This is a genomic window from Mesorhizobium sp. WSM4871 (genome assembly GCF_055811295.1).
Genome location: NZ_JBVVPU010000014.1, coordinates 52,100 through 165,987, shown reverse-complemented (window position 1 = coordinate 165,987; position 113,888 = coordinate 52,100). Strand labels below are relative to the sequence as shown.

The 113,888-nt window shown below is 62.9% G+C and carries 104 protein-coding genes and 1 pseudogene (2 of these 105 running past the window's edge); 38 read left to right on the top strand and 67 right to left on the bottom strand.

The window, feature by feature from the left end; all coding sequences use genetic code 11:
• From AC0L2H_RS26485 to AC0L2H_RS26465, 5 genes are all read right to left on the bottom strand, one after another.
• Positions 1-209, bottom strand: partial view of an ABC transporter permease gene (locus AC0L2H_RS26485; RefSeq protein WP_473593000.1) — the 5' portion only. Its footprint begins 949 nt before the window's first position; the window shows 209 of its 1,158 coding nt (coding positions 1-209); it begins with the start codon at positions 207-209; its stop codon lies beyond the left edge, outside the window.
• 12 nt (positions 210-221) lie between these two features.
• Positions 222-1,256: an ABC transporter permease gene (locus tag AC0L2H_RS26480; protein WP_473592999.1), complete on the bottom strand. Its 1,035-nt coding sequence runs from the start codon at positions 1,254-1,256 to the stop codon at positions 222-224.
• Positions 1,257-1,420: 164 nt separating this feature from the next.
• Positions 1,421-3,073, bottom strand: coding sequence for an ABC transporter substrate-binding protein (locus AC0L2H_RS26475; protein ID WP_473592998.1), 1,653 nt, complete (start codon positions 3,071-3,073; stop codon positions 1,421-1,423).
• Positions 3,074-3,344: 271 nt separating this feature from the next.
• Positions 3,345-9,395: a translocation/assembly module TamB domain-containing protein gene (locus AC0L2H_RS26470; RefSeq protein WP_473592997.1), complete on the bottom strand. Its 6,051-nt coding sequence runs from the start codon at positions 9,393-9,395 to the stop codon at positions 3,345-3,347.
• A 2-nt stretch (positions 9,396-9,397) separates the two neighbouring features.
• Positions 9,398-11,326 (bottom strand): autotransporter assembly complex protein TamA, encoded by a 1,929-nt coding sequence (locus tag AC0L2H_RS26465; RefSeq protein ID WP_473592996.1) that lies wholly within the window; start codon positions 11,324-11,326, stop codon positions 9,398-9,400.
• 328 nt (positions 11,327-11,654) lie between these two features.
• On the opposite strand from AC0L2H_RS26465, the gene AC0L2H_RS26460 reads away from it, so the two are divergent.
• The 9 genes from AC0L2H_RS26460 (at position 11,655) to AC0L2H_RS26420 (ending at position 26,649) form a co-directional block, all read left to right on the top strand.
• The gene (locus tag AC0L2H_RS26460) at positions 11,655-17,135 is read left to right on the top strand and encodes an alpha-2-macroglobulin family protein (protein ID WP_473592995.1); all 5,481 of its coding nucleotides are present in this window, start codon (positions 11,655-11,657) and stop codon (positions 17,133-17,135) included.
• Positions 17,136-17,352: 217 nt separating this feature from the next.
• A complete protein-coding gene (gene pbpC / locus AC0L2H_RS26455; protein WP_473592994.1) occupies positions 17,353-19,443 on the top strand; it encodes a penicillin-binding protein 1C in 2,091 nt (696 codons plus the stop codon).
• 292 nt (positions 19,444-19,735) lie between these two features.
• On the top strand, positions 19,736-20,764 hold the full coding sequence (locus tag AC0L2H_RS26450) for a sulfate ABC transporter substrate-binding protein (RefSeq protein ID WP_473592993.1): 1,029 nt from the start codon (positions 19,736-19,738) through the stop codon (positions 20,762-20,764).
• A 22-nt stretch (positions 20,765-20,786) separates the two neighbouring features.
• Complete coding sequence (cysT, locus tag AC0L2H_RS26445) at positions 20,787-21,638, top strand: sulfate ABC transporter permease subunit CysT (protein WP_473592992.1); 852 nt, start codon at positions 20,787-20,789, stop codon at positions 21,636-21,638.
• Positions 21,631-22,515, top strand: a complete 885-nt coding sequence (gene cysW / locus AC0L2H_RS26440) for a sulfate ABC transporter permease subunit CysW (protein WP_473592991.1) — start codon at positions 21,631-21,633, stop codon at positions 22,513-22,515. Before cysT ends, cysW begins: the two co-directional genes overlap by 8 nt.
• A gap of 12 nt (positions 22,516-22,527) precedes the next feature.
• On the top strand, positions 22,528-23,568 hold the full coding sequence (locus AC0L2H_RS26435; RefSeq protein WP_473592990.1) for a sulfate/molybdate ABC transporter ATP-binding protein: 1,041 nt from the start codon (positions 22,528-22,530) through the stop codon (positions 23,566-23,568).
• A 207-nt stretch (positions 23,569-23,775) separates the two neighbouring features.
• Positions 23,776-24,762: a sulfate ABC transporter substrate-binding protein gene (locus AC0L2H_RS26430; protein ID WP_473592989.1), complete on the top strand. Its 987-nt coding sequence runs from the start codon at positions 23,776-23,778 to the stop codon at positions 24,760-24,762.
• Between the two features lie 270 nt (positions 24,763-25,032).
• Entirely contained in the window at positions 25,033-25,482 is a 450-nt protein-coding gene (locus tag AC0L2H_RS26425) for an RrF2 family transcriptional regulator (RefSeq protein WP_006202816.1), read from the top strand.
• A 9-nt stretch (positions 25,483-25,491) separates the two neighbouring features.
• Positions 25,492-26,649: a hypothetical protein gene (locus tag AC0L2H_RS26420; protein WP_473592988.1), complete on the top strand. Its 1,158-nt coding sequence runs from the start codon at positions 25,492-25,494 to the stop codon at positions 26,647-26,649.
• Here AC0L2H_RS26420 and AC0L2H_RS26415 read toward each other — a convergent pair.
• From AC0L2H_RS26415 to AC0L2H_RS26385, 7 genes are all read right to left on the bottom strand, one after another.
• A complete protein-coding gene (locus AC0L2H_RS26415; protein WP_473593030.1) occupies positions 26,644-27,159 on the bottom strand; it encodes a gluconokinase in 516 nt (171 codons plus the stop codon). The genes AC0L2H_RS26420 and AC0L2H_RS26415 overlap by 6 nt on opposite strands.
• 38 nt (positions 27,160-27,197) lie before the next feature.
• Positions 27,198-28,184 (bottom strand): ABC transporter permease, encoded by a 987-nt coding sequence (locus tag AC0L2H_RS26410; protein WP_473592987.1) that lies wholly within the window; start codon positions 28,182-28,184, stop codon positions 27,198-27,200.
• Entirely contained in the window at positions 28,181-29,161 is a 981-nt protein-coding gene (locus tag AC0L2H_RS26405; RefSeq protein WP_473592986.1) for an ABC transporter permease, read from the bottom strand. The genes AC0L2H_RS26410 and AC0L2H_RS26405 overlap by 4 nt, the downstream gene beginning before the upstream one ends.
• Complete coding sequence (locus AC0L2H_RS26400; protein ID WP_473592985.1) at positions 29,158-30,705, bottom strand: sugar ABC transporter ATP-binding protein; 1,548 nt, start codon at positions 30,703-30,705, stop codon at positions 29,158-29,160. Before AC0L2H_RS26400 ends, AC0L2H_RS26405 begins: the two co-directional genes overlap by 4 nt.
• Positions 30,706-30,788: 83 nt before the next feature.
• Positions 30,789-31,913 (bottom strand): sugar ABC transporter substrate-binding protein, encoded by a 1,125-nt coding sequence (locus AC0L2H_RS26395; RefSeq protein WP_473592983.1) that lies wholly within the window; start codon positions 31,911-31,913, stop codon positions 30,789-30,791.
• Positions 31,914-32,216: 303 nt separating this feature from the next.
• The gene (gene gntR, locus AC0L2H_RS26390; RefSeq protein WP_473592981.1) at positions 32,217-33,245 is read right to left on the bottom strand and encodes an HTH-type transcriptional regulator GntR; all 1,029 of its coding nucleotides are present in this window, start codon (positions 33,243-33,245) and stop codon (positions 32,217-32,219) included.
• Positions 33,246-33,527: 282 nt separating this feature from the next.
• Positions 33,528-34,760, bottom strand: coding sequence for an MFS transporter (locus tag AC0L2H_RS26385; RefSeq protein WP_473592980.1), 1,233 nt, complete (start codon positions 34,758-34,760; stop codon positions 33,528-33,530).
• A 175-nt stretch (positions 34,761-34,935) separates the two neighbouring features.
• On the opposite strand from AC0L2H_RS26385, the gene AC0L2H_RS26380 reads away from it, so the two are divergent.
• The gene (locus tag AC0L2H_RS26380; protein WP_473592978.1) at positions 34,936-35,223 is read left to right on the top strand and encodes a DUF3175 domain-containing protein; all 288 of its coding nucleotides are present in this window, start codon (positions 34,936-34,938) and stop codon (positions 35,221-35,223) included.
• 20 nt (positions 35,224-35,243) lie between these two features.
• Here AC0L2H_RS26380 and AC0L2H_RS26375 read toward each other — a convergent pair whose 3' ends face one another.
• Together AC0L2H_RS26375 and AC0L2H_RS26370 are read right to left on the bottom strand one after the other, a co-directional pair.
• On the bottom strand, positions 35,244-36,020 hold the full coding sequence (locus AC0L2H_RS26375) for a FadR/GntR family transcriptional regulator (protein WP_473592977.1): 777 nt from the start codon (positions 36,018-36,020) through the stop codon (positions 35,244-35,246).
• Between the two features lie 91 nt (positions 36,021-36,111).
• Entirely contained in the window at positions 36,112-37,008 is an 897-nt protein-coding gene (locus AC0L2H_RS26370; RefSeq protein ID WP_473592975.1) for an NAD-dependent epimerase/dehydratase family protein, read from the bottom strand.
• Between the two features lie 118 nt (positions 37,009-37,126).
• Between AC0L2H_RS26370 and AC0L2H_RS26365 the strand changes: the two genes are divergently transcribed.
• The gene (locus AC0L2H_RS26365) at positions 37,127-38,059 is read left to right on the top strand and encodes an NAD(P)-dependent oxidoreductase (protein ID WP_473592973.1); all 933 of its coding nucleotides are present in this window, start codon (positions 37,127-37,129) and stop codon (positions 38,057-38,059) included.
• Positions 38,060-38,090: 31 nt separating this feature from the next.
• Here the strand turns inward: AC0L2H_RS26365 and AC0L2H_RS26360 are convergent, their stop codons facing one another.
• Positions 38,091-39,764, bottom strand: a complete 1,674-nt coding sequence (locus AC0L2H_RS26360; RefSeq protein WP_473592971.1) for a winged helix-turn-helix domain-containing protein — start codon at positions 39,762-39,764, stop codon at positions 38,091-38,093.
• Positions 39,765-39,852: 88 nt separating this feature from the next.
• On the opposite strand from AC0L2H_RS26360, the gene AC0L2H_RS26355 reads away from it, so the two are divergent.
• A complete protein-coding gene (locus AC0L2H_RS26355) occupies positions 39,853-40,128 on the top strand; it encodes a hypothetical protein (protein ID WP_473592970.1) in 276 nt (91 codons plus the stop codon).
• Between the two features lie 268 nt (positions 40,129-40,396).
• Here AC0L2H_RS26355 and AC0L2H_RS26350 read toward each other — a convergent pair whose 3' ends face one another.
• A complete protein-coding gene (locus AC0L2H_RS26350) occupies positions 40,397-41,179 on the bottom strand; it encodes a FadR/GntR family transcriptional regulator (RefSeq protein ID WP_473592969.1) in 783 nt (260 codons plus the stop codon).
• Between the two features lie 212 nt (positions 41,180-41,391).
• Entirely contained in the window at positions 41,392-42,381 is a 990-nt protein-coding gene (locus AC0L2H_RS26345) for a sugar-binding protein (protein ID WP_473592968.1), read from the bottom strand.
• Between the two features lie 476 nt (positions 42,382-42,857).
• On the opposite strand from AC0L2H_RS26345, the gene AC0L2H_RS26340 reads away from it, so the two are divergent.
• From AC0L2H_RS26340 to AC0L2H_RS26290, 11 genes are all read left to right on the top strand, one after another.
• A complete protein-coding gene (locus tag AC0L2H_RS26340; RefSeq protein ID WP_473592967.1) occupies positions 42,858-43,601 on the top strand; it encodes an ATP-binding cassette domain-containing protein in 744 nt (247 codons plus the stop codon).
• A gap of 72 nt (positions 43,602-43,673) precedes the next feature.
• Entirely contained in the window at positions 43,674-44,672 is a 999-nt protein-coding gene (locus tag AC0L2H_RS26335; RefSeq protein ID WP_473592965.1) for an ABC transporter permease, read from the top strand.
• Between the two features lie 169 nt (positions 44,673-44,841).
• Positions 44,842-45,669, top strand: a complete 828-nt coding sequence (locus tag AC0L2H_RS26330) for a helix-turn-helix domain-containing protein (RefSeq protein WP_473592964.1) — start codon at positions 44,842-44,844, stop codon at positions 45,667-45,669.
• Between the two features lie 112 nt (positions 45,670-45,781).
• Positions 45,782-46,225: an SRPBCC family protein gene (locus AC0L2H_RS26325; RefSeq protein ID WP_473592963.1), complete on the top strand. Its 444-nt coding sequence runs from the start codon at positions 45,782-45,784 to the stop codon at positions 46,223-46,225.
• Between the two features lie 16 nt (positions 46,226-46,241).
• Positions 46,242-47,036, top strand: a complete 795-nt coding sequence (locus AC0L2H_RS26320) for an FAD binding domain-containing protein (protein WP_473592962.1) — start codon at positions 46,242-46,244, stop codon at positions 47,034-47,036.
• Between the two features lie 53 nt (positions 47,037-47,089).
• On the top strand, positions 47,090-47,572 hold the full coding sequence (locus AC0L2H_RS26315; protein ID WP_473592960.1) for a (2Fe-2S)-binding protein: 483 nt from the start codon (positions 47,090-47,092) through the stop codon (positions 47,570-47,572).
• Positions 47,573-47,586: 14 nt separating this feature from the next.
• The gene (locus AC0L2H_RS26310) at positions 47,587-48,954 is read left to right on the top strand and encodes a xanthine dehydrogenase family protein molybdopterin-binding subunit (RefSeq protein ID WP_473592958.1); all 1,368 of its coding nucleotides are present in this window, start codon (positions 47,587-47,589) and stop codon (positions 48,952-48,954) included.
• 1 nt (position 48,955) lies between these two features.
• Positions 48,956-49,966, top strand: a complete 1,011-nt coding sequence (locus tag AC0L2H_RS26305) for a xanthine dehydrogenase family protein molybdopterin-binding subunit (RefSeq protein WP_473592956.1) — start codon at positions 48,956-48,958, stop codon at positions 49,964-49,966.
• Between the two features lie 9 nt (positions 49,967-49,975).
• Complete coding sequence (locus tag AC0L2H_RS26300; protein ID WP_473592955.1) at positions 49,976-50,872, top strand: AAA family ATPase; 897 nt, start codon at positions 49,976-49,978, stop codon at positions 50,870-50,872.
• Positions 50,873-51,113: 241 nt separating this feature from the next.
• Positions 51,114-52,250, top strand: a complete 1,137-nt coding sequence (locus AC0L2H_RS26295) for a vWA domain-containing protein (protein WP_473592954.1) — start codon at positions 51,114-51,116, stop codon at positions 52,248-52,250.
• Positions 52,250-53,137 (top strand): amidohydrolase family protein, encoded by an 888-nt coding sequence (locus AC0L2H_RS26290; protein WP_473593029.1) that lies wholly within the window; start codon positions 52,250-52,252, stop codon positions 53,135-53,137. The genes AC0L2H_RS26295 and AC0L2H_RS26290 overlap by 1 nt, the downstream gene beginning before the upstream one ends.
• Before the next feature lie 49 nt (positions 53,138-53,186).
• On the opposite strand, the gene AC0L2H_RS26285 is transcribed toward AC0L2H_RS26290, so the two are convergent.
• From AC0L2H_RS26285 to AC0L2H_RS26255, 7 genes are all read right to left on the bottom strand, one after another.
• Positions 53,187-53,594, bottom strand: a complete 408-nt coding sequence (locus tag AC0L2H_RS26285; protein WP_473592953.1) for a carboxymuconolactone decarboxylase family protein — start codon at positions 53,592-53,594, stop codon at positions 53,187-53,189.
• A gap of 374 nt (positions 53,595-53,968) precedes the next feature.
• A complete protein-coding gene (locus AC0L2H_RS26280; protein WP_473592952.1) occupies positions 53,969-55,465 on the bottom strand; it encodes a sugar ABC transporter ATP-binding protein in 1,497 nt (498 codons plus the stop codon).
• Entirely contained in the window at positions 55,465-56,520 is a 1,056-nt protein-coding gene (locus AC0L2H_RS26275) for a WD40 repeat domain-containing protein (RefSeq protein WP_473592950.1), read from the bottom strand. The genes AC0L2H_RS26280 and AC0L2H_RS26275 overlap by 1 nt, the downstream gene beginning before the upstream one ends.
• The gene (locus AC0L2H_RS26270; protein ID WP_473592948.1) at positions 56,517-58,640 is read right to left on the bottom strand and encodes an ABC transporter permease; all 2,124 of its coding nucleotides are present in this window, start codon (positions 58,638-58,640) and stop codon (positions 56,517-56,519) included. Before AC0L2H_RS26270 ends, AC0L2H_RS26275 begins: the two co-directional genes overlap by 4 nt.
• 84 nt (positions 58,641-58,724) lie before the next feature.
• The gene (locus AC0L2H_RS26265; protein WP_473592947.1) at positions 58,725-59,750 is read right to left on the bottom strand and encodes a sugar ABC transporter substrate-binding protein; all 1,026 of its coding nucleotides are present in this window, start codon (positions 59,748-59,750) and stop codon (positions 58,725-58,727) included.
• A gap of 58 nt (positions 59,751-59,808) precedes the next feature.
• Positions 59,809-60,795, bottom strand: a complete 987-nt coding sequence (locus AC0L2H_RS26260) for an ABC transporter permease (protein WP_473592946.1) — start codon at positions 60,793-60,795, stop codon at positions 59,809-59,811.
• 239 nt (positions 60,796-61,034) lie between these two features.
• Complete coding sequence (locus AC0L2H_RS26255) at positions 61,035-62,468, bottom strand: DHA2 family efflux MFS transporter permease subunit (protein ID WP_473592945.1); 1,434 nt, start codon at positions 62,466-62,468, stop codon at positions 61,035-61,037.
• Positions 62,469-62,648: 180 nt separating this feature from the next.
• Between AC0L2H_RS26255 and AC0L2H_RS26250 the strand changes: the two genes are divergently transcribed.
• Positions 62,649-63,650, top strand: a complete 1,002-nt coding sequence (locus tag AC0L2H_RS26250) for an ornithine cyclodeaminase family protein (RefSeq protein ID WP_473592944.1) — start codon at positions 62,649-62,651, stop codon at positions 63,648-63,650.
• Positions 63,647-65,128, top strand: a complete 1,482-nt coding sequence (locus AC0L2H_RS26245) for an HAL/PAL/TAL family ammonia-lyase (RefSeq protein ID WP_473592942.1) — start codon at positions 63,647-63,649, stop codon at positions 65,126-65,128. Before AC0L2H_RS26250 ends, AC0L2H_RS26245 begins: the two co-directional genes overlap by 4 nt.
• A gap of 31 nt (positions 65,129-65,159) precedes the next feature.
• Here AC0L2H_RS26245 and AC0L2H_RS26240 read toward each other — a convergent pair whose 3' ends face one another.
• The 6 genes from AC0L2H_RS26240 to AC0L2H_RS26215 all read right to left on the bottom strand — a co-directional run bounded on the left by AC0L2H_RS26240 (position 65,160) and on the right by AC0L2H_RS26215 (position 70,821).
• Positions 65,160-65,960: a 3-methyl-2-oxobutanoate hydroxymethyltransferase gene (locus AC0L2H_RS26240; protein ID WP_473592941.1), complete on the bottom strand. Its 801-nt coding sequence runs from the start codon at positions 65,958-65,960 to the stop codon at positions 65,160-65,162.
• A 35-nt stretch (positions 65,961-65,995) separates the two neighbouring features.
• A complete protein-coding gene (locus tag AC0L2H_RS26235; protein WP_473592940.1) occupies positions 65,996-66,310 on the bottom strand; it encodes a MocE family 2Fe-2S type ferredoxin in 315 nt (104 codons plus the stop codon).
• A gap of 32 nt (positions 66,311-66,342) precedes the next feature.
• The gene (locus AC0L2H_RS26230) at positions 66,343-67,431 is read right to left on the bottom strand and encodes a fatty acid desaturase family protein (protein ID WP_473592938.1); all 1,089 of its coding nucleotides are present in this window, start codon (positions 67,429-67,431) and stop codon (positions 66,343-66,345) included.
• Positions 67,432-67,517: 86 nt separating this feature from the next.
• Positions 67,518-68,699: an aldose 1-epimerase family protein gene (locus AC0L2H_RS26225; RefSeq protein WP_473592937.1), complete on the bottom strand. Its 1,182-nt coding sequence runs from the start codon at positions 68,697-68,699 to the stop codon at positions 67,518-67,520.
• A gap of 76 nt (positions 68,700-68,775) precedes the next feature.
• Positions 68,776-69,690: a sugar phosphate isomerase/epimerase family protein gene (locus tag AC0L2H_RS26220; protein ID WP_473592935.1), complete on the bottom strand. Its 915-nt coding sequence runs from the start codon at positions 69,688-69,690 to the stop codon at positions 68,776-68,778.
• 42 nt (positions 69,691-69,732) lie between these two features.
• Positions 69,733-70,821 (bottom strand): Gfo/Idh/MocA family protein, encoded by a 1,089-nt coding sequence (locus AC0L2H_RS26215; protein ID WP_473592933.1) that lies wholly within the window; start codon positions 70,819-70,821, stop codon positions 69,733-69,735.
• A gap of 596 nt (positions 70,822-71,417) precedes the next feature.
• Between AC0L2H_RS26215 and AC0L2H_RS26210 the strand changes: the two genes are divergently transcribed.
• Positions 71,418-72,449 carry a LacI family DNA-binding transcriptional regulator gene (locus AC0L2H_RS26210; protein WP_473592932.1) on the top strand — a complete coding sequence of 344 codons (1,032 nt, stop codon included), beginning with the start codon at positions 71,418-71,420 and terminating at the stop codon, positions 72,447-72,449.
• A 60-nt stretch (positions 72,450-72,509) separates the two neighbouring features.
• On the opposite strand, the gene AC0L2H_RS26205 is transcribed toward AC0L2H_RS26210, so the two are convergent.
• Positions 72,510-73,457: a heme/hemin ABC transporter substrate-binding protein gene (locus tag AC0L2H_RS26205; RefSeq protein ID WP_473592931.1), complete on the bottom strand. Its 948-nt coding sequence runs from the start codon at positions 73,455-73,457 to the stop codon at positions 72,510-72,512.
• Positions 73,458-73,578: 121 nt separating this feature from the next.
• Between AC0L2H_RS26205 and AC0L2H_RS26200 the strand changes: the two are divergent.
• Both AC0L2H_RS26200 and AC0L2H_RS26195 read left to right on the top strand, forming a co-directional pair.
• Positions 73,579-75,737, top strand: a pseudogene (locus AC0L2H_RS26200) (TonB-dependent hemoglobin/transferrin/lactoferrin family receptor).
• Between the two features lie 2 nt (positions 75,738-75,739).
• Positions 75,740-76,825 carry an SIP domain-containing protein gene (locus AC0L2H_RS26195; RefSeq protein WP_473592930.1) on the top strand — a complete coding sequence of 362 codons (1,086 nt, stop codon included), beginning with the start codon at positions 75,740-75,742 and terminating at the stop codon, positions 76,823-76,825.
• 78 nt (positions 76,826-76,903) lie between these two features.
• Here AC0L2H_RS26195 and AC0L2H_RS26190 read toward each other — a convergent pair whose 3' ends face one another.
• The 11 genes from AC0L2H_RS26190 to AC0L2H_RS26140 form a co-directional block, all read right to left on the bottom strand.
• Positions 76,904-77,329: an aconitase X swivel domain-containing protein gene (locus AC0L2H_RS26190; protein WP_473592929.1), complete on the bottom strand. Its 426-nt coding sequence runs from the start codon at positions 77,327-77,329 to the stop codon at positions 76,904-76,906.
• Positions 77,326-78,573, bottom strand: a complete 1,248-nt coding sequence (locus AC0L2H_RS26185) for an aconitase X (protein ID WP_473592928.1) — start codon at positions 78,571-78,573, stop codon at positions 77,326-77,328. The genes AC0L2H_RS26190 and AC0L2H_RS26185 overlap by 4 nt, the downstream gene beginning before the upstream one ends.
• Positions 78,574-78,650: 77 nt before the next feature.
• Positions 78,651-79,715 carry an ABC transporter ATP-binding protein gene (locus tag AC0L2H_RS26180; RefSeq protein ID WP_473592926.1) on the bottom strand — a complete coding sequence of 355 codons (1,065 nt, stop codon included), beginning with the start codon at positions 79,713-79,715 and terminating at the stop codon, positions 78,651-78,653.
• Positions 79,715-80,503 (bottom strand): ABC transporter permease, encoded by a 789-nt coding sequence (locus AC0L2H_RS26175; protein WP_473592925.1) that lies wholly within the window; start codon positions 80,501-80,503, stop codon positions 79,715-79,717. The genes AC0L2H_RS26180 and AC0L2H_RS26175 overlap by 1 nt, the downstream gene beginning before the upstream one ends.
• A complete protein-coding gene (locus tag AC0L2H_RS26170) occupies positions 80,503-81,372 on the bottom strand; it encodes an ABC transporter permease (protein WP_473592924.1) in 870 nt (289 codons plus the stop codon). Before AC0L2H_RS26170 ends, AC0L2H_RS26175 begins: the two co-directional genes overlap by 1 nt.
• A gap of 65 nt (positions 81,373-81,437) precedes the next feature.
• On the bottom strand, positions 81,438-82,499 hold the full coding sequence (locus AC0L2H_RS26165; protein WP_473592923.1) for an ABC transporter substrate-binding protein: 1,062 nt from the start codon (positions 82,497-82,499) through the stop codon (positions 81,438-81,440).
• 55 nt (positions 82,500-82,554) lie between these two features.
• Positions 82,555-83,574 (bottom strand): PfkB family carbohydrate kinase, encoded by a 1,020-nt coding sequence (locus AC0L2H_RS26160; RefSeq protein ID WP_473592921.1) that lies wholly within the window; start codon positions 83,572-83,574, stop codon positions 82,555-82,557.
• Complete coding sequence (locus AC0L2H_RS26155) at positions 83,571-84,608, bottom strand: ADP-ribosylglycohydrolase family protein (protein ID WP_473592920.1); 1,038 nt, start codon at positions 84,606-84,608, stop codon at positions 83,571-83,573. The genes AC0L2H_RS26160 and AC0L2H_RS26155 overlap by 4 nt, the downstream gene beginning before the upstream one ends.
• Before the next feature lies 1 nt (position 84,609).
• Positions 84,610-85,335 (bottom strand): GntR family transcriptional regulator, encoded by a 726-nt coding sequence (locus tag AC0L2H_RS26150; protein WP_473592919.1) that lies wholly within the window; start codon positions 85,333-85,335, stop codon positions 84,610-84,612.
• Between the two features lie 202 nt (positions 85,336-85,537).
• Positions 85,538-86,131 carry a hypothetical protein gene (locus AC0L2H_RS26145; RefSeq protein ID WP_473593028.1) on the bottom strand — a complete coding sequence of 198 codons (594 nt, stop codon included), beginning with the start codon at positions 86,129-86,131 and terminating at the stop codon, positions 85,538-85,540.
• Positions 86,132-86,560: 429 nt separating this feature from the next.
• Positions 86,561-87,967 carry a PAS domain S-box protein gene (locus tag AC0L2H_RS26140; protein WP_473592918.1) on the bottom strand — a complete coding sequence of 469 codons (1,407 nt, stop codon included), beginning with the start codon at positions 87,965-87,967 and terminating at the stop codon, positions 86,561-86,563.
• Positions 87,968-88,201: 234 nt separating this feature from the next.
• On the opposite strand from AC0L2H_RS26140, the gene AC0L2H_RS26135 reads away from it, so the two are divergent.
• Positions 88,202-88,528, top strand: a complete 327-nt coding sequence (locus AC0L2H_RS26135) for a hypothetical protein (protein WP_473592916.1) — start codon at positions 88,202-88,204, stop codon at positions 88,526-88,528.
• A gap of 137 nt (positions 88,529-88,665) precedes the next feature.
• Here AC0L2H_RS26135 and AC0L2H_RS26130 read toward each other — a convergent pair whose 3' ends face one another.
• The 3 genes from AC0L2H_RS26130 to AC0L2H_RS26120 form a co-directional block, all read right to left on the bottom strand.
• Positions 88,666-88,890, bottom strand: a complete 225-nt coding sequence (locus AC0L2H_RS26130) for a DUF2934 domain-containing protein (RefSeq protein WP_473592914.1) — start codon at positions 88,888-88,890, stop codon at positions 88,666-88,668.
• A gap of 79 nt (positions 88,891-88,969) precedes the next feature.
• Complete coding sequence (locus tag AC0L2H_RS26125) at positions 88,970-89,176, bottom strand: hypothetical protein (RefSeq protein WP_008876831.1); 207 nt, start codon at positions 89,174-89,176, stop codon at positions 88,970-88,972.
• A gap of 101 nt (positions 89,177-89,277) precedes the next feature.
• Entirely contained in the window at positions 89,278-89,577 is a 300-nt protein-coding gene (locus AC0L2H_RS26120; RefSeq protein WP_473592912.1) for a DUF1236 domain-containing protein, read from the bottom strand.
• Positions 89,578-89,822: 245 nt separating this feature from the next.
• On the opposite strand from AC0L2H_RS26120, the gene AC0L2H_RS26115 reads away from it, so the two are divergent.
• A complete protein-coding gene (locus AC0L2H_RS26115) occupies positions 89,823-90,143 on the top strand; it encodes a DUF982 domain-containing protein (RefSeq protein ID WP_473592911.1) in 321 nt (106 codons plus the stop codon).
• A gap of 28 nt (positions 90,144-90,171) precedes the next feature.
• On the opposite strand, the gene AC0L2H_RS26110 is transcribed toward AC0L2H_RS26115, so the two are convergent.
• The 7 genes from AC0L2H_RS26110 to AC0L2H_RS26080 form a co-directional block, all read right to left on the bottom strand.
• Entirely contained in the window at positions 90,172-90,501 is a 330-nt protein-coding gene (locus tag AC0L2H_RS26110) for a hypothetical protein (protein WP_473592910.1), read from the bottom strand.
• Between the two features lie 580 nt (positions 90,502-91,081).
• Positions 91,082-91,378: a hypothetical protein gene (locus AC0L2H_RS26105; RefSeq protein WP_473592909.1), complete on the bottom strand. Its 297-nt coding sequence runs from the start codon at positions 91,376-91,378 to the stop codon at positions 91,082-91,084.
• Positions 91,379-91,719: 341 nt separating this feature from the next.
• On the bottom strand, positions 91,720-92,058 hold the full coding sequence (locus AC0L2H_RS26100) for a hypothetical protein (protein WP_473592907.1): 339 nt from the start codon (positions 92,056-92,058) through the stop codon (positions 91,720-91,722).
• A complete protein-coding gene (locus AC0L2H_RS26095; protein WP_473592905.1) occupies positions 92,037-92,255 on the bottom strand; it encodes a hypothetical protein in 219 nt (72 codons plus the stop codon). The genes AC0L2H_RS26100 and AC0L2H_RS26095 overlap by 22 nt, the downstream gene beginning before the upstream one ends.
• Positions 92,240-92,509: a hypothetical protein gene (locus AC0L2H_RS26090; protein ID WP_473592903.1), complete on the bottom strand. Its 270-nt coding sequence runs from the start codon at positions 92,507-92,509 to the stop codon at positions 92,240-92,242. The genes AC0L2H_RS26095 and AC0L2H_RS26090 overlap by 16 nt, the downstream gene beginning before the upstream one ends.
• A gap of 99 nt (positions 92,510-92,608) precedes the next feature.
• Complete coding sequence (locus AC0L2H_RS26085) at positions 92,609-92,776, bottom strand: hypothetical protein (RefSeq protein ID WP_165779797.1); 168 nt, start codon at positions 92,774-92,776, stop codon at positions 92,609-92,611.
• Positions 92,777-92,779: 3 nt separating this feature from the next.
• Entirely contained in the window at positions 92,780-93,544 is a 765-nt protein-coding gene (locus AC0L2H_RS26080) for an N-acetylmuramidase family protein (RefSeq protein ID WP_473592902.1), read from the bottom strand.
• Between the two features lie 91 nt (positions 93,545-93,635).
• Between AC0L2H_RS26080 and AC0L2H_RS26075 the strand changes: the two genes are divergently transcribed.
• From AC0L2H_RS26075 to AC0L2H_RS26055, 5 genes are all read left to right on the top strand, one after another.
• On the top strand, positions 93,636-93,827 hold the full coding sequence (locus AC0L2H_RS26075) for a hypothetical protein (RefSeq protein WP_473592901.1): 192 nt from the start codon (positions 93,636-93,638) through the stop codon (positions 93,825-93,827).
• Positions 93,828-94,317: 490 nt separating this feature from the next.
• A complete protein-coding gene (locus tag AC0L2H_RS26070) occupies positions 94,318-94,473 on the top strand; it encodes a hypothetical protein (protein ID WP_473592900.1) in 156 nt (51 codons plus the stop codon).
• Positions 94,474-94,657: 184 nt separating this feature from the next.
• On the top strand, positions 94,658-94,828 hold the full coding sequence (locus AC0L2H_RS26065; protein WP_473592899.1) for a hypothetical protein: 171 nt from the start codon (positions 94,658-94,660) through the stop codon (positions 94,826-94,828).
• 214 nt (positions 94,829-95,042) lie between these two features.
• Entirely contained in the window at positions 95,043-95,789 is a 747-nt protein-coding gene (locus AC0L2H_RS26060; RefSeq protein WP_473592898.1) for a hypothetical protein, read from the top strand.
• Between the two features lie 76 nt (positions 95,790-95,865).
• On the top strand, positions 95,866-96,009 hold the full coding sequence (locus tag AC0L2H_RS26055; protein ID WP_473592897.1) for a hypothetical protein: 144 nt from the start codon (positions 95,866-95,868) through the stop codon (positions 96,007-96,009).
• Here the strand turns inward: AC0L2H_RS26055 and AC0L2H_RS26050 are convergent.
• Positions 96,006-96,581: an acyltransferase gene (locus AC0L2H_RS26050; RefSeq protein ID WP_473592896.1), complete on the bottom strand. Its 576-nt coding sequence runs from the start codon at positions 96,579-96,581 to the stop codon at positions 96,006-96,008. The two genes, AC0L2H_RS26055 and AC0L2H_RS26050, sit on opposite strands and share 4 nt — an antisense overlap.
• 202 nt (positions 96,582-96,783) lie before the next feature.
• A complete protein-coding gene (locus tag AC0L2H_RS26045; RefSeq protein ID WP_473592895.1) occupies positions 96,784-99,522 on the bottom strand; it encodes an SGNH/GDSL hydrolase family protein in 2,739 nt (912 codons plus the stop codon).
• Between the two features lie 208 nt (positions 99,523-99,730).
• Here AC0L2H_RS26045 and AC0L2H_RS26040 point away from each other — a divergent pair, with 208 nt between their 5' ends.
• Entirely contained in the window at positions 99,731-101,677 is a 1,947-nt protein-coding gene (locus AC0L2H_RS26040; protein WP_473592894.1) for an acyltransferase family protein, read from the top strand.
• Between the two features lie 6 nt (positions 101,678-101,683).
• Here AC0L2H_RS26040 and AC0L2H_RS26035 read toward each other — a convergent pair whose 3' ends face one another.
• Positions 101,684-102,061 (bottom strand): VanZ family protein, encoded by a 378-nt coding sequence (locus AC0L2H_RS26035; RefSeq protein WP_473592893.1) that lies wholly within the window; start codon positions 102,059-102,061, stop codon positions 101,684-101,686.
• Between the two features lie 488 nt (positions 102,062-102,549).
• Here AC0L2H_RS26035 and AC0L2H_RS26030 point away from each other — a divergent pair, with 488 nt between their 5' ends.
• Positions 102,550-102,648, top strand: a complete 99-nt coding sequence (locus AC0L2H_RS26030) for a putative RiPP precursor (protein WP_473592892.1) — start codon at positions 102,550-102,552, stop codon at positions 102,646-102,648.
• Positions 102,649-102,730: 82 nt separating this feature from the next.
• Positions 102,731-103,174, top strand: coding sequence for a hypothetical protein (locus AC0L2H_RS26025; RefSeq protein ID WP_473592891.1), 444 nt, complete (start codon positions 102,731-102,733; stop codon positions 103,172-103,174).
• Positions 103,175-103,246: 72 nt separating this feature from the next.
• Here AC0L2H_RS26025 and AC0L2H_RS26020 read toward each other — a convergent pair whose 3' ends face one another.
• From AC0L2H_RS26020 to AC0L2H_RS25965, 12 genes are all read right to left on the bottom strand, one after another.
• Positions 103,247-103,543, bottom strand: a complete 297-nt coding sequence (locus AC0L2H_RS26020; protein WP_473592890.1) for a hypothetical protein — start codon at positions 103,541-103,543, stop codon at positions 103,247-103,249.
• A complete protein-coding gene (locus AC0L2H_RS26015) occupies positions 103,540-103,983 on the bottom strand; it encodes a hypothetical protein (RefSeq protein ID WP_473592889.1) in 444 nt (147 codons plus the stop codon). Before AC0L2H_RS26015 ends, AC0L2H_RS26020 begins: the two co-directional genes overlap by 4 nt.
• Entirely contained in the window at positions 103,980-106,505 is a 2,526-nt protein-coding gene (locus AC0L2H_RS26010) for a hypothetical protein (protein WP_473592888.1), read from the bottom strand. Before AC0L2H_RS26010 ends, AC0L2H_RS26015 begins: the two co-directional genes overlap by 4 nt.
• A complete protein-coding gene (locus AC0L2H_RS26005; RefSeq protein WP_473592887.1) occupies positions 106,506-107,045 on the bottom strand; it encodes a hypothetical protein in 540 nt (179 codons plus the stop codon).
• 2 nt (positions 107,046-107,047) lie between these two features.
• On the bottom strand, positions 107,048-107,704 hold the full coding sequence (locus AC0L2H_RS26000) for a hypothetical protein (protein WP_473592886.1): 657 nt from the start codon (positions 107,702-107,704) through the stop codon (positions 107,048-107,050).
• A 206-nt stretch (positions 107,705-107,910) separates the two neighbouring features.
• Positions 107,911-110,367, bottom strand: a complete 2,457-nt coding sequence (locus tag AC0L2H_RS25995; protein ID WP_473592885.1) for a phage tail protein — start codon at positions 110,365-110,367, stop codon at positions 107,911-107,913.
• A 57-nt stretch (positions 110,368-110,424) separates the two neighbouring features.
• The gene (locus AC0L2H_RS25990) at positions 110,425-111,012 is read right to left on the bottom strand and encodes a phage connector family protein (RefSeq protein ID WP_473592883.1); all 588 of its coding nucleotides are present in this window, start codon (positions 111,010-111,012) and stop codon (positions 110,425-110,427) included.
• Positions 111,013-111,243: 231 nt separating this feature from the next.
• Positions 111,244-111,492 carry a hypothetical protein gene (locus tag AC0L2H_RS25985; RefSeq protein WP_473592882.1) on the bottom strand — a complete coding sequence of 83 codons (249 nt, stop codon included), beginning with the start codon at positions 111,490-111,492 and terminating at the stop codon, positions 111,244-111,246.
• A gap of 526 nt (positions 111,493-112,018) precedes the next feature.
• Positions 112,019-112,672, bottom strand: a complete 654-nt coding sequence (locus tag AC0L2H_RS25980; RefSeq protein ID WP_473592880.1) for an outer membrane protein — start codon at positions 112,670-112,672, stop codon at positions 112,019-112,021.
• 265 nt (positions 112,673-112,937) lie between these two features.
• Positions 112,938-113,111 carry a hypothetical protein gene (locus AC0L2H_RS25975; RefSeq protein ID WP_473592878.1) on the bottom strand — a complete coding sequence of 58 codons (174 nt, stop codon included), beginning with the start codon at positions 113,109-113,111 and terminating at the stop codon, positions 112,938-112,940.
• A gap of 205 nt (positions 113,112-113,316) precedes the next feature.
• Complete coding sequence (locus tag AC0L2H_RS25970) at positions 113,317-113,586, bottom strand: hypothetical protein (protein WP_473592876.1); 270 nt, start codon at positions 113,584-113,586, stop codon at positions 113,317-113,319.
• Positions 113,587-113,593: 7 nt separating this feature from the next.
• Positions 113,594-113,888, bottom strand: partial view of a hypothetical protein gene (locus AC0L2H_RS25965; RefSeq protein WP_473592874.1) — the 3' portion only. 26 nt of this gene lie beyond the right edge of the window; the window shows 295 of its 321 coding nt (coding positions 27-321); its start codon lies beyond the right edge, outside the window — the gene reads right to left on this strand; the stop codon is at positions 113,594-113,596.

Here is a 113,888-nt window from a genome sequence, read left to right as displayed (position 1 = left end):
GATGCGAAGATCGCTGTGAACAGCCAGAACAGACAGATGCCGACACCGACGATGCCGACACCGCTGTCGAAGAGCTGCCCGTAGAGGCCAAGCCTCTTCTTGTAGAGGAAGCTCGCCCCCATGACGATGGCCAGGGCGACCCAGACCGGCCAGAAACGCGCCAGCACGCCAAGCACGATATTGAAGGCGCTGATATATTCGACCTGCATCCGCCCGATCCCCTACTGAACTCTGATACGCGGATTGAGGAACGCGTAGCCGACATCGGAAATGAGCTGCGTGATCAGCACGATGAACACCGAGACCAGCGAACAGCCCAGCAAAAGGTCGATATCGTTGTTGCCGGCCGCCTCGACCAGCGTGTAGCCAAAGCCTTGGTAGCGGAACATCACCTCGACGATGACGACGCCGGTAAGCAGCCAGGGAAATTGCAGCATGATAACGGTGAACGGCGCGATCAGTGCGTTGCGCAGCGCATGCTTGACCACGACGCTGCCGAAGGACAGGCCCTTCAGCCGCGCGGTGCGGATATACTGCTGCGTCATCACCTCGACCATCGAGGCGCGGGTCATGCGAGCGATGTAGCCGATGCCGTAGATCGCCAGCGTCATGACCGGCAGCGTGAAATTATAGAAGGTGATGCCCTGGCTGGCCGAAGCCGCCGAACCGTTCAGTATGCCCAGCCACGAGGCGAAGATGACGGTGAAGATGACGCCCGAGACATATTCAGGTGTCGCCGTCGAGGCGATCGAGGCCACCGACAAGGTCCGGTCGGTTCGCGAACCCTCGCGCATGCCAGCAAGGATGCCGATCAAAAGCGATATTGGCACCATCACCACAAGCACCCAGAACATCAGGATACCGGTGGCGCCGAGCGCCGGAAAGAGCTTTGACGCAACGGTGGTCTTGAACTTGGTCGAGCAGCCGAAATCGCCTTGCAGAACGCCGGAGAATGTCGGCACGACCGGATCGTTGCAGTAGGAAAATCGCTGCGCCGGCTTTCCTGTTTCCGGGTCGGTGACCGGCTGTTTGGGCACGATGCCCAGCCATTGACCGTAACGGACGAAGAAGTTCTGGCGGTAACCATGATTGACAAGCCAGCTTTCGAGCTGCTCGGCCGGGGTATGCATCTCCGTCTGGCTGATCGCCAGCTTCTTCAGATTGGGTTCAAGATTGATCAGGAAGAAGACGATCATCGTCAGGCACAGCATCGTCAATGCCATCGTGCCGAGGCGTCGAAGGATAAAAGAAAGCATGGCGCGGCCCCCTGCCGGTGGGGTTGGGGTCAGGTGCTGTCAACCCTTGATTTGTCGCATGAGCCGGCTTGGAAAGTCAGCAGCCTTTTTGCGCTGACCCCCGTTTTCCGCTCATGTTCGAAACAGGAGGGAGGGGCGAACACCCTCCCTCCCTTTGGCATCGATCAGGCCTGGTCGAGCCAGACCTTGCCATAGTCGCGCTCATACGTCGGGTGCATGGCGTAGTTCTTAACCGCGGCAACCGAGTGGCTGTAAAGCTTGCGCCAATAAGGCTGGATGATGATGCCGGAATCCTGCAGGGTCTGCTCGATGTCCTTCATCATCTCCTTGCGCTTGGCGGCGTCGGCGACGGCGAGCGCCGCATTGAGCTTGGCATCCCACTCCTTGTTGGACCAGGCGGTCTCGTTCCAGGCTTCACCGGTACGATAGCCGATTGCAAGCACCTGGACGCCGAGCGGCCGCATGTTCCAGTTGGTCATGGACAGCGGATACTTGGTCCAGTCGTTCCAGAACGTCGAGCCGGGCAGCACAGTGCGCTTCACCTTGATGCCGGCGTCGCGCAGCTGGGCGGCGATCGCATCGCCGGTGTTCTTGTGCCAGTCTTCGTCGACCGTGATCAGTTCATGCTCGAAATCGGCCTGGCCGGCTTCGGCCATCAGGGCCTTGGCCTTGGCGGGATCACGAGCGACTTTCGGCAGCTCGTAATATTCCGGATGAATGGCGCAGACATGGTGGTTCTCTGCCACGGTTCCGGCATTGCCGTAACCGAGCTGGAGAACGACGGCGTTGTCGACGCCGAGCTGCAGCGCCTGACGCACCTTCTGGTCCTCGTAAGGCTTGTTGGCGACGTTGGTGCGGCAGACGATGGTCGCTGCGGTGACCACCTCGGACTTCGCCAGATCCATGCCGTCGAGGATCGACACGTAGTCGGCCGACGTCTCGAAATTGGTGTGGACTTCACCCGCCTCGAAAGCGCTGACCATGGCCGCCGGATCGGTGCCGTAGTCGATGAATTCGACGCCGTCGAGGAAGACCTCGCCGTCCCACCACTTGTTGTCTTCACGACGCTTGTAGACCACCTTCTGGCCGACATCGTAGGACACGAGCTCGAACGGGCCGGTGCCGATCGGGCAGGCCTTGAAGTCGCCGCCCTTCTCATCGAACGTCTTGTGGACGATGAGGCCGGGATAGTCGCACATGTTCGGGATGAGCGCGATATCAGGCGAGCTGAGCTTCAGCTTGACGGTCATGTCGTCAACCTTGGTTACGGCGCTTTCGTCCAGCTTGTCGTCCTTGACCAGCGAGCCGAGGCGGCCGGGCATGGAATTGCCTTCGGCTTTCTTGTCGGCCCAACGCTTGAGGTTGAAGATGACGTCATCGGCGTTGAATGCATCGCCGTTCGACCAGGTCACGCCCTTGCGCACATGCAGCGTGTATTCGGTCGCGTCGTCGTTCACGTCCCAACTCTCGAGCAGATAGGGGCGGAACGTGTATTCGTTCGTGTACTTGACCAACGGCTCGAGCGCCTGACGCTCGGCGTTGGCGATTTCGGACCAGTCGGATTTACGCGGATCCTTCGGATCCTTGATCCACTGCGCGACCTTCAAGATGCCACCCTTCTTGCCCTGCACCTCTTCCGCCTTGGCGGGCGTAGGATCGGCGAGGCCGAGCATGCCATAGGCCATCGCCGTGGATGCGCCAAAGACGCTGGCCAAGGCGAGAAATTCGCGGCGATCCATTTTTCCTGCCTTGGCTTCTTCGGCCATTGCCAGGATATGATCCGGAACGCGGTCACCATTACTTTTGTAGATTGCCATGACTGACTCCCATTGTTGGCTTTCTGCCTTTTAACATTCCGCATCCGCGCCGTGTTGTCAAAGACAGCGAGGATTGGGGAACATGCAGGGAATGTGCAACTTTGAAAGGCGGGCAGTTCGCGTGATAACGACAGTCTTGGCGCAAATTTGCTACTGCCGGCAGATTCGCTCGAATCTCCAGCCCTGACCAAACTGATACATTCGCCCAGTTCCAAACAGCGCCAGCCAATGCCGGACATGGTGCCAAACAGCGCCGCCGCTGTCGGCCGGCTCAGTACTCGCGCTCGTAGAAAATGCCGCCCTTGGCTTCGCCGGCATCGTTGGCCTCGCCGCGCAGTTTGACGCCGCGCCCGACATTGAGATCGATCGTCGCCTTGCCCGATCCCGGCTTGTCGCCCTTCTGGATGGTGACATAGGTGCGGTCGTTGAGGTATTTGCCCGCCGAGACGGCGGTGCCGCCCTTGTCGTCCGTCGTCACGTCGAGATCGTCGACGCCGATCGCGCTGCGCAGGTTTTCAAGCAGCGAGGTCGAGCCGCCGACGCCGGCGAGCTGCGCAGCCGCTTCAGCGAGCTGGGCAATCTGCAGCGGCGACAGGTTCGACATCGATCGGCCGAAGATCAATTGTGCCAGCACCTCGTCCTCCGGCAGCGCCGGCACCGAGGAGAAGGTGAATTTCGGATTGGTCGCCTCGCCCGAAACGACGATGGTGACGGTAGCGCTTGCCGTGGTGGATGTTGCGGTCAGGTTGAGATAGGGCACCAGCGAGCCCGAAAAGCCGACCGTGCCTTCGGTGAAGGTCAGCCGCTTGCCGAGGATCGTCAGCCGCCCGCGTTGCAAGGTGAAGGTGCCGACCGCTTGCGGTGACGAAGCCGGACCGGTCAGCTTGAGCGAACCGCCAAGCTCGGCGTCGACGCCCCTGCCCTGGATGAAGATCTGGTTCGGCGCGTTGACCGTGACGTCGAGGTTGAGGCCGCTGCCGCCACTGCCGCCGCTCGCGGTTGGCGGACGCAGTGCCTTGTCCTGCGCGCGCACGGCGCCTGGCGCGTTCTTGTGCTTGACGTCGAGCGCCGCCAGCGAGCCCGGCAGCTTTTCGGGAACGGTAATCACGGTCTTGGCCAGATTGATGGTGCCCGAAATCACCGGCGCCGAAGCAAGCGGTCCCTTGATCGTCAGGTCGCCGCCGAGATTGGCGGTGACCACCCTGCCATCGGTGTAGCGGCCGTCGACGAGCCTGACCGACAGGTCGGCCGGAAACCCTTGTGCCGCATCGATGCCGACCGTACCGCTGGCCGACAGGCTGCCGCGCGTCGACAGCGTGCCCGTCAGGCGGTTGATCCTGGCGACGCCGCTGCCGATCGCGACATCGGCAGTGATATCGTTGATGGCAAGGCCCGAGCGCGCGTCGATCAGGCGGGCGCCCGATGTGCTGACGGTTCCGCCGATCACCGGTGACGTCGCCGGTCCGCGCACCTGCACATTGACATTGGCCGTGCCGCTCAGCGACAGGCCTTGCGCGGCAAGTGTCCGGGTGAGGAAGGCAAACGGCACCTTGCCGGAAAAGTCGAGCGCCAGCGCCGGCCTGCCCGCAGTCGTCACCGTGCCGCCGCCCTTGAGGCCAAGACCGGCACCGTCGCTGATGTTGGCGTCGAAAGCCAGCCTGTTGCTGGCGAAGCTGCCGGAGGACGACACGCTCATGCCGCCGAAGCCGGCGCCACGGGTCTGTGACGTCTGGATGCCTGCGGCGTCCATCTTGAAGGCCACGGCGGGATTGGCCGGCGCGCCTGTCACCTTGACCGTGCCCGAGATCGAGCCTGCGGCATCGAGCCCCGGTGAAAAACTGTTGGCGAGCGAGACCGGCACCCGCGCCAGCGTCGCGTTGAGATCGAGCGCCTGCCCGACCTTGCCTGTCACCGTCGCCGTGCCGCCGCCGAGGTTGAGCACCAGCCTGTCCAGGCTGGTCGTACCGTTGGCGATGGTGACGGTCGAGGCCTGGGCGATGGCCGCCTTGATACCTTGAACCGTCGCCTGGCCGGAATTGAGCTCGACCGTCGTGGTGCCATTGGTGACCCTGACGCGGCCGGCGGCCTTGGCGGGAATGTCCTTGACGGTGGCCCCGCCGGAAAAGCCGGTCCAGTCGCCATCGCGCTTCAGGTCGACATCGATGCCGCGGATGACGGTACCGCCCGAGGTGACGCTGTCGGCGCGGACCTTGCCGGAGATCACCGGCGCGGCGAGATAATTGGCGATCAGCGCGTCGATGGTGACCGTCTTTGCCGAGAGGTCGCCGCGTGAGATCGAAGCCGTCGACGCCTTGATGGCAACGTTGGGGGCATTGCCGGTCTTCGAGAAGGCAATCGTGCCGCGCACGTCGCCTTCCGCCTTTTCCAGCGCAAGTGCGGCAAGCGGTCCGATGTCAGGCAAATCGAGCGCCACGGTGCCTTCAGGCACGAAGGCATCATCGAGCGCCAGATCGCCGGAGATCCGGTTCTTGCCGAGCGACAGCAACAGGCCGTTGATGGCGCGCTTGCCGTCGGATGTCGCCAGCACGGCGCTGCCTTGCAGGGCCTGGCCGGCGACATTGCCGGTCAGCTGCACATTGGCCGCAGGGTTGGCGGCATCGGCCTTGCCGTTGGCGGTGAGCCGCAGCCCGGTGATCTCGCGTTCGGCCACCGAAAGCCGGTCGCTGTTCACCGTCAGCGACAGGTCGGGCGCGGTGCTCGGCCCTTGTGCGTTGAGTGCGAACGCAATGGCGCCCCTGGCATCCTTCGACAGAAGCGAGATGTCGGCCAGCGCGCCCTTGATGTCGGCCACGAGTTTGCTGTCGGCAAGGCTGGCTTTTCCATCGGCGGTCAGCGCGCCGGACACCAGCTTGATCGCATCGGCGGTGACATTGCCGTTGGCATCGCGCTTCAGCGCTGCGCTGACTTCCGTCCGCTCGCCAAGCACGCCACGCGCTGCCGCAGGCAGGGCCGCGGACGCTGCATCCGCCCTGAGGTTGAGGTCGATGGCGCCGTCGGTTAGCGAGACCTTGCCGTTGAAGGCGCTGTTCAGCGCGTCGCCCACCACCGAGCCGCTGTCGATCACGATGGTGTCGGCGGCGAGGCTGCCGGCGACCTTGGCTGTGATCTTGCCGGCGATCAGCGGCGCTATGGTCGGATTGTCGAGACCGATCTTGGCCGCCGTCACCGTGCCGGAAATCGGCCCGGTCCGGCTCTTCACGTCGAAGGCATCGGAGTGCAACGCCAGCGCGATGCCCTCGACCTTGGCCAGCTTGGTCGCCACCGAAGGCAGATTGGCAGAAATATCGAGCTTCGGCTGCGTGCCTTGCCCCGCTGCCTTCACCGACAGCGCTTGCAGCTCGAGCTTGATCGGGCTCTCGGCGCTGCCGAGGGCCAGCGGCAGGCTCGGGCCGGTCGAGGCAAGGTCGAGCGAGAAATCGCTGATGCCATTCGGATTGATCGTACCGGCCGCCTTGCCGGAGACCTTTTCGCCGGCAAGCGTCGCCTGGTCGATCGCTACGCCACCGGCGGACGAGAAACTGCCTGCCGCATCGAGATCGAGCGGACCAAGTGCGGCCTGGCGGGTCTGGCTGGTCTCGGCGCCAGCGAGCTGCATATTGAAACGGATGTCTGGGCTGGCCGACGGTCCCGTTACCTGCACCGTCCCGCCCAACGTGCCCGCCGCGTCGAGGCCAGGCGAGAAATCATTGGCAAGGGCGGCCGGAAGCGCCGAAAATTCGGCAGCGAGGTCGAGCGTCTGGCCGGCGGTGCCGGAGACGGTCACCGAACCGCCACCAACGTCGAGCACCAGCTTTTCGATGCTGGCCGCGCCATTGGCAATGCTCAAGCTCGATGGCTGCGCGATCGCCGCCTTGATGCCGCGAACGGTCGCTTCGCCCGAGGCGATCTCGACGCTGGTCGTGCCGTCCGCGATCCTCACCCGCCCGGCGGCCGTGGCCGGAATGCCTGATATGGTGGCGCCGCCGGTGAAATTGGTCCACTCGCCGTCGCGCTTCAGGTCGACGCCGATACCGCTTATGATGGTTGTTCCCGAATTGACCGTATCGGCCTTGATCGTGCCTGATATGGCCGGACCCTTGAGATAGTTGGCGACCAGCGCGTTGACGGCGATGGTCTTCGCCGCCAGGTCGCCGCGCGAAATCGAGGCGCTCGTCATGTCGATCGCGACCGTCGGCGCGCCACCATCATCGGAGAAGCGGATGCCGCCCTCTACGTCGCCAGTCGCCGTCTGCCCGGCAAGTGCCGCCAGCGGGCCGATATCGGGCGCTTCGAGCGTCAGCGTGCCGAGCGGCAACAGGCCGTCGCCGAGCGCAAGGTCGCCGGAGACCTTGTTGTCGCCCAGCGCCAGGCTGAGCCCGTTGATGGACCGCTTGCCGTCATTCGTCACCAACGACGCCTTGAGGTCGAGCGGCTGGTCGTCGACCGACCCGGTCAATGAGACATCGGCCGCCGGGCTGGCAATGTCGGCCTTGCCCTTCGCGCTCAACTGGACGGTCTTCACCGTGCGGCCCGATGCGGTCAGGCTGTCGCTGTCGGCAGACACCGAGAAATCCGGCGCCGAGCGCGCGCCGCTCGCGGTCAGCGCGAAATTGACGGCTCCGCCGACCGGCACGCCGACCATGGGCGACAGCACCGAGACATCGCCGAGCGTCCCCTTGACGTCGGCCTGTATGTCGGTGCCGGTCGCGCTGGCGGTGCCGCTGGCGCTGAGCGCGCCGGAAGTGAATTGCAGTGAATTGGCGGCGAACGAGCCTTGCGGATCGCGGGTTGCCGTGGCGGAGAATGTAACGCGCTCGCCGAGAACCGGGCGGATCTGCGGCGGCAGCGCCGTCGAGGCCGCATCGGCATTCATCTTGAGCGTCATCGCCAGATCGGCCAGCGTCACCTTGGCGGTGACCGAGGCATTGAGCGCATCGCTGCGCAACGTACCCTGATCGACGGAAATCTCGTCCTTGCTGACCGAACCGGTGAGATCGGCGGTGACCTTGCCGGTCACCAGCGGCGCCAGCGTCGCGACATTTGTGTTGAGGCCGCCGGCCGCGAGCTTGATGCTGACCGGCCCGCTGCGATCCTGGATGTCGAAGCCGTCGGAATGAATCTGGGCGGTGAGATTGTCCAGCCGAGTGCCGCCCGCCACCACCGAGACCAGAGATGCGCCGATGTCGACGATCGGCGCCTTGCCGCCGCCGAAGGCGCGGGCGGTGGCGCCTGTGAGCGCCACGGTCACCGGCTGCGCCGCGCTGCCCAGGCTGAGCACGATGGGCGGTCCCTTGGCGGCGAACTCGACCGCAAGGTCGCTGGCGCCGTTGGGGTCGATGATACCGGCGGCAGTGCCGTGCACGGCATCGCTGTCGACGTTGGCGCGCTCGACATCGATGCCGCCCGCGACCATGGCGGTCCCGGCAAGGTCGAAGCTGGTCTTGCCGGCAAACAGCGGTTTCAGATTCTCCGGCACGAAGCGCGCGAAATCGCCGTCACCCTTGGCCTCGACATGGCTGCCCCTGTCGGTGAGCTGATGCCGGCCGGTGAGCTGGGTGACGATCTGGCCGCCGACGACGAAGGTGCCGACACCGTTCCAGTTGGCGATAGGCCCCGTGCCCGAAACGACGATGTCTACCGGCGGCGCATCCGGCAGATTGAGCAGATTGGCGATGATGCCGCCGGCCGGCTCGGATGCCTTGAGATCGAGGTCGAGCTTGTTGTCGGCGGGCGCGAAATTGATTTTTGCCTCGACCCTGCCTTGCCTGCCGTCGTGGCGGGTGATGTCGAGGTTGGTTTCGACCGCCAGCGGCGCCGCATCGGCCTTGAGCGCGCCCTTGGCCGCGAGTTCGGCGATGCCGCTGCCGGCCAGAGCCTGCCCGAGCGCGATCTCGGGGAGTTCGATCTGTCTGATATCGACGGAAACCGGCAGCGTGGTCGCACCACCTTGGCTCGGCTGCGTGCTGGCCACCGGCAGACGCGCCAGTTCGATGCGCCCCGCGGCGACGCGGTCGGCGCTGAAGCTCTTGGACAGAAGCGCCCGCGGCGACCAGTCGACGGCCAGTTTGCGGGCCACCAGCCAGGCGCCCTCGCGATCTTCCAGCACGACATGATCGACGGTCAGCGCGCCGGACCAGATGCCGTCGATGCCGTTGACCGTGACTTTGCGATCGTCGGTCGACGCCATGGTCGAGATGATGCCGGCAAGGTTTGCGCGGCCGCGCTCGGTCTTGGTCAGCACAACGAGCGCACCCACGACCGCCGCCACCACGATGAGCAGCGTGTAAAGGACAATGCGAAGGATGCGCTTGAACATCTTCATCGTCAGAACGCCTGGCCGATGCCGGCATAGATGCCGAAATGGGGGTCGCCGCGGTCACGATTGAGCGGCACGGCGGCGTCGATGCGCAATGGACCGAACGGTGTGATATAGCGCAAGCCTACGCCGGCCCCGACCTTCATGTCGGCGAAATCCGGGAATGATTTGGTCGAGACGGTGCCGGCATCGACGAACGGCACCACGCCGATCGTGTCGGTGATGGCGATGCGCATCTCGACCGAGGTCTCGAACAAGGAAAGCCCGCCGATCGGCTGTCCGTCAATGTCCTTCGGGCCGATGCCCTGATAGGCATAGCCGCGCACCGAACCGCCGCCGCCGGAATAGAAGCGCCGGTCGGCTGGAACATCCTGAAGGCCGGCGCCAACGATCGATCCAATGGCGACGCGTTCGGCAAGCACGAATTTCGAGGCCGTATCGAGCGACTGGTATGCCGATCCCTCGCCCTTCAGCTTGAGGAAGGCGGCGCCGTTCAAAATGTCGTAGCTTGGCTCGGCATAGGCCAGCACCCGGAATCCCCGCGTCGGATTGAGCCGGCTGTCGCGGTTATCATAGACATACTGCAACGGGATGCTGGCGATCAGATAGGTGTGCTTGCCGAAGGCGTCGCGGATCTTCGAATAGTCGAGCGCGACTTCGGCGGAAACCGTCTGCTTCTTGTCGAGTTCGTAGGACAGGCCGGTGTTGCCCTTGACCGAGAAATGGTCATAGGCGTCGGGGTGCTCCAAGACGGTCTTGACGCCGGCGAAGAATTTCGACGCCGGCCCGACCACGCCCGGTTTTTCGAACATGATGCCGGCATTGTAGTTGAGTTCGGTCAGGTCGTTGCTGCCGATGCCGCTGATGGCGCCCTCGATGCGCAGCTTCTCGGCCCGGCCGAACAGATTGCGGTGACCCCAATAGCCTTCCAGACCCAGCCCCTCGGTGTTGGAGAGCGTGCCGCCAACGCCGAAATAGCGAGGCTTGCGTTCGCTGACCTGGACACCGATCGGGATGTTGCCTTCGGCATCGAGACTGTCGGCCTCCTTAAGTGTGACGCTGTTGAACACTTCCAGCCCGAGCAGCCGGTCGCGCGCGTCGTCGATTTCATCGGGCGAGTATTGGCGGCCGCGCTTCAGGCCGGTCATGTATTCGGTGAAGTCGCGATCGACCTTCTCGGTGCCTTCGACCGTGGTGTCGCCGTAGCCGGCGACCGGTCCGGCCGCCACGGTGAGCGTCACGTCGAGCGTCGAGGTGGCGTGGTCGGCGACGATCTCCTGGCCTGTCACCTTGGCCAGCGGCCTGCCCTCCGCCTTCAGCGCCCGCACGATCGCCGCTTCGGCCTTGAGCACGGCGCCGGATCCGGCATCGCCGCCGGCGATCAGCCCGAAATCGGCGCTCGCCAACCCCGCCGCATCGCCCTTCAGCCGGATATTGCCGAGCGTGAACTTCGGCCCTGCCGCTATGCCGATCACCACCGGTATCGGTTGTGGTCCCGAAAATTCAGCGTCGGGCGGCAATTCGTCGAGCGGCTTTCCCTCAATGGTGATGGTGACGACGCCCTCATAGCGGGCGTCCGCGTAAAGCGCGGCGACCAGCTGTTCGCGGTCGCCGCGTGCCTTGGCCAACAGCCCGAGCGAACCGGAAACCGGGCGCTCTTCGTCGTTTTTCAACGTCGAGGCGTTTTCGAGTTTTTTGACGAGATCCTTGTCGGCGTCGGGTGCATCGATGGTAACGGCATAGCGCAGCGGGTCGACAATATCGGCGTCCTCGTCGCTGGAAGAACCCCACAATTTGATGCCGAATAGCTCGAAAGCCGTTGCATTTCGGCCTTCGGCAAGCAGTGCGGCCCAGCATATCAAGGCGAAAAGCAGGGTACGCGAAAGCCCGCGCAGTGACGCTCCTCCACCCGACATCTGCCTTTTACGCACCAACATTATAACTCTAACCTAACTCGCAAAACTAAAATTGGAATGAAGTTCTGAATTGCTCGTAAAGGGGCCACAATCCAATTGTCTGAAATGGGCCGGGCTTGGAATTCACACCTTCTGCGTCGCCGCAAGAAAGCGTGATCCCTGTCCTATGGAGGTACTACCGGTCATCGGCCGGAAAGGAAACCGTTGGCAGGCGGACCCTGCCGCGTCCCGTGTTGACAAGCTTCGGTGAAGCCTGAACATGCCGGGAACGTTTGAAGCGTCGCATCGTGCCTTCCGAAAATCGATCCCGATTTTCGGGCCGATGCGAAAGCAGTGTCTGGAGGGTGTTATGGCAATGCGCGCGGCTCGTGGTCTGTCTATCCTTATCCTTCTCTTTTTCGCCTGGGGCGGCATCGCGCAAGCGGCTGAAGCGCGGCGAATCACAACGACGGACAATTCCGACTATTTCGGTTTCGACCTCCGGTCCGACCAGAATGTCAGCCTCGACCAGTGCAAGACCACATGCCTCGGCGACCCCGCCTGCCGCGCCTTCACCTACAATCTCAAGGCCAAGTGGTGCTTCCTCAAATCCGACTATAACCAGCTGAAGTCCTTCAACGGCGCTGTCGCCGGCAAGATCGTCAACGTCGTTGGAGACCCCGACATCGGCGCACCGCCGGAACTGGCCTTCTTTCCCGCCTGGATGGCCGACCAGGCCCAGCAATACCGCAACGGGCTCACCGGTCCGGCCTACACCAAGCCGACCGAAGGGCTGACGGCATTGCGGGCGGCGGCCGAACAGGCGGTGCGGACAGGCGACCATCGCTCGGCCATGCAGAAATACGAGGCGGCGGTCTCGGTGATGCCCGACGATGGCCATCTCTGGCTGGAGCTGGCGCGCGAGACGCTTGCCGTGCAGCCGGTCGCCAACACGTCCGAGGCCTCGACCTTGCCGGCAAACGCTACCTCCGCCGGTTTCAACGCCTACAAGCTGCTGCGCACCACCAGGACACGGGCCGATGCGCTGGCATTGCTCGGCGACGGGCTTGACCGCCGCGATCTCTACCGGCCGGCCCTGCTGTCCTACGAAGCGAGCCTCGCGCTGGTCAGTTCGCCGGGGGTCCGCGCCGCCTATCAGGACCTCAAGGCGCGCAAGGGCTTCCGCGTCATCGACCACACCGTCGATGCCGACACCAGCGCACCGCGCATCTGCGCGCAGTTTTCCGAGGAATTGGTCAAGACCGGCATCGACTATGCGCAGTTCGTCACTGTCGACAACGCCGCCCCCAAGGGTGTCGAGGCCAAGGACAAGCAGATCTGCGTCGAAGGGCTCGAGCACGGCCAGCACTACGAAGTGACCTTCCGCGCCGGCCTGCCGGCGGCCATCGGCGAGACGATCGCGGCACCTGTGGTGCTGTCGATCTATGTCCAGGACCGCGCCCCGTCCGCCCGCTTCACCGGCGACAGCTTCGTGCTGCCGGCCGGCGCACGCCGCGGCATTCCGGTCGTCACCGTCAACATGAACGCCGCCAAGATGAAGCTCTACCGCATCGGCGACCGCTCGCTGGCCCAGCTTCTGTCCGGCTACCAGTTCCTGCGCCAGCTCGACGGCTACGACATCTCCAACATTTCCGACCAGATGGGCTCGCCTGTCTGGGAAGGCCAGTTGGACATCGCCAGCGACCTCAACAAGGAAGTCACCACGTCCTTCCCGGTCGACGAGGCGCTGCCGCAGCGCAAGCCCGGCGTCTATGTGCTGACCGCGCAAGCGACCGACGACAAGAGCGACGACTATGATTCGCGCGCCACGCAGTGGTTCGTCGTTTCCGATATCGGCCTGTCGACCTACACCGGTCAGGATGGGCTCAACGTCTTCGCCCGTTCGCTTGGAAGCGCCAAGCCGATCGCCGGCGCCGAGCTGACGCTGCTGGCCAGGAACAATGAAATCCTCGGCACCGCGACATCGGACGCCGAGGGTCGCGCCGTCTTCAACCCTGGCCTGACGCGCGGCGACGGCGGCATGGTGCCGGCCGTGCTGATGGCCAGGCAGGGCGACAACGACTTCGTCTTCCTCGACATGGGCCGAGCCGGCTTCGACCTGTCCGACCGTGGCGTCACCGGGCGCGCAGCACCGGGCGCGCTCGACGTCTATGCCTGGACCGAGCGTGGCATCTACCGCGCCGGCGAGGACGTCCATGTCGCCGCCCTTGCCCGCGACGGCGCCGCCAAGGCGGTCGAGAACCTGCCTCTGACCTTCATTTTCACACGTCCCGACGGTGTCGAGAACCGCCGCATCGTCAGCGATGGCGCGTCGGCCGGTGGCCATGCCGTCGACCTGCCGCTCGAACCCAATGCCATGCGTGGCACCTGGACGGTGGCGATCCACACCGATCCCAAGCAGCCGGCGGTCGCCAGCCAGATGTTCCTGGTCGAGGACTTCGTGCCGGATCGCATCGAGTTCGACCTCAGTTCCGACAAGCAGGAAATCGCCCAGGGCGAAACCGCCAATGTCACCGTCGACGGCCGTTTCCTCTATGGCGCGCCGGCCGCGGGCCTGGCGCTTGAAGGCGAACTGACGCTGTCGACCGCGCGCGACTGGGACCGCTTCAAGGGTTATTCCTTCGGCCTTGCCGACGAGCAGTCGGCCGAGCCCTCGGTGACGCCGTTCACCGGCCTGCCTGTGGTCGGCGAGGATGGCAAGGCGACCTTTCCGGTTTCGGTCGATCAGTTGCCCTCGACCACCAAGCTCGTAGACGCCAAGGTCACGGTCAGGATGCGCGAGACCGGCGGCCGCGCCGTCGAGCGCTCGCTCAATATCGGCATCCGCCCGCAAGGCCACATGATCGGCATCCGTCCGGATTTCGACGGCGACGAGGTGCCGCAAGGCGGCACGGCGAAGTTCAGCCTGATCGCCGTCGATCCCGACGGCAAGCGCGAGGCGCTGAAAGGCGCGCAATGGTCGCTGGTCAAGGTCGAACGCAATTACCAATGGTACCGCTCGAGCAATTCCTGGAACTATGAGCCGGTCACCTTCACCAAGGCGGTGGCCAACGGCCAGGTCGACCTGAGCGCCGACGGCGAGGCCACGGTGTCACTGCCGGTCGACTGGGGCCGCTACCGGCTTGAGATCGAGACGTCGGATCCGGAAGGCCCGGCGACCAGCTATGAGTTCGACGCCGGCTGGTATGTCTCCTCCACCACCACCGAAACGCCTGACGGTCTCGAGATCGCCCTCGATAAAGACAACTATGCTGCGGGCGAAGTGGCCAAGCTCAAGGTCTCGCCGCATTTTGCCGGCGAGCTGCTGGTCACCATCGGCGCCGACAAGCTGTTGAAGACCGTCACCGCCACGGTGCCGGCCGGCGGCAGCATCATCGATATCCCGGTCGGCGACGACTGGGGCGCCGGCGCTTACGTAACGGCAACGCTGTTCAGGCCGGGCGACGCGCAGGAAACACGCATGCCGGCGCGCGCCATCGGCGTCAAATGGCTGAAGGTCGATCCGGGCTCGAAGCAGCTTGCCGTCGCCTTGACGCCGCCGGACAAGACCATGCCGCGCCAGCAGCTGTCGATCCCGGTTTCCGTGGCCGGCGTGCAGCCGGGCAGCAACGCCTATGTCATGGTTGCGGCCGTCGATGTCGGCATCCTCAACCTCACCAACTACAAGGCGCCGGATCCGGAGGACTGGTTCTTCGGCCAGCGCATGCTGGGGCTTGAAGTGCGCGACCTCTATGGCCGCCTGATCGACGGCTCGCTGGGCACCACCGGCAAGCTGCGCACCGGCGGCGACGGCGCCAATATGCAGGCGCAAGGCAGCCCGCCGACCGAAAAGCTGGTCGCCTTCTTCTCCGGCCCGGTCGAGCTCGACGCCGACGGCAAGGCGAGGATCGACTTCGACATCCCGCAGTTCAACGGCACCGTGCGCGTCATGGCCGTCGCCTGGACCAGGGATGCGGTCGGCCATGCCCAGTCGGACGTCATCGTGCGCGATCCCGTCGCGATCACCGCCGGCCTGCCGCGCTTCCTGGCGCCCGGCGATGCCGCCGTGATGCGGCTCGACGTCGCCGATACCGACGGCCCGGACGGCGACTACAAGCTGACCATCGACACGATAGGTGATCTGTCGACCGGCAATGCCGCCCTCCCCGAAAAGCTGACGCTCGCCAAGGGCAAGCGGCAGACGCTGACCGTGCCATTGATCGCCCAGACGGCGGGCAACGCCTCGATCACCGTCAAGCTTGCCCATGCCGACGGCACCGCCGTCGAACAGACGCTCCATGTTCCGGTGCGCCCGGCACAATTGCCGGTGATCACCCGCATGGTCGTCGATCTCAAGGGCAATGGCGGGTCGCTGCGCGTCGACAAGGAGCTTCTCGCGGCAAGCCTGCTCGACGGCGCTTCCGTCAGCGTTGGCGTTTCGCAGGCGGCCGCCTTCGACGTGCCCTCGCTCCTGATGACGCTCGACCGCTACCCCTATGGCTGCGCCGAGCAGACGACCAGCCGCGCCATGCCGCTTCTCTATGTCAACGAGATGGCGTCGGGCATCGGCATGGCCAGCGACCCGGACCTGCACGGCCGCATCCAGGACGCCATCTACAAGGTGTTGAGCTACCAGGCCTCGGCCGGCAGCTTCGGCCTGTGGGGCCCGGGCTCCGGCGATCTGTGGCTCGATGCCTATGTCACCGACTTCCTGACCAGGGCGCGCGAGCAGAAATACGATGTGCCGACCCTGGCGATGAGCCAGGCGCTGAGCAATCTGCAGAACTCTATCGGCTACGATCAGGACGTCCAGGATCGCGGCAGCGAGATCGCCTACGCGCTCTATGTGCTGGCCCGCAACAAGAAGGCCTCGGTCGGCGATCTGCGCTATTATGCCGACACCCAGCTCGAAGCCTTCACCAGCCCGATGGCCGTGGCCCAGCTGGCGGCAAGCCTGGCGCTCTACGGCGATACGCAGCGTTCGGAGGCAACCTTCCAGACGGCATTGCAGCTCGCCAAGTCGACCACGGAGTACGACTATTACCGCTCGGACTACGGTTCGCGGCTGCGTGACGGCGCGGCGATGCTGGCGCTTGCGGCCGAATCGAAACCGGTGCCGACGATCGTGCCGGAATTAATCACGCTGGTGACCCAGGAGCGCGCCGAAGCCCGCTGGACGAGCACCCAGGACGAGTCCTGGATGCTGCTGGCGGCTCGCGCGCTGAAGGCCGGCAACGATGCGATCGCGCTGACCATCAACGGCGCGCCGCACAACGGCGCCTATTCGGACCAGTTCGCCGGCAGCGACCTGGCGGATAGCCCGCTGACCGTCGCCAACACCGGCGGCAACCCGTTGCAGGCGGTCGTCACCACGGTCGCCTCGCCGATCCAGCCGCTGCCGGCCGGCGGCGACGGCTTCACTATCGGGCGCACCTACTACAAGCTCGACGGCACCGAGGCCAATGTCACCGAGGCCAAGCAGAACGAACGCTATGTCGTCGTGCTCAAGGTCTACGAGCAGAACACCTGGCCTTCGCGACTGCTGATCACCGACCTGTTGCCGGCCGGCTTCGAGATCGACAATCCGGGCCTTGTCTCCAGCGCCCAGTTGACGAACTTCTCCTGGCTGGCGCAGACCGACGCCGCGCATCTGGAATTCCGCGACGACCGTTTCGTCGCGGCCTTCAACCCGAAAGATGGCGATGGCGATCGCAACATTACGCTGGCCTACGTCGTGCGCGCGGTGACGCCGGGCACCTATGCCCATCCCGCGGCAACGGTGGAGGATATGTACCGGCCGCAATATTCGGCCCGTACCGCCACTGGCATGATGGAGGTCAAGGCGCCGTAAGGCACCGTTGGTGACGATCATGGTCCTGGCGATGGCGCTGCCCCTCATTGCCCTGCCGGGCATTTCTCCCCGTATTGAGACGGGGAGAAAGACGCTCGCGTCGAGGTTTTCGCCAACCTCGAACGTCGCAGAAAACGCGCCGAGGGTCGCGGCAGTCCCCTTCTCCCCGTCACTATACGGGGAGAAGGTGCCGGCAGGCGGATGAGGGGCAGCGCCAATGCTTCCCCAAAGATTTCTCCGCTATGCAGCTATCGCAGGCATCTCCCTTGCTTGCTTTGTGGCCCTCTCCGCAGCCACACTCTGGCAGCTCGACAGCGCCTTTCCGCCGCCGCTGCCGGCGAAGCTTGCGGTGTCCACCGAAGTGCTCGATCGCGACGGCCAGCTCCTGCGCGCCTTCGCCACGCAGGACGGCTACTGGCGGCTCGAAACCCGGCTCGACCAGGTCGACAAGCAATTCGTCGACATGCTGGTGACCTATGAGGACAAGCGCTTCTGGGATCATGACGGCGTCGACGTGCTGGCGCTGGCCCGGGCCGCCGGCCAGTTCGCGACCAGCGGCCATATCGTCTCCGGCGGCTCGACGCTGTCGATGCAGCTTGCCCGGCTGATCGAGCCGCGCGACAGCCGCAGCCTCGGCTCCAAATTCAAGCAGATGCTGCGTGCCATCCAGATCGAGCGGCGGCTCACCAAGCGCGAGATCCTCGAACGCTATCTGACGCTGGCGCCCTATGGCGGTAATCTCGAAGGCGTGCGCGCCGCCTCGCTAGCTTATTTCGGCAAGGAGCCGAAGCGGCTGACGGTTTCGGAGGCAGCGCTCCTCGTCGCCCTGCCGCAATTGCCGGAAAAGCGGCGCCCCGACCGCAATTTTAAAATCGCCCACGCCGCCCGCGACCGGGTGCTGGCCCGCATGGTTTCATCAGGCCGGCTCGGCGAACGCGAGGCCGCACGCGCCGCACTCGACGATGTCTCGCAATTGCGGCGCAGCTTGCCGGCGCTCGCCGCCCATGCCGCCTATGTGATGCTGCCCAAGGCCGTTCCCGGCCAGAAGCTGCAACTGACGATCCGCAAGAGCGTCCAGGAGGGGCTGGAGCAGGTGGCCAGGGACGCCGCCACCAGGCTCGGCCCTCGCCTGTCGGTTGCCATGGTGCTCGCCGATTCCCGCACCGGCGACATCCTCGGCGAGGTCGGCTCGGCCAATTATTTCGACGCCAGCCGTTCCGGCTGGATCGACATGACCAGGACCGTCCGTTCGCCCGGCTCGACGCTGAAACCGTTCATCTACGGGCTCGCCTTCGAGCAGGGGCTGGTGGCGCAGGAGACGCTGATCGAGGACAGTCCGGCTGATTTCGGCGGCTACCGGCCGAAGAACTTCGACATGGGCTACCAGGGAGACGTCAGCATCCGGCAGGCGCTGCAACTGTCGCTCAACGTGCCGGCGATCCGGGTGCTCGACGCGGTCGGGCCGGCGCGGCTGATGGCGCGCTTCCGCCAGGCCGGCGTGACGCCGATCCTGCCCGTCAACGAGGCGCCGGGCCTCGCCATCGGCCTTGGCGGCGTCGGCGTGACGCTGCGTGACCTGGTCCAGCTCTATACCGGGCTCGCCAATGGCGGCAAGGCGAACACGCTGCATGACGGCACCGAGCCGGCGAATGCCGAACGCTCCACCACCACCATCCTCGACGGCCAGGCAAACTGGCAGATCACCGACATATTGTCGGGGGTCAAGCCGCCCGAAGGGGCCATGCAGCGCGGCATCGCCTACAAGACCGGCACCTCCTATGGTTACCGCGACGCCTGGTCGGTCGGTTTCGACGGGCGTTATGTCCTGGGCGTCTGGGTCGGCCGTCCCGACGCCGGTGCGGTACCGGGCCTGTCCGGCTATGTCTCGGCCGCACCCATCCTGTTCGAGGGCTTCGTCCGCTCGGGCCTTGCCACTGTCCCACTGCCCAGCCAGCCGGCCGGCGTCAGCAGACCGAAGCGCGATGATCTGCCGGTGACGCTGGCCCGCTTCGGCGCCGGCGCCGACGGACTGGCGCAGGCCGCAGTGACCGAACCCGCGCCGACCATCATCTTCCCACCCGATGGCGCCCGCGTCGATCTCGGCACCGCCTCGGCCGACGCCTCGCCGCTGGTGCTTAAGCTGCAAGGCGGCCGCGCGCCGTTCCGCTGGCTGGCCAATGGCAAACCGCTTGTCGGCATCGACCGTCGCCGCACCGCGACCTGGCAGCCGGACGGCGCCGGCTATTCCACGCTCACCGTGATCGATGCGGCCGGCCGCGCCGCCAGCGTGAAAGTCTTCGTTGAATAGAATGCGCCAAGCGATTCAGTGCATTGGTTTTCCGGAAGCGCGGCGGAGAGCGGGATATCATTTGATGCGCGTTGCGAGGCACCCGCGCTTCGCGCCGGCTTGTCGAAGCATCGACGGTTTCTAGACAGATCGGCTGATGGCGCGGATTCCGTCAGCCGGCCTCACGAAGAAGAAATTTCTCCATAGGTCCAAAGACCGGCGGAAAATTGCTTCAAGAGGGCAAAAAAGGCAACATTTAATGCATCTTAATTCTATCAATTCGGTAGATTGATGGCGTTCAACGGAGGCGGAAATGACCAAACCTCATTTCAGGAAACTGCTCGGCGCACTGGTCGCCACATCCGTCCAGTTCGGCACCCTCGGTTTCGCGTTTGCCGATACCACAATTCTCAACGTATCCTATGATCCGACGCGTGAACTCTACAAGCAGTTCGACGAGGCTTTCACTGCCCACTGGAAGGCCGAGACCGGCGAGACGGTGACCATCCAGCAGTCGCATGGCGGATCGGGCGCCCAGGCCCGCGCCGTGATCGACGGCCTCGACGCCGACGTGGTGACGCTGGCGCTTGAGGGCGACATCAACGCCATCGTCTCGAAATCGCAGAAGATCAATCCAGACTGGCGCACCAAATTCGAGAACAATTCGGCCCCCTACACCTCGACCATCATCTTCCTCGTCCGCAAGGGCAACCCGAAGGGCATCCATGACTGGAGCGATCTGGTCAAGGACGGCGTCCAGGTGATCACACCCAACCCGAAAACCTCCGGCGGCGCGCGCTGGAACTATCTTGCGGCCTGGGCGTACGCCAACGCCAACGATGGCGGCGACGAGGCCAAGACCAAGGAATTTGTTGGCAAGCTTTACGCCAATGTCCCGGTTCTCGACACCGGTGCGCGCGGCTCGACCGTGACATTCGCGCAAAAGGGCCTGGGCGACGTGCTGCTGGCTTGGGAAAATGAGGCTTACCTGGCGCTCGACGAGTTCGGCGCCGACAATTTCGACATCGTCTATCCGCCGACCTCGATCCTGGCCGAGCCGCCGGTGGCCGTGGTCGACGCCAATGTCGATGCCAAAGGCACCAGAAAGGTCGCCGAAGCCTATCTGAGCTACCTCTATTCCAAGGAAGGCCAGACGCTGATCGCCAAAAATCATTATCGCCCGTCGAAGCCCGATCTGGTACCGCCGGAGGATCTCGCCAAGCTGCCCGAGATCAAGCTGATCACCATCGACGATCCGCTTTTCGGCGGCTGGAAGAAGGCACAGCCTTACCATTTCGGCGACGGTGGTATATTCGACCAGATCTACAAGCCGGCCCAGTAAGCTAACTCTAGACCAGGACGATATGACCACAGCACCCGCAGGAGCGGGGTGGCGGTTCAGACAGCCGAGCGTCATTCCGGGTTTCGGATTAACGCTCGGCTTCTCGCTTGCCTACCTCACGCTCATCATCCTCATTCCCCTGTCTGGGCTGATCTGGCGATCGGCCGCGCTCGGCTGGGCCGATTTCTGGGCGATCGCCACCGACCGCCGCACCATCAACGCGCTCGAAATCAGCTTCGGCACCGCCTTCATCGCCGCAGCCGTCAATGTCGTCTTCGGCACGATCGTCGCCTGGGTGCTGGTGCGATACAATTTCCCCGGCCGCCGCATCGTCGACGCCATGGTCGACCTGCCTTTCGCCCTGCCGACGGCCGTGGCCGGCATTGCGCTGACCACGCTCTACGCGCCGAATGGCTGGGTCGGCAGCCTGCTTTCGCCGCTCGGCATCAAGGTTGCCTATACGCCGCTCGGCATCGTCATCGCGCTGATCTTCATTGGCCTGCCCTTCGTCGTGCGCACCGTTCAGCCGATCATGGAGGAGATCGACAAGGAGGTGGAGGAAGTGGCCGCCACGCTTGGCGCCAATCGCTTCCAGATCATCTCCCGGGTGCTGCTTCCGGGGCTCGCGCCGGCCATTGTCACCGGCTTCGCGCTGGCCTTTGCCCGCGGCGTCGGCGAATACGGTTCCGTCATCTTCATCGCCGGCAATCTGCCTTACAAATCCGAGATCGCGCCGCTGCTGATCGTCATCCGGCTTGAGGAATACAACTACGAGGCGGCGACCGCGATCGCGGCGATCATGCTGGCGCTGTCGTTCGTGATGCTGCTGGTCATCAACCTGGTGCAGACCTGGAGCCGCAAGCGCTATGGCTGACCCCGAGATCAAATCCTACGCGCCGCATCACGAAAGCCGGTCGGCGGCGGTGACGGAAAGTCCCACGGCACGAGCCGTGCTGATGATCGTGGCTTTTGCATTCCTCGGTGTTTTCCTGCTGCTACCGCTGATCATCGTCTTCAACGAGGCCTTTTCGAAGGGCCTCAGTGCCTATACGGAGGCGCTGTCCAACCCCGATACGCGCTCGGCGATCCGCCTGACGCTGCTGGTGGCGGCGATCTCGGTGCCGCTCAACGTCGTCTTCGGCATCTCGGCCGCTTGGGCGATCGCCAAGTTCGAATTCAAGGGCAAGGCCTTCCTCACCACGCTCATCGACCTGCCCTTTTCGGTCTCGCCGGTCATATCGGGCCTGGTCTATGTGCTTCTGTTCGGCGCTCAAGGCTTGCTTGGCGGGTGGCTGAAGGCGCATGGCATCGTCATCCTGTTTGCGGTGCCGGGCATTGTCCTGGCCACCATCTTCGTCACTTTTCCTTTCGTCGCCCGCGAGCTGATCCCGCTGATGCAGGAGCAAGGCAATGGCGATGAGGAGGCAGCACTCTCGCTTGGCGCCAATGGTTGGCAGATCTTCTGGTACGTGACACTGCCCAACGTCAAATGGGGATTGCTGTACGGCGTGCTCCTGTGCAATGCCCGCGCCATGGGCGAATTCGGCGCGGTCTCGGTCGTGTCGGGCCACATCCGCGGGCTGACCAACACCATGCCGCTGCACGTCGAAATCCTCTATAACGAGTATAACGCCGTCGGCGCCTTTGCCGTCGCTTCGCTGCTTGCCGGCCTGGCGCTGGTGACGCTGGTCTTGAAAACACTTCTCGAGATGCGCTACGGCGCCGAGATCGCCGCGACGCGCGGACATTAGAAGGTTCTGTCGATGGAAGTTCGCGTTGCCAACGTGCGCAAGGAGTTTGACCGGTTTCCGGCGCTTCGCGACGTTTCGTTAGACATCAAGTCCGGCGAACTGATCGCTCTGCTTGGCCCATCCGGTTCCGGCAAGACGACGCTGCTCAGGCTGATCGCCGGGCTGGAACGGCCGACGCGGGGGAAGATCTTCTTCGGCGACGAGGACGCCTCGCACAAGTCGATCCAGGAGCGCAATGTCGGCTTCGTCTTCCAGCATTATGCGCTGTTTCGCCATATGACGGTTGCCGACAATATCGGCTTCGGTCTGAAGGTCCGTCATGGACCGACACGCCCATCGGCGCAGGAGATCCGTCGCCGCGCCTCCGAGCTTCTCGACCTCGTCCAGCTCTCGGGGCTGGAAAAGCGCTATCCGGCGCAGCTTTCCGGCGGCCAGCGCCAGCGCGTGGCGCTGGCGCGCGCCATGGCGATCGAGCCGCGGGTGCTTTTGCTCGACGAGCCGTTCGGCGCACTCGACGCCCAGGTACGCCGTGAACTGCGCCGCTGGCTGCGCGACATTCATGACACGACCGGCCACACCACGGTCTTCGTCACCCACGACCAGGAAGAAGCGCTGGAGCTTGCCGATCGTGTCGTGGTGATGAGCCAGGGACGCATCGAGCAGGTCGGCACCGCCGACGATATCTACGACACGCCGAACTCGCCCTTCGTCTATGGCTTCATCGGCGAATCGAGCTCGGTCCCGGTCAAGGTCGAGGATGGCCAGGTCTGGATCGCCGACCGGCCGATTGGGCTTTCCGCGCCGCAGGCGCCGGAAGGGCAAGCGACGCTGTTCTTCCGCCCGCACGATGTCGAATTGGTGGATGGCTGCAGCGGCTGCATCGCCGGCACAGTCGCCGCCAGCCGCCGTGTCGCCGGCACGAGGCGCGTGGAACTCGAAATCGGCGGCGAGCGCCAGCGCGTCGAGATCGAACTGCCCGTCGACCACCCGGCGGCGCAGAAAAGCCGCGTGGCGTTCAGGCCGCGGCGCTGGAAGCTTTTTCCGGCAGCGTAGATGGTTTGCTGCCCGGTAGAATTGCCTCCGCGTAGCAGGAACAGTCGAAAAGACTCTGTTGGAAGAAAATCCTACCGACTGGCTGTTTCGACAACGTATTTTCTAATGCCATCACCATAGCTCCGGCCTGCGTGCCTCGTGCAGCCAAGCATCGCCCGATTATCCTTAGACATTCGACAAGCGGCATTTTCCAAGGAGCCTGTTTTCATGAAGCGATTTTTGCTTGGCGTCGCCACGGTGGCCGGCCTGTTGCTCGCATCCTCCCAAGCCTGGTCGGCCGACAAATTGCTGAACGCTTCCTATGATGTCGGCCGCGAACTCTTCGTGCAGGTCAACAAGGCCTTCATATCAGGACACCCTGGCGTGAGCATCGATCAGTCGCATGCCGGAACGTCGGCGCAAGCGCGCGCCATCGCCGAGGGTCTCGGCGCCGATGTCGTCACCTTCAACCAGGTCACCGACGTCGATTTCCTGGTCAAGAAAGGCCTCGTCTCCGCCGACTGGCAGAAGGATTTTCCCGACAACGCCTCGCCCTTCTACTCGCTGCCGTCCTTCCTCGTGCGCACCGGCAATCCCAAGCACATCAAGGACTGGAACGATCTCGTACGCGACGACGTCCAGGTCATCTTCCCCAATCCGAAGACATCGGGCAATGCGCGTTACACCTATCTCGCCGCCACCGCCTACGCCAAGGAAGCCTTCAAGGGCGACGACGCCAAGGTGAAGGAGTTTGTAACAAAGCTGTTCAACAACGTCCCGATCTTCGATACTGGCGGGCGCGCCGCGACCACCACCTTCGTGCAGCGCGAAATCGGCGACGTGCTGATCACTTTCGAATCGGAAACGCGCGGCATCCGCAAGGAGTATGGCGACGACAAGTTCGAGCAGGTGACGCCCTCGGTCAGCCTGTTGGCCGAGTTTCCGGTGGCGATCGTCGACACGGTCGCCGACGAGCACGGCACGCGCGACCTCGCCAAGTCCTATCTCGACTTCCTCTACACGCCGGAGGGCCAGGACATCGCCGCCCTCAATGGCCTGCGCGCCCGCGACGCCGCGGTAGCCGCCAAATACAAGGCTGAATTCCCCGATGTCCGCCTGCTGACGGTGGAGGATGTCTTTGGCGGCTGGGACAAGGTCCAGGCCGAGCATTTTGCAGCCGGCGGCCTGCTCGACCAGACCTATGGCAGCCGTTAAGGGTTTTCTATCTCCAGGCGAAGCACAGCTTCTGCCTAAGCCTAGCAAAGAAAGCCGGCCGTTTGCCGGCTTTCTTGTTTTTATACCTTGAAATGCAGTTCCCAAGCGGCATGCCGTCCAAAACGTTACAAAGAATCAACGCGTTTGTGTTTAACCTGCCATCCGACGGCTTGGTTTGCACGAAACCGCATCGCGCGATCAAAACGTCATGATTTGCACACAAACAACCGCCAGATGCGGGCGGTTGGGGTTTCATGAACTGAATCGGGCATGCTTACCAAAAAAGGCAAATACGGGCTCAAGGCCCTCGTGCACCTGTCCGGTCTGCCGGTCGGCCAGCTTGCATTCGTCAATGACATCGCGGTCGCCAACAACATCCCGAAGAAATTCCTGGATGCCATCCTGGGCGAGTTGCGCAATGCCGGCTTCGTCCAGAGCCGCAAGGGCAAGGAAGGCGGTTATCGCCTCGCCCGGCCGGCCTCCGAGATCAAGATCGGCCATGTCGTGCGCGTCCTTGATGGGCCGCTGGCGCCTATCCCCTGCGCCAGCCGCACCCAGTACCAGCGCTGCGAGGACTGCGACGAGGCGACATGCCAGGTCCGGCATATGATGCTGGAAGTGCGCCAGGCCATCGCCGAGGTGCTGGACAATCGCAGCCTCGCCGCCATGCGCGACGCCGACAATGACGATTTTCCGGTCGAGCTGACGTCGCAGATATAGACTGATCGGATGAGGCTGCCGTGGTTCGCAAAATCAGGGAAAGCCGATCGAAAAAGACCGTCCGCCGCCACCTACCGCACCGAAATCATCGCCGATGTCGTCGTGCCGGATCGCGCCGAGCCCGTCCGGTTCTTCAGCCGCAAGCTGGTCAGTCCGGCAAAGCTGCGCCGTTTTTCGAACAAGGATTTTCGCGAAAGCCTGTTGTTCGGCTTCTATCTCGGTGTTGCAGCAATATTGCCGGTCGCCTGGTGGGCGCCGATCTGCCGCTCGGTGTCCGGGCTTCGGCTGAAGCGCCACATGCGCAAGGACTTTTCGCGCTATGCCGCAGCGACACAAGCGGTGCTTGGCAAAGGCATCGATGCAAGAAAACTGTTCAGGGCGTTGCTCGCCGCAAACCACCGTCGGCGCCTGCTGCTTGCGGTGCATGTGGTCCGTCCGCGCTGGTCGCCGACGATCCGGCTGGAGGGACTGGAAGGCCTGCAACTGGCGCTGAAGCGTGGCCGGGGCGCCATCATCTGGTGCGACCAGTTCACCGCCCAGACCATCATCGGCAAGCGGGCACTGTATGAGGCCGGCGTCGAGACCCATCAGGTGAGCGTCGACTTTCACGGCATCTCCGACACGACATTCGGCTTGCGGTTCCTCAACCCGCCAATGGTCGCCGTCGAAAACCACTTCCTGAAAAGCCGGGTCGTTTTCGAACGCAGCGATGCTTATCAGGTGACGATCCGCATGCAGAATATCCTGAAAGACAACGGCGTCGTCCTGATGACCAACAACATCCATGCCGGTTCGACCTTTGCCGAAGCCGGCATGGGGGAAAGCGGCTGGACCCATCTCGCCTCGGCGCCCGCGAATTTCGCCGCCAGGGCTGGGACGGCGCTGTTTGCCATGTCGACCTTCGAGACGGTTCCGTTCCGTGAATATCGGGCCGTCATCAGCCCCGAACTGAGGCCGGCGACAGCGCAGCCGGCGACAGCTGCGCCCACGGCAAGGAACATGGGGCCCAAGAACATGGCGTTGCAGGCGCACTACATCCTGCTCAAGCGCGATCGCCTTCTGGAGGCTCTGAAAGATCATCCCGAGCAGATGATGGTGTGGGCCAGCCACCAAAGGTTCACCGAGCGATCGGGCGTTGCCCCGGCCGACGATGACGCCGGCTCATGAATTCGCTTCGCCCACCAGGCTAAGGGCAGCGGCGACACTGTCGGCGATCGAGCGCGTCGCGTCGAGCGTCAATGCCCGCTCATCCGCTGCCGGCGCTTCAAGCGTGGCGAACTGGCTGTCGACCAGGCTTGCCGGCATGAAATGGCCCTGGCGGGAAGCGACACGCCGTTGCGCGGTCGCCGGATCGATTTCCAGATAGAGGAAAACGATGTCCTTGTGAAAACCGCGCAGGCGCTCGCGATAGCTGCGCTTCAATGCCGAGCAGGCGGCAACGACGCCCTGCCCGCTGGCGACCGATGCTGCAATGCGCTGGCCGATCGCGTCGAGCCACCCTTCGCGCAGAGCATCAGTGAGCGGCTCGCCACGTGCCATGCGCGCGACGTTCTCGGGCGGATGCAGCCTGTCGCCCTCGATGAAGACGGCGCCCAATCTCATGGCCAGCGCCTCGCCGACGACCGACTTGCCGCAGCCGGCGACCCCCATCACCACGATGGCCGGCACGGGCCGCATGGAATGCCTTGGCACTTGTTCCGCCTTCACGATGCGGATCAGCGGCTTGCCGGCGCGCGGCCGTAGAGCAGCAGCATGGCGACGATGACGACGCCATAGATGATCTGCCGCCCCGCCTCCGGCATCTGCATGACGGAGAGGATGGATTGCAGCAGCGTGATCAGGATCACGCCCGCGACCGTGCCGAGATAGGAGCCGCGGCCGCCCAGGATCGAGGTGCCGCCAAGCACCACCGCGGCGATCGACGGCAAGAGATAGGCGTCGCCCATCGACTGCGCCGCCTTGGAGGCATAGCCGGCCAGAAGCACGCCGCCGAAAGCCGAAAGCCCGCCGGACACGGCAAAGGCGATCATCACCACCCGCCTTGTATCGATGCCGGAGAGATAAGCGGCGCGCTCGCGATTGCCGATGCCATAGACGGCGCGGCCGAATCCGGTGCGGGTCAACACGAAGACCATCGCTGCTCCGATCAGCGCCCAGATGATAACCGCGTTGGGCAGGCCCGGAATGGCAAAGCCGGTCGCCAGATAGCGCATCGCTCCGGTTGCCGAATCCTGCGGCGAGAAACCGCCGGTGTAAACCACCATCAGCCCCTGCGCGACGGCGTTGGTGGCGAGCGTAATGATCATCGAGGGAATGCGCAGATAGGCGACGCCAATACCATTGACGACGCCGATCAGCACACCGCAGAAGATACCGAACGGAATGGCCAGCGCCACCCCGGCCGGGCCATAGGCCGCCGCCGCGCAGGCCATCATGGCGCCGACCGCCACCGACCACGGCACCGACAGGTCGATCTGGCCGAGCAGGATGACCAGCATCATGCCAGTGGCGATGACGCCGAGAAACGAGGCCACCTTGAGCTGCTGCAGCAGATATTCCGGCGACAGGAAGCTGCGCGAATAGAGACTGCCGACAAACAGCAGCAGCGCGATGCAGGCAAAGGCCGTCAGCACCGCCGGGTCGGCGCGGCGGATGAATTTCGGCATTCGATTGGCGATGCCGCTGACGGTCGTTTCGCTCACAGGAACCACTCCAGCCGGTTACGGACCCTGAACAGGGCGAAGGCGCCGAGACTGACCGCGATCAGCAGGATGACACCCTGGAACAGCGGCTGCCAGAGCGGATCGAAATCGAAGACGAAGAGCAGGTCGCCGATGGTGCGGAAGGCGAGTGCGCCGAAGATCGCGCCGATGGCGCTGCCCTTGCCGCCGAACAGCGAGACCCCGCCGAGCACGACTGCGGCGATCGAGAACAGCGTGTAGGCATTGCCGCTGGCATAGGCGGCATCGCCGGTATAGGTGAAGAAGGTCAGGAACAGCCCGCCGATTGAGGCAAGCAGGCCGGCCAGCGCATAGGCGGCGAACTTGCCCCGGCGGATCGGCACGCCGGACATGTAGGCCGCCATCTCCGACGACCCCGCCGCATAGGCCGCGCGGCCAAGCACCGAGCGGCTGAACGGCACCCAAACGACCAGCACGACGGCAAGCAGAACTACCAGGCTTGCCGGCACCACACCGAACAGGCGCCCGGTCAAGGCGTCGGCGAGACCCTCGTTGACCGAGCCGCCCGGAAACGGCCTGAGCAGCAGCGCTATGCCGAAATAGACCGCGCCGGTGGCGATGGTGGCGACGATTGGCTGCAATCGTCCATAGATGACGATGGCGCCGTTGATCGCCCCGCACAGCAGGCCGGTGCCGAGCACCGCGATCACCCCGAAGGCGGTCTCGATGCCGGTGCCGATGACCAGCCACGAGGCCAGGCAATTGGTCAACGTAAAGATCATGCCGATGGAAAGGTCGATGCCGGCGGTGATCACCACCAGCGTCTGCGCCATGGCGACGAAAGCGAGCAGCACGCCCTTGTTGGAAGCCGTCTGCACGACATTGGCGGTGAAGCCGGCCGGATGGTTCGATGTGTAGATAACGAACATGACGATGAAGATGCCGAACGCGAGTAGCGTTCCGCGCTGTTCGGCAAGCCAGTAGCGCCAATCTTTCACGCGTTTGCTCCCTGCGTCAGGCTGGCGTCTTCGCCATGGATGTTGAGGGCGCTGGCAATCAGCGCCCGCTCGGTGATCTCGGCGCCCACCAGTTCTCGCTTGACTGCCCCGTCATAGAGCACAAGCACCCGGTCGCAGCAGCCAATCAGTTCGTCATAGTCTGTCGAATAGAACAGGATCGCCGCGCCGGCGTCGGCGAGCTTGCGCATCAATTGATAGAGTTCCTGCTTGGTGCCGACATCGATGCCGCGCGTCGGATCGTTGAGCAGGATGATGCGCGGCTGCCGCATCAGCCATTTGGCGATGACGACCTTCTGCTGGTTGCCGCCCGACAGCGCGCCGACAGGAATGTCGAGGCCTGCCGTCTTGATCGCCAGGAGAGCCACCATGTCGTCGATCAGCCGCTGTTCGGCGACGCGGTCGATGATGCCACCCCTGGACAGCCGGTCGAGTGCCGCGAAAGAAAGGTTTTCGCGCACTGTCATCGGCAGCATCAGTCCTTCCGTCTTGCGATCCTCCGGGATCAGCGCCATGCCGATCCGGTCATCGCGTGCGGCTGAAGGACTGGCTATCGCCACCGGCTTGCCGTCGATCAAGATTTGGCCGGACAGACCGCGCAGCACACCAAAGAAGGCGAGCAGCAATTCGCGCTGGCCCTGGCCGTCGAGACCGCCGAGGCCGACGACCTCGCCCGCGCCCACCGTGAGCGAAACATTATCCAGCCGGTCGGTCCAGGAGAGCTTGCGCGCCTCCAGCACGGGAGCGGCAACAGCCGGTACCGGTGCGGGCTTGGGCGGGAAAATATGGCTGTATTCGCGCCCGATCATCAGTTCTACGACCTCGTTGTCGCTTTTCGAGCCGGCTCTGTAGCTCGCGACGTTGCGGCCGTTGCGAAACACCGTGCACTGGTCGGCAAGTTCGGCAATCTCGTTCATGCGATGCGATATGTAGAGCAGCGCCAGCCCTTCCGAGCGCAGCCGCTTCAGCACGCCGAATATCTTGGCGACGTCGGCTGCCGTCAGCGCCGAGGTCGCTTCGTCGAGGATCAGGATGCGCGGCTTCCTGGCCAGCGCCTTGGCGATCTCGACCATCTGCCTTCTTGAGAGAGGAAGATCCCTGACCAGCGCCAGCGGGTGGATGTCGGAGGCGCCGGCGCGCGCCAGGGCTTCTTCCGCGATGCGGCGCTGCGCCTTGCGGTCGATCATGCCGAAGCGCTTGGGCGGATCGGAAATGACGATGTTGTCGGCGACGCTGAGTTCGGGAACGAGCGACAACTCCTGGAAAATGCAAACGATGCCGGCTTGGTTGGCGGCGGCCGGCGACGCGAACGTCACCTCGCGCCCGTCCAGTTCCATACGGCCCTCGTCGGGCGCGACAACGCCCGCCATGACCTTGATCAGTGTCGACTTGCCGGCGCCGTTTTCGCCGAGAATGGCGTGGATGCTGCCTGGTGTGACCGATAATTCGGCCTTCTCAAGCGCCCGCACGCCGCCATAACGCTTGGAGATGCCTTCCATTCGGAAAAGCGGAACCGCGCCGTCCATCGGCCCTCCCAAGCCAGTTTGACGAACAGGGAATGGAGCATGCCCGGCGCCGCGGATTTTCCCACGGCGCCGGGACGATCAGTCTACTGGTTTTCCTTGGTCTGGCCCATGATTTCCTGCGCGGTGAAATTGATGCCGCAGGTCGGGAAGGAATTGCCGACGAAGAAATTGTCCGACTGGTCGGGGAAGTAGTCCTCGCCCGCCTTGAAATTGGGATCCTCGACGATCGCCAGCGGCAGCTTCACCGATTGCGGCACGACATTGCCCTCGAGTGCGGCGATCGCCGTCTTGATGGCAACCGCCACCTGGGCGGGGCCGGTGCCGGCCGAAGAGCATTTCAGCCCATCGCCGGCATGAGCCGCGCAGAACTTGCGAAAGCCGTTCTCGGTCTCGCCGCCGAACGGCACGAAAGCATGCTTGGCATCGATCATCGCCTGCACGATGCCGGTGTCGCCCCCCTGCCCGGTGATGCCATCGAAGGGACCGTTGGTGGCAATGGCGTCGGCCGTGGCTTTCTGCGCCACGCCGTCGTCCCATTTGCCGACGACTTCGGTGACCTCCCACTTCTTGCCGGAAGCGTCGAGGGCCTCATGGATGCCGTTGTGGCGGTCGGTGTCGACCGACGTGCCGGCAACGCCGCGCACTTCGAGCACCTTGCCGCCGTTCGGCACATGCTTGACCAGCCAGTTGCCCCACAACTCGCCAAGACCCTTCTGATCGACGTTGACGTTGATGGCATCCTTGGTATCGAGAATGTTGTCGAAAGCCACCAGTACGACACCGGCTTCCTTGGCGCGCTTGATGACCGGTCCGAAAGCTGTTGGATTCTGTGCGTTGACGACGATCGCGTCATAACCGGAATCGATGAAGTTGTTGATCGCCGAAATCTGTGCCGGCACATCTTCACCGGTTGAGACGACCTTAAATTCCTTCAGTTTCGCGGCGACTTCCGGCTGCGCGGCATAGGCCTTCGCAGTCTGCACCATCTGGATGCGCCAGGTGTTGGCGATGTAGCCGTTGGCCAGCGCGACGCGGTAAGGGCCTTCCTTCTTGGGGAACTTGAAGAACTGCGTGTCGGCCGCCCACGGCGCAAAACAGTCCGGCTCGGCCGCCGGCCCCTTGACGATTTCAGGATCGGCGATCGCCGACGAGCTCAACATGACGAATGCAGTGGCGGCAACGATGCCACCAACGAGTGACTTGATCATCGATATTCCTCCCAGTTGCAGTTTTGATTGTTGTTAGCAGCCATGACAGTTCACGCGTCTGGCCGGGCACCTCCCGCCTTGCCGTCGCGCTCTTGAGCCGGGCCGTTTGCCTGCTCGATATCCTCTCCTTGTGATCCCGCAAGCAGCAGCAAAAACTATCATATTATACATAATAAACAAGTATTATCTGTCGCTTATGTATAATAAACAGCCCTCAGGCCTCGTCCCGGCTTTGCGTCGGCGCCATATGGTAGCGCTACCATGGCGGGGTGTAAAGGACCATTGTGCTTGTCTGGAACGCGTTCAGCGTGCCGTGCTCTCGCGGCGTATGAGCTGGAAGCCGAGGTCGACCACCCGCTGCTCCGGCCGTTTCCCTGCGATCGCCGCCAGCGCCATGGCGACCGAACGCCGGCCAATCTCATAGCGATAGGTGCGGATGCTGGTGATTGACGGGAACGCAGATTGCATCATGTCGAGATCGTTGAAGCCGACGATGCCGATGGTTCTCGGTACAGCGATCGCGGCGCGGTGGCACTCGAACAGCACGCCGAGCGCGATATCGTCATTGTTGCAGAAGACGCCGTCGAGCGTCGGCGCCTTGGCCAGCGCATCGCGAAACAGTTCACGGCCAAGCGTGACGCTGGACGGCACAGGCGTGGTGGTGACCAGCCGTGCATCGAACAGGCCGGCAGCTTCCATTGCCGCGCGATAGCCAGCCAGACGCCGCTGCGACCGCGGGTCCATGCGCGCACCGATGAAACCGATCCGCCTGTAACCCGCCTCGATCAGATGCTCCGTCGCCGTGCGTCCGCCGTCGAGGTGCGAGAAACCGACCAGCATGTCGACAGGGTCGGGTCCGGTTTCCATGACCTGCACCACCGGGCAGCCAGCTGTCTCCAGCAATTTTCGCGCGGTCGGCGTCTGGTCGATGCCGGCCACGATCAGGGCTGCCGGGCGCTGCGGGCCAAATACCTGCAGCAGCCGTTCTTCCTCGAGGCCAGAATAATGCGTATTGCCGAGCTGGACGCGGAAGGGGCCGTCCGACAGGCTGTCATAGATGCCGCGCACCACTTCGGCGAAAACGTTGTTGGTGAGCGACGGCACCAGAACGCCGAACACGTCGGCGCGCGCCGAGGCCAGCGCGCGCGCATTCGGATCGGGCACATAGCCCAGTTCGTTGACGGCCGCCTGGATCTGACGCCGCAAATCCTCCGAAACGCGCTCCGGCTCGCGCAGGGCACGCGACACTGTGATGGCGCCGACGCCGGCCTTGCGCGCGACATCGGCGATGGTGGGGCGGCCGCCGCCACGGCGCGAGCGCGGCTTGATCATGGCCTTGCCCCGAATGCGGCGCCTGCGCCGAAGCGCGGCCGCGAAATGCTATTCAGCGTCTTTGCCACTGTCGCCATGCCCATCCGACCTGCCGCCGCACCCGTCTGGCGTCGCGCAGCCTTACCCCATTGTCAAGCGAACCAATCGCTCCAGCTTTGTGCTGCCGCCATTTCAACTTGACAGGTGATGTCAGTTATGCTAGGAATTTATTCATGGTGCTGATTTGCGCCAGCGACCCGCCGTCGAGGCGGGTTTTTTTGTGCCAACTCGGGCAGCCTCGCTTCAAGCCATCGCCGCGGCACTGCGCCGCGCCTTCCACAAAAGCAGCAGCATGGCCGCTATATTCAGCAGGTTCCAGGCGATGCCGTTGAGGAACGCCGCGGCGTAGGAGCCGGTCAGATCGTAGATCCAGCCCGACATCCAGCCGCCGATCGCCATGCCCAGGATGGTCGCCATCATGACGATGCCGACGCGCTGGCCGGCCTCCCTGGCTGGCATGTATTCGCGCACGATGATGGCGTAGCTAGGCACGATGCCGCCTTGCGACAGGCCGAAGACCAGCGAGACGACGTAAAGCGAGGCAAGCCCGTCGAAGGGGATGTAGAACAACAGCGACAGGCCTTGCAGCACCGAGCCGATCAGCAAGGTTTTCACGCCGCCGATGCGATCGGCAAGGAAGCCGGAAGCCAGCCGGCTGACGACGCCCGCCGCCATCATGATCGACAGCATGTCGGCGCCGCGCGCCACGCCGTAGCCGAGGTCGATGCAATAGGCAACGATATGGACCTGCGGCATCGACATCGCCACGCAGCAGCCAAGCCCGGCGACGACGAGCAACACCTGCAGGGCTGCCGGCGACAGCGAGATCGGCTGGACGGGCCGGCTGCCGGGTGAACCGGGAGCGGCGGCACGTGGCGCGCCGCGCCTGAGCAGCAGGATCAGCGGCACCATGGTCGCGAGGCAGACGACGCCGATCGCGGCATAGGTGAAGCGCCAGCCTTCGCCCTGCATGACATAGGGCATGGCCACCGGCCAAATCGCCCCGGCGAGATAATTGCCGGCGGCGGCGGCGGCCACCGCAACGCCGCGCCGGCGGTTGAACCAGTGCGAGATGTCGGCGATCAACGGCCCGAAGATCGCAGACGTGCCGACGCCGATCAAAATCCCCTGGGCAAGGGTGAATTGCAGGATCGAAGTGGTTAGCGACGCCAGCAGGAAACCGGCGCCGAGCGCCAGCGAGGCAATGAGCGCCGGGATCCAGTAGCCCATGCGGTCGACGGCGCGGCCGACCAGCACATTGCCGACGGCGAAGCCGATCATTGTCGCGGTGTAGGGCATCGACGCCGCAGCCCGATCGACGCCGAATTCGGCCTGCACCGCGGGCAGAACCACGACGACGGCCCACATGCCGACACCGCCGATCGTTGACAAAAGCACCGAGATGCCGAGCCGTATCCAGGCGTAGGCGCTGTCGATGCCGGGGCTGCTTGCCTGGCTGGCGGCGGTTGTGGTCAAGAGGTTTCCTGCCCGCGGTTTTAAAAATTGACCGGTTCCTTCGCCACTATCGACGCATTCGTGGCGCTGGGCAGCACCACATAAGCAATTCCGTGGCTCCAGGGATTTGAAGCCGCAATGGAACAGCGACCACCGTCCGGAGTTTTCCATGAACTCACGGTGGAAGGAGTTTGCCATGACCGCAAGAAGAAAATGGTCGGCCGACGTGACCGAACACAGCGACGCCATGGATCTCGAGGAACACGTCTTCGAATCCCATGACGCCAGGAAGATCGCGGCCTCGCTGAAACGATCGGCCGAACACAGCGACCGGCGCAAAGCCGAGCCGTTCCAATCCGCCATGTCGATGCTGAACTTCTATATCAACCGCGCCGGCAAGAACCTGCCGGCACGACAGAAGAAAGTGCTGGAGGACGCAAAGGACGAGCTGCGCGCCGCCTTCGGACGCCCGAAAGAAGATTAGGACCGCACCTCGGTATCGGCCTATCTCGACCTGATGACGACGTCGGTATTGGCCAACAGCTTGCGCACCGCATTGCGCGCCGCATCAGGCTTTTTCAGGCGAATATTCTTCTCGATCGCCTCATGCAGCTTCTGCGCTTGCTGCAAATCGTCCAGTTCCCGTGTCGTATAGGCGAACAGATGATCGAAAGCCGATTCGATCAGCACACCCAGCGGCACCAGGAGATCGTTGCCCGACGCCCGCAGGATGGCCAGATGGAAGCGCGTGTCGGCGCGGGTGCGCTCCTGCAGCGTCGCCGCCTCGCCCATCTCCCGGCAGGCCTGGCTGATTTCGGCCATCTGCTCATCGCTGCGTCGCATGGCGGCGAAGGCGCTGGCCTCCGGCTCGATGATATGGCGGAATTCCTGCACGGTTTTTAGGAAAACCTCGCGGTCGGGCGACGTTGCGTACCAGGCGAGCACGTCGCGGTCGAGCAGGTTCCAGCGTTCCTTCGGCTCGACCCAACTGCCGATCTTGGGACGCGAGGCCAGCAGGCTTTTCGCCATCAGCATCTTGATGGCTTCCCGCACCGCCGAACGGCTGACATCGAAGGTCTCCGACCATTTGGCTTCGTTGGGCAGGATGGTTCCCGGCGGATAGTCGCCGCGCACGATCCGCAAGCCGATTTCGTTGGCAAGCGACGCATGCACGCTCGACCCGGGAATGCGGGCCGCATCGGCCCGGCGAGCGGCGGCCGGACGTTCGGCGGGCGCCGCACCGGCCAATTTTTTTTCCCTGTTCGGCTTTGCGTCCCGCATCCGTCCCAGAAAGTCCGGATTTCAAAGCCTGTCAAGCACAGGACAGCAAAGCCTGTTTCTGTGCACAGATCAGCCCCGGATCGTCGGTCGATCAGGCCGCTCCGACATATTTCCGCCAGCTGTGCTCCGGACGGAAGCCGAGCACGTCCCTCGCCTTGCGGTTGGAGAGCAGCGTTTCATATTCGCCGAGTTCGACCTTGACCGGCACGTCGGGATAAAACCGCTTCAGCAACTCGGCCGTCGGCAGATCGGACGAACAATCGTCATTGGCGGCATTGAATACCTGATAGCCAAGCCCGTCCTTCTCGATCGCCCGCAGCGTGATCTGGCCAAGGTCGCGCGCATCGATGTAGCTCCAGGCGATGCGCTTGCGGAAACCCGGATCGGCGAACCATTTCGGAAACAGCTGATATTCATGCGGCTCGATGACGTTGCCGATACGCAAAGCGTAGATATCGGTGCCGTTGCGTTGAGTAAACGCCCGAGCCGTCTTCTCGTTGACGACCTTGGACAGCGCATAGCTATCCATCGGATCGACGTCGTACTCCTCATCGAGCGGGAAATATTTGGGGTCGCGTGGCTCGTTGGCGAACACCAGTCCGTAGGTCGTCTCGCTGGAGGCGATCACGACCTTTGGAATGCCGAGTTTCACCGCTGCCTCGATGACATTGTAGGTGCCGAGCGCATTGATGCGGAACACCTCGTTGTCGGCCGTGATCATGATGCGCGGGATGGCAGCGAAATGCACCACGGCATCGACCGGCTGCGCGCGCAACGACGGATCGAATTCGTGCAGCCCCATATAGCTCGATAGAGCGTTGAACACTTGCCCACTGTCGGTGATGTCGGTGATCAGCGTGCGCACCTTGGGATTGTCGAGCGGCTTGGTGTCGATATTGAGCACCTGGCAACCATGCTCGACCAGATATTGCACGACATGACGCCCGGCCTTGCCGCTGCCACCGGTGAACATGATCCGCTTCGTCATTTTGCTCTCCACATCGCTTGGGAAGTATGCGTATTGTCAGACAATATTGCATTCCGCAACCGCTTGCGGCAAGAACGGCAGCGCTATTATCGATAATTTCCAGACAGGACAAAACGACATGACCACGACTGCCGCGAGCGAAAAGATCGGCTTCATCGGCCTTGGCCTGATGGGGCATGGAATCGCCAAGAACATCGTCGACAAGGGCTATGCGCTGACCTTTCTCGGCCGCAAGAACCGCAAGCCCGCGGAAGATCTGCTTGGCCGGGGCGCCAAGGAAGCAACCACCTCGCGCGATGTTGCGGCGGCATCCGATATTGTCTTCATCTGCGTCACCGGCTCGCGCGAGGTGGAAGCCGTTGTCCGCGGACCAGGCGGCCTCAAGGAGGGCTTGAAGAAAGGCTCTGTCGTCGTCGATTGCTCGACCTCCGATCCGGTTTCGACGGTGGCCATCGCCGCCGAACTCAAAGCGCTCGGCGTCGACTATGTCGATGCCCCGCTCAGCCGCACGCCGAAAGAGGCCTGGGAAGGTACGCTCGACGCCATGGTCGGCGCCTCCGACGCGGTCTTTGCCCGCCTCAAGCCGGTGCTCGACACCTGGGCCGGACGCATCGTCCATATTGGCGGCACCGGCGACGGCCACCGCATGAAGCTGCTCAACAATTTCATTTCGCTGGGCTATGCGGCGATCTATTCCGAGGCGCTGGCCTTGGCCGAGAAGGTCGGCATATCGCCGCCGCGCTTCGACAGCGTCATCCGCAACGGCCGCATGGACTGCGGCTTCTACCAGACATTCATGCGCTGGACGCTGGAGGGCGACCGCGACGCCCATAAATTCACCATTGCCAATGCCTTCAAGGATCTCACCTATCTCGAATCGATGGCGGGAGCGGCCGGCATCGCCAACCCGCTCGGCAATGCCACCAAGAACGCCTTCGCCGGCGCCTTCGCCGCCGGGCCTGCCGACCAATATGTGCCGATGCTGGCAACGCATGTCGCCAAGGTCAACGGTGTCGACCTGATGCCGCCTGCAGCGCCACGCGTTCCATAGGACGCGCTGCCGGGCGGCATATGGTCGGCCGTCACTCCGGCAACCCCGCAAACCGCATGTGTTCGAGCCATCGGTCGAGGCTGCCGGGGGCGGTGTACATCTTTTCCCATTGCCTGCGTTGTTTGCTGATGGAGTCGCCCGGCGAGTCTTTGAGGAAAACCGCAAGCGCTTCCTTTGCCTCTCGCTCGTTTCCCAGACAAGCGTGGATCCCGGCGAGCATTCGGTGTGCGCCGCTTGGCATTCTGGACATTTTCCGCATCGAGGTCAGCGCAGCCCTGCAATCGTCCTTTTCGTAGAGCGCCCAGCCCATGTCCCAGTGGAGCCAGTCGGCGTGGAAAGGATCGACGCCCTTGGCCTGCTCGATCCGAGCGATAGCTTCGTCGATTCGGCCGGCAAAGATCAGCGGGATCGCACTGCCATTGAGGATATTCGAGGCGCTGGGATTCAGGGCGATCGCCTGATCGTACCGCGCCACGGCCTGCTCGATCTCTCCGGCTTCGGTATGGATACGGGCGCGGACATAATGCGCCTCGGCATCGTCCGGAGCAAGCAGGATGGCCTTGTCGGCGTATTCGGCGCCGCGCTTTAACGCCTCGTCATGGCTATTTTCCTGCTCATGCCAGAACAACACGTCATTGCGATAGGTCCAGGCCAGCCCGATGTAGCCGAACTGGGAGTTCGGATCCGCCTCGATCGCCTTGAGGCTGAACTGCCGCTGCAGGGCGTTTCCCGCGGCAGAGAAATCTTTTCGGTTCTCGGCAATCCCCACTAGGTAATAGTGAAGCGCGCTGACTTGCGCGGCGTCGCTCCGTGGCCAGGGGCGCTCGATCCTCCGCCCGACCCGATCGGCGAGCGTACGGATGATCTTCTCCTGGACGACGAAGAGATCGCCAATCTCCTGGTTGTAGGTGTTGGCCCAGAGATGCGATCCGTCATGCGCGTTCAGCAACTGGGCGGTCACTTTCAGCCGGCCTCCGATCTTCTGCTGGCTGCCTTCGAGCAGATAGTCGACGCCGAGTTCATCGCCAATCTGCCTGGCGTCGACCGGTTGGCCGCGGTACCTGAAGCTCGAGTTCCGGGCGATGACGGCATAAGTCTTGCTCCGCGATAGCTCGGTGATGATCCCTTCGGCGACAGCATCGCTGAGATATCCCACGTCCGCGCCGCTACTCATGTCGTCGAAGGCAAGGATTGCAATCCTCGGCATGTCGCTCGAACGAACTGGGGCGGCTCGCCATATGTCCGTGCCGTAGGATGCACCGATGGCCGCCGCAATGAGAACGAGTGCACCAAGAACGATGCTGCGGCGCGCGGATCGCACCCGCAAAGGCTCTAAGTCGACAATGGTGGTCGAGCCTGCTGGTTCCGGTGGGTCGGCATTCAGCCGGTAACCTCTCTTCGGGAGGGTTTCCACGATCACGTGCCTGTCGTCCCCCAACGCGCGACGAATATCGGCAATGCATTGAGTAAGGCTGTCGTCGGTCACGAACGTATCGGGCCAGACCGCCTGCATCAGCGCATCCTTGGACACGATCTCGCCCAGTCGCGCCGCGAGCACGGAGAGCACCTCGGCGGTCTGGCTGCGAAGATTGACCGCTTTGCCTTCGACGGTTCGGAGTTCTCTGCTTTTCGCAAGAAAGGCAAACCCGCCGAACGTGATCGTTTCAGCAGATTTCGGCTCAATTTCAGGAGCCGTTCGGGACATTTCACCCTCCTGGCGCGCTTCCTAGCGTAGCCCATTCGGCCGTCGCTTCCAAGCAATCCCATCAGCACCGGATGGAATGGAGGAAGACATGAATCGCACCAAGCCCATCATCGCGCTCGCTCTTCTCTTGGCAGCGCCAACGGCGGCACAAGCGGATTCCGGAACTATGAATGCGATTGCGTATGTTATTTCTCTCACATTTGTGAAGGGCGGTATTGAAGAACGACGAGAGCAAAAACCATTCGATACATACGACCTCTGTCTCGCATGGAAATATCAGAAAGAATTCCTTCCACCGAATCCGCCCGCTTTTGTTTCTTTCGTATACTGTGAGAAAACAAACATGACGCTCACATCATCCTGAGCACCAGCGACGAGTTCTATCTCTGACGCACGAACGCACCATGAAGTACCTCTTCGTGCCGGTCTTTCGGCGCGGCACACGTTCACCATCCTGACCCGCCGCCCGATCGTAGTCCGTTTCGCGGTGCGCGTATCCCGCGTCCCGCGCTCTCCTGGCCATCCCTTCTGCCCCAGGAAGGTCAAGGTTGGGTCATGGGCAGGAATTCGGCCGAGCGCAAACGAGCTTCCGCCTGGAGCCGAACTTGCCGTTCAGTGTGATTGGCTTGACCTTAACGCCGCGATCGCCCGATGACATCATCGGTGTTGGCAAGAAGCCTGTGCACGGAGTTGCGCGCCGCACCAGGTCGCCTCAGGCGGATGTTCTTTTCAATCGCCTCGTGCAGGGACTGCGCCCGTCGCTGGTCGCTGTGCTCGCGGGTAACGAAGAGGAACAAATGATCGAGCGCGGATTCGATCAGCACGCCGAGCGGCACCAGCAGGTCGTTGCCGGAGGCACGCAGGATGGCGAGATGAAAGCGCGTATCGGCGCGCGTGCGTTCCTGCAGGTTCGTGGCATCGCCCATCTCCCGGCAGGCCTGGCTGATCTCGCCCATCTGCTCTTCGCTGCGCCGGATAGCGGCGAAGGCACTGGCTTCGGGTTCGATGATATGGCGGAATTCCTGCACGGTGCGCAGGAACGCCTCGCGGTCGGGTGCGGTCGCATACCAGGCGAGCACGTCGCGGTCGAGCAGGTTCCAGCGCTCTTTCGGCTCGACCCAACTGCCGATCTTGGGGCGCGATGCCAACAGGCTTTTAGCCATCAGCATCTTGATCGCCTCGCGCACCGCCGAGCGGCTGACGTTGAAGGTTTCCGACCATTTGGCTTCGTTGGGCAGGATGGCTCCAGGTGGATAGTCGCCGCGCACGATCCGAAGACCGATCTCGCTTGCCAGCGAGGCATGGACGCTGGAGCCGGGAAAGTGTGCCGCATCGGCGCGCCGAAAGGCAGCCGGGGGTCTGACCGGCGCCTCGGCCTTGGCGGCTCGTTTCCTTGATTTTCCGTCGTCCGGCATCCACGTTCCAATGCATCGGCGGTCTGTCGCGGGCCACGTCGGGAATGTCAGTTTCCCTGCCGAATTGCCCTTCGCCGAAAATGCGAACCATGGGCGCGTCGAAGCTGAGGCATTCCGCCTCGACCGCGCTGCTTCATCCTTGCATGAACCGGGTACATTCCATGACCCAGGGGATGGCGGGGCGCCGTAAGCCGGCGCCCCGAAATCGCAGCCTACTTCTGGATGCAGGTGTCGACCGTGTCCTTGGTGCATTCGTCGAGGCCGGTGAACACCGGATCGGCAACGGTCTTGCCTTCGATCAGGTCGATCATCACCGACGGCGCCTTGTAGCCCATCTCGAACGGCCGCTGGCCGACGAGCGCGGTGACGAGGCCCTCACGAGCGATCGCCACCTCGTCGCCGATCGTGTCGGCGGCACCAATGACGAATTCGTTCTTGGCTATCTTGTCGGCCATCGGCTTGAACAGGTCGCGATAGGGCTGCGGCGCGCCGAACAGCGGCCAGCCGCCCATGATGCCGAATGCGTCGAGGTCGGGGTTGGCGGCGAGGATATCGGTCATCGCCTGCACGCCCTTGGCGCCATCGTCATTGGTGAACACCGGGCAGCCGGCGACTTCCGTCCAGCCGCCTTCGCCGGCGAGAGCCGCCAGGCCTTCCTTGCCCGAAAGCGCGTCACGCATGCCCTGCGCGCGGCGCAGGATGTTGTCGGCTGCGGGATTGCCTTCGATGGTGCAGATCTTGCCGCCGTTCGGCTTGCCCTTCTTGATGTACTCGCCGATCTTGAAACCCATCAGATAATTGTCGGTGCCGAGATAGGTCTTGCGCAGGCCGGCATCTTCCTTGGTCAGGTCGGCGTCGATGGTCATGATCGGGATCGTCGGATTGGCGCTCTTGATCGTCTGCGCGATCAGCGGCGCGTTGGACGGCGAAATGGCCATCGCCACGGTGTCGGACTTGCTCAGCATGTCGCCGACGATTTGTGCCTCGCCGGCCTCGTCGGAAGTCGACGCCGGACCGGTATAGAAGCACTCATACTCCGAGCTGGCATTTTCCTTGTTCCATTTCTGGCAACCCTGGTTGATGGCCTCGAAGAACGGATTGTCGAGACCCTTCACGACGATGACGAGTTGTTTCTTGGCCAAAGCCGGCCCGGCGCCCAGCGCCATGACGGCGGCAGCGGCGAGCAATAGTGATTTCTTCATGTCAGTCCTCCCTTGAAAACAGACGGACACGACGTGCCCGCCACACAGACCGACCCGGACCAAGCAATGACAGAGGATCGTTGCACGAACGCTCATGTCGCCAAGCCAGGTCGATAAGCATTTCCAGATACGATCTCGAACCTGCTCGACAAACGCTGCTGTCGGCGTGCCCTCGACCCGGTAAGCCTCCGCCGACCCACCCGGCAAACCGGCAACAGGGTCGGGATATTCTCCTCCGACGCTTAGCTAATATCGGCTCGCCGCCAACGTCAATCTCTATTTGTCCTACAAAACTGATTTTTAAAGCTCCCTCCCCGCAATTCATCGGACAATTGCCAGATCTTATTCGTCCGACAATTGACGCCAGTGCCGGCATTCGCATAATGGACTTCAAAATCGCTGTCTCCGGGAGGAGCTGGGGAGAGCGGGCCGCGGCAGAACCGCAGGCCGGGAAGCACGGGGAGGCAAGAAAGCTGGTGGCGGTTCTCGAACTCACCAATATCTCGAAACATTTCGGCGCCATCCAGGCGGTCAACGACGTGTCGCTGTCGATCGAGCCTGGGCAGGTCGTCGGCCTGATGGGCGACAATGGCGCCGGCAAGTCGACCCTGGTCAAGATGATCGCCGGCAATTTCCGCCCGAGCCATGGCACGATGCAGATGGACGGCAAGGAGTTGATCCTGCACAAGCCGGTCGAGGCGCGCCAGCACGGCATCGAGATCGTCCATCAGGACCTGGCGCTGTGCAACAATCTGACGGCCGCCGCGAATGTCTATCTCGGCCGCGAGCTGCGCCGGGGCGTCGGGCCGTTCCGCATCCTCGACTATGCCGCCATGTACAAGCGCGCCGGCCAGATCTTTGCTGTGCTTAAGTCCGAAACCCGGCCGCGCGACCTCGTCAAGCAGATGTCCGGCGGCCAGCGGCAAGCGGTAGCGATCGCCCGCACCATGCTTTCCCAGGCCAAGATCGTGCTGATGGACGAGCCGACGGCGGCGATCTCGGTCCGGCAGGTCGCGGAAGTGTTGAACCTGATCCGCCATTTGCGCGACCAGGGTATATCAGTCGTGCTGATCAGTCACCGCATGCCAGACGTCTTTGACGTCGCCGACCGCGTCATCGTCATGCGGCGCGGCCGCAAGGTCGCCGACAAGACGATTGCATCGAGTTCGCCCGAGGAGGTCACGGGCCTGATTACCGGCGCCATCGAGCAGGTGTCATGAAAGTGGTCCGGAATTTCGAAGCTTGGAATTTGCCGTGCTGGCGCATTCGGCCACCGGCATGAGAGGTCGATAATGGCAGTCACCCTTGACCAGACGATTGAACAGAAACAGCACACCTTGCTTTCCAGGGTGTTCGCCACCCAGACCTTCTGGGTGGTGATTGCGGTCATCCTGGCCTGCCTGTTCCTGTCGTTTGCCACCGATTCCTTCGCCACCCCGAAGAATCTCTACAACATCACCCGCAACGTCACCTTCGTCGCCATCGTCGCGCTCGGCATGACCTTCGTCATCATCACCGGCGGCATCGACCTGTCGGTCGGCTCGGTGCTTTGCCTGTGTTCGATGATATTGGCCGTCACCATGCATGCCGGCTACTCGATCGAGATCGGCATTGCCGCCGCGATCGCGACGGCGCTGATCGTCGGCGCCTTCAACGGGGTTCTGATCGCCTATCTCGGCTTTCCGCCCTTCGTGGTGACGCTCGGCATGCTGTCGATCGCGCGCAGCCTCGCCATGGTTGCCTCCAACAACACCGTCGTCTTCCAGTTCGGGCCCGACCACGACAAGCTCCTGGCTCTGGGCGGCGGGGCCTGGGTGTTCGGCATCGCCAATCCGGTGCTCTATACGATCCTGCTGGCGCTGGTCACCGGCTTCGTCCTGCGCTGGACCAAATTCGGCCGGCACATCTTCGCCATCGGGGGCAACGAGCATGCCGCGACCCTGACCGGCGTTCCGGTGCGCCAGATCAAGGTCGCGGTCTACATGATCTCCGCGCTGGCCGCCGGCATTGCCGGCATCATCCAGACCGGCTGGCTGGGCGCCGTCACCACCAATCTCGGCAACGGCATGGAGCTTCAGGTGATCGCCGCGACCGTCATCGGCGGCGCCAATTTGGCCGGCGGTGTCGGCACCGCCTTCGGCGCCATTGTCGGCGCGGCGCTGATCGAGGTCATTCGCAACAGCCTCGGCCTGCTCGGCATCAATGCCTTCTGGCAAGGCGTGTTCATCGGCGGCGCGATTCTGCTCGCGGTCCTGTTCGACCGGATCCGCAACTTCCGGCGCAGCGACTAGAACCGAGCCCGTTATTCGTTCTCGTTCCTATCGCTCAGTCTGAAAATCGGCCAGCGCAAAGCACGGCTGGCTTGAGCCAAGCGCATGCGCCTTGACGTGGACCCGAACTGGACCGCAGTATCCCCATTGCAGGCGAAGGGAGGCCAGTCGCCTGCGGGAGGATATACCCATGACGGAAGCGATCAGGCTCTACTGGGGCCGGTTCGGACATGTTTCTGTCCTGAACGTCGCCAGCGACTTCGTGACCCATGCCCATGTCGAGGCGCATATCATCATCTGGCTGGAGGGCACGGCCGGCGAGATGACCATCGGCCGCGAGACGGTGCGGCTTGGTCCAGGCACGGCGGCCGGCATCAATTCCTTCCAGCCGCACAGCCACGCTCTGTCGCGCGACGGCACGCCCGGACTGTTCCTCGCCTTCTACATCGATCCGGACTGGGCCCGCCGCCGCCGCGACCTGCCATCATCGGCGCCGCTGTTTTCGACCCCGGCGATCACGCTTGAGCCCTGGCTGCACCAGGCGGCAGCCAATCTGCTCGACCATTTGAGCGACAATGAGAGCATCGACGACATCGCCAACTACGAGATCGAACGCTTCATCGACTCGGTGCTCGATGCCGCCGACGCTTCGGCGCCGCAAGTCGTGCGCGCCCGCGTCAGCACCATGCAGGACTTCCGTGTCCGCAAGGCGATCCAGCTGATGAAGGCCAATGTCTGCGAGCGCATCTGCTTCGATGACGTGGCGCGTAGCGTCGGCCTGTCGCGGCCGCACTTCTTCGCCCTGTTCAAGGAGCAGACCAATCTGACGCCCAACGTCTACTGGAACACGCTGCGCATGGAGGAAGCTGTGCGGCAACTGCAGTGGTCCGAGGCGCCGCTGATCTCGGTTGCCTGCAATCTCGGCTTCACCACGCAGGGCAATTTCTCGCGCTTCTTCCGCGACCATGTCGGCGTCCCGCCGACGCTCTATCGCGAGGCGGCGCGGGCGATAGCCTGAGCCGCGTGGCTCATTTTCAGACTCCTTGATAGGTGCTCAAGACGCATTGATAAGCGCCGCCGACGCCGGCGCCCTATCCTTCCCAGCAGCCAATTTGCAAGGTAACATCCATATGGCAAAAGTAACCATCTCCAGCGTCATCGACGCACCGGTCGAAAAGGTCTGGGCGCGCATACGCGACTTCAACGGCTTGCCGGGCTGGCATCCGCGCATGGTCGAAAGCCATATCGAGGACGGCAAGGATGCAAGCGCGATCGGCTGCGTGCGCAATTTCCAGCTCGCCAGCGGCGCCCGCATCCGCGAAAAGCTGCTCGATTTCTCCGACGACAATTTCCTGGTCAGCTACTCCATACTGGAGACGCCGCAGCCGCTGACCAACCACAAGGCGACGTTGCAATTGCGGCGCGTGACAGACGGCGACCGCACCTATGCCGAATGGACCGCCAGCTTCGACGCAGCACCCGAAGAAGCCGACAAGCTGGCCGAAGGCATGGGCGCCAATGTCTTCCAGGGCGGCTTCAATGCCCTGAAGAGCCATTTTGCCGGCCAGAGCTGATAAGCAGGAGCATGCCATGGCGCTTGCCCTCCAGACTTTCTCCACGGTGAAGGATGCCGATGCGGCGCTGAAGGCGGCCGGCACCCGCTATCTCGGCGGCGGCACGCTGGTCGTTCGCGCCACCAATGAAGGCGACGTATCGCTCTTAAGCTTCGTGCGCTCGACCGAGCCGTCGTTGTCGACCATAGCCGTCTCCGGCGGCAAGGTCCGACTTGGCGCCTCGGTGACCATGGCGACGGTCGCCCGTCATCCGGATCTCGCCTCTCTTGCTCCTGCCGCGCGCGCTGTCGGCGGTCCGGCGATCCGCAATATGGCGACCGTCGGCGGCAATCTGTTCGCACCCGCGCCCTATGGCGATTTCACGGTCGCGCTGCTGGCGCTGGACGCAACCGTCAGCACCGATGACAGCGAGATGCCGATCGAGGAGTTCTTGACCAACCGGGATGGCAGCCGCGCCGTCGTAACATCGGTCGCTTTCGCGCTTCCACCACACAACGGCTTTCGCTTCCTGAAGGTGTCGCGGGTCAAGCCCAAAGGCGTCTCTGTGCTGAGCATTGCCGCGGTGCTGGAACAGGCGGTGGACGGCACCGTGTCCTCGGCACGGATAGCGTTCGGCTGCATGGCCGATCGCCCGATGCGCGCCAAGGCAGCCGAGAAGGCGCTGCTCGGCAGCAAGCTCACCAAGGATGGCATCGTACCGGCGCTGGCCGCTGCGGGCGAAGGCACCTCGCCCATCACCGACCCGATCGCCAGTGCCTGGTATCGCAATGAAGTCCTGCCGGTCCATCTCGGCCGGCTGCTGCTTGCCTGAGAGTACGTTGGGGCGCGGGCTTTGCCCACGGGCAGGCCCGCAAGGAGGAAAACATGGCAAAGGTCCCGGTTCAGTTCACGCTCAACGGCGCGGAAAAGGCCGAATTCATCGACAGCGGCACGACGCTGCTTCACGCCTTGCGCGACAAGATCGGCGATACCTCGCCGAAAGGCGGCTGCCACCAGGGCACCTGCGGCGCCTGCTCGGTCATCATCGACGGCGAACTCCGGCTCTCCTGCCTGACGCTGGCCGAGACCTGCAACGGCGCCGCCATCACCACGACTTCGGGGCTGTCGGAAGGCGGCGTGCTGCATCCGCTGCAGCGCGCCTTCCTCGACGCCTTCGCCACCCAATGCGGCTTCTGCACGCCGGGCATGATCATGGCGGCCAAGGTGCTGCTCGACCATACGCCCAACCCCAGCCGCGACGAGGTGGTCGAGGCGCTGTCGGGCAACATCTGCCGCTGCACCGGCTACGAGCCGATCATCCAGGCGGTGCTGTCCGCTGCGCGATCCAGTTCGCAGCACGCGGCTTGAGGGGAGTCAAAAAGATGGAACTCCGCAAGAGCTACTTCGCCGACCAGCGCAAGGACGATCTGCACGAGATCGGCCAGCCCCGGCCGCGCTCGGATTCGCCCGGCCACGTCACCGGCAAGACCGCCTATTTCGCCGACCGCAACTTTCCCGGCATGCTGCACCTGAAGATGGTGCGCAGCCCGCACCACCATGCCCGCATCCGTTCGATCGACACTTCGGAGGCGGAAAAGCATCCGGGCGTGGTGAAGATCCTGACGGCCAAGGACGTGCCGCACAATGTCTACACCATCCTCATCCTGATCCAGGTCGGACCCGAGGACGAGACGGTGCTGGCCGACGGCAAGGTGCGCTGGAAGGGCGAAGCCGTGGTGGCGGTGCTGGCCGAGACCGAGCGCGCCGCGCAGGAAGCGGCCGCCAAGGTCAAGGTCGACTATGAGGTGCTGCCGGCCGTGTTCGACATGGAGGAGGCGCTGAAGCCCGGCGCGCCGATCGTCAACGAATATCACGGCCAGAACCACTATCTCTATGACAGCGGCGAATGCCGCAAGGTCCGCTTCGGCGATGTCGAGGCCGGTTTCGCCGGCGCCGATCACATCCTGGAACAGACCTACCAGTCTTCGCCGATCGAGCACGCGCCGACCGAGACGACCGGCTGCATCGTCGCGCCCGAAGGCAATGACCGTTTCACCTGCTACACCAACACGCAGGCGATGTTCTTCACCCTCGACAATGCCTCGATCATCTTGCAGATGCCGGGCAGCAAGCTGCATTTCGTCGGTGGCACCGTCGGCGGCGGCTTTGGCGGCAAGGTCGACGTCATAGTCGAACCGATCGCCATCCTCGGCGCCAAGCTAACCGGACGACCAGTCTGTTTCATCTACAGTCGAGAGGAGGAGATGCAGATCTCTTCGCCCCGCGCGGCCGAAAAGGTCGTCATCAAGGACGGCGTCATGAACGACGGGCGCATCGTCGCCCGCAAGGTCACCGGCTACACCGATGCCGGCGCCTATTCGCGTCACTCGCCCTATGGCGCGCAGAAGGGCGCGGGCCACTATCCCGGCCCCTATACCATCCCCAACGTCTGGATCGACACCTACTGCGTCTACACCAACCGCACGCCTTCCTCGGCCATGCGCGGCTTTGGCGTCACCATCGGCGATTTCGCACTGGAGGTGCAGATGGACAAGCTCGCCCGGCTGATCGGCATGGACCCGCTCGAATTCCGCTTCATCAACGCCTATCGCGACGGCGATATGAAGGCGCACCGCCAACCGACCGAGGGCGCTGCGCTGATCGAATGCATGCAGGAAGCTTCGCGCGCCGCCAACTGGCCGGTGGCGGAAAAATACATGGCCATGTCCTCCTACGCGAAGGGAGCTTGAGATGGCGATCAGGCGCGGACGCGGCGTCGCCGCGATCAATTATCCGACCGGCATGAATCTCGGCGGCGACCCCACCCAGGCGCTGGTGCATTCGACGCCGACCGGCAATTTCATGGTCACGCTCTCCAGCGTCGATCTTGGCCAGGGCATGAAGCAGATCATGGCGCAGATCTGCGCCGAGACGATCGGCGTGCCGACCGACCGCGTCGTCGTCGACACCGCCGACACCGATACAGGCCCGCACTGCATGGGCACCTTCGCCTCGCGCGGCACGCACCGCGCCGGCAACGCCGTCATCCAGGCGGCCAAGGAGGCCCGCCAGGTGATGCTGGAGGTGGCGGCCGAGGAGCTGGAAGTGAATGCGTCGGACCTCGAGACCGACGGCCAGGGCAACATCCTGGTCAAAGGGGCGCCGCAAAAGTCGATCTCGATCTTCGATGTCGCGCTATCGGCCCATTTCAAGCGCGGCCGCTCGATCTCCGGCCGCGGCATGTTTCTCATCCCACGCTCCTATCCGGAGAAAGAAACCGGCGCGATGAAGCCGTCGACCTGCTACGCCCATGCCTGCACGGTCGCCGAGGTCGAGGTCGATGACGAGACCGGCGAAGTCACCGTGCTGACGGTGAAGAACATCTTCGAGATCGGCCGCGCCCTGAACCCGAAAATGGTCGAGCAGCAGCTCGTCGGCGGTTCGTGGATGGGCATCAGCCACGCGCTCTACGAGACGACCGAGCCCTATTATCCCAACCGCGACCATGGCGGCACCGACTTCAACCAGTACCTGATGCCGGGTCCCGGCGACCTCGCCGAAACCGAGATCATCGTGCTGGAACGTCCCTCGGCCGATGGCCCCTACGGTGCCAAGGGACCGGGCGAGATGTGCGCCAACCCGCAGATTCCCGCCGTGGCGAACGCTGTCTTCGACGCGGTCGGCGTGCGCATCGACACGCTGCCGATCACGCCCGAGCGCATTCTGCGCGCCTTGAAAGCGCAGGCCGGCGCGCCGAACTGAGTGTTGGAGATGCCCAGGACAAGTGACCGCACTGCAAGCGCCGGGACCATCGCAACGTCGCCGGAAGCGGTGGCAGAGCGCCTTGCAGCATCGCGTTATCTCGCCGACGAAAGCCTGGCGACCGCGATCTTCCTGGCGATAAGGCTGGGCAAGCCGCTGCTGCTCGAAGGCGCGCCGGGCGTCGGCAAGACCGAAGCGGCCAAGGCGATCGCCGAAGTGCTCGGCCGCGATCTGGTGCGGTTGCAATGCTATGAAGGCATCGACGCCGCGCATGCGCTCTATGAATGGAATTACCAGCGCCAGTTGCTCGCCATCCGCCACGCTGGCGAGCATGAAATCGATATCTATGACGACCGGTTCCTGATCGCGCGGCCGTTGCTGCAGGTGCTGAAGGCCCCACAGGAGCGCGTGCTGCTGGTCGACGAGATCGACCGTTCGGATCATGAGTTCGAGGCGCTGCTTCTGGAATTCCTTTCCGATTTCCAGATCAGCATTCCGGAGAGAGGCACCATCCGCGCAACGGCGCAGCCGATCGTCATCCTGACCTCCAATCGCACCCGCGAACTTGCCGAGGCGCTGCGCCGTCGCTGCGTCTACCACTGGATCGGCTATCCCGACGCCGAGCGCGAGGCCGAGATCATCATGCTGCGTGCCGGCGACGTTGCCGAGGCTACGGCGCGCGCCGTGGCGGCGGCCGTGCAGACCATCCGCGCCCGTCCGCTGGCCAAGCCGCCAGGCATCGCCGAAGCAGTCGAATGGGCCAATGCCGCCACCATTCTCGAAAAAGGCGGCAGCCCGTGGCCGGAAGCTTTTCGCCGCGCCATCGGCGTGCTGATCAAGGACGAGGAGGACCTGTCCTATATCGCGCCACAGCTCGGACGGATCGTCGAGGAGGCGCTGGCGTGATGAGCAACCGAAACGCGCTAGCGCGATACCCGAGGTCTAGTGCGCAACGTTGGCGGGATAGCACCCCCCTCTGTCCTGCCCTCTTTGCCAAAACTTGGCATCTCCCCCTCAAGGGGGGAGATCGGCTATCATCCCGGCTTTCGCTCATCTCCAGCGTTGCAGATCTGAGCGAAGCGCCGAAGCTGCCAATCTCCCCCCTTGAGGGGGAGATGTCCGGCAGGACAGAGGGGGGCGCGAAGGAATGATGCGGGGAGAAAGCTTGCCCCGCGCCGCAGCACCTTTTCTCGGCTTCGGCCGGCTGCTGCGCCGCTACGGCTTCCCGGTTGCGCCAGAGCAAATATCCGGCTTCATGCAGGCCGTGACGCTGCTCGGGCCACGCTCCATTGCCGACATCCACGAAGCCGCCCTCGCCACGCTGGCGCCGACGCCCGATCGCCGCGACGAATTCGAGGCGCATTTCCAGAGCTATTTCTACGGCAACACTTCTGCCGTGGTTGAAGGAGATACGGACGAGGAAACCCGCATCAAGGATGATGGCGGCGCCAATCACGAACAGATCGAAGCCGAGCGACAGGAGGAAGGCGGCGAGCTGTCCTCGGCCATCGAACAGTTGAGCATGCGCGACTTCCAGCGCGATGATGCCAAGCTAAGCGCCTTTCGCCGCAAACTGGCATCCGCCTTGCCCGCACGTCGTTCCTTCCGCACAGTGCGCACCCATTCGCGTGGCAAGCTCGACCTGCGCCGCTCGCTGCGCGAAATCGTCAGCGCCGATGGTGACGTCCCCTCGCCGCTTTTGCGCCGCCGCCAGACCGTGCCGCGCAAGCTGCTGCTGCTGATCGATGTCTCCGGTTCGATGAAGCTGCACACCTCGGACTACCTCAAGCTGGCGCATGCCGCCGTGCAAGGCGCGGACCGCGCGGAGATTTTCACCTTCGGCACCCGGCTGACCCGCATCACCTCGGCGCTACGCATCCGCGACTGCGATCAGGCGCTGGCCCGCGCCGCCGCGCAGGTCGACGACTGGGATGGCGGCACCCGCATGGGCCCGACCCTGCTCGCCTTCCTTTCGGTACCTCGCTTTTCCGCTTTCGCCCGGGGTGCGGCGGTCGTCATCCTCTCGGATGCACTGGAGCGCGGCGACCATGCCGAGTTGGAGACCGCGATGCGCCGTTTGAGCGCCCGTGCCTTCCGGCTGTCGCTGGCGACGCCATTGGCCGGCGACCCGCGCTTCCGCCCGGCAACGGCGGCGCTAAGCGCCATCCTGCCGGTGCTCGACGATCTCGTCGATGGATCGTCGATCTCGGGTGTCACCGATTTCATCCTGTCGCTCGCCCGCCCCGCTCCGGCGGCCGCGGCAATCTGGAAAAGGGTTTCATGATGCAGAAGACGATCGACGCGCATTTCCATATCTGGCGCCAAGAGGACCAGCCCTGGCTGGTCGGCCCGATGGTGCCGCGCATCTTCGGCCCCTACGAACCGATCCGCCGCGACTATCCGATCGAGGAGTTCCTCGCCGACCAGCGCGGCTCGGGCGTCGAGAAGGCGGTCTACGTCCAGACCAACTGGGCCAAGGAGGATTTCGAGAAGGAGGTCGCCTTCCTGCAGAAGACCGCCGAGGAGACCGGCTGGCCGCATGCCATCGTCGGTTACGCCGACATGACCGTCGACGATGTCCGCCCCCAGATCGACCGGTTGAAAAAATATCCGCTGCTGCGCGGCGTGCGCATGCAGTTGCACTGGCACGAGACGCTGGCCTTCCGCTTCGCCGCCTCGGCCGATCAGGTCATCGACCCGAAAGTGCGGGCCAATGTGGCGCGGCTCAGGGATTATGGCCTGTCCTTCGACCTGCAACTCTTCCCCGCCCAGATGAAGGACGGGCTGACGCTGGTCGGCGAGAACCCCGAAACCAATTTCATCCTCACCCATGCCGGCATGTTGACCGGCATGGAGCCGGAGACCACGGAGGCCTGGAAGGCAGGCCTGCGCACCCTTTCGGCGGCGCCCAACTTCCACGCCAAGCTCTCCGGCCTCGGCACCTTCGTCCATCGCAACGACCCGGCGCTGATCGCCTACATCGTCGACAATGCAATCGATATTCTCGGCAGCGATCATCTGATGTTCGGCTCGAATTTCCCGATCGAGAAACTGTGGACCAGCCACGCCGAACTGATCAAGGCGCATCGCGCGGCGGTGGGCAAGCATGGCGCGGCGGCCGAAGCGGATATTTTCTGGAACACGGCGGAGAAAGTGTATCGGCCGGCATAGCGCGGCGCCTTGCCTTCTTCCCTGCGGGAGAAGGTAAACGAGGCCCGCCCTACTTCACCTCGAACTGCGGATCGACCGGGATCTGCATCGCCGTCACCATCTGATTGGTCTGCCCCGCCAGACCGATGATCGACACCAATTCGCCATGCTGCACGTCGGTCATGCCCTTGGCGCGGGCTGCCGCCGTGTGCGAGTGGACGCAATAGGAGCAGCCATTGGCGGTCGAGACGGCGATGTAGATCATCTCCTTGGTCAACGGGTCGATGGCGCTCTCGGCGACCATCACCGCCTTGAGCTGTTCCCAGACCCGCTTCAGCGAGACCGGATCATTGGCCAGCCCGCGCCAGAAATTGTTGACAAAATCGGATTTGCGCGTCGCGCGGATGTCGTCGAACACGGCCTTCACCGCGGGAATCGCCTCGACCTCGGCATCGGTCAGAAGTTTCGTCGTGGCCATGGCATTTCCTTTCGTTGAATCAGGTTTTGAGCAAAGGCGGCTAACCGGTTCGGCCGATTCAGTTTCTACCGCGAAGTAGCGTAGAATCGTGGAGGTTGGCCGAAGCACCTCAGCGTCGTCATCCCAGCGCGGAGCAGCCGCGAAGCGGCGTCGCGAAGACCCTGGGATCCATGCCGTGACCTCTCGCGAGGAGTGCAACGGAGCAGAATTCCGGATCGCCGCAACGCTTGGAAGTCACGGCATGGATCCTGGGGTCTGCGCCGCGTCGCTTCGCTCCTTGCTTCGCCCCAGGATGACGAAGCGATGGGCGTTTCTGCCGATCTCCAAAGCATGCGCCAACGACCACCGGACATGTCGACCCTCTACGCCAAGCTCTAATGCACGGCCGCGTACATGATCTTCTCCTCCGTCGCCTCCGCCGGCGAGAACTCCTCGACGATGCGGCCCTGCCGGCAGACCAGGATGCGGTCGGACAGGTTCATGATCTCGGGCAGATAGGACGAGATGACGACGACGGCGAGGCCTTCGTCGGCCAGCCGGTTGATGATCTGGTGGATTTCGGCGATAGCGCCGACATCGACGCCGCGCGTCGGCTCGTCGAAGATAACGATGCGCGGCTGCTGCACCAGCCCCTTGCCGATCACCACCTTCTGCTGGTTGCCGCCTGAAAGCTCGACCACGCGGGCATTGTCGTTGATTGCCTTGACGTTCAGGGTTTTCGTCCATTCGGCCGAGAGCGCCCGCATCTCCTGCGCATTGATTATCCAGGCCTTTTCGCGGCCCGCCGCCAGGTAGCCGCCGAACAGGTTCTCGGCGACATCCATCGTTTCGAAAATACCTTCGCTCTTGCGGTCCTCGGTGACATAGACGATGCCGTCCGCCACAGCCTCGCTGGGCACGAGATAGCGCACGGGCTTGTCGTCCAGCTCGATCGTGCCACCGCGCAGGAAGTCGCGCTTGTAGATGCCTGAGACGATCTTGAAGGTCTCGGTGCGGCCGGAGCCGATCAGTCCGAAGACGCCGGTGATCTGGCCCTCGAAGATCGAGAAGGAGGTGTTGCGCACGACATTGCCCATCGAAATGTCCTGCACCGACAGCACTTTCTTGCCGGCCTTGCGCAACCTGGCCTCGTCGCGCAGCTGGTAGAGCTGTCCCGACAGCGTCCGCCCGACCATCGCCGCTATGATCCTGTCGCGGTCGAAGGCCGATGCGTCGTCGGTGATCACCAGTTCACCGTCGCGCAGGATGGTGATGCGGTCGGCGATCAATAGCGCCTCTTCCAGCGCGTGGCTGATGAAAACGATCGAAACGCCATTGCCTTTGAGCCGGCGGGTCAGCGCGAAGAAGTGCCGCTTCTCCTCTGGCGTCAGGGTGGCGGTCGGCTCGTCGAAGATGATGATCTCGGCATTGTGGTGGACGGCGCGCGCGATCTCGACCATCTGCCGCTTGGCCGCGCCCAGCGTCGCCACCATGGCGTTGGGATCGACAGGAAAATTCAGCGACTGCAGAAATTGCTGCGCCGAGATGTAGGTGCCGCGCAGCCGGTTGAGGAATTTTTCCGTGCCGAGATAAAGGTTCTGCGCCACCGTCATCGACGGCACCAGGCTGGTCTCCTGGAAGACCATGGCGATGCCGGCTTCGAGCGCCGCGTGTGGCGAGGCGTAGGCCATCTCCTGCCCCTTGTGGATCATCTTTCCCGAGGTTGCGTCAACGACGCCGGCAATGATCTTGGTCAGCGTCGACTTACCCGCGCCGTTCTCGCCAAGCAGAGCGTGGATTTCGCCCTTGCGCAGGTCGAAGCTGACATTCTTCACCGCGGGCACGCCGCGATAGGTCTTGGTGATGTTTTCGAGGCGGACGATCGGTTCCATCAGAATCCTCCGGACGCAAGATCGATGGCCAGGAGACAGTCGCCGCCCTTCGAGGCGATGAACAGCCGGCCGCCCTTTTCCGCCACACTGGTAATGCCGTGGCGCGTGCCGTTGGCGCGGCTGTGCAGGCTGAATTGCGGCCGCATGTTCCGGTCGAGCTTGACCACCAGCCCGTAGGAACGGCTGGGCGACCATGGCTTGTGGATGCCCATGGTGCGGATGCCGCCGCATTGCAGCGGCTCGAGGAAGCTGCGGTTGGAAGCCAGCGCCGGCGCGATCCAGAATTCGGGCGGCACCTCGGCTATCATTTCGTCGCGATAATGCGTTTCCTGCAGCACGAACTCGATCAGCCGGTTACGCGGCGCAAACAAGGTCAGCCAGGCGCCGCCGTCGGCGGATGGTGACAGCCGGGAGGGATAACCGGGCAGATGCGCCAGCACCGTCGAGCCGCTGCCGGTCGTGCCATCGAAACGAAGGAGCTGATGGCGCCAGCTTTCGCTGACCAGCACGTCCCTGCCGACAGGATGCAGCCCATAGGGGAAGGCGATGTCGCCGGCGAGCTTACGGAAGTCACTGCCTTGGGGTTCGCGCCTCCACAACGAGCCTGACGCGCCCTTCTTCATCAGGTCGGCGGCCCATTGCGAGGGCGCATGCTCGGCCGAACCATTGGCCAGCCACAGCGTTCCGTCCGCCGCATAGGCGAGCGCCGTGATGCAGCGGATTTCGGCTGGAAGCACCGCCTCCATGCCTGATATCAGCAACTTGCCGCTTTCGAGGCCAACCGTGAGGTCGCCGGAAGGCGACACAGTGAGCGCGGTGACGGGAGACGGGAATGCCTCGACCACGGCAGGCTCGGCACCTCCGGCAATCGCAAAGACGGCATTGCCGCTGGAAGCCAGCAGGCGGTCGCCCGTTGCGGCCAGATTGTCGGGCTCGATCAGCGTGGAAAAGACCGGGGCATCGTCCAGCACCGTGTTCGGCCGAAAGGCGCCGTCGAGCGGCGGGATGGTCACCGCCTTGCCGCGAAAGATGTCGAGGATCGGATCGAGTATCATGATGTCGCCCCCCAATAGGAGGCCGGGCTGGTCCAGTTCGGATCGGCGCCGGGAATCCTGTAGCGGCCGATGCGGTTGTTCAGGATGCCGCCGACGAAGAGATAGCCCTTGTGCTCGCGCATCGAGGTGACCATCGAATGGGCGGCGCCCGAGAGATCGCCCATCGCCTCGACGATGCCGCCCGTCTCGTTGAACTTGACCACGCCGCCGGTGTTGATGTTGGGAAACAGCCACTCGTCCTGCGGCAGGCGGCGCGTCATGCGCTTGCGCATGTCGGGATGGCGCAGCGAGAGATCGAAGCTCGGCGTGCGCATGCCGAGCCAGGCCATCCAGTAATTGCCGTCGGAGGCCCGGTTGATGTTGTCGGGATACCCCGGCATGTCGCGGATCACGCACTCGGCGGTGCCTGCTTTCGGCCCTTCAAGCCAGTAGCGGTGCACCCGGCAGGCCCAGCTCTCCGCAAAAAACAGCGACTTGCCGTCATGCGCCATGCACACGCCGTTGGTGTAGCGATAGCCGTCGAGCAACGTTTTCGTCGAACCGTCCTTCGGATCGTAGACGAGCAGCCGCCCGGTGGCGCGGTTCTCGATCGAATCCAGCGCCCAGTCATGGGCGTCGTAGCGCTTGGTCGAGTCGGTGAAATAGATGCGCCCGTCCGGCGCTATGTCGCAATCGTTGGGATCGCGCAGCCGCGCATCGTCGACGATCGAGGTCCACGAGCGCGACGTCTCGGCCGACAGCTGCTTCACCTCGCGCTGCGGCGACACCGAATAAAGCCCCATGGCGCCGACGCAGGAAATCAGATTGCCTGATTTGTCGAAGGCCAGACCCAGCGGAAAACCGCCGATATGTGCGAACACTTCCGAGCGCTTGTAGTCAGGTGCGAAGAAACGAACGATCTCGCCGTGACGGGTGCCGCAATAGAGATGATCGTCGCGGTCGAGAATGACGTCTTCCGGACCTTCCAACTCGCCGAGTCCGATATGGTCGGCACCCGACAGCCGGTTGTCGAGTTCGTAAGACGTGCCGGAGCCGGCGGCGGCCGATTGCGTCGCACCCATCCTGAGATAGACCGGCGCGACATAGACCTCGTTCAGCACCTTGTCGCGGTTCTTCAGCCAGCGGATGTCGATGGTGACGGCGACGGCCAGCATGATGCCGAGCACCATCTGGTTGGTGCCGGTGCCGTAGCCCAGCCGGATCAGCCCGTTGGTCATGGTCAGCACGATGATCGCGCCCATCAGCCCCTTGACCACCGAGCCGCGCCCGCCGCCCAGACTGACGCCGCCGACCACCGCCGCCGTCAACGCCATGATCTCCAGGTTGAGGCCGGTTCCCGGCCCTGCCCCGCTCAGCCGGCAAGCGATGAGAAAACCGCCGAGCGACGCGCAGAAGCCCGAGAACACATAGGTCATGAACACGGTGCGGCGCACGCGAATGCCGGCATTGTGCGCCGAGCGCCTGGAGCCGCCGACCGCCAGCACATGCCAGCCGGGCCGCGAGCGTGTCAGCGCGACATGGGTGATGATGGCCAGGATGATAGCCGCCCATACGGCGACCGAAAGACCCCAGAAGGTGCCGTCGCCGATGAAATCCAGCACATCCGATGTGGCGCTGGAAAGCTGCACGTCGGCGGCATAAGTGGTGACCAGTATGTCGAACAGAGCCCGACCGAAGATGAAGGTGACGAGTGTCGTCAGGAAGGCGCGCAGCCTGAAATAGCCGATGAGGTAGCCGTTGATCGCGCCGAACAGCAGTCCGGTGGCGATCGACGCTGCAAGCGCCAGCCATACCGACTGTTCGAGGATGAAGAAGACATAGACCGCCGAAAAGCAGGAGAGCGCGAAGATCGAACCGACCGAAAGGTCGATGCCGCCGCCCAGCATGACCACGGTCATGCCGGTGACGAGCAGCGAGAATTCGCCGAGCTGGCGGGTCGAATCTTGCAGCGCCGTCAGCTTGAAGAAGCCTGGAATGAGCGAACCGAACACGCCGAGCGTCGCCACCAGCGCCAGGAACGGGATGGCGTTGTCGGTCCAGCGCTTGGTCAGGATCTCGCCGACCAGATGGTCGGGCACGAGATTGTAGCGCCAGGACTGGAGGCGTTCACGAAAGGACATAGGGCTACTGCTGTGATTGCATGAGGACACGAGGTGGCTGGATTGTTCCGGCCACCTCGTTGAGGCTTGTCTTGAACCTGCGGTTTACTTCGCCGCCGCTTCGGCCTGCAGCGCCTTCAGGTCCCAGCAGCTGTCGGGCTTGAGATCGGCTTTGGTCGTCGCCTTCTCCAGCGTGTAGATATAGGTCTTCGACGTGCCGGCCGGCTGCCCGCTCTGCAGCAGGAACTTGATGATGGCGTTCATGTCGCCCGACTGACGGGCAAGGTCGGTCATGACAACCGCGCCATAGGTGCCGTCCTGCAGCTTGTCGCAGTCGGCGGTCTTCTCGCCGCCGCCGGTGGTGACCAGGAACACCTTGCCCTCGAGCTTGGCGTCGCGGATAGCGGCGGCCGCGCCGGTGGCATCGCCGTCCCAGAAATCGATGATGGCGCAGATGTCGGGGTTTTGCTGCAGCATCGTCGTCGTCACGTTGCGCGAGGTCGTCGCATCCCAGTTGGAATCCGGCTTGGCCACGACCTTGAAGTCGGGGTTCTTTTCCAGCACCTTCATGATGCCGGCATATTGGTAGAGGCTCGACGAATTGGCCTGGTCGCCCTGCACCAGCCCGAGCTTCTTGGAGGAATTCGGGCCGCAGCCCTTGATCGCAGCCTCGGCCTCGAGCTGGCCGAGCCGGTCCCAGTCGCTGCCGACAAAGGCATCGGCGGGAAAGTTCGCGGGGTTGTCGACCAGCAGCACATAGGTGCCGGCGGCCTGTGCCTTCTTCATTAGCTTGGCATAGGAGTTGAGGTCCGGCGAATGGATGATCAGCACGTCCGGCCTGGTGTCCGAGGAGATCGCGTCGGTGATCGCCTGCGCGCCCGCATCGACGACCCAGTTCGGATCGCGCGTCTCGAAGGTGCCGCCCCAGGCATCGACTTCCTTCTTCAGGAAATGTGCCCAGCCCTGTGCCAGGTCGAAGCCCATCGCCATCGGAATCAGCATCACGCGCTTGCCCTTGAGCGCCTGCGAATAGGCGGCGGGACCGGGATCCTCTGCGGCAAAGCTTGGCGCGACGAAGGCCGAGACGGCGAATACTGCCGCTGCCGCCATAAATGTCCTGATGATTTTCATGTCACATCCTCTGGTTGGTTATGATTGTTCGCGGCCGGCCCCAACCGTCCGCGTCGGCCTAGATGTCGCCCTGCTGGGCAGTCTGCTCGTCGCGCGGGTTGATGAAACCGTCGACGATGATCGCCCCCAGCAGGATCGCTGCCTTGATCAGGTTCTGGTAAAGCAGCGGAATGTCGATGATGGTCATGGCGTTGAGCAGGATGCCGATCAACGCCGCGCCGACCAGCACATTGCGCACCCCGCCCCGCCCGCCTGAAAGCCCGATGCCGCCGATCACCGCCACCAGCACAATGTCGTAGAGCAGTGTGGAATTGACGATGCGGGTGTTGATCGAATGCAAGCTGGCCGCCGTCAGCAGCCCTGCAACCAGGGCCACGAAGGCCGAAAGCACGTAGCGCAGCACCAGCATCGGGCGCACCGGAATGCCGATGTTGCGCGCAGCAACCGGGTTGTCGCCGGCGAAATAGATGTAGCGGCCCCATTTGGTAAAGCGCAGGAACAGGAAGAAGACGAAGGCCAGCCCGGCGAAGATGAAGACTTCGATCGGGATGTCGAGGAAGCGCAGGCCACCCAAAAGCTCGACCCAATGTCCCTGAGGCACCGGCACGGCGTCCTGCGAGATCAACTGCGAACGCACATAGCCGAAGACGAAGGATCCGGTGGCGAGCGTGACGAAGATCGCCGGAACGTCAGCATAGGCCACCAGAAAGCCGTTCAAGAGCCCGATGGCGAGAACGCCGGCGAGCACATAGGCGAAAGCCAGCCCGTCTGGCGTTCCTGAATTCAGCAATTGCAGATACCAGGCGACCGACATCGCCATGATCGCCACGGCGGACAGGTCGATGCCCCGGCCGATGATGACAATCGCCATGCCGAGCGCCAGGATGCCCAGCACCGACACCGAGCGCACGATGGCGACGAGATTGTTCGGGTCGATGAACCCCGGCAGGCCGATCGCGGCGGCTGCGAACAGCACGACCGCAATGGCAAAGACAATGCCTTCCTGGTTCAGGCTCCTCCAGTTCGGCCAGCCGATTGCATTCATTGCCCGGTGTCGCCTTCGCCCCAGGATGGCTACGCCCTGCTCCCTCTGCGGCCATCCGAAATGAAAGCTAATCGGCTCAGGACCAACTCGTCAAATGAATCCGCGCATTGCCCGCCGGCATGCGATGAGATTCTGCTGTGGATGCATCGATTGCCGAAGCTGGCGTAATGGCGCACGAAATGTCTGCTTCAAGACGAAAGGAACAGGCGGAATTTTATTTCCGCGATTGGCGTAGAATTTCAGTTGCGCGGAAGATGACCCGAAACCTCGGCACCGGCGGTCACCGGTAATGCCAGGAAGCGCAAGGCTGCCACCACTCCAATGGCGCCGATCGCCAGAAAGGCGAGACGGAAATCGACGAGGTCGAGCGCCGGCCCGCCCCTGGCGATCTGCGACAGGTTGAGCAGCGCCGCCGCCACCGCTACCCCGAACAGCATCGCCACCTGCTGCAGCATGCTGGACAAGGTCGCGGCCGAACTGCGCTGCTGTGGTGCCACGTCGGCGAAGGCCAGCGTGTTGAGCGCGGTGAACTGCATCGAACGCGTCAGCCCGGCGATCAGCATCAGCGCCACCACCAGCACCTGCGGCGTCTGCGGCGAGATCGCCGCGCAGGCCATGATCGACAGCGATGCGATGACGCCGTTGATGATCAGAACGGAACGGAAGCCGAAGCGTCGCAGCGTCGGCGTCGTCACCGCCTTCATGCCGAGATTGCCAAGGAAATAGGCCAGGATCATCAGGCCGGCATCGACCGGGCTCAGCCCGAAACCGACCTGGAACAAGAGCGGCAACAGGAACGGCGTGGCGTTGATGGCGACCCGGAAGATCGTGCCGGCCGTCAGCGTCGATATGGCGAAAGTCTGCACTTTGAAAGCGGAGAGATCGAGCAGCGGATGTTGAGTACGTGCGAGATGCCGCACCGCCACCCAGCCGACGAGAATGCCTGTGCCGAGCAGCGCCACGGTCGGCAAGATGCCGTCTTCCGGATGTGCGATGCGTTCCAGGCCATAGAGCAGGCAGGCAAGCCCGACCGAGGTCAAAAAGAAACCCGGCCAGTCGAGCGGCTTGGTTTCGGACTCGCGGTCGCCGGAAATGAAGCGGGCGACCAGCGCCAGCCCAGCCAGCCCAAGCGGAATGTTGATGAAGAAGTTCCAGTGCCAGGAGAGATAGGTCGTGATGAAGCCGCCAAGCACCGGCCCGATCACCGGCGCGAACAGCGCCGGCCAGGTGATCAGCGCCGTGGCGTTGAGCAGCTCGGATTTCGAGGCGTTGCGCAACACCAGGATACGGCCGACCGGTATCATCAGCGCGCTACCCAGGCCCTGCACCGCGCGCGCGGCGACGAACTGGGTGAGGTTCTGTGAGACGCCGCAGGCAACTGAGGCCAGGGTGAACAGGGCGATGGCGATAAGGAAGATATCGCGCGCGCCAAAACGGTCGGCGAGCCAGCCCGACAGCGGCACGAACACCGCCATGGTCAGCATGTAAACGGTGATGCCGATGCTCATCGCCACTGCCGGCACGCCGAAAGACTGGCCCATCTGCGGCAGCGACGTCGAGATGATCGTCGAATCCAGGAGCTGCATGAAGAAGGCAACGGCGACGATCAGCGCCACGCGGCGCGCCTGTGTCGCGCTTTCGGGCAAGGCTTCGTTCTCGGGAATGGCGGTCATGAACGGAACTGTACGAAATCTCTCCCGAGCCACTGGGACCAACAAATTGTCCGGCAAATCGATGACGGACCGGTTTGAACAGCATTTGGCCGGCTTCGTCCAGAGATGGACCAACAAACTTTCGTGTCGCGTCGCGGCCTGTTATGGGATGGCTGGGGCCTTCCTGGGAATCGTACACGCATGAAGCCAATCTACATCGACTATCTCAACGCCCTCGACATCGAGGCCCTCGCAATGACCGATGCCGAGATCATCGCTGCGGTCGAGGCCGGCCTGGTGGCGCAGGGCAACGGCCAGACAGTGATCGAGCCGCGCGTCCATCTCGAGCCGGACCCGTCCTTCCACGGCCATTTCAATGTCTTGCGCGGCTACGTTGCGCCGCTGGATGCGGCCGGCGTCAAGATCGTCGGCGACTATGTCGACAATTACCTGCACGGCCTGCCGTCGGAATTCGGCATCCTCAACCTATTCGATCCGCGCACCGGCACGCCGCGCGCCATACTCGACGCCACCGTCATCACCGATATGCGCACCGGCGCCGTCACCGCCATCGGCGCCAAACATCTGGCGAAAAAGACATCGAAGGTGCTCGGCCATGTCGGCGCGCGCGGCACCGCCTACTGGAATGTGCGCCTGCTCGACCATCTCTTCGACTTCGACGAGATCCGCGTCCATTCGCGCCGGCCGGAAAGCCGCGACGGCTTTGCAGCGAAGCTTGCCGCCGATCTCGGCAAGAAGGTTACGGCGGTTGCCGACTGGAAAAGCTGCGTCGATGGCGCCGACATCGTCGTCGAGGCCTCGCGATTGCCGGAGCCGCAGCCGCTGCTCAAAACCGAATGGATCAAACCCGGCGCGCTGGTGGTGCCCTATGGCACGATGAGCGCGGTGGAGCTGTCCTTGACCGACATCATGCAGAAGATGGTCGTCGACGATTGGGGCCAGTGCAAGGGCGGCAAGTTCGGCTCGCTGCGTGCCCATGTCGAGAGCGGACGGCTGAGCGAACAGACGCTGCACGCCGAACTCGGCCAGATCGCCGCCGGCCTCAAAACCGGCCGTCAAAGCGATGAAGAGACCATCCTGTTCTGGCATCGCGGCCTGTCGCTGTCCGACATTGCGCTCGGCAAGGCGATGCTGGCCAAGGCGCAGGCGCAAGGCATCGGCCAGAGGCTGCGCTTCGCATGAGTGCGCTCATCCTGACCGGCGCCGGCGTCAGCATCGAGGATGTCGCCTCGGTCGCCCGCGAAGCGCGGAAGGCGGACGTCGCACCCGATGTGATGGAGCGGCTCGACAGAGCGCGAAAGATACTCGACCAGGCCGCCGCGTCCGGCCAGCAGATCTATGGTCTCAACACCGGGCTCGGCGCCAATCTCGGTACCTCGGTGGAGGGCGACGCCAGCGCGTTCCAGCGCCAGCTCCTGGAGGGGCGCAGCGGCGCGGTCGGCGAAGCACTGCCGGTCGAGACCGTGCGGGCAACGATGTTCGCTCGGGCGGCGATGCTGTCGGCGGGCGGCTCCGGCCTGTCGCCTGCCGTGTTTGACGCGCTGGTCCAGGCGCTCAATGCCGGCGTCCATCCGGTGATGCCGTCGCTGGGCTCGATCGGCGCCGGCGATCTGGTGCTGATGACAGCTCTTGCCCGCTTGCTGATCGGCGAAGGCGAAGCCGACTACCAGGGCCGGCGCATGCCGGCGGCCAAGGCGCTGATGATGGCGCGCCTGGCGCCGGTCAGCCTCGCGCCCAAGGACGGCCTGTCGCTGATCAACGCCTCGGCAGTCTCTGCCGGCAGTGGCGCGCTTGCAGTGGTCGACGCACTATCCGCCTTCGCACAGCAACAGCAGGCGGGCGCGCTGACGATGGAAGCGCTCGGCGCCAACCGCACAATTCTCGATTCGCGGCTCCAGACGGCGCGACCTGCTGCCGGCCAGCAGCAGGCCGCACAAGCACTACGCGATCTGCTGGCGCGCGAAGAGGCGCTGACGCCGAAGACCTTGCAGGATCCGCTATCGATCCGCTGCATGCCGTCGATCCACGGCGCGCTGATCGAGGCGATCGGTCAGGCAAAGCGTGCCGTCGAGATCGAACTCAATGCCGCCGCCGACAATCCGCTGGTGCTCGGCGACGACGGCATGGTGCTGTCGACCGGTAATTTCCACACTGCGTCGCTGGCGCTCGCCTTCGAGACGCTCGGCCTCGCCATCGCCCAATGTGCAGCGGCTTGCGCCGCCCGCTTCATCCAGCTTACCGGCTCCAGCCGCAACGGCCTGCCCAAATATCTGTCGCCGGTCGGCGGCGCCTCGGCCGGCTTCGTGCCGCTGCAAAAGACTGTGGCGGCGATCCTGGCCAGCATCCGCCACAAGGCCAACCCGGTGATGCTCGACTTCCTGCCCGTCTCAGAAGGCGTCGAGGACCATGCCACGCAAACGCCGCTGGCGGTTGCGAAGTGCGCCGAGATGATCGTGCTGTGGCGGCGGCTGATAGCCTTCGAGCTGATGGCCGCGGCACAGGCCGTCGATCTGCGTGACTGTTTGGTGCTGGCGCCGGGAACAAGCGCGATCCATGCCGCTGTGCGCGCGCACGTATCGAGCCTTAGGGAAGACAGGCCCCTCGGACCGGATGCCGAACCGCTTTACGCCTCGCTCGCCGGCGGCGCCTGGCAGGCGTAGCAGCGACCGACGGGCAACAACGTAGGAGCGCTCAGCCCGCGCCGACCTTCTTCATGAACAGGCTGAGTTCGTTGGGGTCCATGTGCACGATGTGCCTGTCTTCCGGGTAGGCGCCGCTGTTGACGTCGGCGACATATTCCGAGAAAGCGGCGACACGTTCGGCTTGCAGGCGATCGTATTCGGCGGCGAAATTGCGATAGACCTTCGAATGGCGTGGCATGTGGCCACGGTTCTGGCCGAGTATGTCGTCGGCGAACAGATATTGCGCGTCGCAGCCGGTGCCCGCACCCATCGACAGCATGATCAGCGAAGTGCGTTCCGATATCGCTTTGGCCACCTCGACCGGCACCACTTCGATCTCGGCGCCGACAGCGCCGGCAGCCTCCAACTGCTTGACCGCCTCGAAAACCTGCATGGCGGTGTCGGCGGTCTTGCCGACCGCCTTGAAGCCGCCGGTCCAGGTCGCGCGGGATGGAATGAGCCCAACATGACCGATCACCGGAATGGCGTCATCAGCCATCCGCTTGATGGTGGCATAGCCGGCGCTGCAATAGACGGCATCAGCGCCGGCCTTGTAGAGCCGGAAAGCCCAGCGGACAAAGTCGTCTGATGTGCCGATCTCGTAGAAATTGTCGCCCGGCATGGTGAACAGGCTGGGCGCGGCCTCGCGGTATTCAGGATTAAGCACCAGCTCCGGCGGCACCGAGACGATGTCGACGCCGGCCCGCTCGGCCGCCTCGGCCTCGTCCATCGTCAGCACACGCAGCATCGTCAATTGCCGCTCGCCCTTGATGGCGCGCAGGTCAGCGATCGTAGGTCTTTTCCGGCTCATCGATTTTTATCCCCTTGTGATTGCTGTCCAGTGGCTCAGCCGATCTGGATCAGCACCTTGCCGGCCTCGACCTTTGCCGGGTAGGTCATCAGATTGACGCAGACGGGCGCCCCCTTGGCCTGGCCGGTCTTGTAGTTGAAACGGCCATTGTGCTTCGGGCATTCGATGATGTCGTCCATGACCAGCCCGTCGGCCAGATGCGCCTTCTCATGGGTGCAAAACCCGTCCGTGGCGAAGAACTCATCATCCGGCGAACGGTAGATCGCGAAGGTGCGGCCGCCATGATCGAAGCGAATGACGTCCTCTTCCTCGACATCGTCAACGGCGCAAGCCTCTACCCAATCGGCCATCTCTATCTCCTGAAATTACCGCTTTGCGCAACCTATTCCGCGGCCGTCGACATGTTCGCCTCGTGGAACTCACCGCGATAGGGCCGCGCCGTTGGCGGCAGCTCGCGCTTGAGGAAATAGTCATCGTACTTGAGTTGCTTCAGCAAGACCGGCCAGACCTCGCGATAGGCATGCCAGATCGACGGGTTCGGCACGGGCAGATCGTGCTTGATCATTTCATGCAGCCTGGGCAGCGCGTGATAGGGCACCATCGGGAACATGTGATGCTCGACGTGGTAGTTCATGTTCCAGTAGATGAACCGGCTGATTGGATTCATGTATACGGTGCGGGTGTTGAGCCGGTGGTCGACGACATTATCGGCGAGACCAATATGCTGCAGCAGACCGGTCATCACCATGTGCCAGCTGCCATAGAGGCGCGGCAGACCGATCAGCATCAGCGGCAGGAACGACCACATATAGAGGGCGAGTGCTATCGTCGCGACATAGAGGGCGACATGCCAGCGCGCCGCGGTGACCACCTTCGGCAGCTCCATCTCCGGAATGAAGCTTCTCTCGTCGGGCGAGATCTTGCCGAACGCGTTGCGCACCAATGTCGGCAGCGAATAGCGGAAATCGAGGATGCCGGTGAAGGCAAGTGCTGCGCGCAGCAGATCCGGCGGCCGCATCACCGCGATCTCGGCGTCGCGCCCGACGATGATCGTGTCGGTGTGGTGGCGGGCATGGCTCCAGCGCCAGGTCACCGGGTTGCGCATCAGCATGAAGCTGGCGATCTGGTAGACCACATCGTTCATCCAGCGCGTGCGAAAGGCAGTGCCATGGCCGCATTCGTGCCAGCGCGAGTCGCTGGAGGAGCCATAGAGCACGCCATAAACGAAGAAGAACGGCACGCACCACCAGCTACCCCAGAAATAGATGCCGCCGGCGGCCGAGCCCAGTATGGCGACGATCCAGATGACAGTGTCGCGGATTGCCGGACCATCGGAGCGCTGCATCAATTCCTTCATCGCCTTGCGCGAAACGTCGGTGTGATACCATTCGGCCGAGGCCAGCCCGGTTTCGATTGCCCTGCGCGTGCTTTCGCCGACCAGACTGTAGTCGCGCTTCATCTTGTCAGCCATTGTGACCTCCAAATCCTGATGGCCGCGAGCCTCCCCGCTCCGGCCAACCTCGCACCTGGTGTTTTTTTGCATCGTCTTCATCACCATCACGGCCTGCCACCGAGCACCGGAAAATTGCCTGACGGCTGCGGGTAGTCCTGCTGCGGCTGCCTGGCGATGCCGGCGATCCGGCGCTCCGCCGCTGCAATCTCGTCAGCGCCGTCCAGAACGCGGAACACCGCATCGTAGGAGCGGCTCTCGCCGTGCTCCAGCCAGATCATCTCGCCGCGTTCGCGCGCGTCCAGATTGCCAAGCACATGATGTGTCGACGGCTCGATGCCCAGCGCATACTGTCCGGCCTGGAAGTTCTGCCATTCATAGGCACAAGGCAACTGGTCCTTGCGGGTGACGACTTCAAGGCCAAGGCCAAGCCGGTCGTTGACCACCGCCACCGGCACCTCGCCCTTGGCGTCGGCGCCGAGCTCATGCTGCCAGACCTGCTCCTGAAAGCCCAGTTGCGGCGCCGGCACCGTGCGGTAGCCGACCTTCTGCGCCTCGTAGCGCTCGCCGGCATGTCCTGCCCACACCACATCCCGGATCGGCGCCAGATAGCGCGATCCTTCGTCGAGCACGGGATGACTGACATTTATGTGATAGAAATACATATGCGGGGTGCGGCTGAAGCCGTGATTGACGACACGGTCCGACAGTCGGATCTCGTTGCCGCCGACATCGGCCTCGATCCGCCGCAGCAGATGCAGATCCTCGCCGAACACCGTCGACTGCTGAACGATGGCCTCGGCCCACAGCACGCAGCGATCGTCATCCCAGGCCTCGCCATAACCGGTCAATCGCGCCGGAATGGTGCTGATACGGCCGTGCAGCGAATGGCGCACCATCTTTCTCGGCGGATAATTGTAGCTGTCGGCGGGCACCTCGTTCATGAACAGGATGTGGTCGAGGCCGCAAGTGAGCAGCAGGCCGGAAAACGACCGCGCCCAGGCCAGCCCCTCCTCCCCCTCATATTCGTGCAGGCCGGGATGGCGAAAACCGCTCGGCGAATGCCAGCCGATCGCCTGCCCCTTGTAGTCACAATCGGCGATATCGAGCGCCCGGTCGACGAGTGCGGTGAAGCGCAATCCCGAGCCGGTGCGGAACTCCAGCATACGGATGCCGCGCTCGACGCCGTCGCCAAGGGTCATCAGCCGCACGCCGGCAAATTGCGACAGCATGCCGGAGCGCTCCGAAACCTGTCGGCGCGACAGCGTCTTGCCGTAGAGCTCTACCATGTGACGGCCATTTCCTTCACTTTGCTCACATCGGGACCCAAACGCGCCGCCGCAACGCGGCGACGCAGAACTCCCGTCAAAGACCGCTGGCGCGGAACTTGCCGTCGAGGAATTTCTTGGCGCGAGGCACATCGTCTTCCGAAAGATGCTCGATGATGACCGGGATGTTCGGGTGCTTCTCGGCCAGCCGCTGCAGATAGAGGTCGTAATTCAACGAACCGAGACCAGGCGCCGGCAGCTCGATCTCGCCGACACCACGGAAAGTATGGCTCTCCAGCGCATCCTCGTCGCCGATGTCGGCGTGCTTCTCCGACTTGTCGCCACCCGAACGCTTGACGTCCTTGGCGTGGGCGATTTTGATCTTGTCGGTCAGCGTGTCGAACACCTGGTTCAGGATCTGGTCCATCCTGTCGATGTTGTGCGTCTCGAAATAATTGGTCGGGTCCATCAAAAGGCCGAGACCGGGATGGTCGACCTGCGCAAACATCTTCACCGTCTCCTCGACCGAGCCGACGACATTGTTGACATAGGTTTCGAGCAGGAACACCGCGCCGTGGTCATACGCCGTCTGGGCGAGATCGGCGATCACCTTGCGGCATTCCTCGAAGCCTTCCTCGGTCTTGTTCTTGGGGTGATGCACCCAGTCGGACTCGGTGTTGTAGGTGCCGGTTTCCGAGATCACGTAAGGCGAGCCGAAATGGCGGGCGTTGCGGATGATCTCCTTGAGGTAGCCGACGCGCTTCTCGCGCTCTGCCTTGTCCGGATGGATGATGTTGGTGTAGCCCGACACGCAGCACACCGGCAGGTTGTGATCGCGGAAGACGTCTCGGACTTGTCTCGCCTTGTCCTTGGTGATTTGCCCGGCGGACAGGTCGACATCTTTAAAATGCAGGTCGAGCTGCACCGTGTTGAAATCGAGCGCGCGGATCTTCTGCGCCGTTTCCTTAAGGCCGTACGGGAAATAGCCTGTGAAGATACCTGCCTGCATCATGGTGTGAATTCCTCCCTGTAAGCGATTCGAGTTGCTGGTGATTCAGTTTGTCGAGATTTCGGAAAGCTTGACCGTGCGGCCGTTCTCGATCGAGCGGTAGCCCGCTTCGATCAGCGCCATGGTCCTGACGTTGTCGGCGACGGAGAGTGCCGGCGGCTCACCCGTCTTCACCGCGTGCTGGAGTTGCTCCATGACGCCGATGAAGGCATGCGGGAACCACATCGTGTCCCAGTTCGGCGTCACCCATTTCCCGTCCGTTGTCTCGGTCGAGGCATAGGTCAGCGTCGAAGCGGAGCCTGTCGGCCAGCCGATCGTGCCTTTGGCGACGCCTTTGGTACCGTCGACACGCCAGTTGATGTGCTGGTCGTCCTTGTAGCCGTCCTGGCGCGGACCCGACCAGACATCCTCCAGCGACACGGCGAGCACGCCTGAGGGAAAGCGCATCGTCGACACGGTGATGCCGTCGGAATGATCGAACTTCGTACGCGGATCCTTGCGGGTCAGCGTCGTGATCTCGTCCGGATCACCGAACAGGAAACGCAGCACGTCGAGATGGTGCACGCTCATATTGGCAAGCGTCAGCCTGTCGTAGTCCTCCAGGAAAGTCTGCCAGTGCGGAATAGCGTGCATGTCGATCTGCGCGAAGACGACGTCGCCCAGCGCGCCGCTGTCCATGATCTGCTTCAGCACGCGCATCGACTGGTCGTAGCGCATGTTCTGGTTGACCGAGAGGATCTTGCCGGTCCTGGCCGCCTCGTCGCGCAGCTCGATCGCGTCCTTCAGCGACAGCGCCAGCGGCTTCTGCGCCAGGATCGCCTTGACATGCTTCTGCTTCAGAGCATGGCGGATCAGCGCCGGCTGCTGGTCCGGCGGAAAGGCCAGGTCGATGATCTCGACATTTTTGTCCTCGATCAGTTGTTCCGGCGTGTCGTGGACGGTTGGGATACCCCAGCGCTTCGCCACCTTTTCGGCGCTGGCCTTGGTGCGCGATGCGATCGCCACCACCGGAAAGCCGGCCTCCTTGTAGGCCGCCAGATGGCACTCGGCCATGATCATGCCGGCGCCGACGCAGCCGATCCTGTATTCTTTCGTACGGACCTTGACGTCCGGCTCAAAGCCTTTGCTCGCCATCTCTTCCTCCCGAAGCTCGTTTCTTGCGGCCGCCGTCATCGTGCCAGCGCTCCTCCGCTTTGCCCGAAATAATGCACGCGGGCGGGCTCGCAGGATATCGCCACCATGGCGTCACGCCCAGATGTCAGGCTGGCCGCGCAGCACCGCTCTCAGGCGCGCCTGCCTGCCGCGGCTACGAATGCGGCCGCCTTCCCACCGGACGCGAGCAAACGGCACCGCGACATGCGGATCAAATTCGACAATTGGAAGTCCTCCCTCAGGCCCTGTCCTCCACGGCCGCTATGATGGATATTGACGGCAGCGCCGCAAGCCTGTCAACATCATAAATAATCAAAACACGTCACAATATCGCAAACGAGGGAGAGAATGCAGTCTACCGAGGTTACCACATCGCACCCGCTGCCTGGATTTGAGGGAATTCGACACGGATCAAGCTCTTTTCCACGCCGGCTGGCGATTTGGTTTAGCCCAGCGGCTTGCGCATCGGCCAAGGCCGGTTACATCATTTCCCATCAGAATCGCTGCCGGCGATGAGCCGTTCTCCGGCTTCGATGGAGATTCGCGCGATTTTGATGCTGGCAATGAGGTAGTCGACTATGCGGTCCACCCTGACAGACATAGCCCGCGAAGCTGGCGTTTCCGCCGCAACGGTTGACCGTGTGCTGAACAACCGTCCGGGCGTGCGGGCGCGCACGCGCGAGATCGTGCTCGAAATGGCGCAGCGGCTTGGCTACATCGCCGGGAACTCGAACAGTCCGACCCAGCGCACCACCTTGCCCGGCGCCGTCATTCGGCTCGACTTCGCCCTGCCCGCCGGCACCAACTCTTTCATCAAGATGCTGCACCGGCATATCGAGGCGCAGGCACAGTCGCGACCCGATCTCGACGTTCGCGTCGCCACCATCGAAGGCTTCAATCCGGACCGGCTTGCCCGACTGCTGCACGATCTGCACGGCCAGACGCAAGGCGTCGGCGTCATCGCGCTCGACCATCCGACGGTCCGCGAGGCGATCCGCTCGTTATCGGCCAGCGGCGTCAAGGTCGTCACCATCGCCTCCGACATCCTCCATGTGCCGAGGGTTGCCTATATCGGCATCGACAACCGCGCCGCCGGCCGGCTCGCCGGTTATCTGCTCAATCGCTTCATGGGCGCCGGGCACCCTGGCAAGGTGGCGCTGTTCGCCGGCTCGCTGTCCTATCGTGGCCATGAGGAGCGCGAGATGGGCTTCCGCCATATCCTGGCGGAGGAATCCCCCAATCTCGAGATCGTCGAGATGCGCGAAATGCTCGATGATCGGGAGAAGGCCTATTCGGAAGCGTCGGCCCTGCTGGACCGGCATCCGGATCTGGCCGCGATCTACAATGTCGGCGCCGGCAACACCGGCATTGCCAGGGCGCTGAAGGAGCGCGGCTGCGCGCTGTCTACGGTCTTCCTAGGCCACGAGGTGACGGAGGGCACCAAGGACCTTCTGCTCGACGGCACGCTCGACGCGGTGATCGACCAGAACCCGCGCGTCGAGGCCCGCGAGGCGCTCAACATCCTGACTCATGCCGTCAGGGGCTTGCCCTACGAACTGCACCAGCCGCGGCTGCAGGTGATCTTTAGGGAGAGCATCCCGGAGATCTGAGCACGAGTTCCAAGAGAGCCCGCGCCAGCAAGCACGGCTGTGGAGTCATAAGCGCGTCTCCTAATCCTCGTCCGCCACCTCCGGATACAGCGCCTGCGCCAGGTCGCGGATCGCATCGGCGGTGCGCGGGCCGAAGCCGATCATATAGGCGCCGTCGAGCACGATCAGCGCCTTGTTCTGCGCCGCCGGTGTGGCGCTCAGCGCACGTGTGCCAAACACCTGCTCGACGGTCGGCCCGCCCTTGCCGTCGCTCATCATCAAGATGACGTCGGGCGCCATCTCGATCAGCTTCTCTTCCGATGCCGTCTTGTAGCCCTTGACGACAGCCATCGGATTGATGCCCCCGGCATAACGGATGATCGCATCGGCCGCCGTGCCGGCGCCGGCCGCGCTCAGCCGCAACAGACCGTGGAAGAAGACCACTTTCTTGCGGCGCTCCGGCGCAATCTTTGACGCGAGATCGGTGGCGGCTTGAAAGGCGCTGAGCACCTCGGCGGAAACCACCCTGCCCTTATCCTCGCGCCCAAGCGACGCGGCGATCAGCGTGATCTTGCGCTCAATGCCTTGCGGGCTGTTGTCCTCGGGGACGAAGACGATCGGGATTGCCAGCGACTTCAGCACCTCGACCGCTTCGGGCGGCCCGCTGTCCTCGGCGGCCAGGATCAGATCGGGGCGCAGACCGGCCAACCCTTCGACCGAAAGCTGGCGGCGGTAGCCGACATTGGGTTTCTGCATGACAGCTGGTGGATATTTGCTGCCGCGATCGACAGCAATGGTTCGCTCGCCGGCGCCAAGCGCATGCACGATCTCGGTGACGTCGGAGCCAAGTGTCAGGATTCTCGTCGCCGGCCCCGGCGTGACGGTGCGCCCCAGCGCATCCACAACTGTCTCGGCGGCCAGCGCCTTGAAGCCGCAGGAAGGCGCCAGGACGGACAGCGCCATAAGCAGCACCGTCGCGATTTTGCCCGGTTGGAACCAATGCATCCACCTGCGCTCAATGCCGACCATGCCGCTCACTCCCGTCCAGGATGCCTTCGGATAGTTTGGCCTATAAATTTAAAGTTGACTCGTGTCATCATGTTTTAATATGTGACCCATGCCCTGACCGATTGGTCGAGGGTTTTCCATCATGCCAGCCAAGGCTGTTCAGCCATCGCCAGCAGTTTGCTTTGCTTGGGGCTGGGATCACATGAGAACAAATACGACCTTGATGACGAGCACAGCGCTCGCCTTCGCGCTGGGCTTTTCCGCCGTACCGCAGGCCAACGCGCAGGAACAGGAGAAGAAGGCGGCCACCAAGACCGACCGGCTGGCGCCAGCGCAGGATCAGCCTGCGACCGTGCTCGATGTCATCACCATCTCGGCGACAATGATCAGGACGGCGGTCATCGAATCGATGGCCGCCATCAGCGCCGTTGATCAGGAAGAGCTCGAGCGCATCCAGCCCGATACCGCCGCCGACATTTTCCGCACCACGCCCGGTGTCGCCGCCTCGATGAACGGCGACGATCCGGCGACCGCCATCAACATTCGCGGGCTGGAGCAGTATGGCCGCGTCGTCGTCACCCTCGACGGCGCCCGCCAGGATTACTGGCGCGTCGGCCACGGTTCTGGATCGTTCTATGTCGAGCCGGACCTGATCAAGGAAGCCACCGTCATTCGCGGCCCGGTGTCCAACGCCTATGGTTCGGGCGGCATCGGCGGCGTCGTCTCCTTCGAGACCAAGGACGCCGGCGACTTCCTCAAGCCGGAGGAGCGCTGGGCGCTGAGCGAGAAGCTCGGCTATGAGGATAATGGCGACGGCTTCACTACCAGCACCACAGGCGCCTACCGCTTCAGCGAAGACGCCGACATCATCGGCAACCTCATCTACCGCGACCGCGACAGCTACACCGACGGCAATGGCGACACCGTGCCATGGACTGGCGAAAGCATCACCAGCGGTTATATGAAGGCGACGTTGCGCCCCGCCGACGGCCACGAACTCAAGCTCGGCGCGATCCTGCAGCGCTTCAACGACCAGATCACAGGCTCGAGCGGTTCAACCTCGCCGACACTCAGCCGCTACGACACCAACACCACCAACCAGACCTACACGGCAGCCTATACCTGGAAGCCTGATGACAATGAGCTGATCGACTTCAGCGCCAATGCCTACCACAACCGCACGCGCGCCGAGCAGACGCAGGTCTGGCCGATTTCTGCGATCGGCAATTTCCGCTACTACGACGTCGCCACCACAGGCTTCAACGTGAAGAACTCCTCGCGCTTCGACGCCTGGGAGATGGCCCACACGCTGACCTACGGTCTCGACTACTACTATCTGGAGGCCTCGTCGGAAGCCGCGCATTTCGGCGCCGGCGAGCAGCAAGGCTATGGCGGCTTCCTGCAATGGCAGGGCGACTATGAGAACTGGCTGCAGCTCATCGCCGCCATGCGCTATGACGGCTACCAGCTCGACGGCGAGACCAACACCGTGCCGCCGGAGCAAGCCTCGATCTCCGGCAACCGATGGTCGCCGCGCCTCACCGTAGGCGTGACGCCGCTCGAAGGCTTTCAGCTCTACGGCACCTATTCCGAAGGCTACCGGGCGCCGGGTCTGCAAGACGTCTATCGCGGCGGCGGCGCGCATGGCGGTGCCGACAGCTACGAGCCCAATTTGCTTCTCCAGCCCGAGACCGCGAAGAGCTGGGAAGCCGGCGTCAATTTGAAATATGACGACGTGCTGACCGCCGGCGACCTGTTTCGCGCCAAGGTCAATGTCTTCCACACCGATATCGAGGACTATATCGATGTAGACCTGACCGTCCTGCCGCGTACGGCAATCAACATCGGCGACGCGCGGCTGAAGGGTATCGAGGCCGATATGACTATGGTTGGGGGTTTGTGAACCTTGCCGGCGCGCTGATCGACGCCAAGGTCGTCAGCGGCGTCTACTCCGGTCAGGCGCTCAACAACACGCCGCTTGACCGCTTCTCGGCGACCCTCGGCTTCCGGATGTTGGAAGACCAGCTCACCGTCGGCGCGCAGTATCTCAGCGTTGGCAAGATCACCCGGACCAGCCGCACCAACCCGAACGCCGTGCCGGTGGTCAATGACGGCTTCGACCTGGTCAATGTCTTCGCCAACTGGCGCATCAACGACCATGCCAGGCTCGATTTCGCCGTCGATAACGTCTTCAACACAGCCTACACCGACCCGCAAAGCGCATGGTCGACGTCGGCGGCAACGGAACAGGGCAAGGGCCGCACCTTCAAACTGGCGCTGACCGGCAGGATCGGAGGTTGAGCGTGGGCGAGGCACCGGTGAGCGGACTGGCCTGCGAGGCGCGCCTGAACCTGCGGCATCTGCCGCATTACATGGATCGTATCAGCGACAGGCTGCAGAGCTTCGATGCCAATGCCTCGCAAGAGGGGCAGCGGCTCGACTTCCGCTTCGCCTTCGGCGACGCCTCCTTCGATATGGAGAAACAGGTGATGCGGGCCAATGCCGCCGACCGCGACGGCCTTGCCCGCATCAAGGACCTGCTGGCCACCGCGGTCCAGGTCTATGCCAGGGAAGAAAACCCCGAGATTGTCTGGACCGGCGATCTCGCTGACGAGAGCCGCCTTGCCCAGTTTCGTGAGATGATCGTGCTCGGCACCACTGAGCTTGCGCCGCATATGCGCCGCATCCGCTTCGCCGGCGAGGATCTGGAACGTTTCGCGAAATTCGGCGGCATGCACATCCGCATGCTCTTCCCGACCAGGGAGGTCCCCGATCCACTCTGGCCCGTGCTCGGCAGTAACGGCCTGCCGGCCTGGCCTTCGGATGAGAGGCGTCCGGTGGCGCGCGTCTACACCATCCGCGCGCTCGACGTGGCCAACGGCGTCATCGATGTCGACTTCCTCGTCCATCCCGGCGAAAGCGTCGGCGCTGCCTGGGCCATGCAAGCGGCACCCGGCATGAAAATCGGCATCATGGGGCCGGTAGGCCGTCCGGTGCGGCCAGCGTCATGGTATGTGCTGGGTTCCGACGAAACCGGCCTGCCGGCGCTGGCGCGGCTGTTGGAGACGCTGCCCGCCGAGACCAAGGGCATGGCCTTCATCGAGATCGCCGACGATGGCGAACGACAGGAGATCGACAATGCCACCGGCATCAAGCTGCACTGGCTGGCCAGACATGGCGTGCCAGCCGGCGAAGACAGGCGGTTGGCTGACGCCGTCTGCGCGGTGACGTGGCCACGAAACGATTCGGCCTTTGGCTGGTTCGCGGCGGAAGCGGCGGCGGCGAAAATCGTTCGCGAATACTGGCGCGGCACGCTCGGGCTCGGCCGCGACCAGACTTTGGCCGCAGCCTATTGGCGGCGCGGTGCTGCCGGGCTGATGGCCGGCTAAAGCATGGTCCCGAACCGAAGGTCAGCGAAGCAAAAAGTTGCAGACTTTTCGGACAAGATCATGCGTAGAAACCAATGTTCAGGTCAGGCTGACGATCGCCTGAGCGTCCTCGCCGACACCGATGGCGATCCGGTCGCCGGAAAGAATGCCTGAAATGTCGCAGACGACCAGCGGCACACTCATACCATAGAGGAATTCTGCAACGATCGCGCCGACGGCAAGGATCGGATCCGGCCGTTCCATGAGGATGCCGGCCGGCGCGGTGCCCCTGCGGATCGCCTCGGCCAGAACCGAGGACGAGGAGGACGAGCCCCGCCCGCTCGGCATCACCAGGATCTTGCCGGCGACGTTTTCGCCAAGGCCAGGATGCGAATGGTCGATGATGTCGCCCGTTTCAGCGTCGATGCCGCCCCAGAAGCTGAGTGGTTGCGAAAGCACCAGCGCCGAGCCCTGCGCCGAGCCGGCCAGCTGGAAAATGCCGGTGCGTCCGACAGGCCTCGTCATGACACGCTCCGCAAGACATGACCCACGGCCGCCGAACGGATGCAATCCCTCATGTCGGCGAAGGCAACGGACACGCCGATATTGCCGGGCGCGTAATGCGCCCATTTGCCGGAATTGGTCATCACCACGCCGTCGAGACGCTCAAGGATGGCGGTGACATAGGTGCAGGTGTCGGCAATCGGAATCAGGCCGAACGCCTCCATGCCGTCCAGCGCCCCCTCATCCTGCAAGCGCTTGAGCGTCGAGCGCCCGGTGTTGACGTAGATCGGAACGCCCCTGCCCGGCGCGACCTCTCGCAGCAATGGCAACAGCCGCATCCATTCGTCATGCGAGAAATGCGGCGTGCCCAGCGACACCGCCGCCAAAGGCGCGCCGTCGGGCACGCTCGATAGGCTGGCCAGCGCATCGTCGAGGTCGGCACGCGTGATGCGGATTGTCTCTTCTGGCGCCATGCCATGCAATGCCTCTTGGAGCGTATTCGCTTCCGGCGTGATGCCAACCGCGTGGAACAGCGCCACAGCCCCGGTTGTCGCAGCGGCTGCGCCTAGCGCTTTCAGCTGGTCCTCGTCGCGCGGTTGCGGCAGGTCTGAAATCACCGGGATGCGGTCGCCACTCGCTTGCCCGATGATCAGTCCGACGCCGACGAACAGGGCGTCGCTCGGTTCGAGAGCGCCGGTCAGTTCAAACAGGATTTGACCGCGCCGGTTTTCGCTCAGGTGCAGCCCCCAGCACGGCGCTCGCCCGGTCATGGCGCAGCACAGGTCGATGAAATCGCCATAGCGGTTGGTCCGCGCGCCGATCACCGAATTGGCGAACACGATGGCGTTGGATTCACCCCAGGCGATCTGTTGGCCGAAGCTTGGCCGGAACCGCGTCTGGTACGGCGCGCAGGTGAAGGTCGCCTGGCAGCCGAGTTCCAGGTGCGCCTTCATCAATCGCCGCGCCGCCGCCTCTTGCGAGGGCGGCATCTTCACCAACCCGGGATGGATGAGATCGAAGGAGCCGACATTCAGCGTCGTCGGCACCTGGACACGGCCGCCACCCCCGACCAGCCTTTCGACGAAATCGAGGCTAGCCTGGCCGTGATAGAGACAGCCATCGATATGGGCACCGGCAATGTCGAGCAGCTTCGGCGCGCCGACCGCCTTCGAGAACGCGACCAGGATCTTCATCGCGGCGGCCGCGGCCGGCCCCTGCTCGCCCTGCAGCATCGACTGGTCTCGCGCACTCAGTTCAAGCGTCATCGGCTGTTTCGCTTTCCGCAGCACCCCGACAATGCTCTCCCCGATTGCGGGCCGGCTGGCAAGTCCGCCGGCCTGATCTAGCTCGCGGCGATCAGCACCGTGCTCTCCGGCGACCAGCTGAGCACCACCTCCTGGCCCTCGGCCAGCCGTTCGATGCCGGTGTTCTGCACGATAACCTTGATTGTCTGGCTATCACGCTCGACGAAATAGGTGCTGTTGTTGCCGGCGAAGATGCGCTTGGAGACTTGGCCCTTGAGCATATTGGTATTGGGATCGGCAATCCCGGCACCGGTGGCGATGCGGATACGTTCGGGCCGCACCGCGCAGCTGGCCTTGGCGCCGGCGGCAGGCGTCGCCCCCGCACCGGCGGCAATCGCCGTGCCGTCCGGCAGACGAATGCCGGTGCCGGTGGTGTCGCCGCGAAAGATGTTGGCGTCGCCGAGGAAGGTGGCGGCGAACTCGCTCTTCGGGCTATCGTAGATCTCCTCCGGTGGCCCCTCCTGCACGAGCCTGCCGTCGCGCAATATGCCGATGCGGTCGCTCATCGTCAGCGCCTCTTCCTGGTCGTGGGTGACGAAGATGGTGGTGATGCCGATCTCGCGCTGGATGCGTTTCAGCTCGATCTGCATGTCAACGCGCAGCGCCTTGTCGAGCGCACCCAATGGCTCGTCGAGCAAAAGCACGCGTGGCTTGGTGACGATGGCGCGCGCCAGCGCGACGCGTTGGCGCTGACCGCCGGACAATTGGTGCGGTCGCCGGCTGCCGAGCTTGCCGAGCTGCACGAGGTCGAGCGCCCGCTGCACCTCGGCGGCAATCACCGCCTTGACCTCGCCGCGCACCGACAGCCCGAAGGCAACATTGTCGGCGACGCTCATATTGGGAAACAGCGCATAGTTCTGGAACACCATGCCGATCCGCCGCTTCTCGACCGGCACCCGCTCGACGCTTTCGCCGCCAATTGCAATGCGGCCGGTATCAGGAAAATCGAAACCGGCGATCTGCCTGAGCAGCGTGGTCTTGCCGCTGCCCGATGGCCCGAGCAGCGCATAGAAGCCGCCATCGGCGAAATCGATCGAGACGTCATCCAGCGCCTTGTGCGCCCCAAAGCTGCGGGACAAATTCGACACCTGCACACCGGCCATTATTTCTCTCCGCCGAATTTGAAGAAGCGTGCCGTAAGCAGCATCAGCGCCATCGATACGACGATGATGATGGTCGAGACCGCGTTGATCTCGGGCGTGAAGCCTTTGCGGATCGCGGCATAGATTTCGACCGGCAACGTCGTCTGGCCGGGCGTCGACAGGAAGTAGGAAACCACAAACTGGTCGAACGACACGGCAAAAGCGAACAGCCCGCCGGCGATAACGCCCGGCATGATCCAGGGCAACGTCACGCGCCGCGTCACCTGCCACTGATTGGCGCCAAGCGAGCGCGCCGCTTCTTCCAGCTCCGGTGCGAAGGTCTGCAGCCGGGCCGAGACGACGACGATGACATAGGGCAGCGCCAGGGCGACATGGCCAAGCAGGATGGCGAAGAGGCCGCGCCCGATGCCGACGCCGAAGAAGAAGATCAGCATCGCCGTGCCGGTGATCAGCCACGGAATGGCGATCGGCGGAAACAACAGCGCCTGCAGGAATTTCTTGCCGCGGAAGTCGTAGCGGAAAAGCGCCAGCGACGCCGCCGAGCCGAGTACCACGCAGATGATTGTGGTGATGATCGCGATTTCGAGGCTGTTTCGCGTGGCCGAGATCAACTGCTCGTTCTGCCACAGCGCGGCGTACCACTCGGTCGTCCATTCGAACGGCAATTGGTAGAAGGGCGAAACGTTGAACGACATCAGCGCCATGATGATGATGGGCAGATAGAGAAAGGCGAGCAGCAGCCAGATATAGAGCCGGCCGAGCCATCCGAGGATACGCGTCGTCGCCATCACGCAGCCTTCCGCAACACCGGTGCGGCCAACGCCAGGATGACCAACACGACGGCCAGCAGAATGAAGGAGAGAGCAGCACCCAGCGGCCAGTTGAAGACGGCAACGAACTGGTCTTCGATGACCGTGCCATAGAAGGTGCCGGTGCGGCCGCCGAGAATGCGCGGTTCCATGAAGGAGCCGACAACCGGTACGAAGATGAGTGCCGCGCCCGCAACCAGCCCCGGCATGGAGAGCGGGATGATCACCCGTTTCAGCATTTGCAGCCGCGAGGCGCCGAGCGAGCGCCCGGCCTCGATCAGTGAATCGTCTATGGCCTGCAGCGTGAGATAACAGGTCAGCACCATATAGGGCACGTAGGAGTGCACCAGTCCGATGATGACAGCCGGATAGGAATACATCAGATCGATGTTGATCCTGAACGGCAGCACCGCGTTGAGCGCGGTGTCGAGGATGCCGCCTTCGCGCAGCACCATCGCCCAGGAGAATATGCGCACCAGCCCGTTCGACCAGAACGGCAGGATGACGAGCAGGAAGATCGCCTCGCGGCTGCGCCCCTTTAGCACCTTGGCCAGCACATAGGCCGCGGGGTAGCCGATGACGATGCACCATAGCGTCACCTCGAGACCCAGGCGCAGCGAGGCCCAAAGCAGCGTCGGATAGAGGCTTTGCGAGAAGAAGGCCGCATAATTGCCAAGCGTGAACGCCCACGGCTTTCCCGACAGAGGCAGATCGGTCATGAATGAGAAGAAGACCATGGCCGACAGCGGCAGGAAGATCGCCACCGTCAGCCAGAGATAGGCGGGAAGAAGCAGCGGCAAGGCCGACCTCAGCCCGCTGCGCGAAGCGGTCGCACCCTGTATCGCCATGATGCCTCCTCCCCAGGATCGGAAGAACCAGCCGGCGAGGACCGCCGGCTGGTTGGGACGTCAATCTATTTCACATCGACCTTGAGCTGCTGCCACAGCGCCAGATAGGCCTCGCGCTGGGCATCGGTGATCGGCGCCTGGAACTGGATGCGCTTGGCGACATCAGGATCACCCATCACCTTGCGGTTGAAGGCGTCTTCGGGAAGGGCCGCGACCGCCTTGGTGTTGGCCGAGACCGGCGCGCCGACCTTGGTGACCCATTCGACATAGAATTTCGGATCGATCATGTAGTTGATGAAGGCTTCGGCCCCAGTGACATTCTTGGAGCCCACCGGAATGGAAAAGGCGTCGAGCCAGGCGACCGCGCCTTCCTGCGGGATGACCAGCGAGACCGGCAGCTTGAAATGCGTCTTGGCGCGATCGGCCGAGCCACTCCAATAGGTGCCGATGTCGATCTGGTTGGAAGCGACCATCTGATTCCAGTCGTTCTCCGAACTCCAGAAGGTCTTGATCTGAGGCATCAGCGAGGTCAGCTTCGCCTTGACCGCTTCCATATCTTTGATGTCGTTGATGTTCTGGCCAGTGGCGATGGCGCCGAACTGGACCGCCTCGACGGCGTCATCACGAATGACCACGCGGCCCTTGTGCGCCTCGTTCCACATTTCGGTGATGCTGGTCGGTGGCTTGTCGAAAGACTTCTCGTTGATGGCGAGCGCCGTCAGGCCCCACACCCATGGCACGCCATAGACCTTGCCGTCATGGTCGAGCATCGGCGAGCCTGCCTTGTCCGGACTGATGTCGGCATAGTTCGACAGCTTCGAAACATCGATCGGCTGGATCAGTTTTTCCGCCATCGCCTGGTCGTTGAAGGCGGCGTTGATCATGACGACGTCGTAGAGGCCGGGATTGGTCCTGAGCTTGGTCAGCATTTCCTGTTCGGAATTGAAGAAGTCGTTGACGACTTTGTTGCCGGTCGCCTTTTCGAAGGCGGCGATCGCCCACGGCTCGTCGGCGCCGTAGCCCTTCCAGTTGAGCACGTGCACTTCGGCGGCAGTGGCGGCCAGTGTAAGAACGGAGGTGAAGACGGCGGTCGCCGTCAGCAATGCAGTCAGTTTGGGCATGCGCATGTTCGTTCCTCTCTTTTGCTTGCCCGGTTCCCGGGCTTGTCAGGTATTCAGGCAGTCAGGCATGGGCCTTCCGGTTCCGGCCGTCGGTTCCGGTCGACGGACCGGCGATGTGGCTCAGGAATGTCTTGATTTCCGCGTCCGTCGGCGCCGAGGACCCGCCATTGCGAGTGACCGACAAAGCCGCCGCAGCATTGGCGTAGCGCGCCGCTTCGAAAGCCCGCAGACCGCGCGACAGTGCACTGACAAAAGCGCCGATATGGGTGTCGCCGGCGCCATTGGTGTCGACGGCCGTGACCTCGAAGCCAGCAATCGTCTGCGTGCCGCCGTCGGCCAGCCGCACGAAACAGCCCTTTGCGCCGGCGCGAACGATGATGCCTTCAGCCTTCGGACAATGGCTGGAAAGCAGCCGGGCGGCGATTGCTTCGACATCGCCTGGGCCGGCGATCTCGACCGCTTCCGTCGTGTTGCAGCTCAGCCAGGTCGTACGGGCAAGCACCCGATCGAGAACGGCACGCGGAATGTCCGCGATGACCGGCGTCGGGTCGAAGACGAAGGCAATGTTCGCCGGCAGCGCCTCTATCCAGTCGGCCAGCGCATCGCGGCTGCCGGGATAGCTCAGCGTATAGCCGGAAGCGAATACCCAGTCGTCCGGCGCAACCCGGACCGGCGCCATCATGTCGAGGCTGAGCACGCTCTCGGCGCCGGGCCACGAGACGAAAGTGCGCTCGGCATCGCCGCTGATCATGGCGACGCAATTGCCACTGTCCATGACGGTTGACGCCGACGTCAGTGTCGTGATGCCTTCGGCAGCCAAGGCAGCGCGCAGGAAATCGCCATTGGGTCCGGTGCCAAGCTGGCCGCCGAAAACGACCTTCATGCCGGTGCGGCTGGCCGCGACCATCATGTTGAAACCGCCACCGGCGACCCGGGCAAAGCTGGATGCCGTCTTCTCTGTGCCCGGTTCGGGTAAGGCATCGATCCGGTAGACATAGTCGACCACCGCACTACCGATATGGACAAGGCGCCGGCTCGTGTCAGGCTGAGCTCTGCTCATGTCAGGCTGAGCTCTGCTCATGCCGCGGCATCCTTGCCGGAACCGGCTTTGGCCGCGCGTGCCGCGACGAGATCCGTGGCCAGCGCACGCACCTGCTCGATGTCGAGCCCCTTGAGCCTGGCGACGTGCTGTTGCGGCAGCCGGGAAAAGCCCGTGCAGGCGCCTGCCATGCCGGCGGCGATAGCGCCGATCGTGTCGGTGTCGCCGCCGAGATTGGCGCTGATGATGGCGGCCTGCCAGGGATCGCCACCAGCGATCTCGAGCACGGCGAAGGCAGCCGGAACCGATTCCTGGCTGGCGACGCCGGTGCCGACCAGATCGGTGATCAGCTGGATTCCGTCAGCGACAGGCTTGCCACGAACGAGGCCCCTCGCCCAGTCGATATGCGCGGCAATATCGCCGCCGGTGACCCAATGGCCTAGTACCGCACCACGCCTGGCCGCCGTGACGGCCTCGTCCAAAGCCCTGCGCCAGTCACCACCGGCAACGCCACAGCTGACAGCGGCGGCCACGGCCGCGGCCGCGGCGATCGCAATCGACGTGTGGTGCGTTGCACGGCAGGTTTCCGCAACCTTGGCGACCAGCGCGTCGAGCGGCTCGAGCGGCATCATGATGCCGACCGGTGCGATGCGCATCGCCGCCCCATTGGTGTCGCCGCCACTTCCCGCTTCCTCGGCCGGCACGCCATTGTTGATGGCGTCGATGGCGCGCTTGGTCGACGGGCCGAGCAGATCGTAGCTGCCGCGCGCCTTGACCTCGCGCTCCCAGTCGAGCAGCGCGTTGACCCAGCGCGTGTGGTCGAACCGATCGCCAGATTCTGCCAGGATGCGGCCGAGCAGCAGCGCCTGTTCGGTGTCGTCGGTGATGGTGCCGGCCGCCAGCCCCTTCGACACCGGGTGGTCGGCGACGGGTGCGACGAAACCCTCGACGTGACCGTAGAGTTCGGCGATCCGGGCCGGCGACAAAAGCTGCGTCGGCATGCCGAGCGCATCGCCCAGCGCGCCGCCGATGAGCGCGCCCATAGCCCGGTCGATCATCTCGGTCCTGTCCATCATCTCAGAACTCCAGATGAAGGGCGAAATGCGCCGGGTTGAGCAGGCTGGTAACGAACTCGATGGCGCGCCCGTCGGCGGCACGCGTCAGCCGTCGCGTGCGCAGGAACGGCGTCCCTGGCAGGCAGTCGAGGATCGCCGCGTCCTCGGCGCTCAGCATTTCGATATCGACCCATTCCTCGCCGTGATCGGGGACAAGTCCCGCACTGCGCAGCGTCTGGTGCAGAGAGCCCGCGCGCAAGCCGCGCAGGGGCACATCCTCCAGCTCGGGCGACAGCGGCAGACGGCTGCGCTCGATCGAGATGGCATGGCCGTCATCGGCGTTGGTGCGTACCCGGTCGACAGCGATGAAGAAAGGACTGTCGACGTCGAGCCTGGTGGCGAGTTCGGCATCCTGCATGACTTCGAGCCGGAGTGTGCGTGTATCGGCATTGGCGCCCGCATTGGCGAGCGCGCGCGACCAGCCGATTGCGTCGTCGACCGGCATGCCGTCGAAGGTGACGAACGAGCCAATGCCGACCTTGGTGGTGATCAGCCCGCGGCTCGACAGTTCCTCAAGACCCTTGCGGATGGTGTTGCGGCTGACGGAGAAGCGCTGGACGAGTTCGTTCTCGCTCTGCAGGCGGTCACCGAAGCCGAGCACGCCGGAGCGGATCTCATGTTCGAGAACAGTCGCGATCTGTTCGGGCTTGCCTGTTCCGGGAGACGAGAAGGTCACGCGGCGCACCATAGGAGAATACCTGTTCAATGAACCTGTATAATCCTGTTCAATACCGCTCGGCAATAGCCCTTGTCAACGCGGCGGCTTTCCGCCTATCATGATACGAAAAGCCCGCCACCTGAGTGACGGGCTTTCCGACGAACCGGAGGCTAGGAGAGTGTGGACGAAGCCTCGCGGCTGGTTCGACACTTCCCTTCCGGATGGCGTCTGATCAGCGGCGCGCGATCAGCAGGCACAGTTGGCGAAGGTCACGATCATAAGTGCCTCCGCTGCTGAGCACATCCACACAGCGCTTCTTCATTCTCACCAGCTGGCCGCTCGGCATGTCGGCAACCACCGATGGCAGGCTCGGATTGGATGGGTTGCTTGGATTGGACGGGTTGCTCGGGTTCGACGGGTTGCTCGGATTGGTCCCGCCACCGATGCCGACGCCAAGCCCGACATTGATGCCGCTGCCGGCACCGGCGGCGACGCCGCTTCCGACCCTTGCTCCGGCGCCAGCGGTGATCCCGTTGCTGCCGCCGACAGACGCACCGAGACCGGCATTGACGCCGCTCGAACCGCCAACCGACGCGCCGAGGCCCGCATTGACGCCACCCGAGCCGCCCACCGATGCACCGGCACCGGCTTTGATCCCGCCACCACCGCCGACAGACGCACCGACACCGGCATTGATGCCGCCGCTGCCGCCCACAGAGGCACCGACACCAACGCCGATACCAGCGGCGTTCGCCGGCAGTGAAAGGATGAAGATGACTGCGCTACCCGCCAACACACCGGTGATTGTTTTGATTTTGAACGTCATAACACTCTCCATGTCGTAGTTGCCTAAAATCAACCGCACGCATCGCCGGTTGCATTTATTACTACGAGTAGAAAAGGTTTAGGTTTCTTCTGAAGAAAGATTCATCTAATCAATAGTATACAACAATCAAATGAGGTGCAGAGGATTATATTAAATTTTGTATCAATACTTCATGTGGGAAGTGACCCTCCAGAAGCATCTCAAGAATATCCGAGGAAACAGCCTGTACCGAACAAGCTGCATACAACCTTGATGTTCAGGCGCCGTCACAAGGGGCCGCCTCCTCGCGCAGAATGCGATGGCGCTGGGGTATGGGTGGTGAAACGAGAAGCTGGACTACAGGAAAAGAATGGCCATCCGATAACAGGCGTGGGTGCCGCACCCGTCGATAGGCGCAAGTCGCGAGCCGGGAACCGTGCCAGCCGGACTTCATCCTTCTCCGGCGGCAATGTCGGAAAGAGACATTTTGACAGAGCGCAACGGCGCTTCGAGCGTCCAGATGACGCCCTGTTTGTCGAACTCCAACCTTCCGGTACCGCTGAGTGCCTGGGGTGCGACGCGTCTGAGGACGACGGTTCCAAAGCCACGTCGTGCGGTGGCATCCACGATCGGCCCGCCCAACTCACGCCAGATCAGGCGAAAGGTGTCGGTGCGGTCGGCGGCAATTGCGACATCCCATTCAATTTCGACCCGTCCGCTGTGGTGAGACAGCGCTCCGTACTTGGTCGAGTTGGTGGCCAGTTCGTGGAAGGCAATGCCTAGATATTGCACGGCGTTCGGCTGGAGCACGATCGCCGGTCCGGTCATCGACACGCGAGATTGCACTGCGAACGCCTTGAGCTGCGCCCGTACGAGCTCGCCGACCGTCGCGCCGCGCCATTCGGCGTTGACGAGAAGATCATGGGATTCCGATAGCGCCGCGATGCGTTCCCGGACCTGCGCCAGGAATGCGCCCGGAGTGCTCGCCAGCTTGCTGGTTTCGCGGATCATCGAGATGATGACTGAATACTGATTTTTGACGCGATGATTGACTTCGCGCATGAGGAGGCGGATGCGCCGCTCGCTGTCCTTGGAAGAACTGATGTCGCGCGCGATCTTGGAGGCGCCGATGATCCGCCCGATGCCGTCGCGGATCGGCGAGACGGTGAGTGACACTGGAATGAGCGTGCCATCCTTGCGCATACGGACCGTTTCATATGATGGAACGCGCTCGCCGGCGCGGATGCGGCTGATGATCGAGACTTCTTCGTCGAGATGGCCGGGCGGAATGAGGATGGTCACCGGCCGGCCGAGCGCTTCGGCCGGCGTATAGCCGAACAGGTGTTCTGCCGCATTGTTCCAGCTGGTGATGATGCCATTGATGTCCTTCGAAACGACGGCGTCCATCGATGATTCGACAATGGCGGCCAGCCTCAGGCGGGCTTCGTCGGCCATTGTCTGTGTACGCAGATCGAGCAGCGTGTTGATGGCACCGACTACCTCGCCCGTTTCGTCGCGAAGCAAGACCGGGTGCGCGCTGAATGGGATGAGCTCGCCGTCCGGCCGCTCGGCGATGGCCTGGCCCCAGCGAACATCACGCTCTTCGAGCAAGGCAACGGCCATCGGGCATTCATCATGCGCCATTGCCCGTCCATCGATATGGCGAAGTTTCCATGAACCGCACCACCGATCCTGACCGATGACGGGACGGTGCCCCCACAGATCTGCTGCGGCTTCGTTGAAGAAAGTGATCCGGCCCTGTTTGTCGATTGTATAGACGGCGACGGGCAGCGCCTGCATCAAATCGACGGAGGGCACCTCTGGAATCCCAGCCGCCGCTTGTTGGATGACGTTCACCTGCTCCCCCCGCCCGCTCGATTTCAAACGGATTGCTACGACTGCTGAAATGCACGTGACTGGTTTCAGTTCCCGGCCTGGACGGCCAGCGTTTCTTCCGATGTCTTTGTCAAAGCCAAACTGATCACGAATGGGAGCAGGTTCTCGGCCGGAATTTTATGGGAACCTTCATTCCCCCGAGCGGTTTCAACCACAGTCGCAAAGCGGCGACAATCGAAAAAATGGAGACACACCATGTTTACGAAAATCCTCGCGGCTTCTGCACTAGCGGCGGGTTTGGCCACGTCGGCTATGGCCCAGAATGCCGATGGATCAAGCGGGAGCACGACTGGGCCTGGCAGCGACAAAAGCGTCGTAGTTGACCCGGCCGATTCCAATCCTGCGGATCCTAACGCGATCGACTTCGGCATCACCAACAGCATCATCGGCGCTCCCGACGGCTGGAATTCGAATGCCGATCAGAACTGTCCGTTGAACCCGCAGGGCGCGCAGCCCGACGCGTCGAACAGGGTTGGCGGATCGGTAGCACCGACCGTCAACGACAATCATTGCGGCAAGTAACCCCGCAACCAACTCGAATTCACGCTTCTGCTGCGGCCGGACCGAACTCCGTCCGCGGCCGGAAGCGTCATATTTTCCGGACAGCAGAGTATAAGCAACGGCTGCCATATCCCGATGAGCCCAACGGGTGCCGGATGCTAGGTTGACGTCCTCTTCGGCTTTCCGTCCTTGCCCTTGGCGGCAGCCGTCTTCTTTGGCGCCGCTTTCTCGGGCGCCGCTTTCGCTTTCGGCTTGCTGGCCTCACTGTCGATCTCGGCGGCAGCCTGGTCCCAGTGCTGCTGATGCGCGCCATCGGGCCGGCCGGCCTGTTCCCAGATCGCGTGTGCCCGCTTGCGAATGCGTTCCTGCCTGTCGTCCGTCACTGTTGTCTCCATCGGTTCCATTCAAATCCGTGAGCAACAGCTGTTTTAGCTGAAATTTCGATCGGCGTCTTGGGCAGCCTCAGCCTTTGTCCGACAGAACCGCGACACCAAGCAACGCCGCCTTCTTCTTGATCAGCCCCGCCAGATCCGCGTCCGAGCGCTCCGTTCCGGTTCGCTCACGTACTACCTCAATCACCTCCTTCATCGACAAGAGACCGGTTCCCCGTTCGACAAGCAATTTGTCGACGACCGCCACCACATTGGGCGAATCGACATGCGGCAACATGGAAGTAGCTCCTTCATTCCCGAGACAGATTCACGCACTCCTGCGGCCAGAGACGGCCCGCCGCCCTCTCACTCATCTTCTGGAGAGAACGGCGGGTAAGGTCAGTCTATGACCTGCACAATTCTGCGGGTGCCGGGGTCGACCAGCACGGTACGATTGTCGACGACCACATATCTGTACTCCACGTCGGGGATCGACTGAAGCTCGACCGTGTCGGGTAAAGCGGAGCCGACATTGAGTTCCACGCCTAGCAGGCTTACCGATGCCAGCGGATGCTTGTGTACGTGTTCGCGAATGATGGTCTGCTGTTCGGGCGTGACAATCACCTGATCTGCAGCGGCCATGCCTACGCCGGCCAGCAGAACAAACCCTGCAGCGGCAGGGACAAGGTGGATCTTCATCATCTTCTCCTGTTGCTGTTGGCAGGCTCGCCATTCATGGCCTTGAGATCACTGCCGAGAAGGGCGAGCCCTGTGAGCAAACGCCGGTGCATCTCTCTTGTTCCGTAAGTCGAGACTAATTCATCAGTCGCCGGCCGCCGCTATCGGCTTCGCAATTCGTCACAACCTGATCGATGGCATCCCTCGGGAACCGTAGCGGCCAGATCCGCATTGAAGGGCGCTGCGATCCTGTCTGGAGGTCTTTTATGGATGACATGCTGTTCGACGCCCCTGTGGCGATTGCCGTCGGTGCCGGCTTCAAACGCGAAATCGCGTCGCTCGCTGAAATGCAGAATTTTCTGAAGGAATGGTCTCCAACCCCGCGCGATCCCATCTACGAAACGGCCGTCCGGGCCTGCAATGCGGCGCGCGCCGGGCACTTGACCGTCGACCAGGCGCGGCGGGCATTCATCAGCTTCGCCGAGGTGAACGGCATGATATGGACCGGCGTCGATCCTGTCACGGCGTTGCGTGAGGCCAGGAGCGCAAGGAGCATTCGCCCCACGGCCACGCGACATCCGCATTGAGGCCCGGCGACTTCAGGTGCGACGGTGCCTATTGCTTCGGCGGCTGGGCCGGAACCTCGCCGGGCTTGATCACCGGGGTCTTACCTTCGTCCGGCGGTGGCGCGGCCAGACCTTGATCGCCCGTCGGTGGTGGCTGGAGCACGCCGTTGCAACGATCGAGCGTGTCGGACGGGCTGTTCCTGTTGCTGCCATCGTTGTTGACGGGCGGCTTCTGTTGGCCATTCTGCGGATCGGCCTGGCAACGCCCGGACTGGAACGGGGCTTGGTTGTCCGTCTGATCGGGGGTCTGGGCAGCAGCCGGTGTCGCCAGGGGCAAGGCGAATGCGCCCGCGACAAGCAATATGTGGAGAGGTTTCATGTCCGGCTCCTTTCTTTGCGAGCTCCTTTTTCTCTACGAACTCCTTGCCAAAGCAAATGGGCGGCGATTGGTTCCGGCGTGCGGCAACGAACCCCAGTCCGGCGCCCTTATCAGGGTGCGTTGCTCCCGTTCGGGCCGACACGATAGTTTCCAGCGATGATGAGGGATGGCATGCGCTTTCGGTGCTCTTCGCCGACGGCACGGCGCAAGAATTCAAGTAGCCCATTCAAAGAGAACCGGCCAATTCATGGCTGACAATGCCATTGGGAAATCGTTAATCAGCGATTGCTACTATACCGGTCATGACCAAGAATCTCGGCAATGCGCAGCGGAACATTCCCAGGGCAACCGTGAAAAACTCACTCCTTAGCCGATTGGCGCCGGTCTTGTTTCCCCTGGCGGTCGTTGCTCTTGGATATATGATCGGCCGGCAATTCTTGGGATTCTAGCGCATGTCGCGCAAAAGCATGCCCTCGGGCTGGACCCGAGGGTGTGCAGCCGTTTTCGATAACGACATGCATAAAACAAGAAACTGAGGCGATTGAATCCGTTTCGATGCGAACTCGAAGCCGAATGCTTCTCAATCCGGCAGATCGAAAACCGGCTCCTCGCAGCGATGGACCAGGCACTGTCCGTCACGTGTCTTGACGTAGGCGGCGGTTGGCACTTCCGGCCAATCGCACTCATTGCCGAATTGGCGGACATATCGATCGTAAGTGTTGCGGCCAGTGGTCAGTACGACCGCGTGATGGCTCTGGATCAGCAGCTGCGTCTGCTCACACGTCATGGTGCGCGTGTCCGGCCGGGCGTAAGCCATGCTTGTGGCGGCAAACAATATCGCTCCGGCAGCTGTTAAGGCTATTGGGTGAATTAGCATGGTGACATTCTCACGAGATTCGTCGTGCCTAACTCGCACCGTCGCTCGTGGTTCCGCGAGTTTGGCAGAGCAGCGGTAACGCGCAACCTTAATCACGTGAGCTGGCTAGCCAAAGAGTGAGGCGGACCGAGCGCGTAAAAGCAAAAAAGCCCGCCACACCTTTCGGCATGGCGGGCTTGCCAAAAAAGGCATTACTGCGGTGTCGGTACTTCCGGTTCATTCGACACCACTGCGGCTCCAATTACCGCCAGCCTGCCCTTCCTGACAAGCGCCATACGCCTCGGATCAAGCACTCAGGAGTGCTTTACGCGATGCGCTTTAGACTTCCGCCAGGCACGATTTCACTCTTCCCTCCCCGGTTTAAACCGCCGCACCATCACCTCGAACACAATGTCCGATATCCACATCGCCGAGACGCCGATGAGGAACGCCGCGGCCAGCGTCGTGGTGTCGTCGTCGGGGACCGGCAGGCCGGTCGCTCGAAAATAATGCACCAGGGGAAGCGTGAGATAGGCTGCCGCCAGTGCGCCGCAGATCGGTGACGCCACCATCTCGCGGACCTTGTAGCGGTGGCGCGACAAGGCCCGCAAAATGCCGCCGGAAAGGCCGGCGACCACCACCGGCGCCTTGATGCCGAGCGTATCGAGAAACTCCTGTATCATGGCGCCCACCCGCACCATCTGGCGCCCTTTCCGTTGTAGGCGTTCATCTCGTCGAGTTCGGGCCGCGTCATCGCCGCGACGACGGAAGCTGACGAACGGCGCGGCTGGTTGTGGTCGCACCAGACCTGGCGCGGATTGCCGACCGAGGCCGGCGTTGTGCATCCGGCAAGCAACAAGCCCCCAGGCAGCAGCGCAACCATCAGCGCCTTGCCCATCGCATCGCCTCCCGCCGCGCCGCCTCGTCCGGCAGGTCGCGCGCCGCGCGCTCGACCTCGGTTGACTCTCGGTCCATTTCGAGGCGGTCCTCGGCGGCGGCGAGTTTTTCAGCCGCTTGCCTGGCCGCATCCTTTTTCGCCCGGTTGACCCCGCCGGCGACATAGAGCCCGAGGCCGCCGACGAGCGTGGCGAAGATCGCCACGATCGTCTTGTTGCCGGCGAGCGCCGACAAGATTGCGAGGAGCGCGCTCATAGCAACAGCCCAAGGATCAAGCCGGCGACCGCGCCGACGACGAGCGGCGGCCAGGATTGGCGAAGGTAGGCGGTGATGAGTTCGACACGGCCTTCCATGTCACGCGCCCTGGTTCGGGATGCGATAAACGCCGCCGGCCACAAGGGCGCCGACGATCAGGTCTCGCACGACGCCACCGAGGCCGGGGATTTCGACCTGAAGCTGCTGAAGGCCGATCAGGACGCCGATGCCCGCGACTGCGACGATGAATTTCGAATAGCAAGCCATGGTTCATTTCCTTCCGAACAGTTTGAGAACGAGATTGAGGAGCGCGGTCCATGCGCTTTGCTTTGCCACGGGCGCGGGAGCCGCCAAGGGCGGCGCGACGGGTTTTGACGATTCTGGGGGCGGGACGGGCGCCGGTTGGGGAACCGCGGGAGAGGCCGCCGGCGGCCACGGCGTATCCTTGATGCGTGACCATTTGCGATAGGCGGCGGCAAGGCGAGTATCGTAGGCGTTCTTCCTGTATGACGCGCCGTTGTAGCCCTTGGCGAAACCGGCCCAATCGTGATTGCGCAATTTGTCGGCGAGCCGGTTCTCGGCGATGAAATTGACAGCCGCTTCAAGCTGCAGCGCCTCGTCTTCCATCATGGCTTCGACCATGGCCTGCACGGTGAGGAAGCCGGCCGCCTCGAAATTTTCGCCGAGAACCTGGCCGAGACCCCACGACGCCGATTTCAGCGCCGCCGTCTCGTCAATCGCGACAGCCGCCTTCAGCCTGGAGTAGCTATCCCTGGGGTAGGGTTTTTCGCCCCACTTCGAATAGGCGAGACCCGCGGCGACGGCTTGCGCTCGCGCCGCCCCCGACAGATTGCGGAAAAAGACATGCGGCTCGAACAGGAGGATCGGCCGCCCCTGCGCATCGAAGCCGTGGCCGCTGGTCTCGACATCGAGAAAGGCGTGGATCTCGTCCTCGCCGACGCCGATCCTGGCGCCAAGCCTCGGCAGATCGAGGTCGTCCAGACGCTTCGCAGCGCCCTTGAAAGAGGTGTCCATGGCGTTTCCTTTCCGCCCGGGCCACGGGCAGTTGATGTTTGCAGGCGATCGTGTGAGATGAGCGCAACAGGAGGACCGGGAGGATCTGCGGATGTCGGAAGACGAAGAAACGGCAATGGCCACGGGACGCTGGACCGTGAAAGCCGAACTATCCGCGCTCGGCCGCGACAAGCCCCTGCTTATGGTGCTGGCGGCGATCCTCTGCCTCTATTGCGGGCTGGTCGCCGGGCCGATCCTCTATGCGTTCCTTGCCATCCAGGGCATGGCGGATTTCTTCAAATGACTGCGTTGGCTGCTTGAGAGCCGTTCCGTCAGTGCCTCTCGCCTCAATCGAAATTGCTTAGCCGGGATGAAACCGCTCCGATTGATCGTTCGTACCTTGGGGAAACAAGGTGCGGGAGGGGCACGTGACAATAAGGATCAGGCTTCCGGGGGGAACTCTGAAGATCAAGAAGAAGGACGAGCTGCGTCGCCGTGAGCAGAAGCGCGAGGTTCCGGTCTGGCAGATCGGAAATCGCTTTATCATCTGGTGGCCAAGCAGCATGTCTGATCGTCCGTCCAAGCGCCCGCCAGAACGGTGATCCAGAACTCGCGGCTGTGAAGAGATCCGAAGGCGGACCAGGACGGAACGGCGGCGACTCCATCGGCAGTACCACGCGTCCATCGCGCAGGGACGCTGTTGCGAAACCAGTCCCAGAAATAGTCAACGCCCGGCCGTTGACTCTTCCGCTACGGAAGCCCTTTGTTGCTGCATTGCACAATGGGGTTGGGCGATGGCAGTGCGGATCAGGTTGCCGGGCGGCACCTTGAAGTTGAAGGTTTATCGGGAGTTGCGCGAGCGCGAGCGCGACCGCCGCGTGCCTGTGTGGAAGATGGGCTCGCTCTATCTTATCTGGTGGTCGAACCGCCAGCGTCCTTCTAAGGACTAGCGGCTGGCGCGCCAGTCGCTTCCGCGAAAGCGTTACACCCCCGATCATAAAACCGTTATCCGACGTCTGTACCCTGGGCCCTCCCAGGAACAGTCGATGACCAGATGTTGACTCTCGCTAGGGAAGGTCTCTAATTTGCTGCAGTTGCACATCATTGCTGCGTTGCACAGCGGGAGTTGAACCGATGGCGGTGCGTATCAAATTGCCGGGCGGCACGCTGAAGATGAAGACCTATCGCGAATTGCGAGAGCGGGAACGCGACCGCCGCGTCCCGGTCATGAAGATGGGCTCGCTGTATTTCGTCTGGTGGCCGAACCGGGGTTCTCACGACAAGCCGCAGGGCAGCCATCACTAGATGGTGGCGGCATTTGCTTGCGCAGGGTGTGAGCGGCAGTGGGGGCAAGTTCGTCAGCCCGGCACCTCTGGGCTACTCCTCGTCGGGCAAGCGACTTTCTCTTCGGCGATTTAAAGACTATCCCGACCGATGGCCCAGCTTGCAAGTGAGCAAATAGCCACCTACACGGTTCGCAGAAAACGTCGAAGTGACATCCGGCAGAGGATCATTTCTGATGAGTATTCAATCCCGTGCCCATTCATTCCTACGCAGCACACCACTTCGCTACTACTACCATCTGCTGAAGGCTCGCGTAGGCGGAGCGCCACAATCTGATGAAAGCGTCATCCTTTCTCGGCTGGCCATCAATTGTCCGCGCACGTTCGTCGAGTTCGGCTTTCACCCGACCGAATACAACTGCATTGGTCTCGCCGACTTCAATGGCCTGCTTGTTGATGGGGACGACACAACGGTCCGCCTCGCAAAAGCCGTCCTCCCAAAGCGGATCGAGTCACGCCAGAGCTTCATTACCCTCGACAACATCAAAAGCCTTGGCGCTCATTTCCCCAAACTCGGGGTGCTCTCTATCGATGTCGATGGGAACGATTACTGGTTTCTCAAAGAGCTACTGCCGGTGCGCCCGGCCGTGATCTCCGTCGAGTACAACGCCAGCCTCGGCCTGAAACCGATCACCGTGCCCTACGATCCATCTTTTGACCGGAAACAGAAGCATGAAAGTGGCTGGTATCATGGGGCGTCGATTACAGCTGTGACGAACCTGTGTAGCGCGAACGGTTATAAATTGGTCGCAGTTTCGGCGGCAGGCGGCAACATATTCTTCTTGCCGCTCTCATCTTCTCTGCCGGCGCTGGAGCCGGCGCAAGCCTACCGCGAAAACTCTCTGCGCAACCGCTGGTCTGGCACGACTGCGGCAGAGCAATGGAACCGGATCAAGCACATGCCTTTTGTCAATACGACCTGAAGGGGGGACTAACGATGTATAGGTCAACCACTTCACTTCACCACCCATTCAGTTCCAGCAGGAGCGGCAAGTTTCCGTGCCGATTGACACCAGCGAGAATGAAGCTGCGACGCGCAAGCAGTTCAAGGACATCTGCAAGCAGATGCCGAAATTGCACGTAGCTTTATACGATGGCGAGGTGCTAATTGAAGAACGCCGGCCAGACGCATCGACCAATTAGTCGTCAGCCCTGACTAACGAGTCGGCCGGAACGTCCTTGCGAACGATCGCCCGAGCCGAGATAATCGCCCGGTCGCCGATCGTCACGCCCTTCATGATCATCGCTCCGGTGCCGATCCAAACGTCGTCACCGATTGTCACCGGGGCCGAACGGATACCCGGATCGGTACGAGGATGGCCGGTTCGGAAGATGGCCACGGTTTGTGCGAACCGCTTTTCATGGTCCATGGGGTGCGAATTGGTGTCGTGAATTGCAACACCGGAAGAGACAAGCACCCCTTTGCCGATCTTGATCCCGACGGGGTCAGAGGACCAGATCGTCGACCCGGCGCCCACGAAACAGAAATCTCCGATTTGGATATTCCCTTCGTGCGCGAAGATCTGAAAATGCCCGTCCAGGCGGCAATCCGCACCAATCTTCACTCGCGATCGGTCACCGTGGATATTGAAAATTTCGGCGCCAGCGCCGAGCCGAGTTCGCGGCCCGATGATGGCATTCTCCCTTGCCGCTCCGGTGGCGATCCATGACCAAAAGCGGCGACGCAGAGCGAGGATGGCGGTGAAGATGTGCATTCAGCGACATTTGCCATAAGCGACCGGCGTGATCCAGACGTATTCACCTAAATCGACGGCATATGATCGAAGAGATAGTGTGTACGATCCATCGACCGTGATTGCCGTCCCAAGCGGCTGCGATTTTTTTGGTGTTCAGTACCCACTCCTGTTTGGAGTTTAGCACGGCCATTCCTCGGCGCATCGATGAGCACTTCCCCTTCTAGTTCACGAACAGACCGTTGAGCACCATCTTGCGTAGGGCTCCAGCCTGGTGTGTAGCGAGGCGCAAGCTGCCGACCGCGTTCGGGTGAAGCTCGTCGGCCATGTATAGCGTCGAGGTGTGGTAACCCATGCCGCTCTGCGACGTGTCGATGTAGGGGACACCGAATGCTTGGCACACTTCGCGTTCGGCTTTCATGTGCTGGTCCATCGTGTTGCCTTGGCTGTTGACCCGACCTATCCGGTGTGTCGCGTGGCCGGGGCCACCACTGTAGACCTGGATCAAGACGATCTTTGCAACGGGGGCCTGCGCACGGATATCGAGGATGGCCCTCCACAACGACCCGTAGACCGTGGCATAGGTAGTGTCGCCGAACATACCCAGCGGTGTCTCCTGCGCGCCGAAGGCATTCGGGCCGGGCTCAAGGGTGACCAGTTCCGTATCAATAGGAATGTCGGCAATTCTGGCGGACATGCCGTAGCTCGGATAAGCGGTGGTGCTGAGCCCGAGAGCCGAACCACTTACGCCGAGGTTGGTCAGCACCATTCCGGTCTGTTCTGCGAGCAGGGGCGCGTAGTAATTCCCAATCGTGATGCTGCTGCCGAGCGCTGCCCACTTCTTGCCGATCAGTGCCGCACTGCCATCATCGGTCGATCCGCCGCCTATACTGGTAGGGTCGGATAGAAGGCCGAGATATAGGGCAGCATTGGGAGCAGCCGTTGCGCCGGCACTTCGGGTCCATGGGGCCACTGACAAGTTGGTCGGGGACGTGTTGAGGTTCGGCCCGCCGTTGACCTCGAAGGTGGACGATTGGACATAAAGGCCCGATGCGCCGTCACCCACGTAGGGATGGCCTCCGGTGGCGGCATAAACACGATGCTGCGGGTTCATTCCCCCTGCGACCTCGACCACCTTTTCCAGCGTGATCCGATACCAGTCGTTGCCGAGCTTGGTCATGGTGACGGTCGGCGCGGCGAAAGTTGGATTGATGGTGAAGGTGCCGAGATCGAGGTTGAACGTTACGTCGTAGCGAGCGCCTGAATTTGAGAACAGGTTAAGACGGTACCGCTCAGCCTTCTTGGCGATCACCTCCAAGGTAACCGTCTGCCCAAGCACCATGCCCGAGCGCGACTGCCAGAATGCCGGGCTTCCGCTGACGTTCGGCTCCACCAGCTTTGTGGCTGACATGCGGCCATTCACGATGATGTCGAGCACGTCAACAGTGGATATCAGGGGAAGAATTGCAGGAGCGTCAGCGGTAGCGGTGTTGATCACGTCTGTGAGGTTCTGACGGGTGAAAGTCCCGCTTGTGGGGTCGCTGCTTGCGAACAGATTCGCGGCGGTATTCTGCTTCCGAAGGACGTTGCTGCGAATGTACATTCCAGACACGCCATCGCCGGTGTACGGCAGCGCACCGGGGGACATCCGAACTTGGAAGTTGTTGTTTCCGTTTGCGCCAATCAGAGCGGCCGCCTTGCACTCATACCAGCCTGAACCCAAGGCGGTGATCGTAGCGCTGACAAAGTTTGCGCCGCTGCCCGATGCCGTGCCCTGGTTGAGGTCGAAGTTGGCCGTATAGATGGCACCAGTAGCAGCGCAGATGAGTTGCAAACTGCCCCTCTCTGCCGCCTTGGCCACAACAACATGCTCAAGCGTGTCGCCAACGGTGTAGGCGTAGGGACGATATAAAGCCGGGTTGAGGTTCGCGCCGCTCGCTTCGATCATCTTGGCTGTAGGTAAGCCGAGACCATTGAGCATCGAATTGCGATCAACGGTGGAGAGCAAGGCAGAACTTGCCGCGCGGATGCCAGTATCAATGGCGGCAGGGCCGGCCGCGACATTATGAAGCCCGAGGATCCCGGCGCTGACTTCGGTCCAGAAGTATTCGCCGATATCGACGTTGCGCGCGAGGATCGGCGACGCGCTGGCCCCTGCAAGCCCCGCCGACGCCGCGAAGCTGAAGGTCGGCGCCACGGTGTACGAGCCGGGCGCAGTGATCAGGATCTGTGTCAGCGCGCCACCCGCGACGACGAAGCGGCCGGCGGCGCCCGAGCCGGTGCCGCCGGTAAACGCCAGGTCGAATATGCCGTTGGTGCCACCCGCGCCCGCGGTGATCGCGCCGCTGCCGGCAACGCCAAGGCCGATCGCGGCCGCAGCCGTCGGAAAGATGCCCTTGCCGTACAGGGATGCGTCGCGCGCTGCCTGGGCGCCGGCCAGATTGGCAGCCGTGGTAAGAACGTCGGCGGCGGTCAGCCCGGCATTGGCGGCAGAGGCGGACGCGCTGGCCGCTGCCTGGCCGGCGCTGGCCTCGACGGCATCCTTCAGCACCTGCGCTTCGTCGCGCAGCGCTTCTACCTCGTCGACCACCTCCGAGATGTCGGGCGGCACGAATGCCGCGATGGCGATGGCGTCGGTGCCCACGACCGGCTCGTCGGAGGTAAATTCAAACACCCGGTCCGCATTTGCCGACCCGACCTGGGTGTGAACCGTCGTTCCCTTCTGCAGCGTACGGGCGGTGCGGGCATCGGCGGCGCGGAACCATTCGCCCTCGCTCACCGTATAGATGCCGTTTTGCGTCGGGTCGGCCTGGTTCTTGACCAGCACCCGGTCGCCGATTTCGGCCGGCACGCCGTCAATGGCTTGCAGGCCATGCAGGGCGATGTTGGCCGTGGTCGCCACACGCACGGGTTCGCGTTCGCCGGTCAGAAGTCGAACGGCGGCAGTTGCAGGTCGGGCCATCAGGCTTGCTCCATGAAAAAAGCCCGCAAAAGCGGGGCCGGAAAATGTGGATACTATGATTTCAGCGCGCACACGCGGCTTTGTCGGCTACCACCGGCCGATCAAGACGGGCGAAAGCATGGAGATTACCTTGGCGCCTAAGAGTAGCGCCTCGGCTCTGGTTCTTCTATAGACGGGGTACGGCCTCGGGGGAACCTGAATACTCACCATGCATACCAGAGTCGGAAGCGCGGATTCGCACCTCGTTGGCTATCGGGCGGACGTCGACGGCCTGCGCGCGGTCGCTGTCATTTCGGTGATAGCATTCCACCTGTCGAGATCGTCGCTGCCCGGAGGATATTTGGGCGTCGACATCTTTTTCGTGCTCTCGGGATATCTGATCACACTGATACTATGGCGTGAGGCGCTCAAAGGGCGGTTCTCGATATTGCGGTTTTATGAGCGGCGTATCCGCAGGATCATGCCGGCTCTTCTGCTCTTGCTGTTTTTCACCACCATAGCCGCGATCGCCTTGCTGCTGCCCGCCGACTTGATCGGATACGGAAAAAGCATGCTCGCCACGCTCGGCTTCGTGGCAAATATCTATTTTTGGCGAGACACGGATTATTTTTCCAGGGTAGCAGAGGCAAAACCGCTCTTGCATGTCTGGTCGCTGGGTGTCGAGGAACAATTTTATATCGTTTTTCCCCTCCTCATTGCGGCATTTGCCCGCTTTTGGCCCCGCGCGACTTTCCCCGCGATCGTGCTGCTCACTCTGGTGTCCCTCGGAGCCAACTACCTGGCTCTGAAGATCGGCGGTGCATCGCCGGCATTTTTCCTGCTGCCGACCCGGGCATGGGAACTTGGGGCTGGCGCCATGGTTGCTCTCTTGCCGGTCAGCCTGACGCCGCGAGGGACCGTCGCAAACCTTCTTGGAGCAATCGGCGCGATTGCAATCCTTGTTGGCATTATCAGCCCCCTACAGACATACGGTTCCATCCCCGTAGCGCTGCCAGTGGTTCTCGGGGCGATGTTCTTGATCGCCGCCGGCCAGGTTCAGCTGTCGCCGATCAATCGAGTGATAGCGACCCGTCCGCTCGCCTTCGTGGGATTGATCTCCTATTCGCTTTATCTCTGGCATTGGCCTTTCATTGTCTTCTCGCAATATTATTTCGTCCGCGACCTCAACACCGGCGAGATGGCGATTGCCGTGGCGGGCATGACGATCTGCGCCATTGTCTCGTGGCGCTATGTCGAGCGCCCTTTCCGCAGTCGAGCCATGCCGGTACGAACCGTTTGCCTCGCCGCCGCCGCCGGAACCGGCGTACTCGCGGTGATCGCGTCGGTACTGATCTGGTCGAACGGGCTGCCTAGTCGCATGAGCGGTGAAGCCGCGGCCATCAATGCGGCTGTCGGCACCAACTATCGTTGCCCGGTCCAAAATTACCTGCGCATGGGCCAGTCGCGCGCCTGCGTGCTGAACCTTCCCTCTCGCGAACCTTCTGATGCGGATGTTATTCTGTTGGGAAATTCTCATGCACAAATGTACGCGCCTGTGTGGGAGTCCATAGTGGCCGAGAGGGGTTTGAACGGCCTTCTGGTTCCGGCGAATGGCTGTCTGCCGACGGTGTCCGTTAACATCTCGCGCGGTTGTATCGATGTGGCCGCCGGCAATCTTCTCGAACTCGGCAAGCTTTCGAAAGCCAAGACCGTCATTCTCGGTTTGACCTGGGCCCATGCCGAGAAGGGGCTGGTCGATGCCAACGGAAAAAGGATCGACAATCGGGATGACGTGGAACTCGTCCGTGGGCTCGACGACCTGATCGATCGCCTGCAGAGATTTGGCAAGAAGGTCGTTCTGATCGGCCCGATCGCCTACCCCGGATGGGATCTCCCTTCCGAACTGAGCCGCGACCTCGCTTTCGGTCGGCCTCTGGAAAAATTGACATATCTGCCGGCGGACGAATTCCAACGGCAGTACGGGGCGGTCGTCGAGCATTTCGAAAGGCGTCGCGATATCGGCTTCGCCCGCCCGGACACGGTGCTCTGCGATGTCAAGCGATGCAACTATGTTGTTGACGGGCGATCGATGTTCGCTGACGCCAGTCATATTGCGCAAGCAGAATTATTCCGCTTTCGCACCATTTTTACTAAAGCGCTAACCACGCAACGCTGAGCGCTGCTACGGCAATCCGCGGACGAGACGCTTGGTCCAGCCGGCGAACGTCAACCCGCATGCCATGCCGGCACAATCGGCAAACCAGTCGAATATGCTCATATCGCGGCCGATCAATTGCATGCCCTGGAGAAGCTCGATCGCGACACCGGTGAGGACGAGAAGGACAACCAGCCTTGCCTTGTGTTCCGGCCAGCCGAAGCTTCCCAGAGCCGTCAGCACGGCAAAGGCGGTGGCGTGGTTGAGCTTGTCGTGATCGAACGTGAACGCCATGCCGAACTCCTGCAGGAACCGCGCCGGTGAAAGGGCGAGCAGCAGGACAAAGGCCAACGCGGCCAGGAAAATGATCCTTGCCGTGGTCGAAAAAGAGTCTGTGTGCAACAAGATACCGTCAATCCTTCATCTGAAAGGTCCGGCCTTCATCTGAAGGTCCTTACTGGCCAATGTGTGGCGGCTCCGAGGTTTGCATCGCCTTGAAGTGGCAGCGCGGCGGGCGAATTTCGGATCCGCCGCGCCAAGTCAAGACAACGTCAAGCTACACCAATTCACGCCTTGAGCGCCAGCCGCCGCCTTGCGGCGCTGCCGGTATTTTGTTTTCGATCGGATCGTCGATCTGGCGTCATGGTCGAAAATCTCGTCCGGTGGCCGGCAAGACGGCCTCTCAAAACGGCCTCTAGACAGGCAACCAACCTTTTCGCCATTCGTTAAGCTATGCTGGGCTCTCACCCAGCTACTCCAGCACCTGCCCGTCTCGGTTGACGCCGGGTCGGGCCTTTTTTGCTTTGGACAAATGGCGCATAAAGGCGGGCGAAGGGAACGCAACCGCGGCGAGCGCGTTCGGTGTGTTGGTGGAATCCCTGCGGAGCCCTGCAATGAAGCGCATCTATAACAAGCCGACGCTGGTGAAACACGAAAAGCTTACCAGGCTGACCGCGCAAATCATTGCGTCCGGGGTCGTTTTGGGCGAGTGATTTTCTAGGCTTTGCTGAACGCCAGCGCGAGACCCGGTTTTCTTGCGTCACGGCTGAATGCCGATCTCTGAGGGGGGAGAAAATGAGACATAGCGTAAAGGACGCGCAGGCAGACCCGGCCGAGCCGTACCCTCGCGACGCCTATCTCAATGCATTGGTGACGTTTGCCGAGGGCAATCTGGAAATCGGCATGACGCTGTTCATACGCGGCACGGTCATCGCCGGCACCTTGATCAGCGGCAGGAAGTATTTTGAGGAACTGAGCCGGCAGATGCGCAGCGCCTCGATACATGGCTCCAGCGACCCCGCCGACCTGCAGGACGTGCTGGGCCGCGCCATGCTGGATTTCGCCAACATGTACCCCAGGGCCGGCGAGCAGCCGGAGCCCGGGAGCCCGTCACAGGCGTTCCTCCACCTCAGCAATGCGCGGATTTTCCAGGCCGCCAACCATTTGCGCTCGAACGGTCAGCTCATGCGGCTGCGGCTCGACGCGGTCGACGGCTATTTCATGGGGAATATTGAATAGCGGCGCGTGGGGCCTTAGCGCGTTGCGCCCTCGCCGCGCCAGGCACTCAATCCGCATGCTCCGTGCGATCGGTCAGAAAATAACCAGCCGGCTGAGGAAGAGGTGTATCCAAGTTGCAGGCCTATACATCACCTTGAAGTTCCGGCAGTACCCTTTCGTCAAGGAATTTGAGATGTCGATCCAGCATTTCAGCATTGGCTGGAAATTGACCGGGATTAACTCCGCCACTGACTTCCCCTGCCGCCCGGCTTCAACCCACTCTTCCATGGCGCCGATATATCCATCCAGCGCCTCGTGTGTAGTCTTGAGGTCGTCGCCAGGAATATAATATTTTGCCGGAGACACATCGCCGACGATCACCCAACTCAACGCTGCTCGTGCCGAACGTCGAACGGTTTGATGGTAGCGGAAGGGAGACCTCGTTCATCAAACACATCGAAGACGCGTTCTGATAAGACGAGGTTCAGGTTCTGGGCGATACCGAAGTCATCGTGACCCGCCTTCCCGTTCACCTTCAGCCACACGAAAGACGGAAGCTCTACCTCGGGCTGAAGTTCGCGAAAATCTTCGGACGTTATGACTTCCACAGAGGCGAATGTCGCTCCGGTGAAGCCGATTTTTGACAATGCGTGCGCGGCGTCTTCCGTCACAAGGAAGCATGGAAAGCTTGTTATAAGAACGTCACCGAACCATCCCTCCATCTGGTACACAAGCTTGCTTACGACAGGGGGGTGTACACTTGTATCCATAACCGTACCGCGGCCTAAACCGCCAGCCACATCGGGCAGAATATCATAGTATCTCATCATTCACCTATCGGAGGATCGAAAAAATGTCCGTACTTTTTGTCGATTTCGGAAACATAATCAAGGACATTCTGACGGGTAGCATGAGGATTTTTCTTGTAAAAACTGTCCCACTCGTTCCGAATAACCTTAAGGTGCAAATTTATGTCGAACTCCTTTCGGATCCCACGAAGATTCTCGATTGAATTTAGTTCTTGCTCCGTAAAAAGCCCAGGATACTTGTCAAAAACTGCCTGCTCGACACCATGATGCACGACATAGTCGCTTTTGTTGAGACCAGGATTCGCGTCGAAGAAGGTTTTTCGATAGTCCTTTGATTTCGCCCATCCAACTTTCGCCCCGGCATGTTTAACAGTTGACGGGTCTCTGGCAAGCATCGCACCTAGTAGCGGGGTCTCAATGGCACTGTCGGATATTTCACCGGCTCGCGTCTTCCGGCGTACAGCTCGTGGCGAGACCGATCGAGCTAAGTCTTGTTGGAACCGAAAGGTTTCAGCGTCGACTCCGCGAACAAGCGCCTCGCCACCTTCGGCTAGGTCTGTCGGCAGCCTCGAAAATGCTGAGAGTTTCTCTACCCAGGGCTTGGCAATCTTCCCGGCGGCGCGTTGCAGGGGCATGGCCACCAACTTGCCGCTAGGAATTGCCCCTGCGGCATTCAGCAGCGCTTCGCTGTAGTTGCCTTCCAGCGCTGCATTTCCAGCCTTCTCCAGTGCAAACGACGTCCCCAACGGTGTGAAGTCGGCCACCGAGACGCTGTCTTCGCCGAGCCCGTCGGAGCCCACGAGCTTTTGCGCGAGAAGACGCCACAGGCTCCCCCGCTCACTGTCGCCGGCTATCAATCTCCCGAGCCACTCTTGATTCGTCGGGATGTAGTTGGTGAGTTCCGCGTTTGCCCGCGATCGCCCCGGCTCGACAGTGTTGGCTAAGTCGAGCAGCATCATCGGGTCGACTACAGCTGCCCGGACCGACCTGTCCGTTATACTGTTGTCCGTTTGGGACGCACTGGTCTGAAGCAGGTGGCTCAGCACCGCTTCGCGCGCGGCTTGACTCGGTGGCGCCATGAACACATTGCGCAGCTCTGCGGTCTGGTCTTGCGGCTGGGCCTTGAGTTTGCCGACAATGTCCTCTGCAGTTGAATTGGGTAGCGGCTGGGCGGTCTCAAAACCCAACTGCTGCTGGGCGGCGATAGAGCCGATGATTGCCGCCTGATAATCTTCTGGCTTCGTCAGATTGTTCCAGGCGGCATCCAGGTTCGCGAATACCTTGCGGACATAGCCGCCCGGATCGGCCTGCCTTGCCTTGAACGTCAGCTCCGCAGCTGTGGCGATAGCGTCGTAACGCGCCTTGTCCTCTTCCGGCGTTGGACTGTCTGCCGTGGGGTCGGCGTCTTTGACCATGGCCCGCACGGCGCTATTCGACAGGTCGCGCATGCCGTGGAATTGACGACTAACCTCAATGGTCCTGCTGAACGCTTCGAAGCGCCTGGCGCCGTCGGTGGCGCCATAGAGAGCGACGAACTGTTCCGGCGTTGGGATCGGGCCGGAATAGGTTCCAGTGTCCCTGATGGCGGCCGGCGCATTCTGCTCGGCCAGGCTAATGTTAGTGCGTGTTTCGACTTGCCGCATCGCGTCGGCAGCTCGGGCCTGCTGGACCAACGCTGGGCGGTCTTCGGGCGGAATGTCCTCCCGAAAGGCCTGCACCACCCTTTCGTCCGGCGTAAGCTTGCCAACGCGATGGCCTTTGGATGCCAGTGCGCCAGACCCGGTCGCTTGTGGTCCGCCGACAGCCTCGACGGTATCGTCCTTGGTCCTGCCGCCGTTGACCGACCCCGGGCCCAGCATCTCAGCAGCGCGCTTGGGGTCCTGCGTTATCATCGCCTGGACGAGCGCCTTGGCCGTGTTGCTGCGCCAGGCAGCCTCGGCCGCTTGCCTGGTAAGCGGGTTGCCGATCTTGCCGATGAAGTCGAAGCCGCTCTGCCGGATCTCCTCGAACGTTGCGGTATCGTTCGGGTCGCTCTGTGCGATGGAGCCGGTGTAGAAGTTGTCGACCTTGGTCCACTCGGCATGCTCATAAGCGTCGCGGCGCGTCTGCTGCCTGGCGGCCATGCGCGCGGAGCCAACCGAGCGCATGACTTCCTTCTGCCCGGTGAAATTGGCGCGTTGGCCCTCGGGCACTTTCGGCAGTGTGCTGTCGAAGAGTTCATCGAACAGGCCGGGCTTGATCACCTGGCCCGTGCGCGGATCGACCTGGCCGTACATGGCGTCGTGCAAACCGCTGCCATCGGCTGGCGCGTTCTGCACCGCCTCGTCTTCGGCTTGCGCGATCTGTCCGTTCAAGCGCCGGCGGGTGACTTCGACGTCGAACGCCTCCTGCTGCTCTTTCCGCTGTTGGTAGCGCTCCGCGACGGCGGAAAGCTCGTCGCCAAAGCCTTGCATGGCTTCGCCGACGGGCGAGCCGTTCGGATAGGAAACCACATTGCCGGTGTCGAGCCGGCGCTGGGCAAGCTGGAGGGGAATGGTTGCCATTTAGCTGTTCCCTACCCAAGAAGCTCTGAAGGGTGAGGCCCTGAGCGCCGAGCTGCCGAAGATCACGGCGCGGCTTGGCGCCGTGCTGGCTGCCGCGCTTGGGGCCTTCGTCGGATCATGGATTTTGGAGAGGCCACCAATGAGAGAGTTGCCGGCCTTGAAGATGCTCGCCGTCGCCGCCTGCTTGCCGGAAAAGCGCGAGATCGCGGCTTGGGTGCCGAGACTGTTCCGGCGCAGTTGCGAGCCGTACTGGATCGCCTTGAGGTCGAGCTGGCCCTGCCTCGCATTGGCGGCCAGCACCTCGGTCGGCGAGCCTGCCATGCCGACGCCGGAAGCGCCCGCCTGGGCGCGCGCCTGTGCCTGCAAGAGTTCCTGCTTGTGGCGCTCCTGGCTCTGTTCGAAGGCCGCACTTTGGGCCTCGGCTTGGCGCTGCTGCTCATAGGCCTTGGCCTGATAGTCGGCCATCTGCTTCGACTGCTGGCCTTCGACCAGCGCGCCGCCAACCGAAAGAGCGGTGCCGAGAAGAGCTAATGTGCACATGGTCAGCCTCGCTCGCCGGCCGGAATGAATTTGCTCTTGACGCCTTCGACCGGCGCGCCCAGCGCCGGGCGCGGATCGAGCGCGCCGCCGGGGCTGAGGAAGGAAAGCAGGAGCCTGTCGGCCTGGATTGCCGGCCGGCTGAGGCGGGCCGGTGCGGCGGCCCGCGCGCCGGCCATGGCTGTACGGCGGATGGTCGTCAGGTTGACCTTCAGGTCGGCGACGCCGGCGGCGTCGAACAGCCCATTGGCGGTGGTTATGGCGCGGCTCAGCGCATCGGCCTCGAACAGTTCCTGACGCAGCTGTTCGATCAACCGGTGGATGGTGCGCCAGCGCTGGCCGAGAGTGGTTGCCTTGGCCGCTGTCACTTCGCCAAGCGCCGCGACGTCGGCCCGGGCCTCGCTCCGAGCAGCCTCGGCACGGCGCCTGTCGGCGCCGTCGGCTGTCTTTTCGATGAGCGCGATTGCGTCGTTGCAGTCGTCGAGCGTGGCCCGCACGGCTGCCAGATCGCCGTCGCCGAAGATCGCGCGATCCTCGGCCTGTTGCAGTTCGTGCCTGCGGGCGATGGCGTCGTTGAGGTCGGTGTCGAGCAAGGCGATGACGGCAGCGAAATCGGCAGCCGTCCGCGCCCTGCCGAGATCTTCGGCATGGGGGTGGGTCACGGGGAGGTTCCTTGGTGGGGTGAAGAGCTGATCTCTCCCCTTGAGGGGGAGATGGCCGGCAGGCCAGAGGGGGTCGTCTCGCGTGAAGCGCCGGCGTCCTTTATCCGCGATCGAAGCGATAAGGGGCCGCGTCAGGACGTGCCGACCCCCTCTGTCGCCTTCGGCGACATCTCCCCCTCGAGGGGGGAGATTAGCAGCGCCTCGCCCTAAGGCTCGGCGTCGAACACCGGCGTGAACGCGCGGATCGTGCAAGGTGTCGGGTTCACATGCCGGATGCGCACCCTGCCCTGCCCTTCCCAGCTGTCGTCGATCGGCACCTCGACATTGCCGGTGAAGAGATCGGCCTTGCCGTCGGGCGCGACGACGCTGGGCATCCGCACCGTCTCCCAGCGCCCCCGCAGCAGGGACTGCACTTCGAGCCCGGTCGTGTCGGTCTCGAGCAGTGACATCATCACCTTGGCCACCTTCTTGCGGCGGCCGATGATGGAGCCGTCGCGGCCGCCGACATCGAGCTCCAGCGTGTCGGCTTGCGCCTGATAGGGAAGTCCGACCTGCCACGTCGTTGCGGTGGCGCCGCCGGGCAGCGTCACCTGGCCGGCGGTCACGACGAGGCCCTTGTAGACCTTGCCGCCGGCCAGCACGTCGACGCTCTCGCCGTCGAGATGATCGAGCCCGGAGACGACGTTGACGGCGGCGCCCGAATAGGAGAGCCCGCAATCGACCTGAAAGGCATCGTCGAGGCCGCCATATTCGAAGGGCGGCGTCATGATTTCGATCGTGCGTCTCGTCACGCCGGCGATGGTGCGTTTGACGAACAGCCAGATGTCGTCGACCCCGTTCTGGCCTGGCGTGACGGCGATGCTTTCAACGAACGCCCACTGCGAACCGGCGAAGCCGCCGCCGAGGCGATGCCGATGCATGCCGCGCACCTCTTGGCTTGGCTGATGCGTGTAGCCGCCGAGCTCGCCATTCTCGAGCGGGAACCACAGCACCGGATCGGGATCGGTCTGGAAGGCCAGTTCGACCACTCCCTTTTTCGGGATGTGCTCGGAAATCTGTCCTACATCGTCTGATGTGAAGCGGCCCGTCGACGCTTGCGTCAGTTCTGCGATCGAGCGGCGCGAACGCGTCACATAGAGGAACGACTGCCCGGCATCGACGGGGCGGATGCGGGCGCAGCCAAAGGTGCGCGAACGCCGGTTCTTGAACGAGGATGGCGTCAGCGCCTCATCGATGCCGGAGCCGGACAGCGCCCTGATGCCGCCCGAGGTGCCGATCAGCAGCGCGCCGTCGGAATCGGCGATCCAGACGATGTCGTTGGCCTGGCCGCCGCCGGCCTGGACGAACTCCAGCGCGTCGTCATCCTTCTCGCCCAGCGCGAAATTGTCGAAGTCGCCGGTGACCGAGGCATAGACCGAGAATTTGCGGCTGAAGGCCAGCCGTTCCTCATAGAGCGAGCCGGTCTCGACATATTTGCCGGGCACGAACGTGCCGAGCCGCCAACGCGTGATCGGGCTCAGATCGGGCAGCGCAAAACCATAAAGCTGGATTGTCACGACCGTCGTGCTGACACGGGAGATGATCTTTGCCCAGCGCCAACGGCCGTCCGAACCGAGAAGGCGCACCGCCCGGCCGACATCGCTGGTTTGGAAGCCGGTATCGTCGTTGATGCCGACGATCGAAGAAGCCGTGAGAGCGAACGGCGTCTGACTGGCCGCCGCCTTGTTCATCGTCACTTCGGCGAATTGGGACGACGTATTTCCATTGACGCTAAGCCAGCGAAAGCGATGGTATTCGTAGGGCGTCTTGTTGAAGAATTCATAGAACCGCGCTTCGCCACCGGTCCAACCGCTTTCCCCCTGACGGCTGTCGATGGTCGTCCATGTCGAACCATCGTTCGAGCCTTCAATCTTCCATGCGACCGGCTGGCGGTCTACGCGCGTGCCATCGGTCGTGGTGACGGTATAGCGATCCACGATGGCCTTGGCGCCGCCGGGCAGTTGATATCCGATAAAGCCAGCCGTGATGTTGTCGAAGAAGACGTCGGTGCCGCTATTCTTGTCGAAAGCCTGCCATGAGCTCGACGACCCGCCGGTCGACGTAACAGTGCCGGATGGCGAGCTCAGCCCAGCCATGTCCGGTGTCAGCGAACCGTAATCGGCGGGCGTTAGTGTCGTCGAGGTATCGTTGATGTCGTCATAGGGGCCATCCTCAAAGGGATAGTCGTCCAGCGTCCATGTCGTGTGCGCCGTGCGCGTCAGCACCTTTGGCGGGTAGTTCCTGTGGGTGATCCACATCTGGTCGGCCGACTGCACATAGGCGAGGTCGAACAGGTCCGCCTCCAGATAAGGCGACGCCACCTCCACCGTGCCGACGCGGGCGCCATAGGCGTAGACGCGGATATAGAGGTCGCCGAACTCCAGGCAGTAGGCTTGCTCGGAAGAGAAGACGAACGGGATGCCGCGCGTCTTTCCGGCTGCGTTCTTCACCTCGCCGACGAAGACAGTGCCGCCGCGCTTCCTGATGCCGCCATGCGGCAGGGTCACGAAATTCTCGCATTTGGAAAGCGCTGCCCGATAGAGGTCGAGCGAGGCGCGCGCATGCAGGCGCGGCGAGATCTCGCCGCGGGTGAAGACGTCCTGGACCGGATAAAGCGTCGTCATCAGCGAAAACCCTCAAAGCATGTCTCCCCCCGCGCAGCGGGGCAAAGACATGCGAAATCAAAAACGAAAGTCGCCGCGCTGCTGCGACCAGGACGCGGTGTAGAACCGGCCGCCACGCTGGATGGCATTGGCGGTGAAGGCGGCGTCCAGCGCCCGGTCATAGGCTGAGCGGGCGATATCGATCATGCCGGTCTTGTGGGTCAGCGGATGCGCGATCTTGATGGCGAGTGCCGCGACCAGCACCTCGCTGAACAGCGCATCCCAGTCGTTGGGGTCGGTGAGGTTGGCGAGGTAGCGGATGAGGCGCGGACTTGGCTGGTCGCAGTAGATCAGCCCGGCCTCCTGCCGCCAGGAGATCGGCACGCCGTCCGGCTCGCCATTCAAGGTCAACGGCAGCGGCCGCAGGCAGTCCACGGGCAGTTCATAGGCAAAATTCAAGGTGCCACTGCCGGTGTCGGCGCCGGCGACGGACGCCGACAGAATGGCGAACACCCAGGCGTGCTTGGTTAATTCCGCTTCGCGCGTCAGGTCGAAATGCAGATTGAGCAGGCGTGCTGCTTTCACATCCTGGTCGAGGCTGTCGATCGGCGCCTCGTCGAGCACGGCGAGCGCCATGTTGGCGATGTCGAGCGGGGTGATGGCCATGGCGTCAGGCCTCCGTCAACATGGTTGATCGGGCAAAGCAGGGCATGGTGGCCTCCACGGCAAAAAGCCGCTTCGAAGCGGCTGGAATTTGGTGACTTGTGTTTGGCGGAAGGTTCTCGCGCGCCGAACCCATCAAGGCGCCAAGAAGGAAGACGATAACGTTCCGATTTATCTCAGTTTCACGCCTCGCCGCGCGACGCTGCGAGGGCTTGCAGACTGACACCCACGGTATCAGCCGATGCTTGGATCAGTCGCGGACCGCCGCTTTTCCCTGGGTTTGGCGGGAGGGTTCGATTGCGGCCCTTCGGCACGTTTCGCCATCGCCAGACCCTTGTCCAGCGCCTCCTGCAGGCTTGTCGTATAGTAGGAGGTATTTTCCGGGCCGTTGAGGATATTAATGCGGTGCATCTCCCCCTTCTTGCGTATGGAAATGCCCGCCTTTCGTAGCCTTGCCTGAACGGTCTTGTACGTCAAATTCATGGTTAACCCCTGCCGAGACAAGGCAACATCGCCGTTCTTTGTAACTGGCCGGTGCCGGCAAATGATCAATGTGCAACAGGAATAAGGTGGCGAACCTCAAAGTTCGTCCCACGCAGCCCGACGAGCGGGTTTTCGATTCGCCACATCGACGGCCTAGGCCCATCGAGCTAATTGAATGGGGAGCCAAACTTGTCCACTATCGCTTCGACTTGTTTGCCGGCATTTGTCCTAACCCCGACGCCGGTCGGTAAACAAAGGCGGGCCCACTGTCCCTCGGGTCCGCCTTTTCTTTTTTGAAGGGCATTGCAACTGCCTCATGCGCCGGGCGGAGCGCCGACAGCTCTCCGCCCGCTTGCTCAAACCTCTGTCGTCCTCAGCGCGATGAACGTCATGTTCTTGACACTGGAGGCCGTGCGGCCCCAGTTCGCCAGCGGCGTCAGCCTGAAATCTGGTGATTGGCGGAACGCCGAAATAAAAACGCGCCGGGGATGTCCCGGCGCGCCAGCTGCGGAGCTCTGGCAGGGGCCTAGAATTTCATCGCGATGCCGACGCGGAAATCATGCGCCTGAAGCGTATGTTCGAGGACACAGCCACCGCCGCAATATTCCAGTGATTTCTTGCCGAAGAACGAGAAGTCGTACTCGCCGCGCAGGAAGACATTGTGGGTCAGCGCCACGTCGACGCCGGCGCCGACGATGCCGCCGACAACGGTCGCGTCGCGCTCTGCCGGACCACCCGGATAGAATGTCTTCAACTTCGCCGCCGTGACGCCTGCGGTCACGAAGGGCAAATAACGCCCCATGTCCATGCCAACCCGCCCCTTCAACGACCCGAAAAGGCCGGTCGAGACATCCAGCGTGCCAGGACCGGGAATATCGTCGAAGGTCGATTTCTTGAATCGGTAGCCGAGTTCGCCTTCGACGCCGTAGACGATGTTGCCCGACTGGAAATTGTAGCCGGCAAAACCGCCAACGGCCGCGGAGCCGACATTATGAGTGACGCTGTCGCCGATATTCGGCTCGTGGATCTTGTAGTGTTCGAGCGTTCCGGCGCCGAAGACGCCGGCATAGGGACCCTGCCAGGTCCATTCCGGCGTCTCGACCGGCGCTGTCATATCGGCGGCCACCGCCGGCGCGCAGAGCGCGAGCCCGAATACGCAGGCGAGCAATACAGATTTCATCGAATCCCCCAAGTTCCTCAAAGAATTTGCCAAGTTGCATTATCCGCGACTGGATTGCATTGTCTGTAGCAAAAAGATCACACAGCCTGGGACTATTTTGCTTCAGTAAATTTAGTAATGACGCATATAATTGAGCTTTGGCTGCCTCTATCCCGGCAGACCTTCCTGTCAGTTCTTGCGGACGACGATGCCCCTGCAAAGAAGGGCATCGTCGGCCGGTCGTACAGGAGACGGGAGTCACCCCCCACTTCCTATACTCAATCGATCAAACCTCGGTCGTCCTCAGCGCGATGAACGTCATGTTCTTGACGCTGGAGGCCGTGCGGTCCCAGTTCGCCGCCAGCGCCAGTTCCGCGTCGGTGGCGAATTCGCCGGCCGAGGAGGCGTCGAGGAAGCGGGTGCCCGGCACATGCGGCACGAAATGCCGGCGGCCGACCATTTGTAACGCGCAAGATCAGATGGCATTGGGCGGCTTTGGGCGGGATTAGGTGAGAATAGCCGGGAATTGGCGAGAGAAGCCCGGAAAGCAAGGGGTTGAGCGCTAAACGGCGGGGCCAGAAAGCCAGAAAGCCAGAAAGCGGCCGCGCAACTTCACTTGGCACCAAAACGGGCGGGGGCGCGAACGCGCGCAAGTTCGGATGGCATCAATTTGGGGGCGGCGACCAGCCGGTTGGCGTCGTGTTGGCGATGACTGTGATCGTCGCGCCTTTCCGGCCACATTCCCTACAGACAGCAGCCGCGCCGATGCGCGTCTCATTGATGTAAACGTAGTCTGCGCCAAACCGAGCGATCAGGTCGTCGAGGTCGAGGCGCGCGCTATGGCTGGAGTTTGGCGCCCGGCAGTGGGCTCGGAGGCCCATGCCGTGGCGCTTGAGATCGCCGAGCGTTTCGACCGTGGACTTCCAAAGTGCCATGGCGCCCTCAATTCAGGGCCGCCCGAGGCCGGAAGCCGTGCAGCGCGGCGTTGATGGCCTGCATGAGCGCCTCGGCGGGGCGCTCGAGCAAATGCAGCGTGCCGGGCTCGTCACCGGCAACGCCGCAGAGCGGCAGAACCTGGTAATCGCCTTCGAAATGCGTCTCGCCGCCTGCCATGAAGTTGAAGCCGGGAAAGCGGCCTTTCAGAAATGCCTCGACCTCCCGCAGCGCCCTCTCCGACCGGAAATCGGCCACGGGCGGCACTAAAACGACGAAACTTGTGACTTCGTCACCTTCCGAG

What these genes read in the sequence shown, in the direction of transcription:
- AC0L2H_RS26110 (WP_473592910.1), bottom strand. Translation starts at nt 90,501, where the DNA reads ATGAAACCTCTCCACATATTGCTTGTCGCGGGCGCATTCGCCTTGCCC.
- AC0L2H_RS26120 (WP_473592912.1), bottom strand. Translation starts at nt 89,577, where the DNA reads ATGAAGATCCACCTTGTCCCTGCCGCTGCAGGGTTTGTTCTGCTGGCC.
- AC0L2H_RS26105 (WP_473592909.1), bottom strand. Translation starts at nt 91,378, where the DNA reads ATGCTAATTCACCCAATAGCCTTAACAGCTGCCGGAGCGATATTGTTT.
- AC0L2H_RS25980 (WP_473592880.1), bottom strand. Translation starts at nt 112,672, where the DNA reads ATGAAATCTGTATTGCTCGCCTGCGTATTCGGGCTCGCGCTCTGCGCG.
- AC0L2H_RS26305 (WP_473592956.1), top strand. Translation starts at nt 48,956, where the DNA reads ATGGCGATCAGGCGCGGACGCGGCGTCGCCGCGATCAATTATCCGACC.
- AC0L2H_RS26360 (WP_473592971.1), bottom strand. Translation starts at nt 39,764, where the DNA reads ATGTCCCGAACGGCTCCTGAAATTGAGCCGAAATCTGCTGAAACGATC.
- AC0L2H_RS26350 (WP_473592969.1), bottom strand. Translation starts at nt 41,179, where the DNA reads ATGCCGGACGACGGAAAATCAAGGAAACGAGCCGCCAAGGCCGAGGCG.
- AC0L2H_RS26275 (WP_473592950.1), bottom strand. Translation starts at nt 56,520, where the DNA reads ATGATACTCGATCCGATCCTCGACATCTTTCGCGGCAAGGCGGTGACC.
- AC0L2H_RS26050 (WP_473592896.1), bottom strand. Translation starts at nt 96,581, where the DNA reads ATGCACATCTTCACCGCCATCCTCGCTCTGCGTCGCCGCTTTTGGTCA.
- AC0L2H_RS26115 (WP_473592911.1), top strand. Translation starts at nt 89,823, where the DNA reads ATGGATGACATGCTGTTCGACGCCCCTGTGGCGATTGCCGTCGGTGCC.
- AC0L2H_RS26150 (WP_473592919.1), bottom strand. Translation starts at nt 85,335, where the DNA reads ATGGTGCGCCGCGTGACCTTCTCGTCTCCCGGAACAGGCAAGCCCGAA.
- AC0L2H_RS26325 (WP_473592963.1), top strand. Translation starts at nt 45,782, where the DNA reads ATGGCAAAAGTAACCATCTCCAGCGTCATCGACGCACCGGTCGAAAAG.
- AC0L2H_RS26185 (WP_473592928.1), bottom strand. Translation starts at nt 78,573, where the DNA reads ATGACGCTTGAACTGAGTGCGCGAGACCAGTCGATGCTGCAGGGCGAG.
- AC0L2H_RS26470 (WP_473592997.1), bottom strand. Translation starts at nt 9,395, where the DNA reads ATGAAGATGTTCAAGCGCATCCTTCGCATTGTCCTTTACACGCTGCTC.
- AC0L2H_RS26265 (WP_473592947.1), bottom strand. Translation starts at nt 59,750, where the DNA reads ATGAAAATCATCAGGACATTTATGGCGGCAGCGGCAGTATTCGCCGTC.
- pbpC (WP_473592994.1), top strand. Translation starts at nt 17,353, where the DNA reads ATGCTTCCCCAAAGATTTCTCCGCTATGCAGCTATCGCAGGCATCTCC.
- AC0L2H_RS25995 (WP_473592885.1), bottom strand. Translation starts at nt 110,367, where the DNA reads ATGACGACGCTTTATCCGGTCCAGGACGTCTTCACCCGCGGCGAGATC.
- AC0L2H_RS26345 (WP_473592968.1), bottom strand. Translation starts at nt 42,381, where the DNA reads ATGAAGAAATCACTATTGCTCGCCGCTGCCGCCGTCATGGCGCTGGGC.
- AC0L2H_RS26250 (WP_473592944.1), top strand. Translation starts at nt 62,649, where the DNA reads ATGAAGCCAATCTACATCGACTATCTCAACGCCCTCGACATCGAGGCC.
- AC0L2H_RS26205 (WP_473592931.1), bottom strand. Translation starts at nt 73,457, where the DNA reads ATGGTCGGCATTGAGCGCAGGTGGATGCATTGGTTCCAACCGGGCAAA.
- AC0L2H_RS26045 (WP_473592895.1), bottom strand. Translation starts at nt 99,522, where the DNA reads ATGGCCCGACCTGCAACTGCCGCCGTTCGACTTCTGACCGGCGAACGC.
- AC0L2H_RS26460 (WP_473592995.1), top strand. Translation starts at nt 11,655, where the DNA reads ATGGCAATGCGCGCGGCTCGTGGTCTGTCTATCCTTATCCTTCTCTTT.
- AC0L2H_RS26315 (WP_473592960.1), top strand. Translation starts at nt 47,090, where the DNA reads ATGGCAAAGGTCCCGGTTCAGTTCACGCTCAACGGCGCGGAAAAGGCC.
- AC0L2H_RS26255 (WP_473592945.1), bottom strand. Translation starts at nt 62,468, where the DNA reads ATGACCGCCATTCCCGAGAACGAAGCCTTGCCCGAAAGCGCGACACAG.
- AC0L2H_RS26225 (WP_473592937.1), bottom strand. Translation starts at nt 68,699, where the DNA reads ATGGTAGAGCTCTACGGCAAGACGCTGTCGCGCCGACAGGTTTCGGAG.
- AC0L2H_RS26060 (WP_473592898.1), top strand. Translation starts at nt 95,043, where the DNA reads ATGAGTATTCAATCCCGTGCCCATTCATTCCTACGCAGCACACCACTT.
- AC0L2H_RS26215 (WP_473592933.1), bottom strand. Translation starts at nt 70,821, where the DNA reads ATGGCGAGCAAAGGCTTTGAGCCGGACGTCAAGGTCCGTACGAAAGAA.
- AC0L2H_RS26065 (WP_473592899.1), top strand. Translation starts at nt 94,658, where the DNA reads ATGGCGGTGCGTATCAAATTGCCGGGCGGCACGCTGAAGATGAAGACC.
- AC0L2H_RS26415 (WP_473593030.1), bottom strand. Translation starts at nt 27,159, where the DNA reads ATGCGGCCCGTGCCGGCCATCGTGGTGATGGGGGTCGCCGGCTGCGGC.
- AC0L2H_RS26025 (WP_473592891.1), top strand. Translation starts at nt 102,731, where the DNA reads ATGAGACATAGCGTAAAGGACGCGCAGGCAGACCCGGCCGAGCCGTAC.
- AC0L2H_RS26245 (WP_473592942.1), top strand. Translation starts at nt 63,647, where the DNA reads ATGAGTGCGCTCATCCTGACCGGCGCCGGCGTCAGCATCGAGGATGTC.
- AC0L2H_RS26015 (WP_473592889.1), bottom strand. Translation starts at nt 103,983, where the DNA reads ATGATGAGATACTATGATATTCTGCCCGATGTGGCTGGCGGTTTAGGC.
- AC0L2H_RS26355 (WP_473592970.1), top strand. Translation starts at nt 39,853, where the DNA reads ATGAATCGCACCAAGCCCATCATCGCGCTCGCTCTTCTCTTGGCAGCG.
- cysW (WP_473592991.1), top strand. Translation starts at nt 21,631, where the DNA reads ATGGCTGACCCCGAGATCAAATCCTACGCGCCGCATCACGAAAGCCGG.
- AC0L2H_RS26295 (WP_473592954.1), top strand. Translation starts at nt 51,114, where the DNA reads ATGATGCGGGGAGAAAGCTTGCCCCGCGCCGCAGCACCTTTTCTCGGC.
- AC0L2H_RS26370 (WP_473592975.1), bottom strand. Translation starts at nt 37,008, where the DNA reads ATGACGAAGCGGATCATGTTCACCGGTGGCAGCGGCAAGGCCGGGCGT.
- AC0L2H_RS26070 (WP_473592900.1), top strand. Translation starts at nt 94,318, where the DNA reads ATGGCAGTGCGGATCAGGTTGCCGGGCGGCACCTTGAAGTTGAAGGTT.
- AC0L2H_RS26240 (WP_473592941.1), bottom strand. Translation starts at nt 65,960, where the DNA reads ATGAGCCGGAAAAGACCTACGATCGCTGACCTGCGCGCCATCAAGGGC.
- AC0L2H_RS25990 (WP_473592883.1), bottom strand. Translation starts at nt 111,012, where the DNA reads ATGGCCATCACCCCGCTCGACATCGCCAACATGGCGCTCGCCGTGCTC.
- AC0L2H_RS26160 (WP_473592921.1), bottom strand. Translation starts at nt 83,574, where the DNA reads ATGAGCAGAGCTCAGCCTGACATGAGCAGAGCTCAGCCTGACACGAGC.
- AC0L2H_RS26260 (WP_473592946.1), bottom strand. Translation starts at nt 60,795, where the DNA reads ATGAATGCAATCGGCTGGCCGAACTGGAGGAGCCTGAACCAGGAAGGC.
- AC0L2H_RS26450 (WP_473592993.1), top strand. Translation starts at nt 19,736, where the DNA reads ATGACCAAACCTCATTTCAGGAAACTGCTCGGCGCACTGGTCGCCACA.
- AC0L2H_RS26100 (WP_473592907.1), bottom strand. Translation starts at nt 92,058, where the DNA reads ATGGTGCGGGTGGGCGCCATGATACAGGAGTTTCTCGATACGCTCGGC.
- AC0L2H_RS25985 (WP_473592882.1), bottom strand. Translation starts at nt 111,492, where the DNA reads ATGAATTTGACGTACAAGACCGTTCAGGCAAGGCTACGAAAGGCGGGC.
- AC0L2H_RS26125 (WP_008876831.1), bottom strand. Translation starts at nt 89,176, where the DNA reads ATGTTGCCGCATGTCGATTCGCCCAATGTGGTGGCGGTCGTCGACAAA.
- AC0L2H_RS26420 (WP_473592988.1), top strand. Translation starts at nt 25,492, where the DNA reads ATGAGGCTGCCGTGGTTCGCAAAATCAGGGAAAGCCGATCGAAAAAGA.
- AC0L2H_RS26365 (WP_473592973.1), top strand. Translation starts at nt 37,127, where the DNA reads ATGACCACGACTGCCGCGAGCGAAAAGATCGGCTTCATCGGCCTTGGC.
- AC0L2H_RS26285 (WP_473592953.1), bottom strand. Translation starts at nt 53,594, where the DNA reads ATGGCCACGACGAAACTTCTGACCGATGCCGAGGTCGAGGCGATTCCC.
- AC0L2H_RS26090 (WP_473592903.1), bottom strand. Translation starts at nt 92,509, where the DNA reads ATGAGCGCGCTCCTCGCAATCTTGTCGGCGCTCGCCGGCAACAAGACG.
- AC0L2H_RS26320 (WP_473592962.1), top strand. Translation starts at nt 46,242, where the DNA reads ATGGCGCTTGCCCTCCAGACTTTCTCCACGGTGAAGGATGCCGATGCG.
- AC0L2H_RS26135 (WP_473592916.1), top strand. Translation starts at nt 88,202, where the DNA reads ATGTTTACGAAAATCCTCGCGGCTTCTGCACTAGCGGCGGGTTTGGCC.
- cysT (WP_473592992.1), top strand. Translation starts at nt 20,787, where the DNA reads ATGACCACAGCACCCGCAGGAGCGGGGTGGCGGTTCAGACAGCCGAGC.
- AC0L2H_RS26210 (WP_473592932.1), top strand. Translation starts at nt 71,418, where the DNA reads ATGCGGTCCACCCTGACAGACATAGCCCGCGAAGCTGGCGTTTCCGCC.
- AC0L2H_RS25970 (WP_473592876.1), bottom strand. Translation starts at nt 113,586, where the DNA reads ATGGCACTTTGGAAGTCCACGGTCGAAACGCTCGGCGATCTCAAGCGC.
- AC0L2H_RS26085 (WP_165779797.1), bottom strand. Translation starts at nt 92,776, where the DNA reads ATGGCTTGCTATTCGAAATTCATCGTCGCAGTCGCGGGCATCGGCGTC.
- AC0L2H_RS26280 (WP_473592952.1), bottom strand. Translation starts at nt 55,465, where the DNA reads ATGGAACCGATCGTCCGCCTCGAAAACATCACCAAGACCTATCGCGGC.
- AC0L2H_RS26190 (WP_473592929.1), bottom strand. Translation starts at nt 77,329, where the DNA reads ATGACGAGGCCTGTCGGACGCACCGGCATTTTCCAGCTGGCCGGCTCG.
- AC0L2H_RS26155 (WP_473592920.1), bottom strand. Translation starts at nt 84,608, where the DNA reads ATGATGGACAGGACCGAGATGATCGACCGGGCTATGGGCGCGCTCATC.
- AC0L2H_RS26235 (WP_473592940.1), bottom strand. Translation starts at nt 66,310, where the DNA reads ATGGCCGATTGGGTAGAGGCTTGCGCCGTTGACGATGTCGAGGAAGAG.
- AC0L2H_RS26375 (WP_473592977.1), bottom strand. Translation starts at nt 36,020, where the DNA reads ATGCGGGACGCAAAGCCGAACAGGGAAAAAAAATTGGCCGGTGCGGCG.
- AC0L2H_RS26335 (WP_473592965.1), top strand. Translation starts at nt 43,674, where the DNA reads ATGGCAGTCACCCTTGACCAGACGATTGAACAGAAACAGCACACCTTG.
- AC0L2H_RS26145 (WP_473593028.1), bottom strand. Translation starts at nt 86,131, where the DNA reads ATGACGTTCAAAATCAAAACAATCACCGGTGTGTTGGCGGGTAGCGCA.
- AC0L2H_RS26330 (WP_473592964.1), top strand. Translation starts at nt 44,842, where the DNA reads ATGACGGAAGCGATCAGGCTCTACTGGGGCCGGTTCGGACATGTTTCT.
- AC0L2H_RS26080 (WP_473592902.1), bottom strand. Translation starts at nt 93,544, where the DNA reads ATGGACACCTCTTTCAAGGGCGCTGCGAAGCGTCTGGACGACCTCGAT.
- AC0L2H_RS26165 (WP_473592923.1), bottom strand. Translation starts at nt 82,499, where the DNA reads ATGCGCATGCCCAAACTGACTGCATTGCTGACGGCGACCGCCGTCTTC.
- AC0L2H_RS26270 (WP_473592948.1), bottom strand. Translation starts at nt 58,640, where the DNA reads ATGTCCTTTCGTGAACGCCTCCAGTCCTGGCGCTACAATCTCGTGCCC.
- AC0L2H_RS26175 (WP_473592925.1), bottom strand. Translation starts at nt 80,503, where the DNA reads ATGGCGACGACGCGTATCCTCGGATGGCTCGGCCGGCTCTATATCTGG.
- AC0L2H_RS26300 (WP_473592955.1), top strand. Translation starts at nt 49,976, where the DNA reads ATGCCCAGGACAAGTGACCGCACTGCAAGCGCCGGGACCATCGCAACG.
- AC0L2H_RS26310 (WP_473592958.1), top strand. Translation starts at nt 47,587, where the DNA reads ATGGAACTCCGCAAGAGCTACTTCGCCGACCAGCGCAAGGACGATCTG.
- AC0L2H_RS26040 (WP_473592894.1), top strand. Translation starts at nt 99,731, where the DNA reads ATGCATACCAGAGTCGGAAGCGCGGATTCGCACCTCGTTGGCTATCGG.
- AC0L2H_RS26005 (WP_473592887.1), bottom strand. Translation starts at nt 107,045, where the DNA reads ATGTGCACATTAGCTCTTCTCGGCACCGCTCTTTCGGTTGGCGGCGCG.
- AC0L2H_RS26180 (WP_473592926.1), bottom strand. Translation starts at nt 79,715, where the DNA reads ATGGCCGGTGTGCAGGTGTCGAATTTGTCCCGCAGCTTTGGGGCGCAC.
- AC0L2H_RS26220 (WP_473592935.1), bottom strand. Translation starts at nt 69,690, where the DNA reads ATGATGCAGGCAGGTATCTTCACAGGCTATTTCCCGTACGGCCTTAAG.
- AC0L2H_RS26395 (WP_473592983.1), bottom strand. Translation starts at nt 31,913, where the DNA reads ATGATCAAGTCACTCGTTGGTGGCATCGTTGCCGCCACTGCATTCGTC.
- AC0L2H_RS26425 (WP_006202816.1), top strand. Translation starts at nt 25,033, where the DNA reads ATGCTTACCAAAAAAGGCAAATACGGGCTCAAGGCCCTCGTGCACCTG.
- AC0L2H_RS26075 (WP_473592901.1), top strand. Translation starts at nt 93,636, where the DNA reads ATGTCGGAAGACGAAGAAACGGCAATGGCCACGGGACGCTGGACCGTG.
- AC0L2H_RS26400 (WP_473592985.1), bottom strand. Translation starts at nt 30,705, where the DNA reads ATGGACGGCGCGGTTCCGCTTTTCCGAATGGAAGGCATCTCCAAGCGT.
- AC0L2H_RS26095 (WP_473592905.1), bottom strand. Translation starts at nt 92,255, where the DNA reads ATGGGCAAGGCGCTGATGGTTGCGCTGCTGCCTGGGGGCTTGTTGCTT.
- AC0L2H_RS26230 (WP_473592938.1), bottom strand. Translation starts at nt 67,431, where the DNA reads ATGGCTGACAAGATGAAGCGCGACTACAGTCTGGTCGGCGAAAGCACG.
- AC0L2H_RS26380 (WP_473592978.1), top strand. Translation starts at nt 34,936, where the DNA reads ATGACCGCAAGAAGAAAATGGTCGGCCGACGTGACCGAACACAGCGAC.
- AC0L2H_RS26465 (WP_473592996.1), bottom strand. Translation starts at nt 11,326, where the DNA reads ATGTTGGTGCGTAAAAGGCAGATGTCGGGTGGAGGAGCGTCACTGCGC.
- AC0L2H_RS26475 (WP_473592998.1), bottom strand. Translation starts at nt 3,073, where the DNA reads ATGGCAATCTACAAAAGTAATGGTGACCGCGTTCCGGATCATATCCTG.
- AC0L2H_RS26290 (WP_473593029.1), top strand. Translation starts at nt 52,250, where the DNA reads ATGCAGAAGACGATCGACGCGCATTTCCATATCTGGCGCCAAGAGGAC.
- AC0L2H_RS26435 (WP_473592990.1), top strand. Translation starts at nt 22,528, where the DNA reads ATGGAAGTTCGCGTTGCCAACGTGCGCAAGGAGTTTGACCGGTTTCCG.
- AC0L2H_RS26170 (WP_473592924.1), bottom strand. Translation starts at nt 81,372, where the DNA reads ATGGCGATACAGGGTGCGACCGCTTCGCGCAGCGGGCTGAGGTCGGCC.
- AC0L2H_RS25975 (WP_473592878.1), bottom strand. Translation starts at nt 113,111, where the DNA reads ATGGTCGGCCGCCGGCATTTCGTGCCGCATGTGCCGGGCACCCGCTTC.
- AC0L2H_RS26480 (WP_473592999.1), bottom strand. Translation starts at nt 1,256, where the DNA reads ATGCTTTCTTTTATCCTTCGACGCCTCGGCACGATGGCATTGACGATG.
- AC0L2H_RS26030 (WP_473592892.1), top strand. Translation starts at nt 102,550, where the DNA reads ATGAAGCGCATCTATAACAAGCCGACGCTGGTGAAACACGAAAAGCTT.
- AC0L2H_RS26010 (WP_473592888.1), bottom strand. Translation starts at nt 106,505, where the DNA reads ATGGCAACCATTCCCCTCCAGCTTGCCCAGCGCCGGCTCGACACCGGC.
- gntR (WP_473592981.1), bottom strand. Translation starts at nt 33,245, where the DNA reads ATGATCAAGCCGCGCTCGCGCCGTGGCGGCGGCCGCCCCACCATCGCC.
- AC0L2H_RS26430 (WP_473592989.1), top strand. Translation starts at nt 23,776, where the DNA reads ATGAAGCGATTTTTGCTTGGCGTCGCCACGGTGGCCGGCCTGTTGCTC.